This is a genomic window from Streptomyces sp. WAC 01529, assembly GCF_003945545.1.
GTDB classification, from domain to species: Bacteria; Actinomycetota; Actinomycetes; order Streptomycetales; family Streptomycetaceae; genus Streptomyces; species Streptomyces anatolicus.
Map to the genome: position 1 here is coordinate 3910080 of NZ_CP029617.1, position 112557 is coordinate 4022636.

The window sequence follows — 112557 nt, forward strand, 5'->3', positions numbered from 1 at the left end:
CCGCGGAGTCGAGGTGCTCAGCGCGAGCGGCGAGAACTGGAACCGCGTCACCTACACACCGCTCGTCATCACGGCGACGTTCGAGGACCCCGAAGGCGACCAGTACGTAGAGCTGTCGTGGATCGACCGCAGCCTGGGGCGGCCCCGCCGAATCTCCCGCATCGTCTCCCGCGAGACCGCGAAGCGCGGCCGCAAGCTAATCGAGACCCTGGGCAGCGCCGGACTGCCGTGCGTTGAAGGCGACGCGCGGGCCGTCGAGAAATGGCTGGCCGAGTTCGAGGCCTCCAACGTGCATCGCATCCCGTCCGAGCAGCTCGCCCGCTGGCTCGGCTGGCAGGACGACGGCACGTTCGTCTCCTCCCCTGAGGACGGCATCAAGGTCGACACCGCGTTCGAGGAGCAGCGCGGCCCGGCCCGAGCACACGCCAGGAAAGGGACGCTGGAGGGCTGGCAGGACACCATCGCCTGCCTGGCCGACTTCCCGGTGCCGCGCGTCGCCATCGCGGCCGCGCTCGCCGCTCCGTTGCTCAAGCCGCTTGGCCTCAACTCCTTCACGCTGGACATCTCCAGCCGGTCGACCAAGGGCAAGACCACGGCGCTTCAGGTCGCGCTCAGTGCGTGGGCAGACCCGTCCGAGCACGCCTCCGCGATGAGCAACTGGCGCACCACGCTGTACGCGATCGAGAAGCGGCTGAACCTGGTCCGCGGGATCGTGACGGTCTTCGACGAGACGATGGCCGTCACGGACGACAGCCTCATCGATGAGGTGCTGTACCAGCTCCCGATGAACCACGGAAAGGCGAGGAGCGGGGGCGCGTTCGGGAACATGCTGCCCTGGGAGACCATCCTCCTGTCCTCTGGGGAGCGGCCGGCGCTCTCCTTCACGACCTCCCAGGGCGCGGCGGCCCGCATCCTCGGGACAACGATCGCGCCGTTCGGCGACGGGGGCGGCCCGGTCGCAGCTGCGGCCCGGGAGGGCGTACTTGCCCATCACGGGCACGCGGGGCCGGAGTTCATCCAGTACATCCTCAGCGGCCTCGCCCAGCCCAACGGCCGCGACAAGCTGAAGGAGCACCACCGCCGCCTGGTGGACGAGTTCCGCGGCGGCGGCGACATGACGAACCGGCGCGCGCCGATGGTCGCTGTTCTCGCCCTGGCCGAGGCGCTGGCGTGCGGCCGTGGGTTGCTGCCGTACGAGCCTCTCAGCCACGACGTGTGGCGCGGCCTGTTTACCGCCCACAACCCCACCGACAACCGCCCCGACATGGCGCTCGACGTCGTCAGGGAGTACGTGGCCGGGCACGCTCACGAGCTGTACAGCGCGACCCGGGCCGCGATGGGTGAACGGCCGCCTTTCTCCGGCTGGCTCGGCGTCCTGTCGTCCAAGGATGGCGTCACCGAGGTCGCGCTGCTGCCGGAGCGGGCCCGCAAGATCCTCGCCGAGGCGGGCTACTCGCTCGACGCCGTCGTCGGCAGCTGGATCGATGCCAACTACCTGAAGGTCCTGAAGAGCCAGCGGCCCCCGCACCTGGTGCCCCGTCGGTTCGACGGCGCCCGCGCGAAGTGCCTCGCCTTCACTCCCGAGGGCATGCCCTACGGCGACCAGGACGACGCCGCATGAGCACCGTGAGCCGGGTGGTACGCACGAGGTGCGTACCACCCGGCGCCCGACGAAACCCCAGTTCAGGCGGGTCACGAGTGCCGCCGCGGGGGCGGTACGCAGTCGCCCGGAAATGGCACCCCTCAGGCGTGGGCGTGCGTGCGCGCCTGCGTGCGGGCGTGCGCACACATCGACCCCTGTCTGTTTCTGCGTACCTGCGTACCACTGTCTCTAGAGAGAGACATAAGAGCAGGTCAGGGCCGCTTTTTGCCCGGTACGCAGCCGGTACGCAGCCGGTACGCAGCCGGTACGCACTGCGTACCGCTCCTCTCCTCTCTCCACCGAATTGAGGTGCTCCATGTCCTTCACGCCCCGCCCCTACCAGCTCGACGCCATCGAGGCTCTGCGCACGGGATGGGACAACGGGCAGACCCGCCTGGCCGTCGTGCTGCCAACCGGCGCAGGGAAGACTGTCGTCTTCTCGCACCTGGCCCATCAGATGCTCGACGGCCTCGGCGGCCGCCGAGTGCTCGTCATCGCGCACCGAGAGGAGCTGATCGAGCAGGCCGCTTCCAAGCTCTTGGCGGTCGACCCGATGCTGCGTGTCGGCATCGTCAAGGCGTCGCGGGACGACCACCACGACGCCGACGTGATCGTCGCCAGCGTCCAGACCCTGGCCGTGCAACGACGGCGCGAGGCCATCCGCGACATCGGCCTGATCATCGTGGACGAGTGCCACCACGCCGCCGCCCGCTCGTACATGGAGGTGCTCGCGCACTTCGGCGCCTGGGACGGCGTGCCCACCGCAGGCTTCACGGCGACGATGACGCGGACTGACGGTGGCCTGGCCGAGGTCTGGGAGGACGTCGTCTTCCGCCTCGACATCCTCGACATGATCAGCGACGGCTACCTGTGCGACGTCCGCGGCAAGAGCATCACCGTCGACACCCTCGACCTGAACAAGGTCAAGACGAGGGGCGGCGACCTGGTCGACGGGCAACTCGGCAAGGCGTTGGAAGACTCCGGTGCCCTGGACGCCGTCGCCAAGGCGTACGCCGACCACGCGAGCGACCGGCCCGGCGTCGTCTTCACTCCGACCGTGGCCACCGCACAGGCCGCCGCCGCCTCCCTTCGCGGGGTTGGCATCGCCGCCGCCCCGGTGTGGGGCGACATGGGCCGCGACGAGCGACGCGCCACCCTCGCCCGGTACGAGGCCGGCGACGTCCAGGTGCTCACCAACTGCATGGTGCTCACCGAGGGATTCGACGCGCCGCACACGTCGTGCGTCGTCGTCGCCCGGCCCACCAAGAGCCCCGGCCTGTACGTGCAGATGGTCGGCCGCGGCCTCCGGCCGGCGCCCGGGAAGCGGGACGCCCTGCTGCTCGACGTCATGGGCGCGGCGTCTCGTCACAAGCTCGCCTCCATGGTCGACCTGACCGCGAGGGAGGTCGGCGAGGCCGAGGAGGGCAAGAGCCTCCGGGAGGTCGCCGAGCAGCACGCGGCCGCGGAGAAGCGGCGGGCGCTGGCGGCACGGGTCGAGGTCGAGGAGATCAGCCTGTTCGGGGAGTCGGCGATCCGCTGGCTGCGCACCGAGAACGGCACCTGGTTCATCCGCCTGACGAGCGCGATGTTCCTGTTCCTGCTGCGGGACCCCGGGACGCGTCTGTACCGGATGCGTCGCTGGACGCAGGCAGACGGAGTGCACCCGCCCCGCGATGACGTGGCCCGGCCGCTGCCCGAGGCCCTGGCCTGGCTGGAGCAGCAGGCCAAGGTCCTGGCCCCGCAGGCATTCGTCGCCCGCGAGGCCCGGTGGCGCCGCAGCCACCCCACGGACAAGCAGGTCCGGCTGTGTCGGCGTCTCGGTATCGCAGTGCCGCGCGGGAGTACCGCGGGGGACGTCGCCGATCTCATCGACCAGGACCGCGTCGGACAGGTCCTCGGCCAGCTCATCCTTCCCGCCGCGTAGCGGTCCGGGCCTGTCGCTATCAGGCCCGGACCTCCACCCATCACACCACGGAGGAACCCATGAACGACCAACCCGCCCCCGCTGAGGGCCGCCAGGAGCAGCACGGCCAGAAGGAGGCCACCCGTGGCTGACTTCACGACCGAGACGGTGACCCGCACGATCCGCCGCTGGCGCGTCCCCGCCGTCGAACCGTGGGGTGCCGCAGCGGATGAGATTGGCAAGGCGTGGGCGGTCGCCGAACGGGCCTACCGGGAGCACCACGAGATCCCCGACGACCGGCCACTCCACGGTGACGCCCTGCGCTTCCACGTCACAGACGACGAGATCGTAATCAGCTTCGAGCACGAGGGGCCCCGAGCGTGAACCGCCGCTGCACGCGCGGGCACTTCATCCCCGCCACCGCCGAGACGAGCGTCTGCCGCTGCACGCTCACACCCCGCCGACGTCTACGCCGCAAGCACGTCCTCGGCGCCGACCTCTGGGGCCAGGGCCTCGCCGCCCGCCGCAAGTGCATCGCCGACATTCCACTGACCGGGAGGTACCTGTGACCCCGTCCGCCCGCATACTCCGCTGGCACTACCTCGTCGCCGCCGCTCTCGTCGGCCACTGCGCCGCCATCGCCACCCGCGATGGTCACTGGTGGTACGGCGTCGGCCTCTTCATCACCGGCCTCCTGCTCCTGGTCGCCCACGCCCGCGAGTGCGCGGCCGCCGACGAGCGCCGCGCGACCGCCGTACGAGCCGAGCGCGCCGCCCGGCTCCGCGCCCGCCAAGACGCGGCCGCCCTGGGCTGGGACGAGCTGGCGACCGCCTGCTGTCTGCGCGCCTGGGAGACCAGGGGCGCCGCCCACGACAAGCCCACCTGTGCGAGGAAGGAGCGGGCCGCATGAAGGGGACGCGGTACACCGCCGACACGATCACCGACAACGCTCTAGACGAGCTGTACCAGCGGGTGGCTCGTGCCGAGGAAGAGGCTGATGCTGCGGTCGCCGCAGCCGCTCGGCTCACCACCCTCGTGGGTCAACGATCTGAGCGTGCCGAGAGGGCCACCGAGAAGCAGCGCCGCCGCGCCGAGATTGCCGAGAGCGAGCTGCACACTCTCCGCTCTGGGCTCCGGGCGAACGGCGCTGACCCCACCAATATTCAGAACCTGTGGGCGCAGATCCGCCTCCGCAACAGGCAGTGGCACGCGGCCAAGCGGGAGTGCGATCAGAACGCAGCCGCCATCGAGCGGGCCCGGGCCCTCGCGACGCGGTGGGCCGTTCTCCGTACGCACGGTAGCGCCGCCGCCGAACTCCGCGCCGCCCTCGACGAACGCAAGGAGCAGAGCGCGCCGTGAACGTCTGCGAGCTGTGCGGCGACGAGGCCAGCGGCTACCTGTGCGCCCGCCACCGGGAGCAGCTGGCCGCGCGCCTGGCCGAGCTGCCCACCCTGTACGCGGAGGTCAGCGAGTGCCTGGTGCCTCGCCGGTCCGGGTGGGGCGAGATCGTCGCCACCCGGGGCGCGGCGGGCCCCCGCTCCCCGATCGACGAGGACGTCCTGGACACCGTCACCTGGGGCCGCGCCGCCGAGGTAGTGCATCTGTGGCGTGTGGATGTGCAGCGGGAGCGGTGGCCTCACCACGGGCCGCCGCCCGCGGCCGAGTTGGGCGCGGACTGTCGGTGGCTGGCCATGGAGCTGGAGTGGATCGTCGACCACTACCCAGCCGCCGGTGACCTGGCCCGCGAGATCAGCGACCTGGAGGGCACCGCGCGGTCGATCGTCGGCGACCCGGCCCCGCGGCGGCAACGCCTGGGCACGTGCGTGGCGATGACGGAGGCCGGCGTGTGTGGCGCGGTGATCAGCCGCCTGCCGGGCGAGACCCGGCTGAAGTGCCGGTGGTGCGACAGCGTGTACGAGGGCGGGGCCGCCCTCCTCGCTTTCGCTCATTTCCAGCCCGACGAGGCGGCGTGAAGACCTTGCATCCAACACCCCTGTTGGATATGGTCGACGCGATGGAACCGAAGCCCTGGCGGGAACGGATCGCCGACGAAGACGAGCTGTTGGAGCAGCTCAACAGACTCGCGTCCGAATCTGCCGCACGACGAGCCCAAGCTCTGCGCGACGGCGTCGAAGAACTCGGCTCGATCGCCGAAGTCGCCCGCGACCTCGGCAAGAGCTGGCAGGCCATCGACCAGGCGCTCAGGAGAGATCAGCGCAAGCAAGCGTCCGCCGAGGGCGCCACCACAACCGAATAGACAGCGAGGGCCGGACAGCAGCTCTGGGTGTTGGAGCACCCAGGCGCGCGCACCGCCCGACCCTCTCACCGAACATCCTGACCTAACCAGGAGTCGGCATGACCGATCATTCCACGCGCCCACCTGCGCGCGAACACCCCTACCCGGACGACCTCGCCGCCGCTCTGCGCGCCGACGCCACCGAACTGCTCGCCGCCATCGCCGACAAGCTCGCCGGCCACCGGCCTGACGACCGGATGCTCGAGGACACGCGGCTGGCGCTCGCCTGCACGTACGCCACCCGCCGCCGCGGCTTCTCCGAGCCCGCCGACCAGCTGGAGCGCATGCTGCTCGCCCGCATGCCCCGCGTGGAGCGGGACATCACCCGCGGCGAATACGCGCTGATCCTCCGCCGCGCGGCCGAGGGCGAGCAGCTGCAGGACGGGGGCCAGTGATGGGACTCCGTGACCGCCTCGCCGCCCGCCAGCGCCACACGCAGCTGCTCGCCGCCGCCAACAGGACCATCCACACGCAGCTGCTGCACGGCAACACACTGCGCCCCGAGCCCGCCACCATGGTCGCCCTATCCTTCGCGATGTTCGCGATCCGTCTGGACGCGGCCGAGGCCCGCGACTACCTGAACGCCGCCCTTGCGGAGCGCGGTTACCCCCTCCTGAACGAGGGAGGCGATCAGTGACCGCCACGACCCGTGAACTGACCAGGGGCCAGCAGGTCGTCCTCGGCGCCGCCGCGGCCGTCATGGTCGCCGTGGGCGTGGTCGGCGCTGTCGGTACCTACTCCAACGCCCTCGAGGAGTTCCACCGCGAAGCCACCGCTGCCGGTGTTGTCGCCGCCGGGGAGGGCCTCACCCTCATCCTGGCGTTGTCCATGCTCGGGCTGACCCTTCTCGGCCAGTCGGCGCCCGCGTGGGTCCGTGTCGGCCTGTGGCTCGCCCCGCTCGCCGCCTGCGGCACCGGCCTCGCTCTCGCCGACACCCTCACCGAGGCCGCCGTCTACGGCGCCACCCCGCTCGGCATGAGCGGCGCCGCCGAAGGCCTCGGCCTGATCGCCCGCCGCGTCGTCATCTACACCACCGGCGTCGACGCGGAGGCGCAGCGCCGCACCGCGAACGCCGTGCAGCAGCTCGCGTACCACCAGGCCGCCGCGGAGCGGCACCCCGACCCGGACGTGCAGCAGGCGTCGCTACGGACGGCGTGGAAGCTCGCGCGCCGCGTCGGCGTCGGTGACCACGTCCTGGGCGCCGCCCTCGTGGAGGTGCAGCGTGGCCGCATCACCAGCGGCGCGGACACGGCCCTCGCCGCGATGTACAGCGCAGCCGAGGCTCCGGCCAAGCCCCGCAAGGCCAGCGCGATCGACGTGCTGCGCGAGCGCTTCGCGACGATGAACCCGCAGGACGCGATCCGGCTCGCCGCTGATGCACTACCTGATGCGCCCCCTGCCGAACTGGCCACCCTGCTCGGCACCTACGGGGTGGCCGTGGACGCCGTCGCGGTCGCCCTGACCCTCGGGCAGCAGCCCCCCGAGTACGAAGTGCATCGACCTGATGCAGCCGCGCATCAGCAGGTCAGCGCCCTGGAGCCCGTGAATCTGCAAGGCGCGGTCGAAGAGGCGGCAGCCATCCTCGGGCCTGATGCGAAGGCCAAGCAGATCGCCGAGCATCTGGAGCGCAGCCGCCGCCTCCTGGTCGACGAACCGTACATCCGCGCCGCCCTCTCCCGCGCCGCGAAGAAGCAGCCCGGCGAGGCCCCGGCCAAGCCGATGGAGGGTGGATACGCATGATGCGCTACCTGTTCGGGGCGCTCCTCTCGCTCCTCGTCACCTTCCCCTCGCTCCTCCCGGCCCTCGCCGTCATCGGCTCCCAGCCCCCGGTCCTCGCCTTCGCCGCCGGCGCCCTCCTGTGGCCGCGCATCAACCGCCGCATCAGGGGGTGGACGTCGTGAACGAGCCCGTCCGTCAGCAGCAGATCGGCTACGACCTCGCCGGGAACCCCATGTACGCGGCGCCCGCCCAGCACGGCCCGGCCCCTGTGGTGCAGCAGACCACGCAGCCCTTGCCGGACCTCAAGGCGCACCCGTGGGGTGCCTACGCGGCGGCCGGATGCTTCGGCCTGCTCGCGCTGATCGTCATCGTCGTCCTGGTGATGTTCGTCGTGTTCGGCTTCGCGATCCTCGCCGCCGTCCTCGGCCTGGTCGTCGTCTGCCTGACGATCTGCGTCCTCGTACTGCGCGGCATGTGGCGCGACCACCAGAAGGGCCGCTGACCCGCCCTTCCGTCCTCCGTCAGGTGAGGGATCTTCCTCACCTGCGGGGGTGCGGTGGGGCCGGACAGCCCGGCCTCCGAGAGGAGCACCCCATGGCCAAGCGACGCGCCGAGAAGAAGACCGACCCGAACGACGAGCAGGAGCTGACGCTCGCTTTCGACGCGGCGACCGGTCTCATGCTCGCGATCACCGTCGAACCCCGCACCACTCCGATCCCCGAGAAGCCGTCTCGCCGCGGCAAGAAGAACCGATGAGCAAGGCGAAGCAGACCCCTTCGGGTGAGTGCCCGCAGTGCTGGGAGCACGCCTACGACAAGCGCATCCACCGCCGTCTGAAGCCGCGCGAGGACTGCCTGCCGTGCCTGGACCACCTGCACAACGGCTGCCCCGATTTCAACCGCAAGTGATCACCCAGGACCAGGAGAGGACCCCTATGACCACCCGCGCTGAATACCTCGACCTTGCCCGGCAGTACGCCCGGGAGGCCGCCCACCTGGCGACGTCGGCCAAGGAGAAGACCCAGCAGCCCACCGAGCACCACAAGGTCGCCAACATCGCCGCCGTCGGCGCCCTGCACGCCGACATCGCCCGCACCTACGCCGCGATCGCCCAGGCCACCCCCACCGGCCCCGACCAGGAGAAGTGACCGTGGCAGAAAAGCCCAGCGCCTACGAGTACGCCCGCCTCTGCGGCATCAACGTCATGGCCGTCATCCGCGGCGATCTCACCGACCGTCAGAAGCGCGCCCTGGAGAGGCTCGAAAAGCGCGCCGCGAAGCGCGAGGCCGGCAAGTAGCTACACCCCGGGGACGGCGCACCACGACCAAGAAGTAGAGCCGTCCCCGGGCCCCGGACCGCCCAACAGAACGACCGGAAGGCCAGCATGACCGACATCCTGATCAAGCCGCTAGAGGACGCCCAGGACGCACCCGAGGACTCCCCGGACGCCACTGGCGAAGTGGAGGCGGTAGACCGTCCGGACAACCCGCTCGCCGACTGGCTCACCGTCCCCGACGTGCCGATCCTTCCCGTCTGGGCACGCAACTGGGCATCTCTGCGCGCCAACACCGGAGCCTTCGCCAAGGTCACCTGGTGGCACAGCCGCTACCACGCCCTGCGCAGCCCCAAGTACGCCGTAAAGATCGTCGGCTACTCCGCGCGCGGCGCCTTCCGGGGCGGACGCCGCCTGTGGCCCGTCCTCGCCACGCAGGACCACACGCGCGCCATCAAGGCCCTGCGCGCCCAGGCCAAGGCCAAGCCCGAGGACACCGTCCTCGCCGCCCAAGCCGTCCTCGCGCACCGGGAGCGGACCGTGGCCCGCCGCTGGCGCTGGGGCACCGCTCTCACCCTCGCCACCGCCGCGGCCGTCGCCCTCAACTACGCGTCTCTGGGCCTGCAGTTCGCCGCTGGGTGCCTGATGTGCGGCGGCCTCACCGCTATCGGCTGGTCCGACGAGGCGCAGATCCTCGACCACGGCACGCCGCCCCTGCGCATCGCCATGGACTCCCAGCAGCTCAACGACGCCCTGCGCGCCACCGGCCTGCTCAAGCAGGGCAAGGGTGACGACGAAGGCCCCAAGGTCAACTGCATCATGGGCCCGCTGCGGGACGGCAACGGCTGGGCGGTCGTCTTCGACCTGCCCCGCGGCGGCGGGAAGAAGGCCCCCGACGTCCTCGCCAAGCGCGTCGACCTCGCCGCCGAACTCGGCGTCGACGAGATCCAGGTCATCATGAGCCGCGTCCGGGCCGCCCACGGCGGCAACGCGGGACGCGTCTCCATGTGGGTCGCCGACGACGACCCCTACCTCGCCCCGCCCACCACCTCGCCGCTCGAAGCCCTCGACAGCTTCTCGATCTGGGACGCCATCCCGTTCGGCCAGGACGCCCGCGGCAACCGCGTCTCCATCCCCATTGTGTGGCAGTCGATGTTCTTCGGAGGCCTGCCCCGGCGCGGCAAGACGTTCTCCCAGCGCCTGCTCACCGCGGCAGGCTTGCTTGACCCTTACGTGCGGCACTACGTGGCCGACTTCAAGGGAGGACAGGACTGGATCCAGATGCGGCAGGTCGCCCACCGGCTCGTTCTGGGTGCCGAAGAGGACGCCATCGAAGCGTTCAAGGCCCTGCTTAAGGAACTGCTCGCCGAGATGGAACGCCGCTTCGCCCTGCTGCGCGGCCTGCCCACATCCATCTGCCCCGAAGGCAAGCTGACCCCCGAGATCGTCAAGCGTTACAACATGCCGTTCATCCTGTTCACGGTCGACGAACTGCAGGAAGCGTTCCTCGCCGTCGACGACCAGGAACGCGAGGAGATCATCAACGACATGGCGCGCATCGCCCGCCGAGGCCCCGCAGCCGGCTTCATCTCCAACTACGCGTCCCAGCGCCCCGACGCCAAGTCCGTGCCCACCAAGCTCCGCGAGATCATCACCATCCGCTACAGCACACAGGTCACCGACCAGACGTCCTCCGACATGGTCCTTGGCAAGGGCAAGGCAGCCCAAGGCGCGGACGCGTCCGTCCTGTCCGAAGAGCACAAGGGCGTCGGCGTCCTCGTCACCGGGCCGGCCAGCTTCGTGACCGTCAAGGCCGACATGCTGGAGACCGCCGGCTTCAACGCCATGTGCGCCAAGGGCCGCGCCCTGCGCGAGCAGGCCGGAACGCTCACCGGAGATGCCGCCAACGACCCCAGCGCTATCGCCGAAGCCTCCGGCGTCACCGTGAGCCCCGTCCTGTCCGACTGCCTGTCCGTCATGCGCCACAGCGTCAAGATGCACACCGCCGACATCCTCGTCCGCCTGGAGAACCTCGATGAGGACTACGGCGACTGGGACGCCGAGCGCCTCGCCAAGGAGCTCGACGACGCGGGGGTGAAGCGCACCACCAAGCAGGTCAACATCGGCGGAAAGAACCTCGCCGGATACCGGCGGGAAGACCTTGAGGCGGCCATGCCCGCCGAGCTCCTCAACACCCGGTAGAGGGGGACCCTCTACGAACCCCTCTACAAGCCCCCCTCCGAAACCCCGCTACCCAGCGAGTGGATCTAGAGGGGGGTCTCTACTGCCGTAGACCCCCCTGTAGTGGCCCCCCACCTGCAACGTAGTGGGTGTAGAGGGGGTACAGGATCACCCCCGCCAGGCCGTCTAGGCGGCACTATGGGGCGCATGGAGCCACAGTTCATCCGGCCCGGCCACCTCACCGCCGAGCAGACCCGTCAGGTCCTCGGCGTCAGTGCCGGCGCCCTCCGCAACCTCGTCTACCGAGGCCGCCTGACCCGCTCGGGCGGCACCGAGCGGCACCCGTACTACGCCGTCCCCGACGTCGCCGCCCTCGCCCAAGCACGCCAACAGCGCGCCGTTGCTTGACTGCAGGTCAGGCCCTGTGTGACGATCCCGGTGAACACTTGTGTCCTCAAACGGGCACCACAGACGCACGCGAAGCCCCGGCTAGGACACCCAGCCGGGGCTTCGTCGTGTTCCAGCGCGGATGGAGACGACCATGCTGGCCTACCCCGTGCACGACGTGAGCGTGATCCCCGAGAAGCAGGAACTCCCGCCGCAGGACGGATGGCGCTGCTGGGCACTGACGGGCAAGTCCCGCCTCGAGTGCAGCTGCGGGCACGCCGAGGGGCCGATGCTCAACCGAGTGGCTCCGCTCATGGCCAAGCTGCACGTCCTCAGTGGCGCGTAAGGCGCTCCAGGTCTGCCCCACGCCCGGATGTCCCACGCTCACCCCTGGAGGGCGCTGCGAGGCGTGCCAGGGCAAGGCCAGAGCCGCACGCCCAAGCCCCACCAGCAAGGGCTATGACGGGCGTTGGCGAGGGCTCGCTGTCGCCTACCTGCGTACACATCCGTACTGCGAGTGCGAGGAGTGCGAGCAGCTGCCCGTACTGCTCAGGCCCAGGGCCACCGAGGTCAACCACCGTGACGGACTCGGACCTCTGGGCCCACGTGGTCGCGACTGGGACAACCTCCAGGCCATGACCAAGGCTCATCACTCACGCGAGACAGCGAAGCATCAGCCGGGCGGATGGAACGACAGAGAGTTTTAGCTCTCTGACCTGCGGAAACGTTCGAAATGATCTCAGAATTTGGATCATTTGAAATCGATCAAAAAGATCAAGATTTTGAGATCACTTTGAGTGATCAGGACCCCGGGGGGTGACCCCTTTGGGCCAGGGGGTCCCGAACGCCGGGGAGGGCTCTCGGGGGTCCGTCAGGTTCAAAGGGTCGTGTCCGTCACGCAAGGTGACGGCGGTCGGTGCTGCGCAACGCAGCGGCGAGGAGTGATCGTTATGCCCCGTGGGGGAGCCCGTGTTGTCTCCGGTCCGCCGCCGGACCCGAACGCGCTGCGCCGTAACCGGCCCTCGGACAAGGCGGGGTGGACGACACTGCCCGCCGAGGGGCGCCAGGGTGAGGCGCCGGCCTTCCCGCTGCAGCTGATGACGCCGCGCGAGGACGAGCTGTGGGCCGAACTGTGGTCGCGTCCGCAGGCCGTGGCGTGGGAGGAGGCGGCCCAGGAGTACGAGGTGGCGCTGTTCGTGCGCACGCTCGCCCTGGTCGAGCAGCCCGAGGCCAAGACGGACTTGCAGCGCGTGGTGCGCGGCTACCTCGACAGCCTCGGTCTGTCCGTTCAGGGCATGCTCCGCAACCGGTGGAGGATCGCCCCGGGTGACGAGGTCGAGGAGACGGCGGCCCCGGCCGCTGAGGTGCCGCGTCGCCGTAGCGCGCGCGACCGGCTCAAGGTCGTGCCCCGTGACGAAGGCGCCTGACCCCGGCTTCGTCGTCGACTTCCCCACCCTGTGGATCGTGCCCGACTGGATCGAACGGCACTGTCCCGTACCCGACGGATTCCGCGCGGGCGAGGACATGGAGCTGTACCCGTGGCAGCTGTGGTGCACCGTCAATCACTACCGCGTGAAGCCGACGGCCAGGTTCGGCCAGCTGGCGCCCGCGTTCCACTACCGGCGCTCGCAGGTGGTGGCGCCGCAGAAGACCGGCAAGGGCCCGTGGTCGGCGACCATCGTCCTGGCCGAAGCCGCGGGCCCGGTCGTGTTCAACGGCTGGGCTCGCGGCGGCGAACGCTACCGGTGTCAGGACCACGGCTGTTCGTGCGGCTGGTGGTACGAGTACGAGCCGGGCGAGCCCATGGGCACGCCGTGGCCGACTCCGCTGATCCAGCTCATGGCGACGTCCGAGTCCCAGGTCGACAACATCTACCGGCCGCTGCAGTCGATGGTGCGCAAGGGCCCGCTCAAGGAGCAGATGCGGGCGGGTGAGGAGTTCACCCGGGTCGGCGAGGACGGGAAGATCGAGACGGTCACGTCGTCCGCTCTGTCCCGGCTCGGCAACCCGATCATCTTCGCCATGCAGGACGAGTCCGGCCTGTACACGGCGGTGAACAAGCTGCGGAAGGCGGCCGAGACGCAGCGCCGCGGCGCGGCCGGCATGGGTGGCCGCTCGATGGAGACGACCAACGGGTGGGACCCGTCCGAGGAGTCCGTGGCACAGACGACGTCCCAGGCCAAGGTCAAGGACATCTTCAAGTACCACCCGGAGGCGCCCAGGACGTTGTCCTACGCCAACAAGCGGGACCGCCGGAAGATCCACACGATCGTCTACGCCGGATCGGACCACGTTGACCTCGACGCCATCGAGGCCGAGGCCGCCGAGATCATGGAGAAGGACCCGGCGCAGGCCGAGCGGTTCTTCGGCAACCGGTGCGTCGCGGGCAGCGCGGGCTGGCTGGACGGACAGAAGTGGGCGGCCAAGGCCAAGCCCCGGCGCGTGCGCGCGTACACGCGGATCGTGCTCGGGTTCGACGGCTCGGACATGGACGACTGGACCGCGATCCGCGCCGAGACCATGGACGGCTACCAGTTCACCCCGCTGTACGGAGCGAACGACGAGCCGACCATCTGGAACCCCGCCGACTACGGCGGCCAGGTCCCGCGCGCGGAGGTGCGCGCGGCCATGGACCAGCTGATGAACCGCTACGACGTGGTTCGCCTGTACGCCGACCCGCCGTACTGGGACACCGAGGTCGATGAGTGGGTGGACCTGTACGGCGAGGAGCGCGTCATCCGCTGGTACACGCGCCGCATGGTGCAGATGCACGCGGCCGCCGAGCGACTGAAGACCGACGTGGTCAAGCGGAACACCGCCGAGGGTGCGCGCGCGGCGAGCTTCACCCACGACGGCTGCGAGCTGACCGAGGCACACGTGGCCAACACGCGCATGGCCGAGCGCCCGTCCGGCCTGTACGTGCTGCGCAAGGCCAGCCCCGCCCAGAAGATCGACGCCTGCGTGGCGTCCGTGCTCGCGCACGAGGCGCTCGGCGACGTCATCGCGGCAGGCCTGGCAGAGCAGGAAGTGTCCTACTACTACGGCGGATGAGGAGGTCTCCATGGCCACTCTGGCCGAAGCCGTGGAGCTGGTCGCTCTGCTGGAAAGCGAGTTGACCCGCCGCCGCGGGGAGATCGACCGGCACAACGACTACTACCGCGGCAAGCACCCGCTGAAGTTCGCCAGCCAGGAGTTCGCCAAGTTCCACGGCGAGCGGTACCGCGACTTCAGCGACAACTGGGTGCAGATCGTGGGGGACTCGCCGATCGAGCGGATGGCGGTCACCGGCTTCAAGGCCGCCGGCGAACTGGAGGCGGACAAGGACCTGTGGGAGGTCTGGCAGGTCAACGGCCTCGATGCCGACAGCCAGCTGGGTTTCCTCGGCTCCGTGCTGTCCGCCCGCTGCTTCGTGCTGGTGTGGGGTGACCCCGACGACCCCGACATGCCCGTGGTCACGTTCGAGGACGCGGGGCAATGCATCGTCGCCTACGAGCCCGGCTCACGGCGTCACCGCCGGGCAGCCCTGAAGCGCTGGCAGGACGGCAACGCCGACTTCGCCACCCTCTACCTGCCGCATGAGGTGTGGAAGTTCTCCCGGCCCCTGGCCCGTCAGGACAAGTCCCCGCAGATGGCGGACGTGGACGAGGCGATGAAGCTGTGGGTGCCGCCCGGCGAGGAGCGGCGCCGCAGCCTCTGGGAGCCGCGTGAGCTGGCTGACGAGCCGAATCCCCAGCCGAACCCGATGGGCGTGGTGCCGATGGTGGAGCTGCCCAACAAGCCGATGCTGGTGGACGAGCCCATCAGCGACGTGGCCGGGGTCGTGGCAATGCAGGACGCGATCAACCTGCTGTGGGCGCAACTGTTCACGGCGAGCGACTACGCGTCCTTCCCGCAGCGCGTCATCATGGGTGCCGAGCGGCCGATGATTCCCAAGCTGAACGCGGCCGGGGAGATCATCGGCAAGCAGCCCGTAGACCTGGACAAGTTCCAGGTGGACCGGGTCGCGTGGATCACCGGCAAGGACGCGCGGATCGCTGAGTGGGCGGCCGCCAACCTGGCGATGTACACCGGGATCATCGAGGTCGCGGTCGGCCACCTCGCCGCCCAGACGAGGACCCCCCAGCACTACCTGATCGGCAAGATGGCCAACCTGGCCGAGGGCGCGCTGCTCGCCGCGGAGACCGGCCTCGTGAAGCGGGTCGACGAGAAGAAGCTGTGGTCCGGCCAGGGGCTGCGGGAGGTCGCCCGCCTGATCGCGCTGGCGCGCGGCGAGGAGGCCAAGGCCAAGGCGATGCGCGCCGGATCGGTGCTGTGGGCGGACTCTGAATCGCGCTCGCACGCCCAGCTCGCGGACGCCCTCGTCAAGCTCAAGGACATCGGCTTCCCGTTCCAGTGGCTCGCGCTGCGCTACGGGCTCACCCCCACCGAGGTCGCCGACCTGGTGGCGATGCGCGAGCGCGAAGCGGAGATGGACCCGGTGGCGGCGGCCTCGCGGATGCTGGGTCAGCAGGCCCCGCCCGGCGAGGACGATGAGGAGCCGCCCGAGGCTGACGAGGCGGACGTGGCAGCGTTCGCGGGGGCGCGGCCGTGACGGTGCCGGCCTCCGCGCAGGCCCACCAGGCTGAGCGGGCGCAACTGGCCGCGGCGACCGCGCTGGCGGTGCGCGCGGTGTGGCAGGGCGTGGACCCCGAGCAGCTGGAAACGTCCTGGGCCGCGCGGGCGCCGCTGGCCGCCGAACTGATCGGGCGCGGCCAGCTGACGGCCGCGGCCTCGGCCGAGCCCTGGCTGGTGGCCGAACTCGGCGAGGGCGAAGGCTCCGTGGCGCCGCTGGCGGCCGCGGCCGCCACGGGCGACCTGGCGCCGGTCCTGCTCGCGCCGCTGCTCGTCTCGCTGAACCGGATCCGGCGCGGCTTCGCCCGCACCCTGTCGATCCTGTCCGGCGCCGCACTGCTGGAGATGGTGACCCGCACGCTGATCGCGGACGCGGGGCGGATCGCCGACATGGCGGGGATGATCGCCCGCCCGCGCGTGGTGTCCTACGTGCGCGTGGTGGAGGCGCCCGCCTGCGCGCGCTGCATCGTCCTGGCCGGGCGCGAGTACTCGTTTGCCGAAGGGTTCCTGCGGCATCCGCGCTGCGACTGCACGATGGCCGCCCGGCGGCCGGGCGACACCTGGGTGCCTGACCTGCCCGAGGACCTGGCCGCGCAGATGACCGAGGTGCAGCTGCAGAAGGCCTTCGGCCAGGACGCCGCAGCCGCCATCGCCGACGGCGCGGACATCGCGCAGGTGGTCAACGCCCGGCGCGGCATGAGCACCGGCACGTACTACGGGCGCCGCGTGCGCACCACCTCCGAGGGCACCACGCGGCGCGGCCTGTACGGGCGTCAGCGCGCGCAGTTCGCCAAGGCCGCAGGGGTCCGCTTCGGCGAGGTCACCGGCGGCCGCGCGCGTGCGGTCTCCCCGCGGCTGATGCCCGAAGAGATCTACCGGCTGGCCGACGGCGACCGGGCGCACGCGATCCGGCTGCTGAGGAAGAACGGCTACATCGTCTGACCGCGCGCAACGCGCGACCCCTCACCCGCAACGGGAGTTCACCATGCCTGCATCCCTGCCCCTTCACCCGCTCACCGGCGCCCGCGCGCTGGGCTGGCGCAAGGCCCGCCCCGGCGAGGACGGGAGCGAGCTGTACCCGATCTGGCCCGTCCTCGGCGGCGCCGAGGACGACGACCAGGACGAGGACACCAAGAACGACGACGAGCCGGACGCGGGCGACGAAGACGGCGATGACGGTGAGGGCCCGGACGACGACGCCGACGGTAGCGACGACGATGGCGACCCCGAGGGCGCCGACAAGCTCGGCGACCCCGGCAAGCGCGCACTGGCCTCGATGAAGGGCAAGTGGCGCAGCGAGCGCGACAAGCGGCGCGCCCTGGAACAGCAGCTCGCCGACAAAGGCAGCACCGGCGACAACGACGCAATCCAGAAGGCGACCGCGGCCGCAACCGCCGCGGCCAACGCGCGCATCCTGCGGGCCGAGGTCCGCGCAGCGGCCAAGGGCCGCCTGAACGACCCCAAGGACGCTCTGACCTTCCTCGACCTCTCGGCATTCGAGGTGGACGAAGACGGCCAGATCGACGAGGACGAGATCGTCGACGCGATCGAGGACCTCATCAAGAACAAGCCCTACCTGGCAGCCGCAACGGCCAAGAGGTTCCAGGGCACTGGCGACGGCGGAGCGGCGCGCAAGGCGTCCCGGCCCAAGCAGCTCACCCAGAGCGACCTCAAGAAGATGACCCCGCAGCAGATCGTCAAGGCCCAGGACGACGGGCGCCTGGATGACCTGCTCGGGGCTGGCTGACAGGAGAACACCCATGTCCATCCGCCGTTTCGTGCCCGAGGTCTGGTCGGCACGCCTGCTCGTGGCCTGGCGCAAGGAGCTGGTCTACGCCGGTCCGACCGTCGTGAACCGCGACTACGAGGGCGAGATCTCCGAGGCAGGCGACACCGTCCGCATCACCTCCATCTCGCGGCCGACGATCGGCACCTACGTGCCCAACAGCACGGTGATCGTGCCCGAGGAGTTGACTGACGCCCAGCGCACCCTGGTCGTGGACCAGTCGAAGTACTGGGCGTTCAAGGTCGACGACGTCGACAAGCGCCAGGCCAAGGGCAGCGTGATGCCGCAGGCGATGAGCGAGGCCGCGCACGCCCTGGCCGACGAGACTGACCGCTACGTCGCCGGTTTTTACACCGGTGCCGTGCCGGCCAACACGCTCGGCACCACCGGCGCCCCGATCAACGTGCACACCGCGCCGACGGACTTCTACTCCAAGGTGTTGGTGCCGCTGCGCACCAAGCTGAAGAGGGCGAACGCGCCGACCGCGGGTCGGTACGCGATCGTGCCGCCCGAGGGCTACGCCTCGCTGCTGCTTGATGAGCGGTTCACCGACTACGGCAAGTCCGGGCAGACCGAGGCGCTGCGCAATGGCGCCGTCGGGCGCGCGGCAGGCTTCGAGATCTACGAGTCGAACAACGCCCCGGAGCCGACCGCGGGCGTGCACGTCGTGCAGGCCGGGGTGAACGGGGCCATCAGCTTCGCCGAGCAGATCAACAAGACCGAGGCCTACCGACCCGAGTCGAGCTTCTCCGACGCGGTCAAGGGCCTGGCCCTGTACGGCGCGAAGCTGATCCGGCCCGACGGCATCGCCATCGCCTACATCGACGCCACCCCCTGACCCTGGGAAGGGACTGATTCGCCATGGCGCGCACTGCTGTCGCCTACTCCAACCTGCTCCCCAACGCCAACGTTGCCGACTCGGCACTGACCGCGGTCACCCTCAACCCCGGCACGAACAACGGCCACCGCATCGCCTCCGCCGAGCCCGAGCGCACCGTGCTGCGCGTGGCCGCCGGGGCGACCGGCGGGAACATCACCATCAAGGCGGGCGCCAACCCGCCCGCCATCGCCGCCTCGATGGGCGACCTGGTCGTCAACGTCGCCGCGAACACCATCCAGTGGATCGGCCCCTTCGAGTCCGGCCGGTTCATCCAGAACGACGGGTCGATGCTCGTGGACGTGGCCGCCGCCGTGGTGCCCGGCACCATCACCGCCCTGCGCATCCCCAGGGGGGTCTGACCGTGACGAGCATCCACGTGCGCGGCGAGGGCGGGCAGGTCATCGAGATGGACCTGCCGCTGCCCGACGCCATCCAGGATCGGCTGACCAAGGGCCTGATCCGGCGGGTCAACGCCGACGGCTCCCCCTACACCGGCAGCGCCCCGCACCCCACGGTGACCGCGCAGACGGAGGGCCAGACGGGAGGCAGCGCGCTGACGGAGGGCCGCACGCCGCGGCCGGCCGTGAACGCCCGCAAGGCCGAGTGGGTCGGGTGGGCGGTCGGCGTGCACGGCATGGATCCCGAGGACGCCGACGCCATGAGCAAGGCCGACCTGATGGAACTCCCCGAGCTGCCCCAGCAGCCGGTCGTGGCAGACCACCCCAGCACCCAGACACCCGACCCGCCCGCCACCGCGCGCACGGACGGACGCCCCGACGAGGACGCCGACAAGTCCGAGTGGATCGCCTATGTCGTCTCCCAGGGCCAGCTGTCCGCCGAGGACGCGGCGAACCTGACCCGGGACGACCTGATCGACTTGGCCAAGTAGCGGAAGGGGGGCGCGCTCATGGCACTTCCCCCGCTGGCGACGGTCGCGGACTGCACGGCCCGGGGCCTGACCGTGGAGGGTCCGGAAGTGGCCCTGCTGACCACCTATCTGGACACCGCCTCGGCGGCCATCCGGGAAGCAGCCGGCGCCCCGATCAGTCAGACCACCTCCACCCTCGACATCGAGGGCGAGCTGGGTCAGTGGCTGTCCCTGCCCGGCCCGCCGGTCACCGCTGTCGCCGCCGTCTTCCTCGAGGACCAGGCGGTCACCGACTGGCGGCTGCGCTCAGGGCGGCTGTGGCGGGCAGGCGGATGGGCGCGCGGCGACGGCCCCGCCGAGGTCACCGTCACCTACACCCACGGCCTGCCGAGCGTGCCCGCCGACATCGTCGACCTGGTGTGCCGGATCGCGGCCACCACCCTGCTCGCCTACCGCTCGGCGGACGGCGGCGAGGGCCTGGCCGCGCGTGACGTGCGCTCGGAACGCATCGGCGACTACTCCGTGCAGTTCGGCGACGGCGGCCGCATCACCGAGATGGAGCTGCCCGAGTACCTTCGCGAGCAGCTGGCCGCCCGCTTCGGCGGCGGCATCTCCCTGCTGAGGTCGCGGTGAGCCGCGTCGGACGCCTGCTCAACCGCAGGGTGGCGTTGTGGCGGGCGAGCATGGCCGATGACGGCGGGGGCGGCCAAGAGGAGACCTGGCAGCAGGTGAACACCCTGCGCGCCCGCCGCTCCCAGCCGACCGCGCGGGAGCGACAGGCCGCCGACCAAGCCCAGGCCCGCCTCGATGAGACCTGGTACTTCGACCCCGGCGCCGACGTGCGCCGCGGCGACGAACTGCGCCCGCCCGGCCGCGCGCCCGCGGCGGTGTTCGCCGTCTTCGAGCCGTCCGAGGACGGCACCTACCTGCGGGCGGACTGCACCGTCCAGCAGCCCGTCACCGGAAACTGAGGAGCCCACCATGGCCATCCTGTCCGCGCAGCGCCTCCCGCTCGGCGGCCTGCAGCCCACCTTCGCCGCGGCCGCCGGCGGCGGCGACCAGGCACCGACCGGCGAGAAGCTGTTCCTGCTCGTCCGCAACGGTGACGCCGCATCCAAGACCGTCACCGTCGCCACGCCCAGCAGCATCGGGGACCTCCCCGTCGCCGACGCCCAGCAGGTCATCCCCGCCTCCGGCTCCGCGATGTTCCCCCTGAAGATGATGTTCCGCGATCCGGTGACCGGGCGTGCGGGCATCACCTACTCGGCTGTCACCTCGGTCACCGTGGCCGTGGTGCAGCTGCCCTGACCATGGCCCGCCGCTCCCGCCTGGAGGGCCTGGGCCGCGCCCTGCGTGCCGTCGAGCGCATCCCCGAGGCGATGAACACCGCCCGCACGGAGGCGCTGCACGAGTGGGCCGAGAACGTCCAGACCACGGCCGAGGACAAGGTGCCGCGCGACGAAGGCGACCTGTGGCAGTCCCTGGACCACCGCGTCACTGAGCAGTACGGGCGCGCCGAGGTCGGCGTGTGGGACCCCGGGCAGCTCGAATACGCCCTGTACGTGGAGAAGGGCACCAGTTCCATGGCCGATCAGCCCTACCTCGTGCCCGCCTTCAACGAGCACCGCCGTCAGGTGGTGCGCACCTACCGGGCCGCGTTCCGCCGGCACATGGGCGGAGGTGAATGATCATGCCCGCCAGAGTGACACTGCCCCTCTACATGCGGCTCGGCGCCCGCGGCAAGGAGCAGCTGGTCGGCTACACCAGCTGGGACCTGGACACCGGCGAGCCGACCACCGATCTCAGCCGGATGGAAGCCGCCTTCCCACAGATGATGGACGACAGCCCCGAGCTGCAGGCCTTCGGCATCGAGCGGGAGCGAGGGGAAACGTGACGGCCGCGCTGTGGCCGCTGCAGCTGGCCGTCTACGCCAAGGCCACCGGCCACGCCCCGCTCATGGCGCTCGTGTCGGGGGTGTACGACGAGGTTCCCGAGCAGGTCGCACACCCCTACGTCTCGCTCGGCTCGATCACCGAGACGGTTTCGGACGCCCACAACCAGCGCGGCCTGGAGGCCCGAGTCGTGCTGCACGTGTGGTCGAAGTACCGCGGCTTCAAACAGGCCGCGGCGATCCTCGACGCCCTCGACACCGCCCTTGACCGCCAGCCGCTCACCGTCTCCGGGTTCCGGGACGTGTCGATCGCCCACGAGCAGCACCAGGAGCTGCGCGACCCCGACCCCGACATCAGGCACATCAACGTCAGCTATCGCGTGTGGCTGACCAAGGCGTAAGGAGGCAGACCGATGGCTGGTCTGGACGCTTTCGGCACCCAGCTGCAGCGCGGCGACGGCGCCACCCCCACCGAGGCGTTCGCGCCCATCGCGAACGTCACCGACATCACTCCGCCCGGCATCGAGCGGGAGACCTACGACGTCACCGCCCACGACAGTGAGGAGGCCTGGCGGGAGTTCATCGGCGGACTCAAGGACGGCGGTGAGGTGGAGATCGAAGTCAACTACGACCCGCGCGAACACGACGCGCTGGCCTCTGACTTCGCCGACAGTGAACCCCGCTCGTACAAGGTTGTGTGGCCCAAGACGCTCGGGGAATGGAGCTTCAAGGCGATCCTGAAGGGCTTCGAGCCCGAGGCCCCGCACGACGACAAGCTCGCCGCCTCCCTCACCTTCAAGGTGTCCGGCAAGCCCGTCATGACGGTGGGCGCGTGATGGGCATCCCGCACCGCATCGAAGTGATCCGCGAAGGCTCTGTGGGGCGCGTCCTGGTCGATGGCACGCAACTGCCGTTCCCGATCCCCCGTGAAGCGATCACCGTCACGGTTCACCCCGAAGAGATCCCCATGATCACCCTGCACCTGTTCGCCGAGCAGGTCGAGGTCCGCAACAACCTGCACGCCGACACGAAAGAGACCGGCCGATGACGCAGTACCTGTCCGCAGAGCAGATCCTCGGCGCCGACGACCTCGCCTATGAGGACGTCGAGGTACCTGAGTGGGGTGGCACCGTGCGCGTGCGCGAGATGCCCGGCACCGAGCGGGACAAATTCGAGTCCCAGTTCATCGGCAAGGACGGTGTGGGCGTCCGCGCCGAGGGCATGGAGGGCTTCCGGGCCCGCCTGGCCGCCGCGACGATCGTCGACGAGCACGGCAAGCAGATGTTCCGCTCGGCGGCCGAGACCAAGCGGCTGGGTGAGAAGAACGCCAACGCCCTGCAGCGGGTGTGCGACGTGGCGATGCGCCTGTCCAAGATGAGCGAGGACGACGTCACCGAGCTTGCGGGAAACTGAGGGCCCGGCCACAGCGGCAGTTCTACTTCCGTTTGGCCGGGCACCTTGGCGCCCGCTCCGTGCGCCACCTGCTCGCCGACATGGGCGCGGCCGAGCTGGCCGAGTGGCGCGCGTATGAGCAGATCACCGGCCCCCTCGGCGGGGCCCGTGGCGATGTCCAGGCCGCCGTCATCGCCTCCGCGATCGTTGCGGCCAACCGCGGCAAAGGCCAGCGCATGCCCGCCCTGGCGGACTTCATCCCGCGCTGGGACCGCACACGCGTGCGGAAGACCCCCGAAGAACTCTTCAAGGCGGCCATGGCCGCGCACACCGCGCTCGGCGGCGAGGTGAACGTCCGGGACAACTGAATACGCGAGGGGGTGATGGCCTGTGGCCACCCTCGCGAGCATGACGGTGCGCCTGGGCATCGACACCGACCAGCTGCGCGCCGGTGCTGAACGCGCCAAGTCCACCCTGGCCGGGCTGGGCCGGGCCGTAGCTGGGCTCGGCGTCGGGGTGCCGGTGGCCGCGGCGGTCGCTGCCGGGGTGGGCGGCATGGCCGCCGCGTTCGCCTCGGCTGGTGTGGCGGCGAAGGCCTTCCAGCTCGCGGCCGGGCCGCAGCTGGAGGCCGTCACCGAGGCGGCCACCCTCGCCGAAGAGGCACAGAAGGCCGCCGCGGCCGGCGCCGAGGACGCCGCCGAGAAGCAGAAGGCCTACACCGATTCCCTTGCGGCCATGCCCCCGCACACGCGGGCGATGGCCAAGGAGTTCATCGGCCTCAAGAAGGACCACGCCGCCTGGTCGGATTCGCTGTCGTCCTCGACGATGCCGGTCTACACCAAGGGCCTGCAGCTCGCCCGGCGTCTGCTGCCGATGCTCACCCCGTTCGTCAAGGCAGCCTCGAAGGCGTTCGGGGAGTTCATCGACGAGATCGACCGGGGCACCAAGGGCAAGGGCCTGGAGACGTTCGCCCAGTCGATGGCCAAGGTCGCCGGCCGCAACCTCAAGTCGTTCCTGTTCGGCCTGAAGAACATCGCGGTCGGTATCGGCGGGGTCATCAAGGCGTTCCTTCCGCTGTCCGACGAGATGAGCGGCGGGTTCGAGGAGTCCACCGCCGCGTTCGCCAAGTGGGGCCAAGGGCTGGAGAAGAGCGAGGGGTTCGCGCAGTTCATCGCCCTGTCCCGGCAGGGCGCACAGACGTTGGGCACCCTCGCCCGGGCCGCGCTGAAGCTCGCGGTAGCGCTCGCCCCGCTGATCGGAGTGGCGGCGGCCATCGCGTTGACCCTGGCACGGATCATCAACGCGCTGCCTCCGCCGGTGGTGCAGGCCCTGGCCACCGCGATCCTGGTCGCGGTCGTCGCGTTCAAGGCGTTCAAGGCCGCCTCGGCGGCGGTCGATACCGCCTCGGCCCTGATGAACTCCCGGCTGGGCCAGCTCGCCCGCCGCTATCTGGCCACCGCTGCGACCAGCGTGAAGGCCGCCGCGCGGATCGCGGCCACCGCCGTCGTCAGCGCGGCGCGCGCGGCCGCGGCCTGGGCCATGGCCGCGGCCCGGATGGCCGCCACCTGGCTCGTGCAGATCATCCGCGTCGCTGCGGTCACGGCCGCCCAGTTCGTGGTGATGGCCGCGCGAGCGATCGCGTGGGCGGCGGTGATGGCCGCTCAGTGGCTGATTGCGATGGGCCCGATCGGCTGGGCCATCGCAGCCGTGATCGGCCTGGCCGCTTTGGTGATCGCCAACTGGGACGCCGTGAAGCAGGGGACCAGCACGGCCTGGAACGCCGTCTCGGGCGCCGTGCGGGGGGCTGTGAACCAGGTCCTCGCCGGGGTGCGGTGGCTGGCTCAGACCCCGGGCTGGGTCGGCGGCTGGTTCGGCAACATGAAGGACCGGGCCATCGGCAAGGCCATGGAACTGCTGGTCTGGGTGCGGGGATTCCCGGGCCGTGCCCGCTCCGCCCTGTCTGGCCTGGGCGGCGTTTTGCGCACGTCCGCGACCAACTCGTTCAACGGCTTCAAGGCGGCCGCCGTCAACCGGGCCGCGGCCTTCCTCTCCTGGGCGCGCGGCATGCCTGACCGCATCTCACGGGCAATCGGCTCCCTGAAAGATCTCCTCATCGACAAAGGCAAGGATGTCGTGCGCGGCCTGTGGCGGGGCATCAAGTCCATGGGCTCGTGGCTGAAGGACACGCTCATCGGCTGGGCCAAGGACATCATTCCCGGCCCGATCGCCGACGCCCTGGACATCGGCAGCCCCTCCAAGGTCATGGCGAACGAGGTCGGGCGGTGGCTGCCGCCCGGCATCGTCGAGGGCGCCGAGGACGCCCAGCCCGCCATGCAGCGCTCGCTGCGCGGCCTGGTCGACGTGCCCGGCCTGACCTCCATGCGGCGTACTCCCGCCAGCGGCGGCGCCTCGCAGAGCGTCAAAGTGCTGATCGAGCTGGCCGGGCCCGCGGACATGAAGCGTCTGATCTCACGCATCGTCCAGCTCGATGGCGGAGGCAGCGTGCAGAAGGCCTTCGGGTGACCAGGGAAGGAGACACCTGATGGCGTGGCCCAAGACGCCGTTGAGGATCCGCACCGAGCTGCTGATCGGCGGCACCTGGGTGGACATCAGCGCCCACGTCCTGAACCGGCAGACGGTACAGGTCAGCTGGGGACGGACCGACTGGTCCTCACAGGTCTCCCACTCCAAGTGCCCGCTGGCGATCAACAACCGCGATGGGCGGTACAGCGACGACAACCCGCACAGCCCCTACTACGGGCTGCTCGGGCAGAACACCCCCATCCGGCAGACGGTCACCACGCCCGCCGGCCTCGAGGTCTACCGGTTCCACATGGAAGTCCCCGAGTGGCCGCAGCGCTGGGACCTGTCCGGCCGCGACGTGTACGTGCCGATCGAGTGCGCGGGCATCCTGCGCCGCCTGGGCCAAGGCGCGAAGCCACTGCGCGACAGCCTGCGCCGGCACATCGACCGCGGGCGGCCGCTGGCCTACTGGCCGCTGACCGACGGCGAGGACGCCCGGCACGGCACCGAGATCATCCAGGGCAGCCAGCCCATGCGCGCGATCGGCGAGGCCGGATCCTTCTACCAGGGACAGCCGAACTGGGGGAAGGGCTCACTCGCCCCGTGGCTTGAGCCGGTGGTGGAACTGCCGCAGGAAACCATCGGCCTGATCACCGCCTATGTGCCGCCCCGGACGGTCACCGCATGGTCGGTCGACCATGTCCTGTCCAGCCCCGGGCCCGGCAACGTCACCCAGCTGAACGTCTTCGACAACGGCGCCCGCTCCTCCACAGTGCCGCAGGTGGAATGGGACGTAGTGGAGTGGGGCTCAGGCGGTTTCAACGAAGTGCAGCTGCGCATCGTCGAGCGCCTCGAAGACTCCTCCTCCACTGCGCTCCTGGCCACCGTCAGCAACCCGGGCATCTACGACGGAGGCGCCCACCATGTGCGGCTCACCGTCGCGGCGAACGGCAGCGGCCTGGCATGGACGCTGTACATCGACGGCGTATCCGTGGCCAGCGGCACCCGCGCCACGGGCTTTCAGCCGGTGGGCAGGATCACCTACCGGTGGGGCACGGTCGAGGGCGGCGGCGTCAAGACCAGCCCCGTCGGACTGGGGCACCTCACCTACTGGGACCAGAACGCGCCCGCCGCGGCCGCCACCTGGCGCGCCGTGCAAGGCCATGTGCGGGAGCTGGCCGGGCGGCGTATCGAGCGGCTGTGTGCCGAGCACGGCGTGACCTTGCAGGTCCACGGAAACCTCGACCACACCCCGCCCATGGGGCCGCAGCGACCCGCCCGTTTCCTCGATGCGCTGGACGCGGCCGCCACCGTCGACGGCGGGGTCGTTCACGAAGCCCGGAACCAGTTCGCCCTGGCCTACCGGACCCGCCGCTCGAAGTACAACCAGGGGATATGAGGGGGCCGCTATGGCGCTGAATGTGTGCTCGGTATGGATCGGCGCGACCACCGCGACCACCGCCCGCGTCAAGGCCCGGCTGACGGTTGCGGGTTCGGGCACGCTGCTGGTCGCCGACAACGAGGCCATGAGCGGGCCCGTCGTCATCGGACCGGTTGCCTCCGGCGGGGACAACGTCCTCACCTTCGACGTGACGGACTTGGAGGCAGGCGCCCAGTACTGGGTCCTCGTCGACGACGGGGCGCTGAATGTCTCGTTCAAGGCCACGTTCCGCACCCACCCCGGCGCGGTCGGCGAACCGCTGTCGTACATCTTCGGCGCGGCCGGGGACGCGGGCCTGACCGGCGACGGTGACGACAGTTACATCACCAGCGCAGTCAGCAACAACCCCGTCTTCGACACCATGCGCGCTCAGGCCGCCGCCGAGCAGTGGTCCTGGTTCTCCCACCTCGGGGACCTGCACTACCGCAACATCGCCACCAACAGCCCGGCAAGTTTCCGCACCGCCTACTTCGAGAACATGAACTACGGCCCGGTCGTGGGCCCCTTCCGCCAGGGCGACTTCTTCCGCTCCGTGGCGAGCACCTATGTGTGGGACGACCACGACTTCGGGCCCAACAACTCCGACCGCACCAGCGCCTCCAGGCCTGCCGCGCAGCAGGTCTACCGCGAGTGGGTGCCGCACTACCCGCTTCCCGACCCGGCGGGCATCTACCAGTCCTGGCAGGTGGGCCGCGTCCTGTACATCGCCAGCGATGTGCGGTCCTTCCGCGACCCCAACAGTGACCCGCTGACGCCGTCCAAGACGATGCTCGGCACCGCCCAGAAGGCGTGGATGGAGACCCTTCTCACCACCACGTCCGCCAAGGCTCTGGTGTGGCAGTGCCCGTCCCGCTGGGTGGGTGGCGATGACACATGGAACTCGTTCCCGCACGAGCGGGCCGAGATGATCCAGTTCCTGGGGGACACGGGCTGGCTCGATCGCATGGTCTTCATGACGGCGGACATGCACGCCACCTCGATCTGCTCCGGACCGAACAACCCGCACGGCTCCTTCCCGATGTTCATGTTCGCCTCCTTGGACGCGGGCGCCTGGTCCACGGGCCCGGAGTACGACATCGGATCGGTCGCCGGCCGCCGCCAGTACGGCACCCTGCGCGTGACCGACAACGGGCACACCATCGCCCTGACCGGCACCGGCTACCAGGACGGCTCTGTCCTGATGAGTCACACCGCCTACCTGCACGTCGGCACGCCCGTGCTCGCCCTGAACTACGCCGCCGGGCACATCAGCGCGCCTTTCGAGCCCACCAAGGACGACCAGGGGCTGCGCAACGAGGTCACCGCCAAGCGCGAGGGGGGCGGCGAATACACCTACGCGCTCACCGAGGGCGCCCGCTCCGTGCAGGATCCGCCCCACGGTGCCGGCCTCTACGACGACTCGATCAGCCTGGAGGTCGCCAACGACGACCAGCTGCCCGACCAGGCCGCCTGGCGCGTCCATCTGGGCACCGTCCCCCAGGCCCGTTACCCCACCGTCCACGTCGACCTGGCCGCCAACCCCGACTTGGCCGACGACGTCACCAGCCTCTACCTCGGCGACCGGGCCACCATCTCCACCCCGCCCCCGTGGCTGCCCCCGGACCCCATCCAGCTCATCGCCGAGGGCGGGACGGAGACCTACGCGCTGGAGCGCTGGAGTATGGAGGTCACCGCCTCCCCAGGCTCAGCGTGGACGGTTGCCCAGCTGCCGCCCGGGGACGCCTCGACCGCGGGCCCCGACCGGCCCAACCGGCTCGACACCTCCGGAAGCCACCTGCTCGCGGACGTCACGAGCACCGCCACCGAGCTGCTCGTGCACACCCCGCAGGACGCGCTGCAAGGCCATGCCCCCTGGATCAACTCCGAGGGCCTGACCGGGGTCCACCCGACCCACTTCCCCCTCGATCTGCGGCTCGGCGGGGAAGTCGTGCGCGCTGTCCTCATCAAGCCGCTCGGCTACGACACCTTCACCCGCACCGTGGCCGCGGGCAGCTGGGGCACCAGCACCGGCGGGCAGGCGTGGACGCTGGCAGGCGGCACCGCCTCCGAGCGGTCGGTCAACGGCTCGCGCGGCCTGGTCGCCATGCCGTCCTCGCCCTCAAGCGTGCGCTTCCAGGTCCTGCCCACGGCCGTGGGCGACTGCGAGATCCGGGCCCGCCTGTCGCTCGACCAGCTGGCCGCCGGGGCGAGCATCGTGCCCGGCATCCTGCTCCGCTACGTCGACACCGCCAACTTCTACCGGGCGCGCCTGCACTTCCACACCACATCGGGCCAGCTGTTCGCCTCCGTCACGCGGGACACGACACAGGTCGGCGGAACCCCTCAGATCCCCTACACCTACACCGCAGGCGCCGAGTTCGAGCTGCGCGTGCGGCTGATCGGGCAGCGCGTCCTGATGCGGGTCTGGCCGGTCGGCATCCCCGAGCCCGCACGGTGGCACCACGACGTCACCATCACCACGAACCCGATCGCCGCCGGACAGGTGGGGACCACGGTGTCCGCCTTCGCGGGGAACACCAACGTCAACCCCGTGGTGTCCGTCGACAACTTCGAGGTCATCACCCCGCAGCGCATCACGGTCACCCGCAGCATCAACACCGTGACCAAGGCGCAGACCGCCGGGACCGCCATCGCGCTCGCCCAGCCCGCCATCGTCGCTCTCTAGGAGGCCGCGTTGTCCTTCCCCCAGTGGTTCGCCGGGCAGGTCATGGTGGCCGACGCCCTCAACGCCCGCCATCCCAGGCTGGTGCAGCAGGAGAACGACCAGACCGTCACCAGCTCGGTTACCCCGGTCAACTCCGAGATCGTGTTCACGCCTGACCCGAACGCCACGTACTTGTACTGGCTGTGGATCAGCTACTCGGCCACGACCGCCAACGGGTTTCGCTGGCAGTGGCTCGCCAACGGCGCCACCTTCTGCTCCTTCACCCAGTCCATCTCCAGCCCCGGCGCAAGCGGCACCGCGAACACCGCCCAGTCCGTGAACTTCAGGCGGCCGGCCAACACCACCGGCCGCCTCGCGGGCGGCTCCGACGCCACCTCACCCCCGGCCAACTTCCACAGCGCCTACGACCAAGGCACCTTCACCACCGACGGCACGAACAGCTCGGTGACCCTCCAGTTCGCCCAGGCCGTCTCCCACGCCAACCAGACCATCCTGCGCGGCGGCAACCAGACCCGCATCGTCTACCAGCGCATCGGCTAACCCACCCTCGCCCTCGCCCCGCCGCCACCTCGGCCGCGGGGCTTTGTCACGCCTGGAGGCCTCATTGAAGCTCGTCACCAGATCCCAGTGGGGCGCCCGCCCCTACCGCACACCGAACGGCGCGACGCCCTACAGCCGAGCCCGCCGGGGCGTGAAGCTGCACTACCTCGGCACCGCCTACAGCGACCGCCCGCACGAGCGCTGCGACGACTACGTCCGCCAACTCCAGGCGCAGCACATGGACGGCAACGGCTGGTCCGACATCGGCTATTCGTTCATCGTCTGCACGCACGGCTTCGTGTACGAGGGCCGCGGCCTGCGCCGCCGCAACTCGGCGAACGGCGGCACGAGCCTGAACGAGCAGGACTATGCGGTCTGCCTGCTCGTCGGCTCCTCCGGACTCACCGAACCGACTGCCGAGCAGCTGCACGGCGCCCGCGACGCCATCGAGTACTGCCGCAGGGAAGGACCGGCCGGGACGTGGCTCGGCGGGCACCGCGACGGCTACGCGACCACCTGCCCGGGGGCCGCGGTGTACGCCTGGGTGCAGAAGGGAGCACCGCGGCCGGGCGGGGACGGCACGCCGGTGCCTGAGTACGAACCGTTCCCGGGCGCCAGCTTCTTCATGAGCGGGTCAAAGCCCGCCCTCGGCAGGAAGTCCCGGATCTTCACCGCGATGGGCAAACGCCTCGTGGCGGTCGGCTGCGGCCGGTACAAGGTCGGCCCCGGTCCGGTTCTCGGCCAGGCAGACGTCGACTCCTACGAGGCCTGGCAGAGGAAGTGCGGCTTCACCGGCGCGGACGCGAAGTGGCCGCCCGGCGAGGCGACGTGGGACCGCCTCAAGGTCCCCAACACCTGAAAGGAACGCCGATGAACGACGCCCTGCGTCATCCCGCAACAGAGCACCTGCTCCAGTACTTCACCAGCGACCACCTCCCCGAGCACCTCGCACGGGTCGCACGCCCCTGTGCGGACCTTGCCGACAAGGTCATTGCCGTGGTGCCGGACGGGCCCGAGCTGACCGCAGGGCTCCGCAAGCTGCTGGAGGCCAAGGACTGCTTCGTCCGCGCCGCTCTCGACACCACCAAGGAGCCCTAACCATGCGTATCTCCAGCATCGCCAAGTCGATCGTCGCCGGTGTCGCCGCGGGCTCGGCCGCCGCGGTCGCCGCCACCCAGGACGGCACCCTCGCCACCGGCGAGATCGTCACGATCGTCCTCGCCGTCCTCGGCGCGTGGGGCATCACCTACGCCGTCCCCAACAAGCCGAGCCCGGTGGTACCGACCCCCCCGTCCGAGCCGACGGTCTTCTGATGCGAGCGGCGGCCCGGCGGCTCCGCGCGCGGCTGGGCCGCCGCGGCATCGCACTCGTCCTCCTCGGCCTCGCCAAGATCTGCTACGGGCTGGGGTTCGCTCTCCAGCCCGACCCGAACCCTGTCGGCCTCGGACTGCTCACCCGGTGGGCGGACCTGCGCTGCTGGTCCTCGGTGTGGATCGTCTGCGGCGCGATCACCTTCGGGTTCGCGTGGCTGCGCGTCGGGCGCGATGGCCTCGGCTTCATGGCTGCGGTGGTCCCGCCGATCGTGTGGGGTGGCGCGTACCTGTGGGGCGCTGTGCTGGGGGACTACCCGCGGGGCCTGGCCATCGCCGCCTGGTACGCCATCGGCCACGTGGGACTGATCCTGTGGGCCTCGGGGGTCCCCGAACATTCCGTACCCCACCCCCAACTGCGGGAGCGTGGTAGATGACCGGCACATGGGGCGTCGTCGCAGGCATCCTCGGCTCCATCCTCGGCGCCACGGCGCTCCTCGGCAGCGGGCTCTTCGCCGCGCGGGCTACGCGGGCGGCAGCGCGGACCACGGCGGAGGCGACGCGCGCCCAGGCGCAGGCCGCCGCCGAACCCGCGCAGCGGCAGGCCGACCTGGCTTCGTTCCGCGAGATCAGAGACGAGATGAAGGCGAAGATCGAAAGGCAGAACGAGCGCATCGACGCCTTGTCGGGCCTGGTGCTCGCCTACTCCTGGACCGTCGACCGGCTCATCCACCGCATGCGGGCCGCAGACATCACCCCAGACCCCCGCGACATCCACGACCAAGTCCGCGAACACATGCACACGAGATCCTGATGAGGCCCCCCTTCCGCCTTCGGGCGGGAGGGGGGCCTTTTCGTGATGTGCCAGGTCAGTCCTTCTCGCCGATGGCCGCGCGCAGCCAGTCGAGCGGAGCCTGGGCAAGGAGCTGGTCGGCGAGTCGCTGCCCAGAGTCCGTCACGATCCGAGCCCGACTGTTCTTCACCCACCGCTGCGCAGACTCGAAGCCCTGCGCCTTGTATTCCAGCCCTTGCAGCATGCACTCCAGCTTGTCCGCGTCCCGTGCACAACGCGCTTCGAGCGAGTCCTGTGCCTCGTACTCGGCCACGACCGCCCGCACCGCGACGCGTAGAACCTCCGGCATGGCGGCCGTCTGGTCGGCGGTGACCTCCTGCGGGTCCGCCTTGCGCCCGATGTACTTGCGGCCCAGGTAGTTGACGTCGCCCGTTCGCGACTCCTGCGAGTCATGCCAGACCGCCATGTGGGCAGCACGGGCCGCGTCGGCCCCCTCCAGCGTGGCGATCACCGACGCGATGACGGATGTGCGCCACGAGTGCTCGGCTACGCTCTCAGGGTCGCGGACGCCCGCCATCCACCAGCCTGTTCGGCGAGCCGCTTTCAGCGTGCCCGCCTCCCACAGGAAGTGCGCCACGTCCGCGAGGTCCTCGTCAGCCACGGTGTCCCCTTTCACGCCTCGGCGAGGCGGATTGCGTACCGGATGCTCTCCAACTCTCGCTGAGCCTGCGGCGAAAGCTGTGGATCATCCAACAGCACGGGAATGCGTGCGCGCAGGGCCCTGCCTGTGGCCGACTTGGCGCGCAGCAGGTGGGGGCGAGCTGCGAGGAGTGCCCACAGAGTGTGGACGTTCAGATCGAAGAAGCCGTGTCGCCGCGTAAGGCCTTTGACCATGTGGGCCATCAGCCGTTCGCCGTGCCAGGGCCCGGGGGAGGCCTCGCCGATGAAGTCGTCCGATAGCTCTACCTGCTCGGCCTCGCCGACCCAGTACGCCCAGTAGTTCAGGTTCGCCGCCTCGGCCCGGTCGTCGTCTCCGAGTGTGCGCGTGATGAAGTGCGACATCCGGTCTCGGTCGCCTTGGCGAGCGGCCACGGCGGCGACGGAGCGGGAGTTGAGCCAACGGGAGAGCCAGTCGTCCGGCCGCTCGGTCCGCTGCTGATGCGCGAGCCACTCCCGCGTATCGGCGTCCCGGTCGAATCCACTGAGGTACAGGGCCTGTCGCCGGAGCAGGAAGTTTTCACCGCCGCGCGCCTGTTCGGCTGTCTCCCGCATCCGCGTGAAGAACCGCGTGCGGTCCTCGGCAGGAAGGTCGGGGGCTGTGGGAACAGGGCCGCGGCGCGGTCTCTTCGGCGGGGGCAACTTCCGGACCGGCGCCGGCGCTACCCCGTTCAGCGGCCATGTCAGCACCTCGACGAGATCACGTTGCATGACCCAGGCGCCGAGCGGGCTGGCTTCGGTGGGCGCATCATCGTCGAGGGCGCTGGCGAGCAGGACGTCCGCTTCCATGGCCCGTTCGAGGGCGGCAAGAAGCTCAGGGCCGGTCCCGAGGCGCATCAGGCGGTGACGGTGGACGAGCATCTGCCCGACGGGCACCGACGTCAATGGCCGCCGCCCTGATTCCCATCCAGCGATGGTGTCCGGGGAGACGCCGAAAGTCTCGGCGAAGGCGTCCTGCGTGTGCCCCAACTGCTCGCGAATCACGCGGAAGACGTATCCGGAGATGATGCCGGCTCGGCTGCGTTCGTGCTTGCCCTGACTGCCGGTCAGGGTTGAACGCATGTGGTGCTCCATGATCGGCCCCTTGCCTTGCTCGGCGAGCCCTACCCGTACTCACGGTCACTTCTGGCGGCAATCACCGCTACCTACTGTCAAGGGGTGATGACCGGCAACTCAGCGTAGTGGGAGTGGTGTCACGGTGGATGCCGTAGAGGGAACTTCGTTCGCCCTGCGAGGACCGGATGGTCCGAGTTCAGGTGAAGCTGCGGTCGACTGGATGGCGTGCGCCCAGCAGGCGCCGGCGCAGGCCCAGCGGGAGTGGAGGGACAACGGAGTCGCCCTACTCCCTCTCGGCTCGCGATTCGAGGCGGCCCGCCTCCCCGAGCAACTCGTGCTCGCGGCTATGTGCACGACGAACCCGCAGCAGATCACCGCGCTCCTCCCCCGAGCCCTCAACGGTCCCGTGATCTACGACAACCGGGCCATGGGTGGCACGTACTACGCCCTCATGCGGCCCCGCGCCGACCGCGCGTGGACGCACCAAGCTGTCGCACCGCGCCTCGGCGCGGGTAACTACCTCGTCGTGCCACGGCTCGACCGCACCCATCCGCCGGGCACGCACTGGGTGGTGACCCCCCGGTTCGGCGGCGACCTATGCGAGCCGGAGACCGTCGAGGCGCTCATCAGCTGCGGGCTCGGCGTTCGCCAGGAGGCGCAGCGATGACGCCGCAGACCAAGGCTCCGGAACTGGACCAGGTGGAGATCCGCCAGATGATCGCCTCGCACACCTACGGCTGCCACCGATGCCACATGCTGGGCCGCATCTGCCCCAAGGGCCGCAGTCTGCGCCGGGAACTAGAGGCCGACTGCGAGCCACCAGCCGCGTCACGCATGAACGGCGGCCCGAAATGAGTGAGGGCACCCGGTTCTGCTCGCACTGCGACGAGCCGATCACCAAGGACCACCCCGGTACGTCCACCCTGAAGCACTCCATCTCTGGTGCCGGCGCCCTCATCTGGACCCACAACGAATGCCCGCGGCTGCCCGCGTTCGTGCGCCGCTACCCCACCTAGACCCCCGGCGGCGCCCCTGGGGAGGGGCGCCGCCGGGATGAGGGCGGCCCGCCCGTCGCCGACCCCGGGGCGGGCCGCCCACCGCTACACGAGGTCGCGGAGCGGGACGGCAAGGGCGTGGGCGATGCGGAGCAGGGTCGAGAGGGTGGCGTCCTCGCCCGCCTCGACGCGCTGCACGGTCCCCCGGCTCAGACCAGACGCAATCCAGATGTCGTCCTGGGTCAGCTTCTGGCGGAGCCGCTCGGCGCGAATGGCAGCACCGACGGCCCGGCGGCGGTCGGCGATCCAGCTGTCATCCGCGGGCAGGTCTCGCACCTGCCCCAGCCAAAGGTGATCATGAAGGAATGTCTGCCCAATACATTAGGCTTTTTAGCGATCAAGCTCCCCGCCGTCAGCTTGGAGAGGCTCGTGCGGCGGGCGAGAGGGCGGCGGCTCCACGGCCTCCTGGGGCGGCCGCCCGCAGGCGGAAGGCCCCGACCGGAGAGACATCCCGGTCGGGGCCTTCTGGCGAAGATCACTAGGCCTTCGGGCCAGCAGGGGGCCAGCAGATGATCTCCAAGCCCCCGAAATCACGACGAAAGCCCAGTCGGGACCCTCCCCGAACTGGGCTTTCTCTGTAGACCGTGTGGGACTCGAACCCACAACCAATGGATTAAAAGTCCACTGCTCTGCCAATTGAGCTAACGGTCCTCGGTGGTGCTCCCCCGAGCATAGCGGGACACGGCCCGCCATCCGATCGGGTATCGCCCTAGACGAGCCTAGAAGGGCCCGGAAGAAAGGCAGTGGCCCCCATCCGAGTGCGGATGGGGGCCACTGTCAGTGTCAGCGCGGCTCAGTGCCGTCAGCCGTTGCGCTTCCAGCGCGGCTTGTCGTCACGGCGTCCGAAGGTGCCCGTGCCGGTGCCGGAGCGGTCGTCGCGGCGGTTGAACGACGGGCGCTCGTGGCCGCCGGAGCGGAAGCCGCCCGAGGGGCGGTCGTCGCGGCGGTCGCGGTTGAACGGGCGGTCGCTGCCGCGGTGGCCGCCGGAGGGGCGGTCGTCGCGGCGGAAGCCGGAACCGGAGCCCGAGGCACCGCGGTCGTCACGGCGCTCGAAGGAACGGCCGCCACGGTCGCCGCCCGAGGGGCGGTCGTCACGACGGAAGCCGGAGCCACCGCCACGGTTGTCGTCGCGACGGTCACGGTTGAAGCCGCCCGACGGACGGTCGTCACGGCGGAAGCCGGAACCGGAGCCACCGCCACGGTTGTCGTCACGGCGGTCACGGTTGAAGCCGCCCGACGGACGGTCATCGCGACGGAAGCCGGCACCGGAGCCACCACGGTCGTCACGACGCTCGAAAGAACGGCCGCCACGGTCGTTGCCACGGTCGCGGTTGAAGCCGCCACCCTCGCGACGGTCGCCGCCACGGAAGCCCGCACCGGAGCCACCGCGGTCGTCACGGCGCTCGAAGGAACGGCCGCCACCGCGGTTGTCGTCGCGGTTGAAGCCACCACGGTCGCCGCGGTCGCCGCGGTCTCCACGACGGTCACGCTCGTAGTTGCCGCGCTCGTCACGCTGCGGACGGCGGTTCTCGTACGAGGAGGAACGCTGCTCGCGAGCCGGACGCTCGGTGCGCTCGGCGACGGGCTGCTCCGGAACCGACACGGCGGCCTCGATGACGGCCTCGGCAGCGGCGGCGGCCTCGGCGATCGCGGTCTCCGGGTCCTCGCCGCGCTCGCGGGCGGCACGCGCGGTGAGGCGATCGGCCTCCTCGCGCAGCTCGGCGGCGCGGCGGGTGGCGCGCTCCAGCTCCTTGGTCAGCTCCTTGACCTCACGCTCGGCCTGGGTCGCGGCGTTGCCCGCGGAGTCGGCCTGGACCTCGGTCATGGAACGGGCGCCGGTGATCTCGGCGACCTCCGGGTCGAAGGTGCCGCCGCCGTTGATGATGTGGCGCGTGGCGTCGACGCCCGCGTCCTCCATCAGGCGGAAGATCTGGCGGCGCTGGTGCGGCAGGGAGAGGGAGACGACCGTGCCGCTGCGACCGGCGCGGGCCGTACGGCCCGAACGGTGCAGGTAGTCCTTGTGGTCGCCGGCCGGGTCCACGTTCAGGACCAGGTCGATGCCGTCGACGTGGATGCCGCGCGCGGCGACGTCGGTGGCGACGAGGGCGTTGACGTAGCCCTTCTTGAAGTCCTCCAGGACGCGGGTGCGGGCACCCTGCGTCATGCCGCCGTGCAGCGCGTCGGCCTTCACGCCCGAGTCGCAGAGCTGCTCGGCGATGCGGTCGGCGCCCAGCTGGGTGCGGACGAAGATGATCGTGCGGCCCTTGCGCGCGGCGATGGCGGCCGTGACGGGCGCCTTGTCGCGGGGCTTCACGATGAGGATGTGGTGCGTCATGGTCGTGACGTTGCCCTGGGCGCTGTCGACCTCGTGCGTCACCGGGTTGGTCAGGTAGCGCTTGACCAGCGTGGAGATCTCGTTCTCCATCGTGGCCGAGAACAGCATGCGCTGGCCGCCGGACGGGACCTGGTCGAGCAGCTCGGTGACCTCGGGCAGGAAGCCCAGGTCGGACATCTGGTCGGCCTCGTCGAGCACCGCGATCTGGGTGTTCTCCAGCGAGCAGGCGCCGCGGCTGATGATGTCGCGCAGACGGCCCGGGGTGGCGACGAGGATGTCGACGCCGCGCTCCAGGGCGTAGATCTGGTTGCCCATGGACGTACCGCCGCAGACGACCTTCATCTTGAGGCCGAGCACGTCGCCGTAGGGCTGGAGGGCGTCCGCGACCTGCATCGCGAGCTCGCGGGTCGGGGTGAGGATGACGCCGCGGGGCTTCTTCTTCTCGGTGCGGCCACCCTCGGCGAGGGTCGCCAGCATCGGCAGGCCGAAGGAGAGGGTCTTGCCGGAGCCGGTACGGCCACGGCCCAGGATGTCCTTGCCGGCCAGGGCGTCCGGGATGGTCGCGGCCTGGATCGGGAAGGGCGTGGTCACGCCGTTCTGGGCGAGCTTGCGGACGATGCCCTCGGGCAGACCGAGGTCCGAGAAGGTCATCTCGGGCTCGGCGTCGGCGTCGGCCTCGGCCTCAGGGGTGGTGTCGGCGTCGGGGGTGACCTCGGCGACGTCCTCGGACTCGACGATGTCGGTGGCCTCGACGGCTTCGACGGCCTCGACGGCGGTCTCGGCGGCCTCAGCGGCGGCCGTGACGGCCTCTACGCTCTCGGCGACCTCGACCGCGTCGACGGCGTCGGCAACCGCGACGGTCTCGACGATCTCGTTCTCGGGCAGGACGGCGTGGTCAGAACTGATAATGGACATGCGAAATGCGAAACCTTCCGGAGTCTCGGCACGCGCCCGTCAACTCCGTGATTTCGCAATGGACCGCCTCGATGCGGTCAGCCACGGCAAGGGAGAGTACGCGCCACGCGGCGCTCTTCTGTGTCGGCGCCGGGCAAATGAGTATCAAACGATCTACCACCATACGCACCCCCCACCCCAGATGGCAAACCGCCCCCACCTCACCCCCTCCCACCTGCGCATACGAGATTTCAGCCCCGCCCGCCGACCATCGGTGGCGCTACTGCGGTCCCGCCTCCGGCGACGGCTCCCGCTCCTCGATCCACGCGCTGCGCCGCTGCAGCTGCGCGCCCTGCCCCGATCCCTCGTGCGCCGACGAGGACGGCTCCGGAGTGGTCGGATCCGGCGTCGGGGTCGGCGTGGGCTTCGGCGGCTCGGGCTCCTGGGTCGGCCGCGTCGGAGTCGGCTTCGGCCGCGTCGGTACGGGCTTGACCGGTCCGCCGCCCGGTTTCGTCGGTCTCGCGGAGACCTGGGCGGAGGCGGAGCCCGACGGCTTCCCGCCCTGGGGGGCCGCGTCGCCGCCGCCCGAGGAGTCACCGCCCTTGCCCTTCCGCTTGCCCTTGGCCTTCCCCTTGTCCCGGCCCTGCCCGCGCTCGCCTCCGGACGCGATGTCGTCGCCCCGGGTCACGGACTTGCCGTCCGAGGCGGCCGCCCCGCCGCGATCGCCCGCGGAGCGTCCGGGCCGCGGCCCGTTTCCGTCGTCACTGATGCTCATGCAGCCCGCCGTGGCAGCGACGGCCACCGCGACCGCGGCCCAACGGATGGGAACGTACAACTGGCGCACGGCCGAGCACCTCCTGAGGCGCTGAGAATCGGGACGCCCTGCCCAACTCCCGCGGCCCGCAAGAGGACACGGACGACACCCACGCCCGCACCGCCCCCACACACCCGCATCAGGCCCCGCGCAACCGCTTTCGCCCGCCCCCACCCGGCCCCGTACCCGGACCCGCGCGACCGCTCTCGCTCACCCGTACCCGAGCGCGTGCAGCCGGGCGTCGTCGATCCCGAAGTGGTGCGCCACCTCGTGCACCACGGTGATCTCCGTCTCGGCGACGACGTCCTCCCGCGAATCGCACATCCGGAGCGTGGGCCCCCGGTAGATGGTGATGCGGTCCGGCAGCACACCCGCGTACCACTCACCGCGATCCGTCAACGGCGTCCCTTCGTACAGCCCGAGCAGCTCGGGATCGTCGGAGGGCGGCTCGTCCTCGACAAAGACGGCCACGTTGTCCATCAACCGCGTTAATTCCGGCGGAATCCGGTCAAGAGCCTCGCCGACCAGTTCCTCGAACTCCTCGCGCGTCATCTCCAGCACTCCCCCATTGTCGGCCACGCCACCGCCCCCGTCCCGGCATACCCACCACCGCAACTGGGCATACGGGACCAATGGCTCGCACTCGCCGCACCCGTACCGCAGGCGAACTGATCAGCCCACCTCACCCCTTCGCGCGCGCCCTCGGCCTGATAGCCGTCGTCCTCTTCGGCGCCTGGCTCGGTCTGCTGATCGTCGGCAGCGTGCACGCGCCCGTGGGCCCCATGGACACCCGCATGACGCTCCGGCCGTCCCTGACCGGCGGCACGAAGATCGACGTCTCCCCGCTCGGCGCCCTTGAGCTGCGCTCCCACACCGCCCCCATCCGCCTCGACGTGGACGTCGACCGCCTCGACCCGGTGCGCGCCCAGGCCCTGGTCGACCACCCCGAGCGGCTGGCGGGCCTCCAGGACGAGGTGGCGCGCGACGTCGGCCACGGCACGCTCGACCTGGCCATACGTTCCTGTGTCGCCGTCGTCTCGGGCGCCACCGCGCTCGGCCTCGCCGTCTACCGCCGCCCGCGCCGCGCCCTCGCCGCGGGCGGTCTCGCGCTCGCCCTGCTCGCGGCGTCGGGCACGGCCGCGTACGCCACCTGGAACCCGAAGTCGGTCCTCGAGCCCAAGTTCTCCGGCCTCCTCAGCAGCGCGCCCTCGGTCGTCGGCAACGCGCGCAGCATCGTCAGCGAATTCGACGTCTACCAGCAGGAGTTGGCCCGTCTGGTCACCAACGTCACCAAGCTCTACGACGTGACGTCCACGCTCCCCGCCTACCAGCCGGACCCCACCACCATGCGGGTCCTGCACGTCTCCGACATCCACCTCAACCCGGCGAGCTGGAAGATCATCGCCTCCCTCGTCGAGCAGTACGAGATCGATGTCATCGTCGACTCCGGCGACACCATGGACCACGGCTCGGCCGCGGAGAACGCCTTCCTCGACCCCATCGAGGACCTCGGCGCCCCCTATGTGTGGGTGCGCGGCAACCACGACTCGTTCACCACCCAGCGCTATCTGGAGCGCTTCAAGAACGTCCACGTGCTCGACGACGGCAAGGCCGAGACCGTCGCCGGCCTGCGCTTCGCCGGGATCGGCGATCCGCAGTACACCCCGGACCGCTCCACGAAACAGGAGGGCTCCGCCGTCCAGCACATGGCCGGCATCCGCCTCGCCTCGGCCCTGCGCGCCGAACGGGCGGCCGGTACGCCGGTCGACGTGGCGATCGCGCACAACCCGACGGCGGCGCGGGAGACGGACGGCGAGGTGCCGCTCGTCCTCGCGGGGCACGTGCACCGGCAGGAGATGGAGGTCATGGACGGGGGCACGCGGCTGCGGATCGAGGGCTCGACGGGGGGCAGCGGGCTGCGGGCCGTCGAGGGCAAGTACCCCGACCCGGTCGAGGCGTCCGTCCTCTACCTGGACCGTACGACCAAGCGGCTGCAGGCCTGGGACGAGATCAGGCTGGGCGGGCTCGGCCTCACGAAGGCGGAGGTCAGCCGTCACCTCCCCAAGGAGAACCAGCCCGGGGCGACGCCTTCCCCGACGGCGCCCTCCGCTTCCCTCCCGCCTTCCCCCACCCGGTCCGCCGGGGAGCGGGCCCCTGCCCCCCGATAACCGTTTTGGCGATACCTCCCCGCATCCCATATGCTTCTCACGTCCCCGACGCGCTGCAAAGCGCCCAGGCGGGCCTATTAGCCCTCATCGTCTAGTGGCCCAGGACGCCGCCCTTTCAAGGCGGTAGCACGGGTTCGAATCCCGTTGGGGGCACGCAACACTTGTGCGAGACTTGTGCTCGCACAACGCTTGGTCCTGTGGAGCAGTTTGGAGTGCTCGCCACCCTGTCAAGGTGGAGGCCGCGGGTTCAAATCCCGTCAGGACCGCTTGCGATTCCTCGCGGATCGCGTGGCTGGGTAGCTCAGTTGGTACGAGCGATCGCCTGAAAAGCGATAGGTCGCCGGTTCGATCCCGGCCCCAGCCACCTCTTCCGAAGGCCCCGCCCAACTGGACGGGGCCTTCGCCATTCTCCGGCCCCACTGGCTCGGCCCCGGCGGTTCGGCCCCGTCAGCCCGGCCTCGCTGGCCCGGCCCCGCCTTCCCGGCCACCCCGCTCCGGTCTCGTCGGCCCGGCCTTGGCGCCCCCGCTTCGCCACCCCGGCCCCGCCGGCGCGGCCCTGCCAGCCGGCCTCGCCGTTCACCGCCTCGGTGCCCCGGCACGCAGTCCTGTCCCGCCGCTTCGCGCCGGATGTTCCCCTCCCACCCACCCGTTCACCCCGCGCTGCAGGGGTGGGGGTTGGGGGGCTCCCCCAGGGTCGGGTGGGTCGGGGCCCTGGGGTGCCATGTCGGTGCGGCGAGACGGGTGGGTGGGTGGGGAACATCCGCCGCGGAGCGGCGGGGCAGGGCATCGCGCAGGCCCAGGCAAGCCCCGCTCAAGCCGCCCCGCCAGCGCGGGGTAAACGGGTGGGTGGGTGGGAGGAATCCGCCGCGGAGCGGCGGGACAGGGCATCGTGCAGGCCCAGGCAAGCCCATCCGCCGAGGAGCCGCAGGGGGCAGGGCATCGCGCAGGCCGAGGCAAGCCCCCCTCCGCGCGAAGCGGCGGTGTGGGTCAAGGCAGGCTCACACCCACGCGGAGCGGCCGCGCAGGCCCAGGCAAGCTCACACCCACGCGGAGCGGCCGCGCAGGCCCAGGCGATCCCCGCTCAAGGCGCCCCGCCAGCCCCCGCATGGGCAGCCGCACCTCCCCGCCCGCCCGGATGCCGATGCCGCCATACCCAGAACACCGCGCTGGAAAGCACCGCCCATCCCCCGAGCACCAGGAACGGGCCCGCATGCTGGTGGCCGCCGAAGTACACCGCCGTGTGCTGCGCGTTGACCGACGCCCCGGGCGGCAGCCACCGCCCGATGTGACCAAGCACCGACGGAAGCAGCGGCCACGACACCGCGCCCCCGGACGACGGGTTCCCGAGCAGCACCATCAGCCCCCACGTCGGCAGCATCGCCCACCGCCCGAACAACGTGTTGAACATCGTGAAGACCATCCCGGACGCGAACATCGTCAGCGCCAGAATCAGCCACGACTCCACGAACGGCAGATCCACCGCCCCCAGCCACCAGTCCACGACCGCCGCGATGACGAACGCCCCGAGCAGTGCGTACAGCGCAGTGAAGCCGATCCGTTCCGCCGGATTCAGCCCCCGCGCGTGCACGCTCAGCTGAATCGCCCCCACGAAGCCGATGATCACCGCGGCCAGTGAGATGTAGAAGATGGCGAGCCCCCGGGGGTCGCCCTCCTGGAGCGGTTTGATGTCCTTGACCGCCACCGGGACCCCGGCCTTCTCGCCCACCTTCGGCGCGGTCTCCGCGAGCACCTGCGCGACCGAGGCACCGGACGCCCCGGACACGTCCAGGGTCACCTTCTCCTCGCCCACGTCGAGGATCGCGAAGACCTTCTGCTCCTCCACGTCCCGCCGGGCCCCGGCCACGCTGTCGTACCGCCGCACCTCCAGCGAGGCGTTCAGCGCCTTCTCCATGCCGCCGAGGAAGGCCTTGCCGTGCGCCGCGTCCGGCGAGCCGACGACGGCCGTGGGGATGTGGTGGGGCGTCGGGTTCGCCATGGAGTACGTGTACGAACCGGCGAAGAGCCCGGCCGCGGCCGCCAGGATGAAGACCAGGACGATCGCCGGCAGAAAGGGCGACTCCTTGAAGGCGTCCCACCGCTCGGCACGGGTGGGGACCCGCCCGTGCGCGCCATGTGGATGCGGACTCTCCCGCGAAGGCTGACTCTGCTCTCCCGGCTCATGATCAGGCATACGAATACGCTAAACCACACATAAGACATATAAGGCACATAAGGGCGGAATCGCGCGCAAGCTAATCACTAAGCCGTGAATACCTACCCACTCACTCAGCAGCCGACGAAACGGACCTTTCCCTCCGCCGCCACGCCCGCACCCCGAGCACCACCCCCGTCACCACCACGACCGCCGCCAACAGCACCGAGTCCGGCACGGCCCTGCCGACACCGGAGGCCCACCGCTCCACCGCGAACGAGTCGTCCACGTCAAGCAGCCCCGGCAGCGCGGTCGTCCCGTCGTAGGCGAGGAAGAGCGCCCCGAGGCCGATGAAGAACAGCCCGGACAGCAGCGAGGTCGTGTGCAGTTCGAACCGGCCGAGCCGGAAGGCCCGCCCCCGCAGCCAGCTGCGCCGCCCCAGCTCGAACCGCTCCCAGAGCAGCGCGAGGACGAAGAGCGGCACGGCCATGCCCAGCGCGTAGACCGCAAGCAGCAGCCCTCCGTACACCGGACTCCCGCTCACCGCCGCGACCGTCAGGACGCTGCCGAGGATCGGCCCGGCGCAGAACCCGGCGAGCCCGTACACGGCCCCCAGCGCGTACACGGAGACGGCGGTCGTCGGCCGGATCCGCCCCGAGAGCTCCGCCATCTTGCGTGAGGCGAAGCCCATCCCCACCACCTGGAGCACCCCGAGCCCGATGATCAGCCACCCGGCGACGAGCACCAGCTGGTCGCGGTGGCCGAAGAAGAACCGCCCCGCGTACGAACCGGCCGCGCCCAGCGGCACCAGGGTCGTGGCGAGTCCGGCGTAGAAGATGCCGGTCCGCGCGACCAGGCGGGACGTGGAGTCGATCGAGTACGCGAAGAAGGCGGGCAGGAGCAGCGCGCTGCACGGGCTGACGAGCGCGAGCAGCCCGCCCAGGAACGCCGCGAAGTACCCCACATCCGCGGTCACTCGGAGCCGCCCTTGCCGCTCCCCTTGCCCCGGGAATCCGCGGCCTTGGCCGCCGCCTCGATCGCCTGGCCGAAGACCTCGTCGGGCTGCGCGCCCGAGATGGGCCGCCCGTTGACCAGGAAGGACGGCGTGGACGTGGCGCCGAGCCCGTACGCCTCCTCCTGGTCCTTCTTCACCGCCGCCTTGGCCGCCTCGCTCCCGGCGTCGCGCACGAAGCGGCCGACATCCTTGACCCCGGCTTCCTGGGCGAGTTCCTGCAGCCGGTCCTCGCCGAAGCCCTCCTCCTTGGCCCCCTCGGCGTACGCGGCTTCGTGGAACTGCCAGAAGCGCCCCTGCCTCCCCGCGGCCCACGCGCCGCGCGCGGCCCGCTCGGAGTCCGCGCCGAAGATCGGGAAGTTGCGCCACTCGATGCGCAGGACGCCCTCGTCCACGTACTTCTTCACGAGGCCCGGCTCGGTGTCGCGGGCGAACTTCCCGCAGAAGCCGCACTTGAAGTCGGCGTACTCGACCATCACGACGGGCGCGTCGGCGCGGCCCTGGGCGAGCGGGTCCTTGGCGTCGCGCCGCGCGAGCTTCTCCAGCTCGGGGTAGACCCCGGCCTGCGCCTCGGCCGAGGGCGCGGCTCCGGCGGCGGCCTCCTTCACGGTGCCGCCCGAGGAGTCGGAGGGCTTGGTCGCGGTGTAGGAGGCGGCGCCGAGCAGCGCGGCGGCGACGGCGACGCCCGCGGCGATGGCGATGTTCTTCTTTTTGTTGTTGTCGTTCTGCGGCATCAGGAGGTTCTCTCTGTTCCTGTACGTGGTGGAAGGGCCCGGACGCGGGCGCCTCTACACACGCAGGACAGAGAGGTCCACGGGGGAGGGCGGCGCGAGCGGCGGCGGCCCCCGCACCGGCGTCACATCGAGGACGGCCTGGTCGCCGCTCCAGGAACCGGAGCCACCGTGGGCCTCGTACAGCGCGGGCAGCAGATCGTGCGCGGAGCTGGAGCGCGGCGGCGACACGGGGTGCTGCCCCGCGTCCCCCTGCCCGCCCTTGCCGCAACCGGGCCCGTCATGGCTCTGCGCCGCGTGCGCCACCGCGGGGACCGGCGCCTCGGCGTGGACCGGCGCCTCGGCGTGCGCCACCGAGGGCCCGCAGAACCCCCCGAGCACGACGAGCAGCACCACCACCAAGGGGCACCACGCCGTACGCGCACGGGTCAACATGCCCGGAATCGTACGTGCCGGGACACCGCGAAGGGGAAATCGGTTCGCCACCGCCGAGCGGCGGGTGAGATCCTGGACGGCGTATGTCTACGCAGCCCGCCCTCACCCTCGACACCCTCGCCCCCCGCCTGACCGAGCTGTCGCTGCGCGACGAGCACCGGATCGGGCGCCGGCTGGAGGGTGCACGCCGGATCCGCAAACCCGAGGCCCGCGCCGCCGTTCTCGCCGAGATCGCGGCGGACGTGGAGAAGGCCGAGGCGCGGATGGCCGAGCGCGGCTCCCGCGTGCCCGCGATCACCTATCCCGAGCAGCTGCCGGTCAGCCAGAAGAAGGACGACATCGCCGAGGCGATCCGCGACCACCAGGTCGTGATCGTCGCGGGCGAGACTGGTTCCGGCAAGACCACGCAGATCCCCAAGATCTGTCTGGAGCTGGGCCGGGGCGTGCGCGGCATGATCGGCCACACCCAGCCGCGCCGCATCGCGGCCCGTACGGTCGCCGAGCGCGTCGCCGAGGAGATGGACACGCCGCTCGGCGAGGCCGTCGGCTGGAAGGTCCGCTTCACGGACCAGGTCAATCCGGACGGCACGTTCATCAAGCTGATGACGGACGGCATCCTGCTGGCCGAGATCCAGACGGACCGCGAGCTGCGCGCGTACGACACGATCATCATCGACGAGGCGCACGAGCGTTCGCTCAACATCGACTTCCTCCTTGGCTACCTCGCCCAGCTGCTGCCAAGGCGCCCGGACCTGAAGGTCGTCATCACCTCGGCGACCATCGACCCCGAGCGCTTCTCCCGGCACTTCGGGGACGCCCCGATCGTGGAGGTCAGCGGCCGGACGTATCCGGTGGAGGTGCGCTACCGCCCGCTCCTCGAAGACGACTCGGACGACTCCGACCGCGACCAGATCACCGCGATCACCGACGCCGTCGAGGAGCTTCAGGCCGAGGGCAAGGGCGACATCCTCGTCTTCCTCTCCGGCGAGCGCGAGATCCGCGACACGGCGGACGCGCTGAACAAGAAGAACTACAGGTTCACCGAGGTCCTGCCCCTGTACGCACGGCTCTCGCACGCCGAGCAGCACCGCGTCTTCCAACAGCACACGGGCAGACGGATCGTCCTCGCGACGAACGTCGCCGAGACCTCGCTGACCGTGCCGGGCATCAAGTACGTGATCGACCCGGGCACGGCCCGCATCTCCCGCTACAGCCACCGTACGAAGGTGCAGCGGCTGCCCATCGAGGCGATCAGCCAGGCCAGCGCCAACCAGCGCAAGGGCCGCTGCGGCCGTACGTCGGACGGCATCTGCATCCGGCTCTACAGCGAGGAGGACTTCCTCTCCCGCCCCGAGTTCACGGACGCGGAGATCCTCCGTACGAACCTGGCCTCCGTCATCCTCCAGATGACCGCGGCCGGCCTCGGCGACATCGAGAAGTTCCCCTTCATCGACCCGCCGGACCACCGCAACATCCGCGACGGCGTGCAGCTCCTCCAGGAGCTGGGCGCGCTGGACCCCACCCAGAAGGACCCGAAGAAGCGCCTCACCCAGCAGGGCCGCAAGCTGGCCCAGCTGCCGGTCGACCCGCGGCTCGCCCGGATGATCCTGGAGGCCGACAAGAACGGCTGCGTACGCGAGGTCATGGTGATCGCGGCGGCCCTCTCCATCCAGGACCCGCGCGAGCGCCCGGCCGAGAAGCAGGCGCAGGCCGACCAGCAGCACGCCCGCTTCAAGGACGAGACCAGCGACTTCCTCGCGTACCTGAACCTGTGGCGGTACGTCCGTGAGCAGCAGAAGGAGCGCGGCTCGTCGTCCTTCCGCCGCATGTGCAAGGCGGAGTACCTGAACTTCCTGCGCATCCGCGAATGGCAGGACATCTATACGCAGCTGCGTACGGTCGCCAAGCAGCTGGGCATACACCTCAACGACGAGGACGCCCCCGACGACCGCGTCCACATCTCCCTCCTCGCCGGACTCCTCTCCCACATCGGGATGAAGGACGTGAAGGAGTCCAAGGACAGCGGCAAGGACAGCAAGGACCCCAAGCAGCGCGGCGGGCGCAACGAATACATCGGCGCCCGCAACGCCAAGTTCGCGGTCTTCCCCGGCTCGGCGCTCTTCAAGAAGCCGCCGCGGTTCATCATGTCGGCGGAGCTGGTGGAGACCTCGCGGCTGTGGGCCCGCGTCAACGCGAAGATCGAGCCCGAGTGGGTCGAGCCGCTGGCCGAGCACCTCCTCAAGCGCACGTACAGCGAGCCGCACTGGGAGAAGGACCAGGCGGCGGTGATGGCGATAGAGAAGGTCACGCTGTACGGCGTCCCGATCGTCACCGACCGCAAGGTGAACTACGGCCGCATCGACCCCGAGGTCTCCCGCGACCTCTTCATCCGCAACGCGCTCGTCGAGGGCGACTGGCGCACGCACCACAAGTTCTTCGCCGCCAACCGCAAGCTGCTCACCGAGGTCGAGGAGCTTGAGCACCGGGCCCGGCGCCGGGACATCCTCGTCGACGACGAGACGCTCTTCGACTTCTACGACCAGCGGGTGCCCGCGGACGTCGTCTCCGGCGCGCACTTCGACTCGTGGTGGAAGAAGAAGCAGCGGGAAGAGCCCGAACTGCTCGACTTCGAGCGGTCGATGCTCATCAACGAGAAGGCCGGTGACGTCTCCAAGGACGACTATCCCGACTCGTGGCGGCAGGGCCCGCTGAAGTTCAAGGTGACGTACCAGTTCGAGCCGGGGGCGGACGCGGACGGTGTCACCGTCCACATCCCGCTCCAGGTCCTCAACCAGGTCTCCGACGAGGGCTTCGACTGGCAGATCCCGGGTCTGCGCGAGGACGTGGTCATCGAGCTGATCCGCTCCCTGCCCAAGCCGATCCGGCGGAACTACGTCCCGGCGCCCAACTACGCGAAGGCGTTCCTGGACCGCGCGGTCCCCCTCCAGGAGCCGCTGCACGTCACGCTGGCGCGCGAACTCCAGCGGATGGTCGGGGTCCCGGTCTCCCCCGACGACTTCGACCTGACGCGCGTACCCGACCACTTGAAGATCACGTTCCGGATCACCGACGAGCGGCGTCGCAAGCTCGCCGAGGACAAGGACCTCGAAGCGCTCAAGCTGCGGCTCAAGCCGAAGGCCCGGCAGGCGCTCTCGCAGGCCGCCGCCGCGACCGCCGAGCGGACGGGCGGCTCGGCCGTGGAGCGTACGGGGCTGACGGACTGGAGCATCGGCGCGCTCAGCCGCGTCTTCGAGACGCGACGGGCCGGGCAGCCCGTGAAGGCGTACCCCGCCCTCGTGGACGACGGCGACACCGTCTCCGTATGCCTCTTCGACACCGAGGCGGAGCAGCGGCAGGCGATGTGGCGCGGCACGCGCCGGCTCATCCTGCGCAACATCCCGGTCAACCCCGGCAAGTTCGCCTCCGACAAGCTGACGAACCAGCAGAAGCTCGCCCTGTCCGCGAATCCGCACGGGTCCATGCAGGCGCTCTTCGACGACTGCGCGATGGCGGCGGCGGACAAGCTGATCGCGGACTTCGGCGGGCCCGTCTGGGACGAGGCGTCCTACCGGGCGCTCTTCGACAAGGTGCGGGCGGAGATCGTCGACACCACCGTGCGGGCCGTCGGCCAGGTGCAGCAGGTGCTCGCCGCCTGGCAGGCCTGTGAGCGGCGCCTGAAGTCGACGAAGAGCCCCGTGCTGCTCGCGAACCTCGCGGACGTGCGGGAGCAGCTGAACTCCCTCATCAAGCCGGGCTTCGTGACGGAGACGGGCCTGCGGCGCCTTCCCGACCTGATGCGGTACATGGTGGCGGCGGACCGGCGGCTCCAGCAGATGCCGACCAACGTCCAGCGGGACACCAGCCGTATGGAGAAGGTCCAGGAGATGCGGGACGAGTACCTGTGGCTCCTGGAGCAGCTGCCGCGGGGCCGGCCCGTGCCCCAGGAGGTCCTGGACGTCCGCTGGATGCTCGAGGAGCTGCGCGTCAGCTACTTCGCGCATGCGCTGGGCACGGCGTACCCCGTCTCGGACAAGCGGATCGTGAAGGCGATCGACGCGCTGGCGCCGTGAGCGCGGGCGCACGCAGGGTGAGTTCGACCGCCGGGCCTGCGCTGCTGTAGAGTCCTGTCTCGCAGCACAGCGCGCAAGCGGGTGCCGCGAAGCAAGGTCCTGTGGAGCAGTTTGGAGTGCTCGCCACCCTGTCAAGGTGGAGGCCGCGGGTTCAAATCCCGTCAGGACCGCAGTTATGAAAGGGCCCGCAGCCGAAACTGGCCGCGGGCCCTTTCGCATACCCCTGCGCCCGCCGCTCGCCGCCCTGTCAAGGTGGAGGCCGCGCCCGCGGCGAAGCCGCAATCAGACACAGCAAATCCCGTCTGGACCGCAGTACGGAAGAGCCCGCAACCGAAACTGGCCGCGGGCCTTTCGCATGCCCCCGGCTGCCGTGATTGCGGCCCCTCCCCCCATGCCCCCGCGCCCGCCGCTCGCCACCCCACCAAGGTGGAGGCCGCGCCCGCGGCGAAGCCGCAATCAGACACAGCAAATCCCGTCTGGACCGCAGTACGGAAGAGCCCGCAACCGGGATCGGTTGCGGGTCCTTCCGCTTGCCCCGGGCCCCGTAGCGGCGGGCCCTTCTGCTTGCCCCCGGCCCCCGCGCCGCCCCGCGACAAGGCGTCAAGGGTGCCGCAGAGGCATCGCCCCCGCCCCCCACCAGATCCGGCCCGTTCTCGTGTTCGCGTCTTGACTGCGTCACATTCCGCCGGTACCCCAGACAACAGGGAGCCGACGGCGGGCTCCCCACGGGAGGTGACGCATGTCTGCTTCTTCCGCGTCCGCGCGGCACGAGACCCGTGCTCTGCTGCGCGCGCACCTCGCGGCGGCCTCCGGCTACCGCCATCTCACCCGGCACTGCCCCATCTGCCACCGGCTGCTGAGGCTCGCCCTGGAGCCCTCCCCGCACCGCCCCGGCGAGTGCGAGGTGGCCGGGGCCGGCTTCGTCCAGGAGAGCGCCGTACGCGAGGCGCTCGAAGGCGAGTCGGCCGAGCAGAAACGGGCCGAGCGGGGCGAGGACGAAAGTCCCGCCAAGGCATGACCAAAGCCGACGCGCGGCCCGCACCCCGGGTGGGAGGCTGAGAGGCGTGGGCCCAACACCCCTCTAGCGCAGGGGTATCGCACACAACAAGCCGCACGGCGTGTGACGGGTGTCACCGAACAAGTTTTACGAACACCCGAACTTACACCCTCCCTACAACGGGCCAATTTAATATGTGCAATTGCACCACCCCCGGGACGCGCCCCACGGCCCACCCTCCGCGCACCTCGGGGCACGCCCCGAAGGCGCCCCCAAGGCCCCCTCAGAGTGCAACAAGGCCGCTCGCGGCCCCGCCCGCCGGCCCACCCCGGCGCACAAAAAAGATCGCGCTGGACCCGGCGGAGTCCAGCGCGATCAAAGACGACGCACCCATGCGGCTCAGGCGGGCGTGGATCCCGTTGGGGCGGGACCCTCGTCGTGTGTAGCTATATGTCGGACGTACGACCAGGTTGGGGGACCCGGCAGTAGTGGTGCTCTTCGCCCGAGTTGTGCGGGTTACTGCTGGTTGAGCGGTACTTCTGGCGTACGTCAGGCCTCGCTGCGCTGCTGCGGGATACCCGCGAGCAGTGCGCGGACCTCAGCCTCGCGGTAACGGCGGTGTCCGCCGAGCGTGCGAATCGACGTGAGCTTGCCAGCCTTGGCCCAGCGCGTCACCGTCTTCGGGTCGACGCGGAACATCGTGGCGACCTCAGCCGGGGTCAGCAGCGGCTCGGCATCAGGGGTGCGAGCGGTCATGAGCGGCCTCCTCGGGAGAACCGAACCTTCTCGGTTCATTCCTCTAAATTCTGCACCTTGACCCGCGTTGCCCGAAATGGCGGACGCGAGTCGAGTCGGTTATAGGACGAACGGCTTGTCCTCGGCACTACAACTACACCATCCGTCCAGCCACGTCGGCCAAACCGATGGAATTGCCCTCCCAGGTGTTCATCACCGACGGAAGCCGATGGACCATGCCATAGCGGACAGTCACGCCACCGTGACGATCAGTCACAGAGCGATCAGGAGTCAACAGACCCCCCATAGAGTGCAATGCTGAGCATTCCGCCCGTACATGGGCGGAAGGAGCCCTCCCCGGGCTCCTTGTCCTATTTTGGCACGAGGGGGGGCGATGGGCGCAAGGGCGCAGTAAAGTGCGGTCCGTCACGCTTGACACAAAGGCCCGGATCGGGACCTACGTCCCGTCACACGATGACCTCGGCCTCGCAGTTCACGAATCAGCCCACGGATCAGTTCGCGGATCAGTTCGCGAACTGGAGATGCCGGACCGCCCGCCACCGCTCCACGAGCCTCGCATACGCCTCGCCGGCCCCCTCCCCGTCACCGGCGCGCAGCGCCTCGATCCCCTCCGCGACATCCGCCGCCGAGTGGTCCCCGTCCAGCTCCTCGGCGGAGAGGGCGTGCACGAGCCCGCCGTAGTCCAGCTCGACCAGGGAACGCGGGTGGAACTCCTCCAGCCACCGCCCGACGTCCATGAGCCCCTCGATGAGCGGCGTCTCGTCCAGCGCGTCCCGCAGCGCCTTGAGGCCGCGCGCGACCCGGCGCCGGGCCTGGACCATCGGCGTGCGGTAGCGCAGGACCGGCGGGGCACCGCGCGCCCCCTTGTCGTCCTTGCCCTCCTTGCCGTCCCCCTTGTCGTAGCGGCGCTCCTTGTCCGAGACGAGGACGAACCAGTGCAGCGGCACCTGCCACGTCGACGTACGGATCCAGGGCCGCGCGTCGGGGTTGCGGGCCAGCCACTCCTCGTAGTCCGCCGCCGTCTGGCTGCGCAGCACCGGCGGGAGCACCGCGTCGAGGACGGGCGTGGGCAGCTGCCCGGCCAGTTCCCCCATGGCCTGCCAGCCGCGCAGCCGGGTCCGCCACGGACAGACGCACAGCACGCCGTCGACCTCCAGGAGGAACGCGTCCCTGCTCTCGTGCACCGGCACCGGCACCGGCGGCGTCGAGACCAAGTCGGCGAGCGAGCGACGGAGTTCGTCCTGGTACGAGGGGCGGTCCGGGCGGCGGGCGTAGCGCGCCCAGTGGTCGCGCTCCGGCTCGGGGAAGGCGGCCAGCGGCTCATAGACGCGCAAGTAGGACGCGTATGGGACCGTCACCGATGACACCTTGGGCACGGCTGCTCTCTCCCCCGGGTACGGACCCGAAAACACTGCTGATCGCGCCGTGGCTGAACAGCGCGGTGGACAGGCTCTAGTCTCATGCCCATCGGGCCCCCGCCACCCGTACGGGAGCCCGCCCACCGCCGCTACTCGACCGGGAGTCACCACAGTGACCGATGCAGACAACGGCGTCCTGCACACCCTGTTCCACTCGGAACAGGGCGGCCATGAGCAAGTAGTGCTCTGCCAGGACCGCGCCAGTGGCCTCAAGGCCGTCATCGCCCTCCACTCCACCGCCCTGGGCCCCGCCCTCGGCGGCACCCGCTTCTATCCGTACGCGAGCGAGGAGGAGGCCGTCGCCGACGCGCTGAACCTCGCGCGCGGAATGTCGTACAAGAACGCCCTGGCCGGCCTCGACCACGGCGGTGGCAAGGCCGTGATCATCGGTGACCCCGAGCAGATCAAGAGCGAGGCCCTGCTCCTCGCCTACGGCCGCTTCGTCGCCTCGCTCGGCGGCCGGTACGTGACGGCGTGCGATGTCGGCACGTACGTACGCGACATGGACGTCGTCGCGCGCGAGTGCCGCTGGACGACCGGGCGCTCCCCCGAGAACGGCGGCGCGGGCGACTCCTCCGTGCTCACCGCCTTCGGTGTCTTCCAGGGCATGCGGGCCTCGGCCCAGCACCTGTGGGGCGACCCGACGCTGCGCGGCCGCAAAGTCGGCGTCGCGGGTGTCGGCAAGGTCGGCCACCACCTGGTCGAGCACCTCCTGGAGGACGGTGCCGAGGTCGTGATCACCGACGTGCGCGAGGAGTCCGTCAACCGGATCACGCACAAGCATCCGTCGGTGACCGCTGCGGCGGACACCGACGCGCTGATCCGCACCGAGGGGCTCGACATCTACGCGCCCTGCGCGCTGGGCGGCGCCCTGAACGACGACTCCGTCCCGGTGCTGACCGCGAAGGTGGTGTGCGGGGCGGCCAACAACCAGCTCGCGCACCCGGGCATCGAGAAGGACCTGGCCGACCGGTCGATCCTCTACGCGCCCGACTACGTGGTGAACGCGGGCGGCGTCATCCAGGTCGCCGACGAACTGCACGGCTTCGACTTCGACCGGTGCAAGAAGAAGGCCGCGAAGATCTTCGACACCACGCTGGCCATATTCGCTCGCGCAAAGGAAGACGGCATTCCGCCGGCCGCGGCGGCCGACAGGATCGCCGAACAGCGGATGGCCGACGCGCGCTGACCGCATGGCTCGGACGCCCGCCGGCGCCTCGGGGAGACAAGACTCACCCCCGTCGGCGGGTCGCCCGCCAAGAAGAGGTTAAAATCGCAGTTGACCAGCGAGGACGGGGCTCCTCGCGGGTTCTGCGCCGAGGCGCGTCCTGCGGGCGACGTACCGTATGGCCGCAGGAACAGGTACCGTGGAAGCCCTACGGACCGGTCTCTCCGAGGAGAGTCCGTCCTAGATCATGAACGCGTGTCAAGACTCTGGGGCCGTCGAGCCCCGTATCCGAGGGGGTCGAGCCATGGGGCGCGGCCGGGCAAAGGCCAAGCAGACGAAGGTCGCCCGCCAGCTGAAGTACAGCAGCGGCGGGACTGACCTGTCGCGTCTGGCCAATGAGCTGGGCGCTTCGACTTCGCAACAGCCGCCGAATGGCGAGCCGTTCGAGGACGACGACGAGGAAGACGACCCGTACGCCCAGTACGCGGATCTGTATAACGTCGACGACGAAGAGGACTCCGACGAGTCCGGTCCGTCGTCGCAGCGCCGCGGCGCTTGACCTCGTTGTAGCGACTGCACTTCACCCGGTCCGGGGTGGTCTCCACACCGGACCGGGTTTTGTGCTGCCTTGAGCGGGTCCCGCCGGTTCTACTTGGCGTAGTCACCGATCAGTGCGGCGCCCGTCGCGTGCTCGCCGCGCTCGGTGATCTCACCGGCGACCCAGGCCTCCACACCGCGGTCGGCCAGGGTGGTGACCGCCGCGTCCGCCGACTCCTCGGGGACGATCGCGATCATGCCGACGCCCATGTTCAGCGTCTTCTCCAGTTCGAGCCGCTCCACCTGGCCGGCCTTGCCGACCACGTCGAAGACCGCGTCCGGGGTCCACGTCCCGCGGTCGACGATCGCGTGCAGACCGTCCGGGATGACCCGGGCGAGGTTCGCCGCGAGGCCGCCGCCGGTGATGTGGCTGAAGGCGTGGACGTCCGTGGTGCGGGTGAGCGCCAGGCAGTCCAGGGAGTAGATCTTGGTGGGCTCCAGCAGCTCCTCACCGAGCGTGCGGCCGAACTCCTCGACGTGGCGGTCGAGCGCCCAGCCCGCGCGGTCGAAGACCACATGCCGGACGAGCGAGTACCCGTTCGAGTGAAGACCGGAGGCCGCCATGGCGATGACCGCGTCACCCTTACGGATGCGGTCGGGGCCGAGCAGGCGGTCGGCCTCGACCGCGCCCGTGCCGGCGCCCGCGACATCGAAGTCGTCCGGGCCGAGCAGGCCCGGGTGCTCCGCCGTCTCGCCGCCGACCAGCGAGCAGCCGGCGAGGACGCAGCCCTCGGCGATGCCCTTCACGATGGCGGCGACGCGCTCGGGGTGGACCTTGCCGACGCAGATGTAGTCGGTCATGAACAGCGGCTCGGCGCCGCAGACGACGATGTCGTCCATGACCATCGCGACCAGGTCGTGGCCGATGGTGTCGTAGACGCCCAGCTGCCGGGCGATGTCCACCTTCGTGCCGACGCCGTCGGTCGCGGAGGCGAGCAGGGGGCGCTCGAAGCGCTTGAGCGCGGAGGCGTCGAAGAGCCCGGCGAAGCCGCCGAGGCCGCCGAGGCCCGCGACCTCCGGGCGCTGGGTCTTCTTGACCCACTCCTTCATCAGCTCGACGGCGCGGTCGCCCGCCTCGATGTCGACGCCCGCGCTTGCGTAGCTGGCACCAGTGGTCTCAGACATGACGGTGAGAACTTTCGTGTCGTACTGCGTGGGGTCTTACGGGCGACGGATCGCGTCGGCGGCGGCGGTGCTCGCCGGGCCCGCGGCCAGTTCCGTCTCCAGAAGCTGCTTGCCGAGCAGTTCGGGGTCGGGCAGGTCCATCGGGTACTCGCCGTCGAAGCAGGCGCGGCAGAGGTTCGGCTTGTCGATGGTCGTGGCCTCGATCATGCCGTCGATGGAGATGTACGAGAGGGAGTCGGCACCCAGTGATGTGCCGATCTCCTCGATGGTCATGCCGTTGGCGATCAGCTCGGCGCGGGTCGCGAAGTCGATGCCGAAGAAGCACGGCCACTTCACGGGCGGGGAGGAGATCCGGATGTGGACCTCGGCGGCGCCGGCCTCGCGGAGCATCTTGACCAGGGCGCGCTGGGTGTTGCCCCGGACGATCGAGTCGTCGACGACCACCAGCTTCTTGCCCTTGATGACTTCCTTGAGGGGGTTCAGCTTCAGGCGGATGCCGAGCTGGCGGATGGTCTGCGAGGGCTGGATGAACGTACGCCCGACGTAGGCGTTCTTGACCAGGCCCGCGCCGAAGGGGATGCCGGAGGCCTCCGCGTACCCGATCGCGGCGGGGGTGCCGGATTCGGGGGTCGCTATGACCAGGTCGGCGTCGGCCGGGGCCTCCTTGGCGAGCCTGCGGCCCATCTCGACGCGCGAGAGGTAGACGTTCCGGCCGGCGATGTCCGTATCGGGGCGCGCCAGATAGACGTACTCGAAGACACAGCCCTTGGGCTTCGCTTCCGCGAATCGGGACGTTCGCAGGCCGTTCTCGTCGATGGCGACGAACTCGCCGGGCTCGATCTCGCGCACGTAGGAGGCGCCGCAGATGTCGAGCGCCGCGGACTCCGAGGCGATGACCCAGCCGCGCTCCAGGCGGCCGAGGACCAGCGGGCGGATGCCCTGCGGGTCACGGGCGGCGTACAGCGTGTGCTCGTCCATGAAGACGAGGGAGAAGGCGCCCCGCACCTGCGGAAGGATCTTGGCGGCGGCTTCCTCGATGGTCAGCGGCTTGCCGTCGTCGTCCACCTGCGCGGCGAGGAGCGCCGTGAGCAGGTCGGTGTCGTTGGTGGCCGCCACGCGTGTGGTGCGGCCCTCCTGCTTGGGCAGGTCGGCGACCATCTCGGCGAGCTGGGCCGTGTTGACGAGGTTGCCGTTGTGCCCGAGCGCGATGGAGCCGTGCGCGGTGGCACGGAACGTCGGCTGGGCGTTCTCCCAGACGGAGGCGCCAGTCGTCGAGTAGCGGGCGTGACCGACCGCGATGTGACCCTGGAGGGAGCTGAGAGAGGTCTCGTCGAAGACCTGGGAAACGAGGCCCATGTCCTTGAAGACGAGGATCTGGGAGCCGTTGCTGACCGCGATTCCCGCGGATTCCTGGCCCCGATGCTGGAGGGCGTAGAGCCCGAAGTAAGTGAGCTTTGCGACCTCTTCGCCCGGAGCCCAGACACCGAAGACGCCGCAAGCGTCCTGGGGGCCCTTCTCGCCGGGAAGCAGATCGTGATTGAGTCGACCGTCACCACGTGGCACATCATCGAGTGTAGGCGAGATCGACCACTGGTCCGAATTGGGGATACGGCCCCTGTACGGAGGGTGAGCGCGGCCGGATCGCCGCCTCTGTGCTGCGGGCTCACGACACCTCTGTGAACTGGGACGACAGCCTTGTGAACAGCGGCTGGCGAGCGTTGACGCCCGGTCCGGCGCGGCAGAAGGCTGCTGGTCCATGCGATCTCATGGACTGTCACGGCCTTCCGGGCTCTCCGGGCTCTCCGGGCTCTCTGGGCTCTCCCGGCGTTCCTTCGCGGGCGGGGTGGCGGGCACGGCCGCCGCCGTCGGCATGGGTGCCGGGCCCGCCGACGCCCGGGCCGGCGCGCCCGGCACCGCCGCCCCGGACACCGCCGAGCGCCCCTTCGCCGCCGCGCGCGGGCGGCACTCGAAGCGGCCCAACATCCTGTTCGTCCTCGGCGACGACCTCGGCTGGGCCGACCTCTCCTCGTACGGCTCCCCGCACATCAAGACACCGCACCTGGACCGTCTCGCCCGTCAGGGGGTGCGGTTCACCGACGCCTACTCCGGCTCCGCGACCTGCTCACCCACCCGCTTCAGCCTGTACACGGGCCGCTTCCCCGGGCGTACGAAGGGCGGGCTCGCGGAGCCGATAGCCGACCGATCGGTGGGGCTCGAACCGACGCATCCCACGCTCGCCTCACTGCTGCGCGGCGCCGGGTACGCGACCGCCCTGATCGGCAAGTGGCACTGCGGATATCTGCCGGACCACTCCCCCACCCGCTCCGGCTGGGACGAGTTCTTCGGGAACTTCGGCGGGGCCCTTGAGTACTACTCGAAGCTGGGGCTCGGCGGGGAGTACGACCTCTATGAGGGCAGGGTCCGTGAGGGGGACGCCGAGTACAAGGACCTGCGGTACTACACGCGCGTCCTCACCGAGCGGGCGAGTGAGTACGTACGCCGGGACCACGGGGGCCGGCCCTGGCTGCTCAACCTCAACTTCACCACCCCGCACTGGCCTTGGATCGCGGACGGCGACGAGGAGCGGAGCGCCGAGATCGTGCGGAGGATCAAGGCGGGCGAGAAGGGCGCGCTCTTCGACCGGGACGGCGGCTCGGTCGAGAAGTACGCGGAGATGGTCGAGGACCTGGACCGGTCCGTCGGAGAGGTGCTGCGCGCGCTGCGGGAGTCCGGACAGGAGCGGGACACCCTGGTGTTCTTCGCCTCCGACAACGGCGGTGAGCGCTTCTCGTACAACTGGCCGCTGTCCGGCAACAAGGGCTCGCTGAAGGAGGGCGGCATCCGGGTGCCGACCATCGTGCGCTGGCCGGCGCGGATCGACGGCGGGCAGGTCAGCCACGAGCCCGTCTACACGCCGGACTGGACGGCGACACTCCTGGAGGTCGCCGGTGCCCGGCCGGATCCGGCGTATCCGCTGGACGGGACGAGCCTCGCGCCCTACCTGCTCAGGGGCGCGCGGCCGACGGAACGTGATCTGTTCTGGCGGGTGCGCGGGGAGCGGGCGCTGCGGCGCGGTGACTGGAAGTACTACCGGGGCCCCGGCGGCGCCGACCAGCTCTTCCATCTCGGGGAGGACCTGCGGGAGCAGGCCGACCGGGCGCGGGCCGAGCCGAAGCGGCTCGCCGCGCTCAGAGCGGCCTGGGAGAGGACCGACGCCACGCTGCTGCCGTATCCGACGGGCTGAGCGCGGGCGCCGCCGCTACTTCTCCGGGCTGTTCCGTCCGGCGCCCGCGGGGTCGGCGCCCGAGGGGTCGCCGGTCGCGTTGATCACCGTGCCGTCGGCGGCGGTGAGTTTCAGGGTGTTCCGCTCGATCTCGTAGCGCGCCGGGCCGTCGAAGAGCTTCAGGAGCTTGCGCTCGGTGGCCATCGTGTCGCCGGGGCACATCTTGCGGGTGGTGGCCGGGGTGCCGAAGGTGAGGCGGCCGTCCTTGGCCTCGGCCTTGGCGGTGACGTCGTTGCAGCCGAGGTTGCCGCGGACCTTGCCGTCCTCGCCGAAGGTCAGCTGGACCTTGCCGGAGACGTCCTTGGGCAGCGGCGCGGCGCTCTGGCCGCCGCCGACGGCGTCCACCTTCCACTTGGTGCCGGTGAGCGGGGCGTCGGGCTCTTCGGCGCGTGAGGTGAGGTCCACGTGGTCCCCCTTGGCGGTGGTGAGGGTCAGCCGGTCGCCGTCGACCTTCGCGGTGAGCTTCTTCTCGGCGAGGGCACGCGTGAGGTGCTCCTCGAACTTCATCCGGCCCTCGGGGCAGGCCCGCTTCGTCAGCCTGGTCTCGCCGAAGTCCAGGGTGTCGCCCTTGATCTTCACGTCGGCGCCGGCGGAGTTGCAGCCGAAGCTGCCGCCGGCCCGCCCGTCCTTGCCGATCTTGAGGTGGGCGTCTTCCGGGGCGTCGTACTTCTCGCCGCCCACGGTGACGCTGGCCACGTTCCACCGGATGCCGGTGAGGGGCACCTCGCTCTCCACGGAACGGCCGCCGGAGCCGCCTTCGGAGCCGGCTCCCGACTCGGTGCCGCATGCGGTGAGCAGCAGCCCGGCGGAGGCCAGCGCGGTCAGGGTCAGGGTCAGACGCTGCGTGTGCATGGCGATGGGACGGAACAAGTGGGGGTGTTGGTTCCATCCCGTCCTCCGGCTGCGGGCCACCTCCTTCCCCGCCCGCGGACTACCCCATGATCGGCAGCAGTCCCGACAGGTCGGCCCGCTCCCCGCTCGCGCTGACCCGCGCCCCGGCGAGGGCGCTCGCCCAGTCCGTGCGGCCCGTGGCGAGGCGGATCCAGGTCAGCGGGTCGGTCTCGACGACGTTCGGCGGGGTGCCGCGGGTGTGCCGCGGGCCCTCGACGCACTGCACCACCGCGTACGGCGGAATCCGCACCTCCGTCGATGCTCCCGGCGCCTTCAGCGCGAGCGCGTCGGCGAGCAGGCGGGCGCAGGCGGCCAGGGCCTGGCGGTCGTACGGGACGTCGAGTTCCGGCACCGCGTCGTTCAAGTCGTCGGTGTGGACGGTCAGTTCGACGGTACGGGTGACCAGGAAGTCGCCGAGCGTCATGGCGCCGAAGCGGGAGGGCACGAGGCGCTGGTCGGGGGCGGCGGCCAGCGAGGCCTCGATGTCGGTGAGGGTGCGCGTGAACAGCTCGTCCAGGTCCGCGCCCGCGCTCTCCGCGACGGCGCGGGTGTCCTCGTCGACCTGCGCCGCGGCCGTGACCGTCGCGAACGGCCAGTCCATGAGCGGCACTTCGTGCTTGACCGGCTCCGGAGCGCTCAGATAGCGGTGGACGGTGCCGAGCACCATCGCGATGTGGGCCGCCAGTTCGTGGACGGTCCAGTCGCCGAGGCGGGTCGGGCGGGCGAGTTGCTCGGGCGTGAGGGTGCGCACGGCTTCTCGTACGTTGCCGAACTGGGCGAGCACAGCGGTGCGGATCTTGGCGGAGTCGTACGAACGCGTGCGCTTCTTGGCCGGTGGCATGGTGCCGAGCCTAAGCCTTGCCCGGGTAGCCCTGAAGGCCCTTTTCGACCTGTCCGAAGACGCGTTCCGCGGAGTCGGCGCAGTCCTTCGCGATGTCGTCCAGGGAGTCGCCGAGGAGGGCGCGCCGGTGGTTCTCCATGATGAGCGCGTTCCGGGCGCCGATCAGCTGGGCGGCGGCGACCCGTGCGAGGAGCTCGTCGCCCGTCTCCTCCGCGAGGGCGTCCGTGAGGAGCTGGACGCTGCGCATGTGGAAGATCACCATGCGGTGGGCGAGGGTCGGCGTCTCGTTGACGAGCTGGCGCACCTTGAGGCTGCGCGGGTCACCGCTGAGGCCGATCGACGGGTCGAGCCCGCCGACCTGCTCCAGGAACTGGCGGCGCATGGCGGCCACCGCGGACTCGCCCGGCAGGCGCTCGCGCACCGCGCGGGCCGGGTCCCCGGCGTGCTCCTCCATCGGGCCGACGATCACGCCTTCCTTGGTGCCGAAGTAGTTGAAGACGGTCATCTTTGACACCTCGGCCGCCTCGGCAATCTCCGCCACGGAGACGTGGTCGAAGCCACGCTCGGAGCAGAGGTCCACGGCGGCCCTCCAGATCCGCGCGGCGGTCTGCCTCTTCTTGCGCGCGCGCAGCCCCAGCTCCTCAGTCATGCGGGTCACGGTACCGGGGTGACGTCCTCCCCCACCGCGAACGTCTCGCCGCCGCCGGGCACCCCGACCCCGCGCCAGCTGAACGGCACACCCCGCGCCACCTTCAGGTCGGGCCCGTCCATCAGCTGGAAGTGCAGATGCGGTTCGGTGGAGTTGCCGGAGTTCCCGCAGCTGCCGAGGCGCTGTCCGGCCACCACCTCATCACCCGCCCGCACGGCCAGCGAGCCCTGCTTGACGTGCGCGTACACGGCGTACGTGCCCTCGCCGAGGTCGAGCACCACGTGGTTGCCGACGACGCGGCGGGCCCCGCCGAGCGTCCTGCCGATGCCCTCGATCACGAAGAAGTACAGGAGCGCGGCGAGGGAGTTGCGGCTGAGGTGGACGCGCTGGCCGTCCTCGGCGTGGACGACGGTGGCGTCACCGACCGCGAGCAGGGGCGCCCCGAACGCGGGGAAGGCGCGGTTGCGGCGCGTGACCGGCCACAGCCAGGCGAAGGCCGGGCGGGCGGGCCCCTCCGCCGGTACGGCCACGATGTCGATGGCGTAGGTCTGGCCGAGGCCGTGCGTGCCGTGGCTCGGCACCTTGTCGGCGGGGCTGTTCAGCGCCGACCAGCGGCCGGAGACGGGCGGGTCGACCTCGACGGGGGCCGGGGGGTCCGCCACGATCTCTTGGCTGACGGCCCTGCGCCGGGCGAAGCCGACCGCGAAGACGCCCACGATCGGGATCCAGCCCACCCAGTACGGGTACGGCAGATCCACGAAGAAGCCGGCGACGACCTGGACGCACACGTACAGCACCAGCAGGCGTTCGAGCACCGCGGTGAATTTGCGCATACCTATGGACATGACGTTCCCCCTGCTGCGGTTGGTGTGATCTGCCGCGGTCCGTGCGGTCTGCCGCGGTGTAGTCGGTGCGCGCGTTGGCGCGGTCGGTCAGGGACGCGCGGCGGAGAGCATCACGAGCAGCGGCACGACCCGCCCCGCCGGAACCTCGTAACGGCCGCGTCCCGCGCTGTGCAGCCAGCCCGCGCCGGTCAGTTGGCGCAGGTGGTGGTAGATCTGGCCGGTCGTGCCGATGTCGTCGAGCGCGGCCAGCTCGGCGGCGGTGCCGGTGCCCGCGAGGATCTCCCGCAGCAGCCGCAGCCGCACGGGATTGCCGAGCGCGGCGAACGAATCGGCCGCCTCGGACCAGTCGTCCTCGAACAGCGACTCCGTGAGCCGCCCGTACTGCCACTCGTACCGGTGCCCGGTGGGGACCCGCACGGCTCCGGTGAACAGGACGGCACCGTCCGCGTCCTGCGCCACCGGGTGCCGTGCCTTCAGCGCGTCGAGGGCCCAGAAGTCGCCCTCCTCCACGGCGGGCGCGGCCGGGCCCGCACTCTCCAGCTCGGCCATGCGCCGTTCCAGCTCGGCGACGCGCTCTTCCAGATCCATGAGTAAGAGGTTACGTAATTACGTAATTTCAATCAAGGGCAACTTTCACCGCAACCGACCCCGGGCACGACGAAGCCCCCGCCCGGACTGAGGTCCGGACAGGGGCTTCGACGGGGGCTTTCAGGAGGCGACCGTCAGGCGAAGAGCCCCGGAATCGTCCCCTCGTGCGCCTCGCGCAGCTCGCTCAGCGGCAGCGTGAACTCGCCCTGCAACTCGATCGCGTCACCGTCGACGACACCGATCCGCGTGGCGGGCAGACCCCGCGCCCCGCACATGTCGGTGAAGCGCAGCTCCTCGCTGCGCGGCACGGCGACGACCGCGCGCCCCGCCGACTCGGAGAACAGGAAGGTGAACGTGTCCAGGCCGTCCGGCACGACGAGCCGGGCGCCGCGCCCGCCACGCAGACAGGACTCGGCCACGGCCTGCACGAGACCGCCGTCCGACAGGTCGTGCGCGGCGTCGATCATGCCGTCGCGCGAGGCCGAGATGAGGATGTCGCCGAGCAGCTTCTCGCGGCCCAGGTCGACCTTGGGCGGAAGCCCGCCGAGGTGGTCGTGGATCACCTGCGACCAGGCCGAACCGCCGAACTCCTCGCGCGTCTCGCCGAGCAGGTAGAGGAGCTGGCCCTCTTCCTTGAACGCGATCGGTGTGCGGCGCGCCACGTCGTCGATCACGCCGAGCACGGCGACGACCGGCGTCGGGTGGATCGCCGCCTCGCCCGTCTGGTTGTAGAGCGAGACGTTGCCGCCGGTGACCGGGGTGCCCAGCTCCAGGCAGCCGTCCGCGAGGCCGCGGATGGCCTCGGCGAACTGCCACATGACGTCCGGGTCCTCGGGCGAACCGAAGTTCAGGCAGTCCGAGATCGCGAGCGGCTTGGCGCCGGAGGCGGCGACATTGCGGTACGACTCGGCGAGCGCGAGCTGGGCGCCCGCGTACGGGTCGAGCTTCGCGTACCGGCCGTTGCCGTCGGTGGCGATGGCGACGCCGAGGCCCGTCTCCTCGTTGATCCGGATCATGCCGGAGTCCTCGGGCTGGGCGAGGACGGTGTTGCCCTGCACGAAACGGTCGTACTGGTCGGTGACCCAGGACTTCGCGGCCTGGTTCGGGGCCGAGACCAGCTTGAGTACCTGCGCGCGCAGCTCGTCCGCGTTCGCCGGGCGGGCCAGGTTGTTCGCGTCGTCGGCCTGGAGGGCGTCCTGCCAGGACGGACGGGCGTAGGGCCGCTCGTAGACCGGGCCGTCGTGGGCGACCGTGCGCGGGTCGACGTCGACGATCTTCTCGCCGTGCCAGAAGATCTCCAGGCGGTCGCCGTCGGTCACCTCACCGACGACGGTGGCGATGACGTCCCACTTCTCGCAGATCTCCAGGAAGCGCTCGACCTTGCCCGGCTCGACGACCGCGCACATCCGCTCCTGCGACTCACTCATGAGGATCTCCTCGGGAGTGAGCGTGGAGTCGCGCAGCGGTACGTCGTCCAGCTCGACCCGCATACCGCCGGAGCCGTTCGACGCCAGCTCGGAGGTGGCGCAGGAGAGACCGGCCGCGCCCAGGTCCTGGATGCCGACGACCAGCTTCTCGGCGAAGGCCTCCAGGGTGCACTCGATGAGGAGCTTCTCCTGGAAGGGGTCGCCGACCTGGACCGCGGGGCGCTTGCTCGGCTTCGTGTCGTCGAAGGTCTCCGACGCCAGGATCGAGGCGCCGCCGATGCCGTCGCCGCCGGTGCGGGCGCCGTACAGGATCACCTTGTTGCCGGGTCCGGACGCCTTCGCGAGGTGGATGTCCTCGTGCCGCATGACGCCGATGGCACCGGCGTTGACCAGCGGGTTGCCCTGGTAGCAGGCGTCGAAGACCAGCTCGCCGCCGATGTTGGGCAGGCCCAGGCAGTTGCCGTAGCCGCCGATGCCCGCGACGACGCCGGGCAGTACGCGCTTGGTGTCGGGGTGGTGGGCGTCGCCCATCCGCAGCGGGTCCACGACCGCGACCGGGCGTGCGCCCATCGCGATGATGTCGCGGACGATGCCGCCGACGCCGGTGGCCGCGCCCTGGTAGGGCTCGACGTACGAGGGGTGGTTGTGCGACTCGACCTTGAAGGTGACCGCGTAGCCCTGGCCGACGTCGACGACGCCCGCGTTCTCGCCGATGCCGACGAGCATGGCGTCGTTCTCCGGGACCTTCTCGCCGAACTGCCGCAGGTGGACCTTGCTGCTCTTGTACGAGCAGTGCTCGGACCACATCACGGAGTACATGGCCAGCTCGGCGCCGGTGGGGCGGCGGCCGAGGATCTCGCGGACGCGCTCGTACTCGTCTTCCTTCAGGCCCAGTTCGGCCCAGGGCAGCTTGACGTCGGGCGTCTCGGCCGCGTGCTTGACGGTGTCCAGAGTCATGCGTTGACCAGCTTCTTCAAGACGGAGGTGAAGAATCCGAGGCCGTCGGTGCGGCCGGTCCCGACCAGCGGCTCCACGGCGTGCTCGGGGTGCGGCATGAGGCCGACCACGTTGCCCGCCTCGTTGGTGATGCCGGCGATGTCACGGAGCGAACCGTTCGGGTTCGTGTCCAGGTACCGGAAGGCGACGCGGCCCTCGGCCTCCAGCATGTCCAGGGTCCGCTCGTCGGCGGTGTACTGGCCGTCGATGTTCTTGAGCGGGATCGAGATCTCCTGGCCGGCGGTGTAGTCGGCGGTCCAGGCGGTCCGGTCGCTCTCCACGCGCAGCTTCTGCTCGCGGCAGATGAAGTGCAGGTGGTTGTTGCGCAGCATCGCGCCCGGCAGCAGGTGCGTCTCGGTGAGCACCTGGAAGCCGTTGCAGATGCCGAGCACCGGCATGCCGGCCTTCGCCTGCTCGATGACGGACTCCATCACCGGGGAGAAACGGGAGATGGCGCCGGCCCGCAGATAGTCGCCGTAGGAGAAACCGCCGGGCAGCACCACGGCGTCGACCTGCTTCAGGTCCTTGTCCTTGTGCCAGAGCGGCACGGCCTCGGCGCCCGCCACACGGACGGCGCGCTGGGTGTCGCGGTCGTCGAGGGTTCCGGGGAAAGTGACGACTCCAATTCGAGCGGTCACTTCTCTTCCTCCACCTTTACGACGAAGTCCTCGATCACGGTGTTGGCGAGGAAGGTTTCCGCCATCTCGTGGATACGGGCGAGGGCCGCGTCGTCGACCGGCCCGTCCACCTCGAGTTCGAAACGCTTTCCCTGACGTACGTCGGAGATGCCCTGGAAACCGAGGCGCGGCAGTGCACGCTGCACCGCCTGGCCCTGGGGGTCGAGGATCTCCGGCTTGAGCATGACGTCGACTACGACGCGTGCCACTGGCACTCCCGGTGTGTGGTGCTTGCGTGTGCTGCTTGCAAGGTGCTGAGCAGGTGCCTTCAGACTACCGGCACAAAATTTCTACTCGCGTAGATTTGTAGAAACCTACGTGATGGCGGTCACTTCACGTGATCCAGCAGGTTTCGAACGGGGTATGTTCACCAAGAATCCAGGAAAAGATCACGGATCCACATTGCGGACTGACACGCGGAGATATTCGGCCGGGCTTCACAATGCAATGCCAAGCACTGTACAAAGGAATTGGCAATAGTCGATACTTTGCCCAAAACAGCCGGACAGTCGGCATCACCGCACGTCAGCGCGGTGGAGCCGCACGAAGGGATCGATATTCGTGGCGCAACGTGTCGTAGTCACTCTCTTTGACGACATGGACGGCGGGGAAGCGGCGGAAACGGTCGCGTTCGGGCTTGACGGCAAGTCGTACGAGATCGACCTCAACCAAACCAATGCCAAGAAACTGCGCACGGCACTCGCCCCCTACCTGGAGGCGGCCCGCAAGCACTCGAAGTCCGGGAAGGTCTACCGGCACACCGCCGTCTCCCCCGACCCGTCGGCCGTCCGAGCCTGGGCCCGCTCGCACCAGATGGACGTCCCGCCGCGCGGCCGCATCCCCAAGCGGGTCTACGAGGCCTTCGAGGCCGCCAACTGACCCCGCGCCCACCACGGTCCCGAGCCCCTCGCGGCAACCGACTTGCGCTGCACCCCCGCTGGTCAGCTAGAGTCTGGAGCACGCCGAGGGGCGAGGCCGAAAGGCCGGACCTCACGGAGTCGTGCGGGTGTAGTTCAGTAGTAGAACATCCCCCTTCCAGGGGGAAGGCGCAGTGTGCAATTCCTGTCACCCGCTCCGCATCGCTTACGGACCAGTCTTCTGGTTGCGGTAAGCTGATGCTCGCGCCGACCGGTGGAAGCTGGTCGGAGGCAATGCGAACGTAGCTCAGTTGGTAGAGCGCAACCTTGCCAAGGTTGAGGTCGCGAGTTCGAACCTCGTCGTTCGCTCCAGTCAAGAAGGCCCCGGTCGATCCGACCGGGGCCTTCTTCGTGGGCGCCGCACGCTTCGTGGAGGCCGCACGAGGTGTGTCTCGCACGCCGGCGAGGTTGGTATAGTTGTCCTCGCGTTACGGCGCAGCGCGGACGTAGCTCAGTTGGTAGAGCGCAACCTTGCCAAGGTTGAGGTCGCCAGTTCGAACCTGGTCGTCCGCTCAGATGAAAGGCCCCGCTCCTAAGAGCGGGGCCTTTCGCGTTCCTGCCGGCGGCCGCGCTACCAGGCCGTGCCGGTCAGACGCTCGTACGCCTCGATGTACTTGGCGCGTGTGGCGTCCACCACGTCCTGCGGGAGCGCCGGGGGCGGCTGCTCGCTCCTGCGGTCCCAGCCCGAGGCGGGCGAGGTCAGCCAGTTCCGCACGAACTGCTTGTCGTACGAGGGCTGGGCGTGCCCCGGCTCCCACTGGTCCGCGGGCCAGAAGCGGGACGAGTCCGGCGTCAGGACCTCGTCGCCGATGAGCAAGTCCGCGCCGTCGAAGCCGAACTCGAACTTCGTGTCCGCGAGGATCAGACCGCGCTCGCGCGCGATGTCCCGCGCCCTGCCGTAGACGGCGAGCGTCGTCTGGCGCAGCTGGGCGGCGGTCTCCGCGCCGACCTGGCGGGCCACTTCCTCATAGCTCACGTTCTCGTCGTGCTCGCCGACCGCGGCCTTCGCGGCGGGCGTGAAGATCGGCGCGGGCAGCTCGGAGCCGTCGACCAGGCCCTCGGGCAGCGCGAGGCCGCAGACCGTACGGGTCTCGTTGTACTCCAGGAGGCCCGAGCCCGTGAGGTAGCCGCGGGCGACGCACTCGACCGGGACCATCTCCAGGGACTTGCAGACGAGCGTGCGGCCCGCCCAGTCGGCGGGGGCGCCCTGGGGCACGTCCGTGGAGATGACGTGGTTCGGCACGATGTCCGCGAGCTGGTCGAACCACCACAGGGAGAGCTGGGTGAGGACGCGGCCCTTGTCGGGGATCTCCGAGGGGAGCACCCAGTCATAGGCGGAGAGGCGGTCGCTGGCGACCATGACGAGCTCGCCCGCCTCGTTCCGGTACAGCTCGCGCACCTTGCCGGTGTGGAGGTGCACCAGACCCGGAACCTGCAACGGCTCGGGCTTTTCTACGAATCCGGACACGGTTCCCTCCAGTGGTTCTGGCCAAGTGAGGTCGATTCTCCCGTATCGGGAGGGTGGTGTTGGCCAGGGGTTCGGTGGAGCGGGCGCGATCTTGGGGTCGGCGGGGGGCCGGTCCCGCTTGCGAATGGGCCAGGCCCCGCTTGGGAGGCGGGTCAGTCCCGCTTGCAGATGCGGTCCAGGAGGTTGGCCGTGGCGCGCTGGACGCGGGTGTCGACGTGGCCCGGTCGGTCGAGCGCGGGGGACCAGGCGAAGGTGCCGGACGCGAAGACCAGGGCTCCCGAGGGGGCGCGGTACAGCGAGGTCTCCTGGTGGCGCCTTGCGCCCTCCGTGTCCGTGTAAGGCGAGTGGGCGAGCAGGATGCGGCCCTGGTGCTCGGGGAGCGCCGTGCGGGGGTAGTAGCGGTCGGCCTCGCCCGCGACCAGGCCCTCGATCTCGTCGCCCTCGTGCGCTCCCGTCGCCTCCCACAGCCAGTGGTCGGCGTTGCGCACGACGAGGGGGTGGGGCTCGGGGACGCGGCCCGCGTACTGGATGCCGAGCAGCTGCTGTTCCGCCGTGTTGTCGCCGTCCCGCTCGCGCCAGAGGGCGGACTTGCCGGGGCCGCGGCGCTTGCGGCAGGTCAGCAGGCGGTCCTCGACGCCGGACGGGGAGGGGCCCAACTCCACCTGCCAGTACATGGTGTTGGCCGAGAGGAAGACCAGCGAGGTGCCGCCGTCGCGGGCCAGCTCGGCGGTGCGGCGCATGGCCGGGGACCAGTACTCGTCGTGGCCCGGGAAGACCAGGCCCCGGTAGCGGGAGGGGTCGATGCGGCCGGCGTGCAGGTCGCGGGCGTCGGCGTACGCGAGGTCGTAGCCGTACCGCTCGGCCCAGCGGATGAAGTCGTAGGCGTGGCCCACGTGCAGGGGCAGGCCCGCGCCCGCGTACGGCCGGTCGAAGGAGACCGTCACGGCCGCCTCGCTCTCGCCGAGGAGACGGCCCTGCTCGTCCCAGGCGTGGTAGAGGCTGGCGCCCGTGCGGCCGTCCTCCGGGTAGAGGTTGTACGCCTGCCAGGTCACGTCCGGCAGGAGGAGCAGGAGGTCGGCGGGGTGGCTGTCGCGGACCGTGAAGGGCACGTGCGAGCGGTAGCCGTCGGCGGTGGTGAGCACCGCCACGTACGCCCCGATGCTCCAGTAGCTCGGGATCTGGAGGCGCCAGGAGAGCCACCAGTGGTGGCAGGAGACCGTGCGGTCCGCGGTGAGCGGGGGCGGCTGGACGATGCCGGACAGGCGCGGGCTCGTGGTGATCTTGCTGGCACCGTCGCCCCCGTAGTGCCCGATGCGGTAGATGTCGACGCTGAACTGCTGGGGCGGGTCCACCGTGACGTGGAAGTCGATCGCCTCGCCCGGGGCGGCGGCGCCGGTGGACGTGAAGCCCTTGATCTGGCGGCGCACGTCGTCGGCGGTCAGGGGGCCGCCGGTGCGGGGCGCCGGGATGTTCGCTCCCGGGGCCGGGGCGTGGTCGACGTACCAGGGCACGACTTTGCCGGTGTCGTCGAAGTAGTGCTCGGATCCTCGCAGCCAGGGCAGGGGGCCCTGGCCGAAGGGGTCCGACACGGCGTGCGCCAGCGCGCCCGATTCCCAGCGGCGGATCGGCTCCTGCCCCATGTCTTCCCCTCCCTCGCTCCCCCGAGCCTGCGGCGCCGGCTGCTGCGTACGGTCCGGCGCCGCTCCCAGCACATCACATTACGCACGCGCTCCGTCACCGTTCGTCGTGAATTGACAGGAACGGAGGGCGGGAGTCCGGGGGTTGGGGTGGGGTGAGGCCTGCTTTCTGTCGGGGGGCCGGGGTGGGCCACCGCTGGGCCGGGCGGCGCGGCGGTAGCCCAGCGGGCGGCGCGGGTGGGGCCTGGGCGGGGCGAGTGGCGGAGCCCCAGGCCCGCGGAGGCGGAGCCCAGGCCCACGGGGGCCCAGACCAGGCCGCGGGGGCCCAGCCGGTTCCGGCCCCGCAGGGAACGGCCCTGGTCAGACCAGGCGGACCGGCTTCTCCTGGCGGACGCCGAGGCGGGTGAGCCAGTCCCGCAGCGGGGACGGATCCCCGTGCTCGACGAGACGCAGGACTCGCGGCGCGAGATCCGCCGCGCGCTCCCCGTCGACAAGGAGCGCGGGCCCGTCGAGCCAGTCCAGGCCGGGCACCGCCCCCGCCGTGTCCACCGCCGCGCAGCACACCATCGCCGTGACGTGGTCGGCCAGCAACTCCCGGCCGGTGCGCGGCGGCTGGAGCGGGAACAGTGGCAGCGCGCCGTCGTCCCAGAGCGCCTCGTCAGGGCCCTGCCCCGCGGGCGCGGGCCGGGCCGGGGCCGCGGCCTCCTCCCGGGCCAGCTCGGCGCTGAGTCCTGCGGCGAGGATGCCGCTGGGGCTCCCTTCGGGGAGGTCGCCGCCCTCCTCGTCCTCGGCGCCGCTGACGTCTTCGTCGGGGGCGCCTTCACCGGGGGCGCCTTCACCGGGGGCGCCAGTGGCATCCCCGTACGCAACCGCACCCGCACCCGCAGACGCACCCTCCGGCCCCCCAGACCCGCTCCGCGCAGACGTCAGATGGTCCAGGACCCGGGCGAGGGTCGGGCCGTCGGGGTCCGGGGCCGTGGGGTCGGCGGGGTGGTGGCCGACGCCCAGGGAGTCGAGGACCCGGTGCAGCCGCGCCGCGTCCATGCGCCACTTGCGGTCCACGACCTCGTCCGGATACTCCTGCCAGGCCACCGGCGCCCAGTCCGGCCCCGTCTCCGCGGGGCCTCCATGGAAGAGGCGGGCCGCGAGCAGCGAGGCCGCCTCGTCCACCGAACCGGGCTCCTCCAAGAGGTCACACGCGGGACGCTCGCCCAGGCGCGAGGCGAAACCCTCCGCGAGCCGGTCCCTGCGGGACAGCTCCGTCAGCGCGGAGACCACGCCCGCGTCCAGCCGGGAGGGCCAGCGGCCCATGCGCCAGGCGGGCAGCGCGACCCGGGTGAGCAGCCGGTCCCAGCCCGCGTACGCGAGGCCGACCTGCTCCTGGGCGACGATCCGCACCCCATAGTCGACGGTCTGGGCACGCTCCGCCGCGGCCGAGGCGACGCCGCGCTCCATCTCGGCGGCATGGACCCGGCAGTTGCGCAGGAGCAGCCGGGCGATCCGGCCGACGCCACCGAGCACCGTACGGCTCACGGGGTCGCGGCCCGGGGCAGCGGCGACCGCGACGGCGGCGTCGAGCCCCCGCACGAAGCGCCGGGCGGCGGCTATGTCGGGGTGCGCGGAGGGGCCCGTGCCCGCCACGACGGGGGCGAGGACCGCGCGCAGCTCACCGACCCGCATCCACCACAGGAAGGGCGAGCCGATCACGAGCACCGGGGCGGTCGGCGGCCCGCTGTGCGGGGCGCGGGCGCCGCCCACGGCGTCGGAGGCCCCTTTCGCGGTCCCGGCGGTGTCCTTGGCCCGCGCGGACGAGCTGTGCGCCCGGTGGGCGCGGTCCTCCAGCCAGCTGTCGCAGTCGGGGGTGAGCGCTATCGCCGAGGGCGCGGGCACGTCCAGGCGGTCGGCGAGATCGCGGACCAGGCGGTACAGATCGGGGGCCGATTCCTCGGCGATCGCGACCGTCGGACTCAGGGCGGGCCTGGCCCTCGCGACGACCAGCGCCACGCCCGCCGCGACGAGCAGCACCAGCACGGCGAGCACCGACACGACCCAGCGCACGGCGTCCCAACTCCCGCCGCTGATATGGCCCGTGGCCCCGCCCGCGAGCAGCACGACGGCGGCGGCCGCGGGCAGCAGGGCGACGGCCAGCGCCCGGCTGCGCAGACGCAGCACGGCGAGGGCCCGGGAGCGCGCGGCCTGCGCGCCGACCTCCACACCCGTACCTGACACGACCGATGGCACCCCCTGCTTGCCTACTGCTCGGCCACCGGCGAGGGCCGGTGGCACACATCAACGGCGTTGCTCTTGCTCACTCCCCCACTGTGGCACCCGCCACCGACATCGCAATGCCGGTGGTCTGTTTGGCTCTGGGCGCCCTGAACACTTGCGCCGCACCCTAGTTGGGGTACCGGGCGTCGTCAGCCGGATGGGCCAGCGGTCACTCGATGGAATGGCTTTGGCTAAAGGTGGGTGCCGAAAAGGCCCCGGATCCAGGTCGGATCCGGGGCCTTGCGGGTGTTCTGCCGCAGGAGCCGTTACCCGGCGTCCGCGTCGTCTGCGTCGTCCACGGCCGCCTTCGCCGCGATGTCCGTACGGTACTGGGAGCCGTCGAGGCGGATGCGGGACAGCGCGGCATACGCGCGTTCGCGGGCCTCGGTGAGGCCCTCGCCGGTCGCCGTCACGGAGAGCACGCGGCCGCCCGCGCTGACGACGGCGTCGCCGTCCCGCTTGGTCCCGGCGTGCAGAACGTACGCGTGGGGGGCATCCTGTGCCGCCACCTCGTCGAGTCCCTCGATGGGGTCGCCCGTGCGAGGCGTACCGGGGTAGTTGTGCGAGGCGACGACCACGGTCACCGCGGCCTCGTCGCTCCAGCGCAGCGGGGGCAGGTCGGCGAGGTTGCCGGTCGCCGCGGCCATCAGGAGCCCGGCGAGCGGGGTCTTGAGGCGGGCCAGGACCACCTGGGTCTCGGGGTCGCCGAAGCGGGCGTTGAACTCGATGACGCGTACGCCGCGGCTGGTGATCGCGAGGCCCGCGTAGAGCAGCCCCGCGAACGGGGTGCCGCGGCGGCGCAGCTCGTCGACCGTCGGCTGGAGCACGCTCCGCATGACGTCGTCGACCAGCTTCGGGTCGGCCCACGGGAGGGGCGAGTACGCGCCCATGCCGCCGGTGTTCGGTCCCTCGTCCCCGTCGAGCGCGCGCTTGAAGTCCTGGGCGGGCTGGAGGGGGACGACGGTCTCGCCGTCGGTGACCGCGAAGAGGGAGACCTCGGGGCCGTCCAGGAACTCCTCGATGACCACGCGGTCGCAGGCCAGGGCGTGGGCGCGGGCCGCCTCGATGTCGTCCGTGACCACGACGCCCTTGCCGGCGGCGAGTCCGTCGTCCTTGACGACGTACGGCGCTCCGAAGGCGTCGAGAGCCTCGTCGATCTCCTCCGCGGTCGTGCATACGTACGACCGGGCGGTCGGCACGCTCGCGCCCGCCATGACGTCCTTCGCGAACGCCTTGGAGCCCTCCAGCTGGGCGGCCTCCTTGGACGGGCCGAAGCAGGGGATGCCCGCGGCGCGCACGGCGTCGGCGACGCCCGCGACGAGGGGGGCCTCCGGTCCGACGACGACGAGCCCCGCGCCGAGCCGCTGGGCGAGGGACGCCACGGCGGCACCGTCGAGGGCGTCGACCTGGTGCGTCTCGGCCACTTCCGCGGTGCCGGCGTTGCCGGGGGCGCAGTGCAGTTCGGAGACGGCGGGGTCGAGGGACAGAGAGCGGCACAGGGCGTGTTCGCGGGCACCACTGCCGATGACGAGGACCTTCACGGGGTCAGCCTAGCTGGCGGCGCGGTCCGCCTTTGTGCGGGCCACCTAGCGCTGGCTCCGGAGCCTTTTGTACGTTTCTACAGCGGGCCTGCGCTCTGGAGGGGCTGGCGGGCCCCCAGGCGCCGCCGCTAGGCGGCCGGATGCTTCCACCCACCCACCCGTTGCCGCACCCCGTTGCCGCACCCACCCCGTCCCGTCCGTCCGTCCGTACCTATTCGTTCGGGTACTCGTCGACCACCGTCGCGCCCAGTTCGCGGACGATCAGGTCGTGGCCGGAGAGGGCCGATTCGACGAGGTCCGGGTCGTCGTCCTCGGGGGTGTCGTCCTCCGGGGAGACATGCTCCGGGGCGGGGGGCGCCGACCGGGGAGGCGGCGTGGGGTCCGGGGTCGGCGGTGGCGGGGCCTGCTGGGCAGGGGCCGGGGCCGGAGGCGGTGTCGGGTGGTGCTGGGGCGGGGCCGCGGGGCGCGGGGCCGCCGGGGCGCCGCCGCCGAAGTTGCCCGCGGCCGGCGGCGGCGCGGAGCCGCCGGAGGGGTCGACGATCGCCTCGACCTTCCACTGCACACCGAACTGCTCGGACAGCGCCTGGCGCAGCACGTCCTCGCTGCCGCTGCTGGCGAAGTTGTCCCTCGCCCCGGCGTTGACGAAACCGATCTGGAGGGTCGTGCCGTCGAACCCCGCCACCTGGGCGTTCTGGCTGAGCAGGATCCAGGTGAAGCGGCGGCGGTTCTTCACCGCCTCCAGGATGTTCGGCCAGAGGGTGCGCGGGTCGGGTCCGCCCGCGGGCGCCGCCTGGTGCGCCATGGGCGCGGGGCCCTGCGGGGCCGGGGCCGGGCTCGCAGCAGGCGCGGGCGCGGGAGCCTGCGCTCCGCTGCCCATGGGCGCCGCGGTCGGCCAGCCGCCCGGCCTGGGCCCTGACTCCGGAGCGGGGGTGGAGGCAGGGGCAGGGGCGGGCGCCGAGGCCGTCGGCGCGGGACCGCCACCCGGGGCCGAGGCCGTCGGCCAGCCCCCGGGCCGCCGCTCCGCCGAGGCGGCGGGAGCGGCAGGGGGAGCCGCGGGGGCGACGGGGGGAGCCGCGGGGGCGGCAGGAGGAGCCGCGGCCTGCGGCGCCGGGGCGGCGACCGCCTCCGGGGCAGCCGGGACAGCCGCTTCCGGGGCCGAGCCGGCCTGCGGCGCCCCGGACCCTCGTACAGCCGCACGCACGGCAGCGGCACCGCCCCCCGGAGGAACCGGCGCGCCTCCCGCGTGGGCCTCGGGCCCGGGCACGTACGCCATCGCGGGGCCGGGACCCTGCCCGCCCGGCACGAAATTCCCGCCGCGTTCAAGGCGGTCGAGGCGGGCCATGACGGAACGCTCGTCGTCATACGCGGCGGGGAGCAGCACGCGCGCGCAGATCAGCTCGAGCTGGAGCCGGGGCGAGGTGGCGCCCCGCATCTCCGTCAGGCCGTCGTTCACGATGTCGGCCGCGCGGCTCAGCTCGGCGCCTCCGAAGACACCGGCCTGCGCCTGCATCCGCTCCACGACGTCCGCGGGGGCATCGATGAGCCCCTTGTCGGCGGCGTCCGGCACGGCCGCGAGGATCACCAGGTCGCGCAGCCGCTCCAGGAGGTCGGCGACGAAGCGCCGCGGGTCGTTGCCCCCCTCGATGACGCGGTCCACGACCTCGAAGGCCGCCGCCCCGTCCCCCGAGGCGAAGGCCTCGACCACGGAGTCGAGCAGCGAACCGTCCGTGTACCCCAGCAGGGAGGTCGCCATGGCATACGTCACACCCGCCTCGCCCGCGCTGGCGAGCAGCTGGTCCATGACGGACATCGAGTCACGCACCGACCCGGCACCGGCCCGCACGACGAGCGGCAGCACGCCTTCCTCGACGGCCATGCCCTCGCGGCCGCAGACCTCCGCGAGGTAACTCCGCAGCGTGCCGGGGGGCACGAGCCGGAACGGATAGTGGTGCGTACGCGACCGGATCGTGCCGATGACCTTCTCGGGCTCCGTCGTCGCGAAGATGAACTTGAGGTGCTCCGGGGGCTCCTCGACCACCTTCAGCAGGGCGTTGAAGCCCGCCGGGGTGACCATGTGGGCCTCGTCGATGATGTAGATCTTGTACCGGCTGGACGCGGGGCCGAAGAAGGCCTTCTCGCGCAGGTCACGGGCGTCGTCCACGCCACCGTGCGACGCGGCGTCGATCTCGATGACGTCGATCGAGCCCGGGCCGTTCCTCGCCAGGTCGCGGCAGGACTGGCACTCGCCGCAGGGGGTGGGAGTGGGACCCTGCTCACAGTTGAGACAGCGGGCCAGGATGCGCGCGCTCGTCGTCTTGCCGCAGCCGCGCGGGCCACTGAACAGGTACGCGTGATTGACCCGGTTGTTCCGCAGCGCCTGCTGCAGCGGGTCTGTCACATGCTCCTGCCCGATGACCTCGGCGAACGACTCCGGGCGATAACGGCGGTACAACGCGAGAGACGACACGCATACGAGGTTATAGGCGACCACCGACAACCCGGACCGCCCCAACGCAAAGCGCCCCTCACGCACCCGCCAGAGCCGACCTACCCTTGCTGCCTTCCGGCCCTGGGGGAGTTCAGTCAGATAGCGCCACGTGAGGGGCTGGCCCCCACAGTAGCGGATCCCCCGCCCCGGAAGCGACGCCGGTGGCGACCGGTACCGCCCCGCGACGACCCCGCCGACGATCACGGCGCCGATCCCGAGGCCGACCTCGGGACCGTGTTCGCGAGCACTGCCCAACGTCTTGTATTGTTTGCGGCGGAGGATTCGCCTAGTGGCCTAGGGCGCACGCTTGGAAAGCGTGTTGGGGGCAACCCCTCACGAGTTCGAATCTCGTATCCTCCGCACTCGCCCGCAAGGGCAGACGAAGGTCCCGACCGCTCAGCGGCCGGGACCTTCGTCGTTCTGGGAGTCGGGCAGCCAAGCGCGGCGGAGGCGCCGGCAGATCATCGCCTGCACGCTCGCCGGGCGGGAAGGGGCCGCTTCCTCGTGCTGGGGCTCCCCTTCCTCGGGGCGACGCCCGCCATGCTGGGGGCACGGACGGGCGTCGTTCGGATCCTAAGCGGTTGTGTGCCGGCTCATCCGTCGGTTTTGCGCGAGTACTCCAGTGAGGGCGGGGGGAGTTGGGCTCCGCTGGTGGGTGGCGCGGCTCGGGTTGCGGCCTGGCCCGGGCAACACCGAGGCCTCGGGCTTCTTCGGCGGTGCCCTCTGGCTCTTGAGGGGCATGGCCTGGGGGCGCAGGTTGTCACGTATTCTCCGCAGTCGCCCGTCCGGGCGGCCGAGGAAGAGGATGGCAGTTCGTGTCACGGGTGTCGGGAGGGGCGCGGGTCTCGCGGGCCTCGGGGGTGGCGGGGGTCTCTGGGGCGGCAGGGGTCTCTGGGGTGGTGCGGGTGCGCCGGCTCGTTGTCGGGTGGGGGCGGGGTGTGCTGCTTCATGAGTGGCACGGTGTCGTCGCCCTGCCGTGGCGCCGGCTTCGTGAGCGCGGGCCCCTGGGGGTCTCGCTGGCCCTCTTCGCCGCCATCGCGGTCATCGGCCTGCACGCCTTCCAGCAGACCGGCCTCGGCGCCGACGTGCTGCGGGTGGTCAGTGAGGTGCGGGGCGACCAGCCGGTCTGGCTGACTCTGCTGCGTACGCCCGTATCGATGTTCGTACCCGCGGTGGATCTGCCCGTGTGGGGTGGGCTGCCGCGGCTGGTGCTGGCCTTCGCGCTCGCGGAACTCCTCTTCGGCCGCGTACGCACCCTGGTGGTGGCGTACGCGGTCACGCTCGCCGGGACGTTCGGGGCGCGCGTGATGATCGCGCTCGGTCCCGAACGGCTCGGGCTCCCCGGAAGCGCCGCGCACGTCGTGGACACCGGGACCTCCGCCGCCATCGTCGGACTCTTCGCCTACACGGCGGTGCGCCTGCGGGCTCCCGTGCTCTTCGTCGCCGCCGTGGTCCCTACGGTGGTGGGTTCGTGCGCCGAGCCGGATCTCGCGGGGCGTGAGCATCTGATCGCCGTGGCCGTCGCCGTGGTCCTCGGGGGCGTCGTGTCGTACCGGAGGCGGGTCCTCCGTCGGTCGGGGCCGTCCGTTGTCAGTGGCCGCTGCCAGAATCGGTGGCAGGTGAGCAGGGAGGGGTCGGGCATGGCAGTTCTCTACGCGCGGGAGCCGTTGGCCGTGGCGGTGAGCGGGGCGATCCGGGGCGGTGATGTCCCGGCGCTCCAAGCACTGCTCGACGCGCATCCTGGCCTGGCCTCCTCGGGCATCCGACAGGTCGGGGAGGCCGCGGGGACGCGGAGCCTGCTGCACGTCGCCACGGACTGGCCGGGGCACTTCCCTTCGGGGCCCGAGGTCATCCGCGTCCTGGTCGCGGCGGGCGCCGACCCCGACGCCCGTTTCGTGGGCGCCCACGCGGAGACGCCGCTGCACTGGGCGGCGAGCAATGACGACGTGGCGGCGGTGGACGCCCTCGTCGCCACCGGTGCGGACATCGAGGCGGGCGGAGGGGTTATCGCGTACGGCACTCCGCTGGCCGACGCGCGGGGGTTCGGCCAGTGGCGGGCGGCGCGGCGGCTGTTGGAGCACGGGGCGCGGACGACCTTGCAGGACGAGGCGACGCTCGGGCTGCTGGATCGCGTACGGGCCCGCGTGGCGGCGGACCCGCCGAGCCCCGATGACCTCGACAGCGCGTTCTGGGGCGCCTGCCGGGGCGGGCAGTTGGCCACGGCGCGGTATCTGCTGGAGCGGGGCGCCGCGCTCGACCGGGTCGGGTACGAGGAGATGACCCCACTGGACGCCGCCGTCGCGGCGGGCGCGGAGGACTTCGTCGCGGCGGGTGCGGAGGACGTCGTGGCGTGGCTGCGGGGGCGGGGGGCGGGGTCGGGGGCGTAGTTGTGAGGTGTTGGCGGTATGGAGGTGGGGGCGAGGCACTGAGGGGTGTTGGCGGTGGGTGGGGGCGTTGCCTGGGTGGGGCGGAGCACTGAGGGACGTTGTCGTTGGGCGGGGGTCGTGCCCGGGCGGGGCGCTGGCGGGCTTGCGTGGCTTAGGGCCTCCCGTGGCTGGGGCTTGCGGAGCTCGGGGGGGCCGGGGTCTCGCCGGGCGTGGGCCTCACGCGGCTCCGGGCCTCGCAGGGCCGGGCCTTGCCAGCCTGGGCCTCGCGTCGCTCCGCGCCGCGCAGGGTCGGGGCCTTCCGGGCGTGATCCCCACGTCGCTCCGCGCTTCGCCGGGCCGGGGCCCTGCCGGGCGCGGGCCCACGCGGCTCTCCGCCTCGCCGGGCCGGGGCCGGGCACCAGCGCCTTCCTCTTCCGTTCCGGAGCCCGGCATCTCGGCTCAGGGCATCAGGTCTCCCCGCCCGCCGGACAGCAGGGCCAGACGTTCGATCCGAGGGCGCCGGTTTCCCGGAGTCACGCAAAGCAGGGCTCCCCGCCCGGCAGTCGGCAGGGTCAGGCATTCGTAACCGCAGGGCACCGGCACCCCGGAGCTACTTCGCCGGGGCCGCTCCAGCCTGCCGGGCCGGCCCCGGGAGCTCGCGTCGCTTCCGTACCGGTGAGAGGAACACCGGCAGGAACGCCAGCGCCATGATCACGCCGCCCGTCCAGACCGCACCCCGTACCGAACCCACCTCGCCGACCAGGCCCGACACCGCGGCGCCGATCGCGAGGGCACCGCTGAGCAGGAAGCGGAAGGTGGCGTTCATGCGGCCCAGGAGGGCGTCGGAGGTCATGCCCTGACGCAGGCTCACGCCGAGCACGTTGTCCATTCCCGTCTTGAACAGGGCGAGCAACCACCCCGCGCCCGCCACATACAGCCAGGGCCCGCGGTCCACGAGCGGCACGAGCAGCCCCGCGGGAGCCAGGCACAGGCCCGCGAGGCCGAGAGCGCGGCCGAAGCCGACGCGCGCCGCGATCACCCGGGCGCACCGCGCTCCGAGCAGCATCCCAACGCCGCCCACCGCCCAGAACAACCCCAACGCCCCCGCCGTCAGCCCGAGTTCGCTGACGAAGAGCACGGGCAGCATGGTGTTGACGATCTGGGAGCCGAGGTTGCTGAGCGAGGCGGTGAGAGCCAGGGCCCGCAGTTCCTTGTTGCCGAGGACGTGACGCAGGCCTTCGGCTATCTGGGGGCCGAGACGGGGACGCCCGCTCGGGGCGCCCCGTCCGACGGACCCGTGTCCACCGGCGCCCCGCACCGCAGTGAGCCGCAGTGCCGACGCCATATAGCTGACGGCCGTGCACACCACGGCGACGGGTGCCGTGAGCAGCACCATGAGTCCGCCGCCCGCGCCGCGCCCCGCCACATTGCCGGCGGCCATCAGCGTGACCATGGCGGCGTTGGCCCGCACCAGGCCGTTGCGGCCCACCAGTTGGGGCAGCACGCTCTGGGAGGCGACGTCGAAGAAGACGGTGGCGCAACCGTTCAGGAAGACCACCGCGTAGAGCTGCCCGAGGGTCAGACACTCCAGCCACCAGGCCAGCGGCACGGTGGCGTACAGCGACCCTCGCACGAGGTCGGCCGCGATCAGCACGCGCCGGTGCCGCATCCGGTCGACCCAGGCCCCGGCGGGCAGCCCGATGAGCAGGAACGCGACCATGCTCAGGGTCGCCAGGGCGCCGACCTGCCCCGGCCGCGCGTCCAGAGCGGTCACGGCGACCAGGGGGACGGCCACGTATCCGACGTTGGTGCCGAGTTGGCTGAGCGCCGTGGCACTGAACAGGACACGGAAGTCGCGCACGCGCCACGGTGAGTCGGGTGGGGACGGCGAAGAGGGTTGGGCGGAGGGTCGTGCGGGTGGTGGCGGTGAGGAGTGCGCGCTCGGTTCCATTCGTCCTTCTCATCCAGGGATCGAACCTGTGCTCTTGCGCGGCACACCGTCCCCACGATCCGCACAGTTCCCAGCGGTCGCAGGAGCCACAGGCATCGCGCAAGCCACAGCCGTCGTAGGAGTCACAGCCGTCGTAGGAGTCGCAGGTGCCTTGGGCACCACAGCCATCGTGAGACTCCCAGCCGTCGCAGGAGTCACAGGCTTCGCGACAGCCACAGACTTCGCGGCAGCCGCAGGCTTCGCGGCAGCCGCAGAAGACCCCCCAGCAGACCCCGCCCCATCCCGCCCCCGCCACCCCTTTTCACTCCTGGTCAGCCCTACCCCCACCAACACCACCGCCATGCCCAACACCACCCTCGTCCCGATCTCCTCGCCGAGCACGAGCGCGCCGAGGGCCACCGAGACCACAGGCAGCAGATAGCCGACGGTGGCGGCGGCGGTGGGGCCCTCGTCCGCGATGAGACGGGAGTTGAGGTGGAAGGTGATGCCCGTACCGAGCGTGCCCAGGATGACGACCGCGACGATCCCCGTGAGCGTCGGTGACGACGTGCCGGCCGGGGCGGCGGGCAGGGCGAGCGTGGTCAGGCCGGTCGCGGTGAGCAGCTGGGCCGCGGAGAGGGCCAGCGGCGCCGAGTCGCGGGCGATGAGGTGGCGGGCCATGTAGGCGAAGGCGACCGCGTAACTGGCCGCCGCGGCGAGCAGCGCCAGCGCCCCCCAACTGGCCAGCCCTGTCCGCTGCCAGGGCGCGAAGATCAGCAGGGTGCCCGCGAAGCCGAGCAGCAGGCCGGTGAGGCGGAGCGGGCCGAGGCGGCGTTCGGTGCGCAGCATCAGGCCGATGGCGAGGGACCACAGAGGGGTGGTGGCGTTCAGTACGCCGGCGACGCCCGAGTCGACGGTCTGCTCGCCGACGCTGAAGAGGAAGAACGGCAGGGCGTTGCAGAAGAAGGCGGCCACGGCAAGCCGCCCCCAGACCCGCCTGCCGCGCGGCATCCGCTGCCCGGCGGCACGGGCCAGGACGAGCAGGACGGCGGCGCCGAGCGCGCACCGGGTGATCGTGAGGTGCAGGGGCGCGAGGCCGCCGCTGAGGGCGAGCTTGATCCAGAGGAAGCCGGAGCCCCAGAGAAGGGCGAGGACGGCCATGCGTACGAGGGTGGCGCGGGGTCCGCTGAGCACGGTTCGCCTCCTGACTTCGACGGACGGACGGACGGGACGGGGCGGTGCGGAAGGGCAAGGCAAGGCCTTCGTACGGTCTCCCGACCCCCACCTGTAAGACAAGCGAAAAGATCTGGACCCAGAATTAAGCTGTGCTGCACGCTCCGACGGCGGCACACGGCACACTGGCCGCATGCTTGATATGCGGCGCATGCAGATCCTGCGGGCGGTGGTCACCAGTGGCTCGGTCACGGCGGCTGCCCGGAACCTCGGGTACACGCCCTCGGCCGTCAGCCAGCAGATGGCGGCCCTGGAGAAGGAGGCAGGCATCGCGCTCCTGGAACGTAACGGCCGCGGAGTGCGCCCCACGGACGCGGGCCGCGTGCTCACGGAGTACGCGACGGTCATCGGCCGCCACGCCGCCGAGGCGGAGACCGCGCTCGCCGAACTGCGCGCGGGGCGCAAGGGCCGCGTCTCGATGCGGTACTTCGCCTCGGCGGGGGCCCCTCTCGTCGCCCCCGCGCTCGCGGCGCTGCGGCGCGAACAGCCGGGTGTACAGGTGGAGTTGAAGCTCTATGAACCGGACGACCCGGTTACGGAGGTGAAGGCGCGGCGGGCCGACGTGGCGCTGGTGGTGGGGCCGCGGGGCCGGGCGGAGGTGGACGGGATCCGGTTCGTGCACCTGCTCGACGACCCCTACCGGGCGGTGCTCCCGCAAGGCCATCGGCTCGCGGAGCGGGCGGTGCTGGAGATGACGGACCTCGCGGAGGAGGCGTGGGTGGCGGGTGAGACGCCGGGCCCGTGCCTGGACCCGGTGCTCGACGCGTGCGCGGCGGCGGGTTTCACCCCGGACTTCGTGGTGGAGAGCGGCGACTACGCCACGGCCCAGGGTTTCGTCGCCGCCGGCCTCGGCATCACCCTCATCCCGGAGCTGGGCCTGGCCGCCGGGCACCGCCCCGACGTGGTCGTACGAGAGGTCAGGGGCCCGGAGCCGGTACGCGCGATCCACGCGGCGGTACGGTCCGGCTCGCCGGTCCCCCCGGCGCTGCGGGGGTTGCTGGAGGCGCTGCGAGTGGCGGCGGGGTCTGGCGGGGCGCCTTAGGGAGGGACGCGAGCGTCTGGCAGGCACCACACCTGAAGGCCCGCCGCACGGTCCCCTGAAGGCACGCTTACAGTCCCGTCCCCTGAGGGCACACCTCACGGTCCCGCTTCCTGAAGGCACACCTCACAGCCCTGACCCCTGAAGGCCCGCCTCACACCCCCCGCCTAAGGCGCGCCCCGCCAGGCCCCGCCAGGCCCCGCCTAAGGCGCCCCGCCAGGCCCCGCATAACTCCGCAACTCCACCCGCTGCCCGGGCCCCCACTCCTGCTCGACGACGGCCAGCAGTTGCCAGCCCAGGCGTTCGTAGAGCGCGGCGGCCGACGCATCGGACGAGACCACGTCAAGTACCGGGTGCAGACCGCGCGCCCGCGCCTCCCGCACCGCCCGGCCCATCAGGAGCGCCCCGATGCCGTGGCCCCGCGCGTCCGGCGCCACGAACAGCCGGCTGACCACGGCCGCCGCCTCGACGCCCACGCCCGCGCGCTCGCTCCACAGCCCCGGCGCCACGTCCCCCGCCCCGCTCCGGGCGAGCCCGACGTGCCCGACGATCCGCCCGTCCACCTCCGCCACCCAGGCGCCGAGCGTGGCGGCACCGGAGAGCCAGTCGGCGGGCAGCGCAGGCCAGTTGACGGGGTAACCGTCGACCTTGTGGACCTGGACGAGCACACCGACGCACGCCTCCAGATCACGCTCACCGGCCCGCTCCCGCACGCGCAGCACGGGGTGGCCCTCGGCCGCGTCGGCGACCCGGTCTCGTCTCATCGGAGCATGGAAGCACAGCGGGGCTCCCGAGGAGGCCCAAACGGCAGGAGGCCCGAACGGCAGCACGCCCAAACGGCACGAGGCCCGAACCGCAGGGGCCGGGCAAGCCCACCCCGCCCCCGCCCGGCCCCCTCACGCCAGCCCCACCAGCTCCCGGTAGTCGGGGCTCCACAGATCCTCCGACCCATCGGGGAGCAGAAGCACGCGGTCCGGTCGGAGCGCGTCGATCGCACCCTCGTCGTGCGTCACCATCACGATGGCCCCGGGATACGTGCCGACCGCCGCGAGCACCTCGTCCCTGGACGCCGGGTCGAGGTTGTTCGTGGGCTCGTCCAGCAGCAGGACGTTCGCGCCCGAGTGCACGAGCCCGGCCAGCGCGAGCCGCGTCTTCTCGCCGCCCGAGAGAACGGCGGCGGGCTTGTCCGCGTCGTCCCCGCCGAACAGGAACGACCCAAGCACCCGCCGCACCTCGCCATCCGTCAGCTGCGGTGCCGCGTCCGCGAGGTTCTCGCGGACGGTCTTCGCGGCCTGGAGGGTGTCGTGCTCCTGCGCGAAGTAGCCGAGCCGCAGGCCGGGCCCGGCGACGACCCGCCCCTCGTCCGGCCGCTCACGCCCGGCGAGCAGCCGCAGCAACGTCGTCTTGCCCGCGCCGTTGAGCCCGAGGACGACCAGCCGGCTGCCCCGGTCGACGGCCAGGTCGACACCCGCGAGGACGCGATGGGACCCGTACGCCTTGGTGAGACTGATCGCGCCGAGCGGCATGCGGCCGCACGGCGCCGGCTCGGGCAGCCGGATCCGCGCGACCTTCTCGCCGCGCCGCACCGGCTCCGTCCCCGCGAGCATGCGCTCGGCACGCCGGTCCATGTTCTTCGCGGCGGTGGCCGTGGAGACGTGCGCCCGCATCTTGTCGGCCTGGGCGCGCAGCGAGGCGGCCTTGCGCTCGGCGTTGGCGCGCTCGCGGGCACGCCGCCGCTCGTCCGCGGCGCGCTGGGCGAGGTAGGTGTGCCATCCGGTGTTGTGTACGTCGATGGCGGCGCGCCCCGGGTCCAGGTGGAAGACGCGGTTCACGGTGTCGGCGAGGAGTCCGGTGTCGTGGCTGATGAGCACGAGACCGCCGGGATACGACGCCAGGTACCCGCGCAGCCAGCCGACCGAGTCGGCGTCGAGGTGGTTGGTCGGCTCGTCGAGCAGCAGCGTGTCGTGGCGCGAGAACAGGATCCTGGCCAGCTCGACGCGGCGCCGCTGGCCGCCCGACAGCTCACCGACGGGGCGGTGCAGCGCCCGCTCGGGCAGCCCGAGCCCGGCGGCGACGCGGGCGGCCTCCGCCTCGGCGGCGTAACCGCCGCGCGCCTGGAAAAGGTCGTCCGCGCGGGCGTAGGCGGCCATGGCCCGCTCCTGCGCGGCCGGACTCGCGGCCTGCGCCATGGCGGTCTCGGCGGTACGCAGCGCGGCGAGGGCCTCGTCCAGGCCGCGGGCGGAGAGGACGCGGTCGATGACGGTGAGGGCGGGGTCGGCGGCGCCGGGGTCCTGGGCGAGGTGGCCGACGGAACCGGCGCGGGTGACGGTGCCGTCGGCGGGGGCCGCGGTGCCCGCGAGGATCTTCATCAGGGTGGTCTTGCCGGCGCCGTTGCGGCCGACCAGGCCGATGCGGTCGCCGGGGGCGATGTGGAAGTCGACGCCGGACAGCAGAAGCCGGGCGCCGACGCGTACGTCGATGCCTCGTACGGTGATCATGGGGTAACGCTCCGCAATAGCGAATGGACACACGGGTGGCGTGAGAGCGGTGTCCTGGCTAGGAAATGCGGGGCGTAGACATGGCACGGAGGCTACCGGGGCGGGGTGCGGCTCGCATGGGCTTTTCTCGGCGCCAGCGCGAGCGGAGCCTCACCGCCGGGGCCCATTTTCAGCACCGCCCCCGCCGCTCCGCGGCGGTCTCCCACCCACCCACCCGTTCACCCCGAACCAGACGGCGAGCCAAAGAAGCCCACCCGTTCACCCCGAACCACGGCGAGCCAAGGAACCCACCCGTTCACCCCGAACCACCCAGCGAGCCAGAGAAACCCACGCGGCGCCTCCCCCGCCCCCTCCCCTCCCTCCCCACACTGCGCGCCACCCCCGACCGAGAGACCATCGATCCATGGACGACGAAGACGTCACCCTTCACCTTCACCTCGCCCAGCAGCCCGAGGCCGACGAGTTGCTCGGGCGCAGTCCGCTGGCCGCGCTGGTCGGGATGCTGCTCGACCAGCAGGTACCTATGGAGTGGGCGTTCGCGGGCCCGTACACCATCGCCCGGCGCCTGAACGCCTCCGACCTCGACGCCCACGAGATCGCCGCGTACGACCCCGAAAAGTTCGCCGCGCTCCTCTCCGCCAAGCCGGCGGTCCACCGCTACCCCGGCTCCATGGCGAAGCGCATCCAGCAGCTCTGCCAGTACCTGGTGGACCACTACGACGGTGACGCCACCGCCCTCTGGCGGGACGCCGCCACCGGCGAGGAACTCCTCAAGCGCCTCAACGACCTGCCCGGCTTCGGCAGACAGAAGGCCCAGATCTTCCTGGCCCTCCTCGGCAAACAGCTCGGCGTACGCCCCAAGGGCTGGCGCGAGGCCGCGGGCGACTACGGCGCCCCCAAGGCATACCGCTCCGTCGCGGACATCACGGGCCCGGACTCCCTCCAGAAGGTCCGCGCCCACAAACAAGAACTGAAAGCCGCGGCCAAGGCCGCGAAGCCCCCGAAGCCCGCCTAGCCCCGGCCCCGCCGGAACGGATCACCCCACCGGCCCGCGGCCGCCGAACCGGCCGGAGGGGACGTGGGGGTATGTGCGAGCGCAGCACAGTGGCCCCCAATAGCCGAGCCAATAAACAACAGGCGCCCACACCGAGATGGCGAGCACGCACATACCCCCACGGCCCCGCCCCACCCACGAAGCCAAGGCGCAGACCGAGCCCAAGGCGCCCCCGCCAGCCCAAGGCGCCCCCGCCAGAACCCGTCACCCCCACCCATTCGAGCGTTTCCCACCCCCCACCGTGGACGCCCTCAACAGGTTCTCGCTCACCTCGGCCCCCGTTCCCGACTGGCACGTTCCCGCTTTGTACCGGTTTCCGGCGGCATTTCCGGGGGCCGCACTCCGTCGCCATGGCTGCGCCCGGAGAGTCTTGACCGGTAGGCTTTCCGTGTGATCTTCAAGCGCATCGGAAACGGCCGGCCGTACCCCGACCACGGCCGGGAAAGCACCCGGCAGTGGGCGGACGTCGCACCGCGCCCGGTCCGCCTCGATCAGCTCGTGACGACCAAGGGCCAGCTCGACCTCGAGACGCTGCTCGCCGAGGACTCGACGTTCTACGGCGACCTCTTCGCGCACGTCGTGAAGTGGCAGGGCGACCTCTATCTGGAAGACGGGCTGCACCGCGCGGTCCGCGCCGCGCTCCAGCAGCGCCAGGTGCTCCACGCGCGCGTACTCGAACTGGACTGACGGCCGGGCTCCGCCCCGACGGCTGGGCCCCACCCCGCCGACCGCGCCCTGAGCCTGCCCCCCTCGGCCGCGTCCACGTTGGCCCTTTCGGGTTGGACTGCCCCCCGGTCAATGATCATTTAGTAGGCATCGCCGCCCCGCCCCACTACGCTGCGCCCATGAGCATGCTCACTCCCCCCGGCATGGGCGGCAAGTACCGCATCACGGGGGACAAATACCCACGCATGCGCCGCACCGGCGGCCGCCGCAGGCTCGTGCTCGCGGTCATCGCCTCCGCCGCGGCCGTGGGCCTGATCGGCTGGGGCACGTTGCAGCTCATCCACGTCTTCTCCGGCGGCGACAAGGCCTCGGCCGCGGCCCCGGCCGCCCCGGAGTGCGACCGCGAGCGGGACAAGGCCCGCAAACCGGGCCCCGACCCCAAGGCGAAGCCCAGACCGCTGCCCAAGCCCGGCCAGATCACCGTCAACGTCTTCAACGCCACGCCCCGCGGCGGCCTCGCCAAGGACACCGCCGACGAGCTGAAGAAGCGCGGCTTCGCCATCGGCGAGGTCGGCAACGCCACGGAGCGGTTCGACAAGAAGGTCAAGGGCACCGGGATACTGCTGGGCGCCAAGGCGGCCGCCGACACCGCCCTGCCCGTACTCGGCACGCAGCTCGCGGGCGCCGAGCACAGGACGGACTCCCGCAAGGGCGGCGAGGTCGACCTGATCCTCGGCACGCGGTTCAAGGATCTGGCCAAAAAAGAGGACGCCGACAAGGCCTTGGCGGAACTCACCAAGCCCAAGCCGGCGCCCACGCCGTCCAACGGCGGAAAGACCTGCTGACCGCCGCCGCCGCTACTTCGCCGCTACTCCGCCGTCCCGTACATCCGGTCCCCCGCGTCGCCGAGCCCGGGCACGATGTAGCCCTGCTCGTTGAGCCGCTCGTCGACCGAGGCCGTCACGACCGTCACCGGCGTGCCCGCCAGCTCGCGCTCCATGACCTCGACGCCCTCGGGGGCGGCGAGCAGCACCACGGCGGTCACGTCGTCGGCGCCGCGCTTGATCAGCTCCCGGATCGCCGCGACGAGCGTGCCGCCCGTGGCGAGCATCGGGTCGAGGACGTACACCTGGCGCCCGGAGAGGTCCTCGGGCATGCGCGTCGCGTACGTGGAGGCCTCCAGGGTCTCCTCGTTGCGGATCATGCCGAGGAAGCCCACCTCGGCGGTCGGGAGCAGCCGCACCATGCCGTCGAGCATGCCGAGGCCGGCGCGCAGGATCGGCACGACCAGCGGACGGGGGTACGACAGCTTGACGCCGGTCGTCCTCGTCACGGGGGTGTCGATGTCGACCTGCTCGGTGCGCACGTCCCGGGTGGCCTCGTACGCGAGCAGGGTGACCAGCTCGTCGGCGAGGCGCCGGAAGGTCGGGGAGTCGGTGCGCTTGTCGCGCAGCGTGGTGAGTTTGTGCGCCACCAGCGGGTGGTCGACGACGTGGATCCGCATGGCATCAACAGTAACCGGGCGCGGCCCCGGCCCCGCGCTGGCATCAACACGTCCGACCGGGGGAAGGTGGGCACGTACGAAGCGAGGTGGTGTGGCCCATGGGGGAACGCAAACCGGACGACGAGACCGAGGCCGAGCGCCGCAGGCGCCGTGCCCAGTTCCTGCGGGAGCGCGCCGAGGCCATCGAGCTGCGCGACCGCGTGAAGCCGCGCCGCGCCCGGGCGGCACGGATGCGTCAGCAGATGCGCATGCGTACGTTCCGCTGGTGACCGCCCCGGCGTCCGGCGGGCCCCGCGGGGGGCCCGGATGAACGCGACGCGGACACAGCGGGCCGAAGACCTCTCCTGACGGCGCGGTTTCTGCCACGATTCCGAATGGGCGGGGCTCGACACAGCACTCCCCGCTCCCCGACCTCGCCGGGGGGACCCCAAACCGCCAACCGGCACTGCCTATGACCAGTGGGAGAGTCACGGTGTACTTCGCCGCACTGCTCGCGCGCACCGAAGACGGGTGGGAAGCGAGCGACACGGAGCTCGACGATGTGGAGACCCTGGCGGATCTGGCCGATCTGGCCCGTGAAGCCACGGTCGACTACGACGACGACACAGTGCTCGTCTTCATCGAACAAGAAGAGGCGTGGTTCGGCGTCGTCCGCGTGGACGGCGAGGAAGACCCTCGTATCTACGTCTCGGACGCCGCCGCGGCGGCCCGCAGCTCGTACGGGGAGATCCTGCTCACCGACGAGATGCTCGGCCGCGACCCGGGGGCCGACGACACGGTCGCCGACCTAGACGCCCTCGATCTCGACGGTACGGAGGACGGAGAACCGGAGGACTCCGTCGACGAAGAGGTGGACGGGCCCGCCGAGCCCGGCGACGCGGTGCCCGCGGGCCCGCTCGGCGACACGGCGATCCTCGTCGACCTCGGTGTCCCGCAGAAGGAGCTGCTCGGGCTCGAACCCGGCGACGCCCTCAACTCGATCGCCGACATCCTCGGCGCGGCGGAGGTGCTCGAAGCGGTCCGCTAGGTTCCAGGTGTGGATCACCTCACCCCATACGACCCCGTACGCGACCGCTGGCGGGCGCCCATGCGGCTGGCTCTGGCCGAGGCCGGGCTGGCAGGCAGGGGCGGTGACGTACCCGTCGGCGCCGTCGTGCTGTCCCCGGACGGCACGACGGTGCTCGGCGCGGGGCACAACGAACGCGAGCTGACCGGCGACCCCACCGCGCACGCCGAGGTCCTCGCCCTGCGCAGGGCCGCGGCCGAGCTGGGGCAGTGGCGGCTGACCGGCTGCACGCTCGTCGTGACGCTGGAGCCCTGCACGATGTGCGCGGGCGCGCTCGTGCAGTCCCGCGTCGACCGGGTCGTCTACGGCGCGCGGGACGACAAGGCCGGAGCGGTGGGCTCGCTCTGGGACGTCGTACGCGACCGGAGGCTCAACCACCGCCCCGAGGTCATCCCCGGAGTCCTCGCGGAGGAGTGCGCCACCCCGCTGACGGACTTCTTCCGGAACCGGTGATACAGAGAATCCGCCCAACGGATTTCAGAACACGGGCCACCTTGGGCTAGAGTTCCTCTCGGTAGCGTGTCCGAGCGGCCGAAGGAGCTCGCCTCGAAAGCGAGTGAAGGGTAACCCCCTTCCGTGGGTTCAAATCCCACCGCTACCGCTTCTCAGCACGAAGGGCCCGTCCAATGGACGGGCCCTTCGTCGTGCTGCCGCGAGAGAAGTGGACGGGGGAAGCGGCATCGGGGGGACAAGCCGCTTCCCCCGGTGAGGACCAGCCCTCAAGTCGGCGCCGCCGTCGGGGGGAAGCGGACGGCGCGGACCCCGCAGTGGGGCCAGTCCCTTGCCCGGGGATTCCTGCCAGATCCGCCGGGCTCACTCTCCATGCTGCGCCCCGCGGCGGCCGGGCAGGGCGGGCAAAGGGCCTCTGCCTCCGGGCCGTTGGTCCTTAAAAGCCTGGTGAGCACGGGGCCGGGTTAGACTCACGGCGGTCGCAGGGGTCACACGGGGCGCGGGTAAGGGGAGGCCAGATCGTGGCGGTGCAGTGGAAGAAGCTCGGCCTCTTCGTCGTGGTCGTCTTCGCGCTCTACGTGATCATCACCGACCCCGCCAAGGCCGCCGACTACGTGCAGATAGGGTTCGAAGGTGTTTCGAGCGCCGCTCAGAGCATCGGCGACTTCATGACGTGGGTCGCCAACGGAGGCAAGGACTGAGCGGCCGCCGACGCCGTCAGGCCTCAGCCCTCTCCAAGGAGTGTCCGTGATCCGCCATCTGGTCCTCTTCAAGCTCAACGACGGTGTACGGCGCGACGAGCCGCGCGTGATCGAGGGCGTCAAGGCCTTCCGCGCCCTCGGCGAGCAGATCCCGGAGCTGACCTTCTGGGAGTGCGACTGGAACATCACCGACCGCCCCATCGCCTACGACTTCGCCATCAACTCGGCGGTCGAGGACACCGATGCGCTGAAGCGGTACATCGAGCACCCGGCCCACCAGGCGGGCGTCGCGCTGTGGCGGGAGTTCGCCACGTGGGTGATCGCCGATTACGAGTTCTGAGCCGCCCGCCCCGGCAGCTCCCGGAACGGCCCCGCACCGCGACGGTGCGGGGCCGTTCCGCGTCCCGGCCCCCAACTTGCCCCTCAACACGTAGTTATCAGGTGCTTGCACACAGTGCACATGTCTTGTGATGCTATGACCGCTTTTGACGGATGAGTTGACCGAGGTCGATCGGTGAAATGGCTGAGGTCGATCGAGCTTGACGTCCTTTGACTGGGCTCGACTGGGCTTGACTGAGAAGGGGTGGCGTTGACCGTGCCGGCCAGTACTGCGCCTGAGGCTCCACCCGCTAATACGGCTCCGCCCACGAACACGGCCACGCCCGCGCACGTGACCCCGCCCGCCGGTACGACCCCGCCCGCCAAGCCCGCCCCGAGCACCGGCAGCACCCGCGGCGCCGACACCCGGGCCCTCACCCAGGTCCTCTTCGGCCAGCTCAAGGAGCTGGAGCCGGGCAGCCCCGAGCACGGCCGGGTGCGCGGCGCCCTCATCGAGGCCAACCTCCCCCTCGTGCGGTACGCGGCCGCCCGCTTCCGCAGCCGCAACGAGCCGATGGAGGACGTCGTCCAGGTCGGCACCATCGGGCTCATCAACGCCATCGACCGGTTCGACCCGGACCGCGGGGTGCAGTTCCCCACCTTCGCGATGCCGACCGTCGTCGGCGAGATCAAGCGGTACTTCCGCGACAACGTGCGTACGGTCCACGTGCCGCGCCGGCTGCACGAGCTGTGGGTGCAGGTGACCGGGGCGACCGAGGACCTCACCACCGCCTTCGGGCGCTCCCCGACGACCGCGGAGATCGCCGAGCGGCTGCGCATCACCGAGGAGGAGGTGCTCGCGTGCATCGAGGCCGGACGCTCGTACCACGCGACATCCCTTGAGGCCGCCCAGGAGGGCGACGGGCTGCCCGGACTCCTCGACCGGCTCGGCTACGAGGACCCCGCGCTCGACGGCGTCGAGCACCGCGATCTCGTACGCCATCTCCTCGTCCAACTGCCCGAGCGCGAACAGCGGATCCTGCTGCTCCGCTACTACAGCAATCTGACGCAATCACAGATCAGCGCCGAATTGGGCGTTTCCCAGATGCATGTGTCGAGACTGCTCGCCAGGAGCTTCGCACGGCTTCGGTCCGCAAATCGGATCGAGGCGTAACCGTATCGAGTGGAGTGCTGTCGGGGCTCTTGCCGACGGCACCGCCTGCTGAAACGGCCCAGACCCCCTCTTTCCTGCACGGATGTCACCCTTGTTTGTCGACAAGTAACTACAGCGCGTTGCCGACATGTGACATTCTGCTGGAACCGCGTTTGCCGTAGCCCCACCTCCGGTATTCAGGTGGAGGCTGCGTTCCTCCGACGGGAGCGCCCGCCGCGACCGTCCGCGACCTCAAGGGGGTGGCATGTCCGCAGACCAGGGCAGCTCGAAGGTGCTCACGCTCACGCTCACCAAGAGCCCGAGCGAATCCGCGCCCGACGCGCTTCAGAGCGCACCCGACGCTCCTCAGGGCGCACCCGACGCTCTCCAGAGCGCGTCGGCTCCGGAAGCCATCGACACCAGGACCCTGTCCCGCTCCCTGTTCCTGCGGCTCGCCGCGCTCGACCAGGACAGCCCCGAGCGTGTCTACGTACGCGACACGCTCATCGAGCTGAACCTCCCCCTCGTGCGGTACGCGGCGGCCCGTTTCCGCAGCCGCAACGAGCCGATGGAGGACATCGTCCAGGTCGGCACGATCGGCCTGATCAAGGCGATCGACCGTTTCGACTGCGAACGGGGCGTGGAGTTCCCGACGTTCGCGATGCCGACGGTCGTGGGTGAGATCAAGCGCTTCTTCCGCGACACCAGTTGGTCGGTGCGTGTGCCGCGCCGCCTCCAGGAGCTGCGGCTCGCGCTGACGAAGACCAGCGACGAGCTGGCCCAGCGCCTTGACCGCTCGCCGACCGTGCCCGAACTCGCCGTGGCGCTCGGGGTCTCGGAGGAGGACGTCGTCGACGGCCTCGCGGTGGGCAACGCCTACACCGCCTCCTCGCTCGACTCCCCTGCCCCCGAGGACGACGGCGGCGAGGGCTCCCTCGCGGACCGGCTCGGGTACGAGGACACGGCCCTTGAGGGCGTCGAGTACCGCGAGTCGCTCAAGCCGCTGCTCGCCAAGCTGCCGCCGCGCGAGCGCCGCATCATCATGCTGCGGTTCTTCGCCAACATGACGCAGTCGCAGATCGGCGAGGAGGTCGGCATCTCCCAGATGCATGTGTCCCGCCTTCTCACGCGGACGCTGGCGCAGCTGCGGGACGGCCTCATCTCGGACTGAGCTTCTCCTCCCTCAACTCCCGGTGTGGCGGCCGACGTTGCTGACGTCAGGCTGAGCGGCGGTACGGAGGGTTCCGGGAGCGGTGGAGAGGGCGGCACGGAGGGGAAGCCGCCGTCCACGCCTGTCCCGCCAGCCATAAAGCGCCCCGCCAGGGGCGCGGGGAACTGCGCGCTCAGCGGAGACGCGCCCGCAGGTCAAGGAAGCGCGCGGGCCGGATCTCCCCCTGCGGGCGCGTCGTGGTCGCTCGCGCAGTTCCCCGCGCCCCTAACGGGGCCCCAGCCGCGCCAGCCATAAAAGGCGCCCCCTCAGGGCGGTCAGGGTTCCTCTGCGGGCGCGTCGTGGCTGGCCGCGCAGTTCCCCGCGCCCCTATCGGGGCTCCAGCCCCGCCAGCCCCCGCGCCGCCGCTACTTGAGCGCCAGCCACGCCACCGCCGCCACGACGGCAATCGCGGCGATCACGCCGAGGATCAGGCCGACCCGGGGGCCGGAAGAGGTGGAAGCCGCCGCCTGTCGGCGTCCCCGCGGCTCCTCGTCGACGAAGGCGCGGAACATCTGCGTGCTGCCGGCGGGGTCGGGGTTGCCCTGGGGTCCCTGGGGGTTGTGTGCCATGGGTCAGGACACTAGCGAATCCCCGGCTCCCGGCCCAACCCCCGCCTGCCTGGGACTTTACGTCCGTATCCGCAGAGCTTTGCCGACTCTTTAGGGCGTTGGTCCGATTTTAGTTTGCCTGCGGCAACCAACTGCTTCTATCGTTGCCCTAAGCAACAAATACCCAGGAGGTGCCGTGGCCGCGCAGCGTCAGTACGAGGAGCTGGCCCGACAGCTCAGCGCCATCGGTGCCGTGAAGCGCGGTCTCGGCCGGGGTCTGCCCCACGACTGCCCCGGCGGCTCCGCTGCCGTACTCATCCTCCTGGACCGCCACGGCGCCATGCGGATGAGCAGGCTCGCGGAGCTGCTCGCCGTCGACATGTCGGTCACCAGCCGCCATGTCGCACACGTCGCCGAGAAGGAGTGGATCGTCCGCGACCCCGACCCGGCGGACAAGCGCTCCCGCATCCTGCGGCTCACGGCCGAGGGCAAGGCCAAGGTCGACGAGCTTTCCGAGCTGTCCATCCGGACGCTCACCCACTACTTGCACGACTGGACCGACGACGAGGTCGTCCAGCTCAGCACGTTGCTCGCGCGCCTGCGCGACAGCTTCGGGGACTGCCGAGCGGCTTCGGCCCGGCTGCCCGAGGTACAGACCACCCCAGAGACCACCCGTACACCCGCGTAAGAAAAGGAAGCCCATGGCAACAACCACACCAGCCGGTGTGCGGGGCAGCCATGCCAAGCACGGAGCCCACCACGGTCACGCCGACGCGAACGCTCCGATGACGCACCGGCAGATCATGGAAGCGCTCTCCGGACTGCTGCTCGGCATGTTCGTGGCGATCCTGTCGTCGACGATCGTCTCCAACGCCCTGCCCGAGATCATCGGAGACCTCGGCGGCGGCCAGTCCGCCTACACCTGGGTCGTCACCGCCTCGCTGCTGGCGATGACGGCGACCACACCCCTGTGGGGCAAGCTGTCGGACCTCTTCAGCAAGAAGGCCCTGGTCCAGATAGCCCTGATCATCTACGTCGGCGGTTCGGTCGTCGCCGGTCTCTCGCAGAGCGCGGGCATGCTCATCGCCTGCCGCGTCGTGCAGGGCATCGGCGTCGGCGGGCTCTCCGCCCTGGCGCAGATCGTCATGGCCGCGATGATCTCCCCGCGTGAGCGCGGGCGTTACTCCGGTTACCTCGGCGCGACCTTCGCCGTCGCCACCGTCGGCGGACCGCTGCTCGGCGGCGTCATCACCGACACCTCGTGGCTCGGCTGGCGCTGGTGCTTCTACGTCGGCGTGCCCTTCGCGATCATCGCGCTGATCGTGCTGCAGAAGACCCTGAAGCTTCCCGTCGTCAAGCGCGACGTGAAGGTCGACTGGGCCGGCGCCTTCTTCATCAGCGCCGCCGTCTGCCTGCTGCTCGTCTGGGTCACCTTCGCCGGTGACAAGTACGACTGGATGTCCTGGCAGACCGGCGCCATGGTCGGCGGTTCGATCGTCCTCGGGCTGCTCTTCGTCCTCGTCGAGTCCAAGGCCAGCGAGCCGATCATCCCGCTGCGGCTCTTCCGCAACCGCACCATCACGCTCGCCTCGCTCGCCTCGCTCTTCGTGGGTGTCGCGATGTTCGCGGGCACGGTCTTCTTCAGCCAGTACTTCCAGCTGGCGCGGGGCGAGTCCCCGACCATGTCCGGTGTCATGACGATCCCGATGATCGGCGGCCTGTTCATCTCGTCGACCGTCTCGGGCCAGGTCATCACCAAGACGGGCAAGTGGAAGGCGTGGCTGGTCAGCGGCGGTCTGCTGGTGACGGCGGGCCTCGGTCTGCTCGGCACCATCCGGTACGACACCGAGTACTGGCACATCGCGATCTACATGGCCCTGATGGGTCTCGGCATCGGCATGATGATGCAGAACCTCGTGCTCTGCACGCAGAACCAGGTCGAGCCGCAGGACCTCGGCGCCGCCTCCTCCGTCGTCACCTTCTTCCGCTCGCTCGGCGGTGCCATGGGTGTCTCGGCGCTGGGCGCGATCATGGCCACGCGGATCACCGACTACGTCAAGGACGGCATCACCGACCTCGGCCCGAAGGCCGCCGCGCAGTTCGGCCACGGCGGTACCGGTGGCGGTGGCATCCCCGACCTGGACAAGATCCCCGAGCCGTTCCGCACGGTGATGGAGAGCGCGTACGGGCACGGCATCGCCGATGTCTTCCTGATCGCCGCGCCGATGGCGCTGATCGCCTTCCTGATCACGCTGTTCATCAAGGAGGTTCCGCTGCGGACGTCGGGCGCGCTGGCCCAGGCCGCCGGAGAGACGTCCGGTGCCCCGGCCCAGGCCGCCGCCACCGCTCCGGCCGCCGGTGAGCCCGTGCTCGCCTCCGTCGCCTCGCACACCGAGAGCGGGCCCGAGGGCACGCAGCGGCTCGCCGCCGTGGTGTCCGCCGCCGAGGCCTCGGCCGGGGGGCTTCCGCCGGTCACGAACGGGATTCCGGTACGCGGTCACGTCCGCGGCGCCGAGAGCGCGCCCGTGCCGCAGGCCGCCGTCACGCTGATCTCCCTCGGGGGACGGCAGCTCGGCCGCGCGGTCGCCCAGGGCGACGGCGCCTACACCCTCGACGCCCCCGGCGCCGGTTCGTACGTGCTGATCGCCTCCGCCGACGGCTTCCAGCCGCAGGCGTCCACCGTCGTCGTGGGCGAGGAGGCCCTCGCGTACGACATCCTGCTCAGCGGCACCAGTGGGCTGAGCGGGCTCGTGCGGGACGCGGACAGCAAGCTGCCGGTCTCCGGGGCCATGGTCATCGTGACCGACGTGCGCGGTGACGTCCTCGCCACCGGGCTCTCCGGCGAGCAGGGCGAGTTCACCTTCGCCGAGCTGGTCCCGGGCAGTGTCACCATCGCGGTGAACGCGGCCGGTCACCGGCCCGTCGCGCTCCCCGTCGAGGTCGGCGGGGCCGGGGTCACCCGGGTCGAGGTCGAGCTGAACTCCGGTGCGCGGGTGCTCGGCACCGTGCGTGCGGGCGGCTCGGCGCTGAACGACGCCCGGGTCACGCTGGTGGACGCCGCCGGCAACGTGGTCGCCACCGCGACCACCGGGTCGGACGGGGCGTACGCCTTCACCGACCTGGACAGCGGGGAGTACACGGTCATCGCGACCGGCTACCCGCCGGTGGCGACCGGCCTGACGGTGACCGGAAGCGGCATCGACGGCCACGACATCGAACTCGCCCACCCGGGCGAGTGACGACCCCGGCCCGTGACCGCGCCCCGAGCGGAGGCGCGGCCGCGGGCCGGTCGCGGAAAGGGCCCCTGGGCCGGCGGTGACGTTCACGGCAAGGGACGGCCGGTCACCGCCGGCCAGGGGCCTTCCGCTTGCGCCGGAGCCGCTGCTCGGGCGCTGCCTCCTGATGGAGTTCGAACTTTTCTTGAGGCCTTCCGTGAGGGAGGCCCGGCTAGGAGTAAACGGGATGGGACTCAACGCTCGGATCCGCACGCGTGACGGGTGGGCCGTGCCGCACGCCGTCGTCACGGTGACCGACATGACCGGGGCGCAGGTGCTGCGGGCGGCCACGGACGGGGAGGGCGTCGTACGGGACGACACCGTGCTGCCGGCCGGGCCGTACACCGTCATCGTCACCGCCGTCGGCTACGCGCCCGTCGCCTCCACCGCGCTCGTCACCGCCAGCGGGCGGGCCGAGGTCGGCAACGTCGTCCTCGCCCGGCAGGGCGGTACGGAGCTGCCGCCGCCCGGCCCGTGGACGATCGACCCGGCGCACTCCACGGTGGGCGCCGTCGCGCAGCACCTCGGGATCACCAGCGTGCACGGGCGGTTCCTGGAGTTCGGGGGGCGGGTGGAGATCGCCGAGGACGTCGAGAAGTCGCGCGTCGAGGCGGTCATCCGGGCGGCCTCGATCGACACGGGCAACGGCATGCGGGACGGGCACCTGAAGTCGCCGGACTTCCTGGACGTCGACCAGTACCCCGAGATCACCTACCGCTCGACGGGGCTCACGCCCGCGGGGGCGGATCGGTGGACGGTGCACGGGGAGTTGGGGATGCACGGTGTCGTACGGCCCGTCGATCTGGAGCTGAGCTATCTGGGGACCGGGGCGGATCCCTGGGGCGGGACCAGGGCGGCGTTCCGCGCCACGGCGGAGCTGCGGCGGGAGGACTTCGCGATGAACTACAACCAGGTGGTGCAGGCGGGGATCTCGGCGATCGGCACGACGCTTCGGGTGGAGCTGGACGTGCAGGCTGTGCAGGGGGAGGGGTTGCCGGGGGTCTGACGGGGCCTGGCGGGGGCGCCTTGGGCTGGCGGGGGCGCCTTGAGCGGGGTCTGCGCCCCGGCTCGGCGAGACGCCCCTACGGCACCTCATCCGGTGCCGCGAGACGGGTGGGAGGGTGGGGAAGCATCCGCCGCGGAGCGGCGGGACAGGGCAGCCACGACGGCGAGGAAGGGACGCCCCCCTAACCCCCCACCAGGAGAGACTCGATCCCCGCGATCATAAGATCGAGGGCGATCGTGAAGTCCCGTTCCCACATTTCCTCGACCGTGCCCCCACCCCGCGCCGCCATCAACTCCCCCGCACTCTCCATGATCTCGTGCGACGCCAGCTCGACCTGGACTTTCCCGGTGGCCTCCCGGTAGTACTCGTCCTGGGTCATCCCCGCCTCGGCGCACCGCGCCGCGTAGTGGCCCTCGATGGTCCCGAAGCCGTACACGAACTGGAAGACCGCCGAGATCGCCCCGTTCCGCTTCTCCACGGGAAGCCCCGTGTGCCCCACCGCGCGCTGGACCGCGAGCGCGAACTCCAGCCAGTGCGGGCCGATGTTGAGGAAGCGGCCGACGAGCGGCGACACCCAGGGGTGGCGGATCAGCAGCGCGCGGTACTCGTCGGCGAGGGAACGGAGCTGGTCGCGCCAGGCCTCGGCGGGCTCCTCCTTGCCGGGCAGCCGCATCTCGCCGCACACCGCGTCCAGGGCGAGTTCCAGGAGGTCGTCCTTGGTGTCCACGTACCAATAGACGGACATCGCGGTGACGTTCAGCTCCGCGGCGAGCCTGCGCATGGAGAACTTGGCGAGGCCCTCCGCGTCCAGGAGCCGGACCGAGACCTCGGTGATGCGGTCCCGGTCGAGCCCGCTGGGCTGGTCGCCCTTGCGGCCGCCGCCGCGAGGTGCCTTGCCCTGCAGCCAGACGCTCGTCCGCGCCGGGTTGTTCGTGCGGCCGGCTGCCTTGGCCATGGCGCACCTTCCTGGTTGAGGTCCGGGCCGACTCGGCCCGGAGCGCTGTGGGGAGGCGAACGGCAGATCCGGAATGAGGTGCTCCACCCCTGCCTCCCCCCGATGCTATGCCGCCGGCTTCCCCACGGAGTCCGCCCTCTCCGCCCTGCGCAGCAACGCCGCCGCGAGGACACCGCCGAGGAACACCGCGACCGCGCCCACCAACTGACTCGTCTCCAGGCCCGAGGCGAACGCGTCGGCGATCCGCTCCCGCTCGCCCGACGACTTCGCCGCCGCCATGGCCGCGGGGAAGGACGCCGCGGAGACCGCCACCAGCGAGGCGAAACGGGAGTTGAGCACCGCGCCGAGGACCGCGACACCGAGGCCGTTGCCGAACTCCGCGAGCGTGCCGTTGACGCCCGCGCCCACGCCCGCCTTCTCCACCGGTATCGCGCTCATGATCGCGTTGGCCATGGCCGGCATGGCGAACGCGATGCCCGCGCCCATGATGACGAGCCCGGCGAGCATGCCGTTGTAGTTGTCGCCGCCGAGCAGCGCGATCACCGCGAGGCCCGCGGCGATGGCGCTCATGCCGGACAGGATCGTCGCGGGCGTGCCCAGCTTGGCGTGCAGCTTCGCGCCGACGCCGGTGAGGTTCAGGGCCACGATGGTCACCGCGAGCGGCGCCGTGCGCAGGCCCGCCTCCAAGGGCTCGTACCCGAGGACGAACTGGAGGTGCTGGGTGAGGAGGAAGAGGGAACCGGCGAGGCCGAACGCGACGAGGATCGCGCCCGCCACCGCGCCGATGAACCGCTGGTTGCGGAAGAAGTGCATGTCCAGCATCGGGTACGGGATACGCAGCTCCCAGAGCACGAACGCGCCGAGGACCAGCGCACCGGCGGCCGCGGCGACCAGCACCTGCGCGGAGGTCCAGCCGTGCTCGGGGCCGGAGATGATCGCGTAGACCACGGAGGCCATGCCGATCGTCGAGAGCAGCGCGCCGAGCAGGTCGGGGCGGTCGCCCCGCGGGTTCTTGGACTCGGGCACCATCCTGGCGACCGCGGCGAGGGCGATCAGCGCCACGGGGATGTTGATCAGGAAGATCGAGCCCCACCAGAAGTGGTTCAGCATGAACCCGCCGAGCAGCGGTCCGGCCGCGAACCCGAGGGAGTTGATGGTCGACCAGAGGCCGATCGCCTTGACGCGCTCGGTGTCGTCGAAGATCTGTACGACGACCGCGAGGGTCGTGGTCATCAGGAGCGCGCCGCCGATCCCCATCCCCGCGCGGGCGGCGATGAGCTGCGCGGACGACTGCGCGAACGCCGCGACGAACGAGCCGATGCCGAAGAGCGCGAGGCCCGCGATGAGCATCTTCTTGCGGCCGTAGCGGTCGGCGGCGCTGCCCGCGGTGAGCAGCAGCCCGGACTGCACGAGCGAATACGCGTTGATCATCCACTGGATGTCGGACGTGGACGCGTCCAGCTCCCGGGTGAGGGAGGGGATCGCGACGCTCAGGACGGTGTTGTCGAGCAGCACGGTGAGCTGGGCGAGACAGATGACGCCGAGTATCAGCCAGCGCTGCGGGTGCCGGGGTGGGGCGGCCAATGTCTCGGCGGTCGTCGCCGTCATGCGGGCTCCTTCGTGGGGGGGGTGCCTGGCGGGACGCCCGCGGTGGTGTCTCGCGCGGCGCCGGGATGCCTGGTTCTACGGTGTACGAGGATGAAGTCACGTACACCGTAGAGCAGGCCCCATACGCCGTACAAGGCGATATCCCCGTCGGCCCCCGCCTCCGGCACCGGGTCCGCCCTCGCCCGGCCCCCCGAAGCGCCGCTACTCCTTCGGCCGCGTCAGGTCGTAGAACGTCACCTCGCCCACCGTCACCCTCTCGAAGCGCGACTCGACCCACGACGTGATCCCCGCCGAAGTGCCGCCACCGCCCGCGCCGCGCATGCCCATACCCATGCCATCGGTGCCGCCGGTACCACCGGTACCACCGGTACCACCGGTGCCGCCCACGATGAAGTAGTGGATCTCGCCGTCCGCCACATACCGCTTGAACCGCGCGAGCGTCGGCGACGGGTCGCTGCCGTTGAAGCCGCCGATCGCCATCACCGGGTCGCCGGTGGCCAGTTGGTAGCTCGCCGCGTTCTGGGCGCCGATGGCCGCCGCGGCCCAGGTGTAGTGCTCGGCGCCCGCCTCCAGGAGCTTCCTGGCCCGGGCGGAGACCTGCGCGCCGTCGAGCAGACCGCCCATCCCGCCGCCCTCGCGGCGCGAACCGTCACCGCCGCCCCCGGGAGCACCCCTCCCGGGAACGCCACCCCCGGCGCCAGTACGGCCGCCCTGCGGAGGCTGCCCCACCCCCTGCCCCGGCTTCCGCATCCCGCCACCGTCACCGTCACCGCCACCGCCACCGCCAGGGCCTCCGCTCCCCGGTCCCATCCGCCCCGGCCCCATCCGCCCCGCCGAAGACGGCCCCGCCGTCACGATCGACCCCGTGTGCGCGCTGTCCACCGTGGACCACGTGTACGCCACCGGACCCGCCACGCACGCCGCGCAGCCCAGCCCCACCGCGGCGAGGGCGAACCACCGCCCCAACCGCCCGGCGCGCAGCCGCCCCGCGAACAACAGACCCACCGCCCCCGCGGCCCCCGCCACCACTACCGCCCACCGCAGCCACGGCAGGTAGTCCGGGGTGCGGCCGAGCAGGACGTACGCCCAGGCCGCCGTGGTCGCGACCGTCACCCCGAGCGCCGCGCGCGCCCACCGCGAGGCCCGCTCCTCCCACAGGACCGTGGCGCCCATGCCGACGAGCGCCGCGATGCACGGCGCGAGGGCCACCGTGTAGTACTGGTGGAAGATCCCCGCCATGAAGCTGAAGACCCCGGCCGTCATGAGCAGCGCGCCGCCCCACGCCACGAACGCCGCCCGCGCGGTGTCCGTGCGCCGCCCCGCGCGGGTCAGCACGAGCCCCGCCACCAGCAGGACGAGCGCGGCGGGCAGCAGCCACGCGATCTGGCCGCCGACCTCGGAGTTGAACATCCGTCCGATGCCGGTCTCACCCCACTGGCCACCGGCCCCGCCGCCGCGGCCGCCGCCGCCCACGCTGCCGGTCTCCTCCCCATTGATGCGGCCGAGGCCGTTGTAGCCGAAGGTCAGCTCCAGGAAGGAGTTGTTCTGCGAGCCGCCGATGTACGGGCGCGAGGCCGCGGGCCACAGCTCCACGACCGCCACCCACCAGCCGCCGGAGACCACCATCGCCCCCGCCGCCAGGGCGAGTTGGCCGAGCCGCCCGCGCCACCGCACCGGCGCGCACACCGCGTACAGCACGGCGAGCGGCGGCAGGATCAGGAACGCCTGCAACGTCTTCGTCAGGAACGCGAGACCCACCGCGACACCGGCCCACACCAGCCACTTGGTGCGCCCCTGCTCCAGTGCGCGCAGCACGCAGTACACCGTGACGGTCATCAGGAGGGCGAGCAGCGCGTCGGGGTTGTTGAAGCGGAACATCAGCGCGGCCACCGGCGTGAGCGCGAGCACCGCGCCCGCGATCAGCCCGGCCGCCGGGCTGAACCGCCGCCGCACGGCCGCGTACAGCACGCCGACCGTGGCGACCCCCATCAGCACCTGGGGGACGAGCACCGCCCACGAGTTCAGCCCGAAGAGCCGTACGGAGAGCGCCATCGGCCACAGCGCGGCCGGGGGCTTGTCGACGGTGATTGCGTTGCCCGCGTCGAGCGAGCCGAAGAAGAGGGCCTGCCAGCTCTGGCTGCCCGCCTGGACGGCGGCGGAGTAGAAGGAGTTGGCGTATCCGGACGCGCTGAGGTTCCAGAGGTAGAGAGCGGCGGTGGCGAGCAGCAGCCCGAGCAGGGCGGGGCGCGCCCAGCGGGGGTCGTCGGGCCGACCGCGCCACAGCGCGGCGGGCAGGGCGGAAGAGGTCGTGGTCACCGTGCGTTCCTCGGCTCGGAGGGGGAGGGGGAGGGGGAGGGGGAGGGGGTTACGTCGTACGAGGCAGGGGGCGCCGGAGCCGACGCCTCCGCCCCGGCGCCCCGACGCTCCGGGAACACCCACGCCCGCAGCAGCAGGAACCGCAGTACCGTCGCCGCGAGGTTCGCCGCGATCAGCACCGCGAGTTCCGTGGAGTGCGCCGGATCGCCCGAGGCCGCCCCGAGCGCCGCGAGCGAACCGCTGGTCAGCGCGAGACCGATGCCGAAGACCACGAGCCCCTGCGCCTGGTGGCGCACCGCACGCTCCCGGCCACGCACCCCGAAGGTGAGCCTCCGGTTCGCCGCGGTGTTGGCGACCGCCGACACCAGCAGGGCGAGCGCGTTGGCCTCCTGCGACCCCGTGAACGTACGGAAACCGCTGTAGAGCAGCAGGTAGAAGAGGGTCGACAGGGCGCCGACGACGCAGAAGCCGACGAGCTGGCGGGCCAGGCCGCCGGGCACGCCGCTCAGCTGCCGGTCACGCGGATCGTCCCCGAAGGGGCGGGCGAGGCGGTCGAGCGGCAGCGCGCCGACCGCGAGCGCCCGGCCGACCCGCCACACGCCCCTGAGGTCGTCGGCGGCCGTCCTCACCAGGTGCACGGTGGAGTCCGGGTCGTCGACCCAGTCGACCGGCACCTCGTGGATGCGCAGCCCGGCGCGCTCGGCGAGCACCAGCATCTCGGTGTCGAAGAACCACCCCGTGTCCTCCACGAGCGGCAGCAGCACCCGCGCCACATCGCCCCGGACCGCCTTGAACCCGCACTGGGCGTCGGAGAAACGGGCGTGCAGGGAGCCGCGCAGGATGAGGTTGTACGTACGCGAGACGAACTCCCGCTTGGGCCCGCGCACCACCCGCGAACCGCACGCGAGCCGCGAGCCGATCGCCAGGTCCGAGTGGCCCGAGATCAGCGGCGCGACCAGCGGCAGCAGCGCGTTGAGGCCGGTGGAGAGGTCGACGTCCATATAGGCGAGGACCGGCGCGTCGGAGGCGGACCAGACGGCGCGCAGCGCCCGCCCGCGCCCCTTCTGGTCGAGCCGGACGTACCGCACCTCCCCTATGGAGGCGGTCAGTTCGGCGGCGATCCGCGAGGTGCGGTCCGTGGAGGCGTTGTCGGCGACCGTGATGCGGAAGGGGTAGGGGAAGGTCCGCACGAGGTGGTCGTGGAGCCTGCGGACGGAGGGCCCCAGGTCCTTCTCCTCGTTGTGGACGGGGACGACGACGTCCAGGACGGGCGCGTCGCGCCGGGTGACGGGGAGGTGGTCCCGCGACGGCAGGGCGCCCGGGAGAGAGTCGGTTCGCATGCGACCGACACTCGCCAAGTGGCCTGTCAGGGCTGTGTGGTGAGGCTGTGGTCCGGCTGTGAGGCCTGGGGGGCCTGCGAGATCTGGGGGGCTTGGGGGCCCTGCGGGGCCTGAGGGGCCTCTTTTCCGTACGCCACGGCGTCTCCGCAGACCGTGGACTCCCCGCCCGCCGCCGGGAGCATGACGGCGAAGACGGTCCGCCCCGGCACGCTCTCGACGGTCACCGTGCCGCCGTGCGCGGTCACGAGGGCCCGTACGAGGGCGAGCCCGAGGCCCGTCGAACCCGCGTGGCGCGAGCGGGAGGCATCCCCGCGCGCGAACCGTTCGAATACCGAGGGCAGCAGGTCGGGCGCGATGCCCGGCCCGTCGTCCTGGATCTCCAGGCGCACCAGCGGACCGTCCTTCCGCACGCGTGCGGTGACCGTCGTGCCCGGCGGGGTGTGGGTGCGGGCGTTGCCGAGGAGGTTGACGACGACCTGCTGGAGGCGGTCGGCGTCGGCGCGGACCAGGGCGGGCTCGTCGGGCCCGGGCAGTTCGAGGCGCCAGCGGTGGCCCGGCCCGGCGGCGCGGGCGTCACCGACGGCGTCGAGGACGAGCGCCGCGAGATCACAGCTCCGGTACGACAGCGGGCGTACGCCCCCGCCTCCCGCGAGCCCCGCGCGCTCCTGCTGCTCCGCGTCGAGCCGGGCGAGCAGCAGCAGGTCCTCGACGAGCCCGGTCATCCGCTCGGCCTCGGACTCGATCCGCCGGAGCGCGTGCCGGGTGTCGGGCCCGGTGGACTCCCGCCCGCGGCGCGTCAGTTCGGCGTATCCGCGGATGGAGGCGAGCGGTGTCCGCAGCTCGTGGCTGGCGTCCGCGACGAACCGGCGTACGCGCGTCTCGCTCTGCTGGCGTGCGTCGAGCGCGGAGTGGACGTGGTCGAGCATGCGGTTGAGCGCGGCGCCGACCTGTCCGACCTCGGTGCGCGGATCGGCGTCGGGGGCGCGCTCGTGGAGAGCCACCTCGCCGCTGTGCAGCGGGAGTTCGGATACGCGCGTCGCGGTGCCGGCGATCCTGCGCAGGGGGCGCAGTGCCACGCCGACCAGCACGGCACCGGCGAGCGAGGCGGCAGCGAGGCCCGCGGCGGTGACGCTGACCTCGACGACGACGAGCGTGTCGAGGGTGTTGCGCACCTTGGCGGTCGGCACGCCGACGAGGAAGGCGCCGTCGCCGCCGGTCGTGTACGCCACGCGGTACTCGCCGAGGCGCGGGATGTCGACGGTGTGCGGCCGCCGGTCCCTCGGCACGGAGTCGAGCGCGGCCTTCTGGGCCTTGTCGAGGGGCGTCGCGACCGGCAGCGCGCTGCCACTGCCGGCCCGCGCCTCGGTACTGACCAGCGCCCTCCCGACGGAACCGTCCTTCACCTCGGCGCCGATGGTGCCGATCTCCTGCGGGCCGCGCGAGACGAACTCCAGCGGATCGTCACCCTCCAGCCGCGCGCTGCCACGCTCCGGGGGCCGCTCGCTCCCCGGCCCGGAACCAGGCTCGGAGTCGGGCCCGGAGTCGGGCGCGGAACCGGACCCGGGCAAGGGCGCCGCCGCCCGCTTCGCGACCCCGCCGAGCACGCCGTCCAGCTGCTCGTACAGATGGGACTTCAGCGCGAGGGCCGTGACGGTCCCGATCACCGCGCACACGACGGCGATCAGCGCGACGGCGGACAGCACGAGCCGCGTACGGAGCGTGCGGGGGCGGGGCATACGTGGGCGCGGGCGGGCCATGCGGGGGCGGGGTCGCGGACGCCGGAGCCCACGTCTCACGAAGCGGAGGACGCCGGTACGGGCGCGGAAGCGGGCGTGGGCGTAGACGCGGGCGCGGGCAGGGCGGACTTGATCAGATACCCGGCCCCACGCCGCGTGTGGATCATCGGTTCACGCCCGGCGTCGATCTTCCTGCGCAGATACGAGATGTACAGCTCGACCACGTTGGCCTGGCCCCCGAAGTCGTAGTTCCACACCCGGTCGAGGATCTGCGCCTTGCTGAGCACGCGCCGCGGATTGCGCATGAGGTACCGGAGCAGCTCGAACTCGGTGGCGGTCAGATGGATCGACTCCCCGCCGCGCGTCACCTCGTGGCTGTCCTCGTCCAGGGTCAGGTCCCCCACCACCAGCGTGGATTCGCTGCGCTTGCCGGCGGCCCCGGCCCGCCGGATGAGCCCGCGCAGCCGCGCCACCACTTCCTCCAGGCTGAACGGCTTGGTGACGTAGTCGTCGCCGCCCGCGGTGAGCCCGGCGATCCGGTCCTCCAGCGCGTCCTTCGCGGTCAGGAAGAGCACGGGCACCTCGGGCAACTCCCGGCGCAGTCTGCCGAGGACGGAGAGGCCGTCCATGTCGGGCAGCATCATGTCCAGCACCACGGCGTCGGGCCGGAACGCGCGCGCGACCCGCACCGCGCCCGCGCCGTCGCCCGCGCTGCGGATCTGCCAGCCCTCGTACCGCAGGGCCATGGACATCAACTCGGTGAGCGACGCCTCGTCGTCCACCACGAGTACGCGGACGGGGCTGCCGTCCGGCCTGAGCAGTTCGGTGCGCGCCTGGGGCGTGGTCGTGGTCATGAACCACAGGCTGGGCCGCGCCCCTGAGAGCACTCTTGCGCGAAGCTGTGAATTCCCTGAGAAACGGGCTCGGCTCACGCGGCGGAGGGCGCTCGGCTCACCGCACCCCGAAGAGCCGGGCCCCGTTCCCGTAGAGCACCGCCCGCAGCCACTCGTCCCCCAACCCGAGCCGCTCCAGCGCCTCCAGCTGATGAACGTACGCGTACGGAATATTGGGGAAGTCGCTGCCCAGCAAGATCCGCTCGCCCAGCTCCACCAGCCTCCCCGACTCCTCCTTCGGGAACGGCATCAGCCCCTCGCTGAAGTCGGTGAACGCCATGGTCGTGTCCAGGCGCACCTCCTCGTACCGCTCGGCGAGCGCGAGGAAGTCGGCGTACTCGGGCATCCCCATGTGCGCCACGACGAGCCGCAGCCGCGGATGCCGCGCGAGGAGCCGCGCCATCACCGCGGGCCCGGTGTGCTCGCCGGGCTCGGGCCCGGACCCGCAGTGCGTCACCACCGGGATCCCGGCCTCGGCGAGCAGCCCCCACACGGGGTCGAGCAGCTCGTCATTGGGGTCGTAACCCCCCACCTGCACATGCGCCTTGAAGACCCGGGCCCCCGACTCGACGGCGTCCCGCACATACCCCTCGACTCCCGGCTCCGGGAAGAAGGTCGCGGTCCGCAGACACCCGGGGGTGCGGCGCGCGAAGTCGTCGGCCCAGTCGTTGAGCCACTTCGCCATCCCCGCCTTGTGCGGATAGATCATCGAGGTGAAGGCCCGCACCCCGAACTCCCCGAGCAGCTCGACCCGCCGCTCCTCCTCATGCCGGTAGCTGATGGGCCACTCCACCCCGCCACCGGCCGCGTAGGCGTCGAAGTACGCCCAGACCTTGCGCAGCACCCGGTCCGGCATGAAGTGCGTGTGTACGTCGATGAGCCCGGGCACCCCGAGCCGCCCCCAGAACGCCCGCACCTCGGCGCCCTCCGAGCCACCGGCGCCACCCGCGCCGCCCACCCTCTCCCTATCCCCGCACATGGCCGAGGCTTTCCCGCACACCGCCGTGGCTTCCCGGCCCATGGCCGAGGCTTTCCCGCGCGTATCCGTGGCTCCGCTCGACCTTGGCGACGTGCAGGACGTACGACTCGTACCACTCCTCGCGCCCGCGACGCTGTGCCACGCGGTGCTCGGGATCGCTCTGCCAGGCCTTGATGGCGTCCGCGTCCCGGAAGTACCCGACGGTGATGCCGACCCCGCCGGGCGTCCGCGCGGACTCGGCCCCGAGGAAGCCGGGCACGGCGGCGACCAATTCATCCATACGTTCGCCGGTCTCGTCGTACCCCTGGCTGTTCTCGGCGAGAACCGAGGTGAACACGACGGCGTAGTAAGGCGGTTCAAAGGGCCCGACCGGCCCCGGAAGATCACTCATGCCCCCACCCTCAGAGCCCCGGCACCCCGTGTCCACCCTCCCCGGCCACTCCTTGCCCTCCGGACACCGATCCTTGACCCTCCGGTCAGCGAACGCCCCGAGGGAACCCGATTACTCGGGACCGCCCCCCCACCCCCTCAGAAGAGCCCGCCCTGCTCCCCCTCACCACCCGCCGCCCCCAGCCCCTCCACCGGCACGGTCACCGCCGCCCCCGCGTCGGCCGCCGCCAGCTCCCACCCCACGAGCACCCGCGTATCGACGACGAGCAGGCCCCCGTCCGCGACCTCCAGGTAAAGATCGGGCCCGGCCGCCGCGACGACCCGCCCCGCGACCACCCCACCGTCGACGACCTCCCGCACGACCCCTTGGGCAGCCCCTCCCAAGGCCCCCAACCCCGCAAGCCCGAACGCCCCGAAGTGGTCGACCGCCTCGAAGCCGACCCGTTCCAACGCCTCGGCCCACCCTTCGAGCACGACAGCCCGCCGGTACAGGCCTTCCAACTCCGCCGCCCGCTCCGCCCACCCGGGCAGAGCCCCCCGCACCGCCCGCTTACGCGCGTACGGCACCCGGTCCGGCACCCCGAGCGCCGCCCGCAGCAGCTCCTCCGTACGCCGTGCCGCCATCAACGGCCCCCGACCGAGCCAGCAGAACGCCACGGCCCCCTGCTCAAGGAGGCGCACGGCCCCCCGCTCCTCCGCCGTGATCCCGACCTTGACCAGCCCGGCCCCGAACCACGCGAGGTACACCCGGTACGTCCGCGGATCATCCGGCACCCCGTCCGCCGCCACGGAGAACGCCCGATCGAGCCGCGCGCACTCGGGACACCGCGCCTGCGTGGCCCGCGCCGGCACCACGGCCCGCAGCGGACACGGATTCCCGCGCGCCCCCACGCACCGCCGCTCACCCACGGCCCGGAACCCGATCGCCCTCCCATACGCGAGGACGCTCCCCCTCCCGCCCTCCCACCGCAGCACAGGCTCCCCACCAGGCCACCCGAGCCCCGCACACCGCCACTCCATCGCCGCACCCCTCCCGGAAGGACGCCCGCACAAACGTCCACCCGCACAAACGACCAGAGGCCCTGACGGTTTCCCGTCAGGGCCTCTGGTCTGCTGTGCACTCGGCAGGATTCGAACCTGCAACCTTCTGATCCGTAGTCAGATGCTCTATCCGTTAAGCTACGAGTGCTTGTGCTTCCGGGGTTTTTTCTGCCCCGTCGGCGTTGCGAGAACAACATTACATGACCTGCGCCGTGAGGCGAAATCCGTTTCCCAAACCTGCTCTGAGCTGGGGAAACGCCCCTGAAGAGCCTCCCAAGAGCCCCCGGACAGCCCCGGACACGACCGAAGCCCCGGTCGAGGACGACCGGGGCTTCGGGCTCACAGCGCGGAGGCGGAGGGATTTGAACCCTCGATGGGCTTTAAGGCCCAAACCGCATTAGCAGTGCGGCGCCATAGACCGGACTAGGCGACGCCTCCAGCTTGCACACCAGCGCGAGCGCGGGGGTGCGTGCAGATGATGACACAGCCAGGCGGCGTGTCACCAATCGCGTCCTCCACGGTACTAGTCGCGCGGCCCGCAGGGCAAAGCCGTACTCGGCCCCGCAACGTCACGCGGTGAACGGCGTTAAAGGGTGTGGACCCACCCATGGGTCCACCGCCGTGCCCGACCCCGTGGAGCCCCCATGCTGCGCCGCCTCGTCCTCACCGCCGCCGCCTCCGTCGCCGCGCTGTCCACCGCACCCCTCAGCGCGCACGCCGTCACCCCCGCCGAGACCCCGACCGACCGGCTGATGATCACCGTCTCGGACTCGGGAGGCGACGGCGAGGGAAGGTTCGAACTGAAGTGCCACCCCACGGGCGGCTCCCACCCGGCCGCCGCGGCGGCGTGCGCACGGCTTGACGAGGTCACGAGGTACGGGACCGACCCGTTCGCCCCCGTGCCGGCATACGCCTCGTGCACGATGCAGTACGGCGGCCCCGCCACCGCGCACATCACGGGCACCTGGCAGGGACGGCCCGTCGACGCGCGCTACAGCCGCAACAACGGCTGCGAGATCTCGCGCTGGAACAACCTGGCCCCGGTGCTGCCCCGCACCTCGGCCTGATCCGGTGCCGGCGCCGTTTCCGGACGGCTTTCCGTACGGCTTTCCGGATGGCTTTCCGGACGGCGCCCGCCACCCTCCCGTGACCAGGCGGTACCGAAAACTCACATCATCTGCGTGCGACCTCCCTCTCATCCGGCGCCGCGCGGGCAACCACTCCCCGTAGACTCCCTCCCGTGACACGCCACGGGCCGAGGGGCAAGATGGCCTGAGCGAGTCGGCAAGCAGCGGTAACCAGGGAGGAAGCGTCGTCGTGAGCAGCAGGCCATCCCGAGGCGCTGCTCGCCTCGCAGCCATACTCGACGCGCTCCCGGACGCCCTGGTGCTCGTCAACGCCAACGGCACCGTCGTGAACGCGAACGCGATCGCGCTCGAGGCGTTCGAGACACCGGGCACCGCACTCGTGGGACGCGGTCTGCTCGATCTGCTGCCGGAGTTCGACTCCCGGCTCATCCCCGGCTCCATGCGGCGCCCGGACACCATCGACGAGCGCGGGCGCACCAAGCCCACGCGCATGACCGCCCGGCGCACGGACGGCACCGAGTTCCCCGTCGAGGTCACCAGCTCCCCGCTGGAAGACGGCAGGCACGCGTACGACAACCACGGCTACACCGGCGACGAGTTGCTGATGCTCGTCGTGCGGGACCTTTCGGGCACCGTGGACACCGAGGCCGAACTGGCCCGTTCGCAGCGGCAGACCGAGATGATCCTGCGGGCCGCGGCCGAGGGCGTGGTCGGTACGGACACCGACGGCCGGGTCGTCCTGGTCAATCCGGCCGCCGCGCAGATACTGGGCTTTCGCGCGAGCGACCTCGGCGGACAGGAACTGCACCCGCTGGTCCTGCACTCGCGCGCCGACGGCGAACCCTTCCCCTACGAGGAGTCCCCGCTCGCCGACACCCTCCGCTCCGGGCGCAAGCACCGGGTGCGCGGGCAGGTCCTGTGGTCCAAGAGCGGCGCCAAGGTGCCGGTCGACCTGACGACTTCCCCCGTGCGCGACGGGGACCAACTGGTCGGCGCGGTGATGACGTTCACCGACCGCAGGCCCTACGACGAGCTGGCCGAGAAGCACGAGGCCGCCCTCGCCCGGCACGCGGAGGAGATCCGCGCCGCCACCGAGCGGCACGCCGCGGAGATCAAGGCGGCGGAGGAGCGGCGCGCCGAGGAGATCAAGGCCGCCGAGGAGCAGCGGGCGGAGGCGCTCGCCGCCGAACAGGAGCGGTACGCGGCGCTCGCCGAGCGCGAGAAGGACCGCTTCGAAGAGCTGGCCGAGCGCGAGGCGGCGCGGTACGAGACGCTGGCGGCCCGGCACGAGCAGCTGCTCGCCGTCCTCGGCTCGTCCCTGCGCGGGCCCCTCGACGAGCTGCGCCGCGAACTGGCCGCGCTCGCCGCGGACGACGCGGGCCAGCTGTGGCCCGAGGCCAACCAGGTCCTGCACCACCTATCCGCCGGGTACGCCCGGATGACGACGCTCGTCGACAACGTCCTCGGCTTCCAGCGGCTCGACGCGGGCGACGAACAGCTGACCCTCACCCCTGCCCTGCTCGACGCGGTCATCGCCACCGGTGTGGAGGGCGCGGTCGAGCTGATCGGGCCCGGCCGGGCGCAGTTCGCCGTGCACGCGCCGCCGGTGGAGATCGTCGTCGACGCGGGGCGGCTCGCCACCGCGCTGGCCCATCTCGTCGCGGACGTGGCGGGGATCGACGCGACGGGCAACACGCGCGCGGGCGTCGCCGGTGCGGGTGCCGCGGCGGGGGGTTACGTCGACTCGACCATCGTGGTGGCCGCGGCCCAGCGCGGCGAGGTCGTCCGCATCGAGGTCCGGGGGCCCTACGCGGGCGGGGACCCGGTGCACGAGCCGATCGTGCGGGGCATCGTGCGGGCCCACGGCGGCGTGCTCCAGACGCACGAGGTGCCGGGCATGAACGGCAGTGCGTACGTACTTGAAGTGCCGCTCGTGGCGAGCGGGGCGGGCGGGGCGGGCTCTACGGAGAGGGGCGGTTCCGGAGCGGGCTCTACGGAGAGGGCCGGTTCGGCTGTGCCCGCCGCTCCGGGTGGTGTGGTCGCGGTGCCGGAGCAGGCGTCGCCCGCCACGGGCGGCG

Annotated in this window: 116 protein-coding genes, 12 tRNA genes and 1 other RNA gene (2 of these 129 running past the window's edge); 83 read left to right on the forward strand and 46 right to left on the reverse strand. The window is 71.2% G+C overall.

The window, feature by feature from the left end; all coding sequences use genetic code 11:
- From DMA15_RS17505 to DMA15_RS17720, 47 genes are all read left to right on the forward strand, one after another.
- Window positions 1-1621: the 3' portion of a DUF927 domain-containing protein gene (locus DMA15_RS17505; protein ID WP_125513754.1), read on the forward strand. The gene continues 1241 nt to the left of window position 1, outside the view; the window shows 1621 of its 2862 coding nt (coding positions 1242-2862); the start codon falls outside the window, past its left edge; it ends in the stop codon at window positions 1619-1621.
- A gap of 337 nt (window positions 1622-1958) precedes the next feature.
- Complete coding sequence (locus DMA15_RS17510; protein WP_125513755.1) at window positions 1959-3566, forward strand: DEAD/DEAH box helicase; 1608 nt, start codon at window positions 1959-1961, stop codon at window positions 3564-3566.
- 123 nt (window positions 3567-3689) lie between these two features.
- On the forward strand, window positions 3690-3929 hold the full coding sequence (locus tag DMA15_RS17515; RefSeq protein ID WP_125513756.1) for a hypothetical protein: 240 nt from the start codon (window positions 3690-3692) through the stop codon (window positions 3927-3929).
- Window positions 3926-4114: a hypothetical protein gene (locus DMA15_RS17520; RefSeq protein ID WP_125513757.1), complete on the forward strand. Its 189-nt coding sequence runs from the start codon at window positions 3926-3928 to the stop codon at window positions 4112-4114. The genes DMA15_RS17515 and DMA15_RS17520 overlap by 4 nt, the downstream gene beginning before the upstream one ends.
- Window positions 4111-4455: a hypothetical protein gene (locus tag DMA15_RS17525; protein ID WP_125513758.1), complete on the forward strand. Its 345-nt coding sequence runs from the start codon at window positions 4111-4113 to the stop codon at window positions 4453-4455. The genes DMA15_RS17520 and DMA15_RS17525 overlap by 4 nt, the downstream gene beginning before the upstream one ends.
- Window positions 4452-4904 carry a hypothetical protein gene (locus tag DMA15_RS17530; RefSeq protein WP_125513759.1) on the forward strand — a complete coding sequence of 151 codons (453 nt, stop codon included), beginning with the start codon at window positions 4452-4454 and terminating at the stop codon, window positions 4902-4904. The genes DMA15_RS17525 and DMA15_RS17530 overlap by 4 nt, the downstream gene beginning before the upstream one ends.
- Entirely contained in the window at window positions 4901-5518 is a 618-nt protein-coding gene (locus DMA15_RS17535; RefSeq protein WP_125513760.1) for a hypothetical protein, read from the forward strand. Before DMA15_RS17530 ends, DMA15_RS17535 begins: the two co-directional genes overlap by 4 nt.
- A complete protein-coding gene (locus tag DMA15_RS17540; RefSeq protein ID WP_240659836.1) occupies window positions 5515-5802 on the forward strand; it encodes a hypothetical protein in 288 nt (95 codons plus the stop codon). Before DMA15_RS17535 ends, DMA15_RS17540 begins: the two co-directional genes overlap by 4 nt.
- A 98-nt stretch (window positions 5803-5900) precedes the next feature.
- Window positions 5901-6236 carry a hypothetical protein gene (locus DMA15_RS17545; RefSeq protein WP_125513761.1) on the forward strand — a complete coding sequence of 112 codons (336 nt, stop codon included), beginning with the start codon at window positions 5901-5903 and terminating at the stop codon, window positions 6234-6236.
- Complete coding sequence (locus tag DMA15_RS17550; protein ID WP_125513762.1) at window positions 6236-6478, forward strand: hypothetical protein; 243 nt, start codon at window positions 6236-6238, stop codon at window positions 6476-6478. Before DMA15_RS17545 ends, DMA15_RS17550 begins: the two co-directional genes overlap by 1 nt.
- Entirely contained in the window at window positions 6475-7581 is a 1107-nt protein-coding gene (locus DMA15_RS17555; protein ID WP_125513763.1) for a hypothetical protein, read from the forward strand. The genes DMA15_RS17550 and DMA15_RS17555 overlap by 4 nt, the downstream gene beginning before the upstream one ends.
- Window positions 7578-7742 (forward strand): hypothetical protein, encoded by a 165-nt coding sequence (locus DMA15_RS36695; protein WP_164551779.1) that lies wholly within the window; start codon window positions 7578-7580, stop codon window positions 7740-7742. Before DMA15_RS17555 ends, DMA15_RS36695 begins: the two co-directional genes overlap by 4 nt.
- Window positions 7739-8062 carry a hypothetical protein gene (locus DMA15_RS17560; protein WP_125513764.1) on the forward strand — a complete coding sequence of 108 codons (324 nt, stop codon included), beginning with the start codon at window positions 7739-7741 and terminating at the stop codon, window positions 8060-8062. Before DMA15_RS36695 ends, DMA15_RS17560 begins: the two co-directional genes overlap by 4 nt.
- 92 nt (window positions 8063-8154) lie before the next feature.
- On the forward strand, window positions 8155-8316 hold the full coding sequence (locus DMA15_RS36700) for a hypothetical protein (protein ID WP_164551780.1): 162 nt from the start codon (window positions 8155-8157) through the stop codon (window positions 8314-8316).
- Window positions 8313-8468 carry a pRL2-8 gene (locus DMA15_RS17565; RefSeq protein ID WP_125513765.1) on the forward strand — a complete coding sequence of 52 codons (156 nt, stop codon included), beginning with the start codon at window positions 8313-8315 and terminating at the stop codon, window positions 8466-8468. The genes DMA15_RS36700 and DMA15_RS17565 overlap by 4 nt, the downstream gene beginning before the upstream one ends.
- A 26-nt stretch (window positions 8469-8494) precedes the next feature.
- Complete coding sequence (locus DMA15_RS17570) at window positions 8495-8707, forward strand: hypothetical protein (RefSeq protein ID WP_125513766.1); 213 nt, start codon at window positions 8495-8497, stop codon at window positions 8705-8707.
- Window positions 8708-8709: 2 nt separating this feature from the next.
- Window positions 8710-8856, forward strand: coding sequence for a hypothetical protein (locus DMA15_RS36705; protein ID WP_164551781.1), 147 nt, complete (start codon window positions 8710-8712; stop codon window positions 8854-8856).
- Between the two features lie 87 nt (window positions 8857-8943).
- Window positions 8944-11034, forward strand: coding sequence for a cell division protein FtsK (locus DMA15_RS17575; protein ID WP_125513767.1), 2091 nt, complete (start codon window positions 8944-8946; stop codon window positions 11032-11034).
- A 186-nt stretch (window positions 11035-11220) separates the two neighbouring features.
- On the forward strand, window positions 11221-11421 hold the full coding sequence (locus DMA15_RS17580) for a hypothetical protein (RefSeq protein ID WP_125513768.1): 201 nt from the start codon (window positions 11221-11223) through the stop codon (window positions 11419-11421).
- 133 nt (window positions 11422-11554) lie between these two features.
- The gene (locus DMA15_RS17585; protein ID WP_125513769.1) at window positions 11555-11746 is read left to right on the forward strand and encodes a hypothetical protein; all 192 of its coding nucleotides are present in this window, start codon (window positions 11555-11557) and stop codon (window positions 11744-11746) included.
- Between the two features lie 604 nt (window positions 11747-12350).
- The gene (locus tag DMA15_RS17590) at window positions 12351-12827 is read left to right on the forward strand and encodes a hypothetical protein (protein WP_240659837.1); all 477 of its coding nucleotides are present in this window, start codon (window positions 12351-12353) and stop codon (window positions 12825-12827) included.
- Window positions 12811-14451, forward strand: a complete 1641-nt coding sequence (locus tag DMA15_RS17595; protein WP_125513770.1) for a hypothetical protein — start codon at window positions 12811-12813, stop codon at window positions 14449-14451. Before DMA15_RS17590 ends, DMA15_RS17595 begins: the two co-directional genes overlap by 17 nt.
- 10 nt (window positions 14452-14461) lie before the next feature.
- Complete coding sequence (locus DMA15_RS17600; RefSeq protein WP_125513771.1) at window positions 14462-15991, forward strand: phage portal protein; 1530 nt, start codon at window positions 14462-14464, stop codon at window positions 15989-15991.
- Entirely contained in the window at window positions 15988-16953 is a 966-nt protein-coding gene (locus DMA15_RS17605) for a hypothetical protein (protein ID WP_125513772.1), read from the forward strand. Before DMA15_RS17600 ends, DMA15_RS17605 begins: the two co-directional genes overlap by 4 nt.
- A 43-nt stretch (window positions 16954-16996) precedes the next feature.
- Window positions 16997-17758, forward strand: coding sequence for a hypothetical protein (locus DMA15_RS17610; RefSeq protein ID WP_125513773.1), 762 nt, complete (start codon window positions 16997-16999; stop codon window positions 17756-17758).
- Between the two features lie 13 nt (window positions 17759-17771).
- Window positions 17772-18635 carry a phage capsid protein gene (locus DMA15_RS17615; RefSeq protein ID WP_125513774.1) on the forward strand — a complete coding sequence of 288 codons (864 nt, stop codon included), beginning with the start codon at window positions 17772-17774 and terminating at the stop codon, window positions 18633-18635.
- A 23-nt stretch (window positions 18636-18658) separates the two neighbouring features.
- Window positions 18659-19036: a hypothetical protein gene (locus DMA15_RS17620; protein WP_125513775.1), complete on the forward strand. Its 378-nt coding sequence runs from the start codon at window positions 18659-18661 to the stop codon at window positions 19034-19036.
- Window positions 19037-19038: 2 nt separating this feature from the next.
- Complete coding sequence (locus DMA15_RS37055) at window positions 19039-19566, forward strand: hypothetical protein (protein WP_206302993.1); 528 nt, start codon at window positions 19039-19041, stop codon at window positions 19564-19566.
- An 18-nt stretch (window positions 19567-19584) separates the two neighbouring features.
- Window positions 19585-20178 (forward strand): hypothetical protein, encoded by a 594-nt coding sequence (locus DMA15_RS17630; protein ID WP_125513776.1) that lies wholly within the window; start codon window positions 19585-19587, stop codon window positions 20176-20178.
- Window positions 20175-20516 carry a head-tail adaptor protein gene (locus DMA15_RS17635; protein WP_206302759.1) on the forward strand — a complete coding sequence of 114 codons (342 nt, stop codon included), beginning with the start codon at window positions 20175-20177 and terminating at the stop codon, window positions 20514-20516. Before DMA15_RS17630 ends, DMA15_RS17635 begins: the two co-directional genes overlap by 4 nt.
- A gap of 10 nt (window positions 20517-20526) precedes the next feature.
- Window positions 20527-20853: a hypothetical protein gene (locus DMA15_RS17640; protein WP_125513777.1), complete on the forward strand. Its 327-nt coding sequence runs from the start codon at window positions 20527-20529 to the stop codon at window positions 20851-20853.
- A 2-nt stretch (window positions 20854-20855) separates the two neighbouring features.
- Entirely contained in the window at window positions 20856-21233 is a 378-nt protein-coding gene (locus tag DMA15_RS17645) for an HK97-gp10 family putative phage morphogenesis protein (protein ID WP_125513778.1), read from the forward strand.
- Window positions 21234-21235: 2 nt separating this feature from the next.
- Entirely contained in the window at window positions 21236-21439 is a 204-nt protein-coding gene (locus tag DMA15_RS17650) for a hypothetical protein (protein WP_125513779.1), read from the forward strand.
- Complete coding sequence (locus DMA15_RS17655; RefSeq protein WP_125513780.1) at window positions 21436-21837, forward strand: DUF3168 domain-containing protein; 402 nt, start codon at window positions 21436-21438, stop codon at window positions 21835-21837. Before DMA15_RS17650 ends, DMA15_RS17655 begins: the two co-directional genes overlap by 4 nt.
- A gap of 12 nt (window positions 21838-21849) precedes the next feature.
- On the forward strand, window positions 21850-22272 hold the full coding sequence (locus DMA15_RS17660) for a phage tail tube protein (RefSeq protein ID WP_125513781.1): 423 nt from the start codon (window positions 21850-21852) through the stop codon (window positions 22270-22272).
- Window positions 22269-22484, forward strand: coding sequence for a hypothetical protein (locus tag DMA15_RS17665; protein ID WP_125513782.1), 216 nt, complete (start codon window positions 22269-22271; stop codon window positions 22482-22484). The genes DMA15_RS17660 and DMA15_RS17665 overlap by 4 nt, the downstream gene beginning before the upstream one ends.
- Window positions 22481-22849, forward strand: coding sequence for a hypothetical protein (locus DMA15_RS17670; RefSeq protein ID WP_125513783.1), 369 nt, complete (start codon window positions 22481-22483; stop codon window positions 22847-22849). Before DMA15_RS17665 ends, DMA15_RS17670 begins: the two co-directional genes overlap by 4 nt.
- Before the next feature lie 32 nt (window positions 22850-22881).
- The gene (locus DMA15_RS17675) at window positions 22882-23196 is read left to right on the forward strand and encodes a DUF4035 domain-containing protein (RefSeq protein WP_125513784.1); all 315 of its coding nucleotides are present in this window, start codon (window positions 22882-22884) and stop codon (window positions 23194-23196) included.
- Window positions 23197-23236: 40 nt separating this feature from the next.
- Entirely contained in the window at window positions 23237-25351 is a 2115-nt protein-coding gene (locus DMA15_RS17680; protein ID WP_125513785.1) for a hypothetical protein, read from the forward strand.
- A gap of 19 nt (window positions 25352-25370) precedes the next feature.
- Window positions 25371-26750 carry a hypothetical protein gene (locus DMA15_RS17685; RefSeq protein ID WP_125513786.1) on the forward strand — a complete coding sequence of 460 codons (1380 nt, stop codon included), beginning with the start codon at window positions 25371-25373 and terminating at the stop codon, window positions 26748-26750.
- Between the two features lie 10 nt (window positions 26751-26760).
- Window positions 26761-29457, forward strand: coding sequence for an alkaline phosphatase D family protein (locus tag DMA15_RS17690; RefSeq protein ID WP_125513787.1), 2697 nt, complete (start codon window positions 26761-26763; stop codon window positions 29455-29457).
- 9 nt (window positions 29458-29466) lie between these two features.
- Complete coding sequence (locus tag DMA15_RS17695) at window positions 29467-29997, forward strand: hypothetical protein (RefSeq protein WP_125513788.1); 531 nt, start codon at window positions 29467-29469, stop codon at window positions 29995-29997.
- A gap of 64 nt (window positions 29998-30061) precedes the next feature.
- Window positions 30062-30856, forward strand: coding sequence for a peptidoglycan-binding protein (locus DMA15_RS17700; RefSeq protein WP_125513789.1), 795 nt, complete (start codon window positions 30062-30064; stop codon window positions 30854-30856).
- An 11-nt stretch (window positions 30857-30867) separates the two neighbouring features.
- Window positions 30868-31095, forward strand: a complete 228-nt coding sequence (locus DMA15_RS17705) for a hypothetical protein (protein ID WP_125513790.1) — start codon at window positions 30868-30870, stop codon at window positions 31093-31095.
- A gap of 2 nt (window positions 31096-31097) precedes the next feature.
- Entirely contained in the window at window positions 31098-31310 is a 213-nt protein-coding gene (locus DMA15_RS17710) for a hypothetical protein (protein WP_125513791.1), read from the forward strand.
- Window positions 31310-31744, forward strand: coding sequence for a hypothetical protein (locus DMA15_RS17715; protein ID WP_125513792.1), 435 nt, complete (start codon window positions 31310-31312; stop codon window positions 31742-31744). Before DMA15_RS17710 ends, DMA15_RS17715 begins: the two co-directional genes overlap by 1 nt.
- The gene (locus DMA15_RS17720) at window positions 31741-32121 is read left to right on the forward strand and encodes a hypothetical protein (RefSeq protein WP_125513793.1); all 381 of its coding nucleotides are present in this window, start codon (window positions 31741-31743) and stop codon (window positions 32119-32121) included. The genes DMA15_RS17715 and DMA15_RS17720 overlap by 4 nt, the downstream gene beginning before the upstream one ends.
- A 55-nt stretch (window positions 32122-32176) precedes the next feature.
- On the opposite strand, the gene DMA15_RS17725 is transcribed toward DMA15_RS17720, so the two are convergent.
- Window positions 32177-32761 carry an HD domain-containing protein gene (locus tag DMA15_RS17725; protein WP_125513794.1) on the reverse strand — a complete coding sequence of 195 codons (585 nt, stop codon included), beginning with the start codon at window positions 32759-32761 and terminating at the stop codon, window positions 32177-32179.
- Window positions 32762-32772: 11 nt separating this feature from the next.
- The gene (locus tag DMA15_RS17730) at window positions 32773-33891 is read right to left on the reverse strand and encodes a helix-turn-helix domain-containing protein (protein ID WP_125513795.1); all 1119 of its coding nucleotides are present in this window, start codon (window positions 33889-33891) and stop codon (window positions 32773-32775) included.
- A gap of 202 nt (window positions 33892-34093) precedes the next feature.
- Between DMA15_RS17730 and DMA15_RS17735 the strand changes: the two genes are divergently transcribed.
- From DMA15_RS17735 to DMA15_RS36710, 3 genes are read left to right on the forward strand one after another with little or no spacing between them, the layout of a single operon-like run.
- Window positions 34094-34540, forward strand: a complete 447-nt coding sequence (locus DMA15_RS17735; protein ID WP_125513796.1) for a hypothetical protein — start codon at window positions 34094-34096, stop codon at window positions 34538-34540.
- Window positions 34537-34728: a hypothetical protein gene (locus tag DMA15_RS17740; protein ID WP_125513797.1), complete on the forward strand. Its 192-nt coding sequence runs from the start codon at window positions 34537-34539 to the stop codon at window positions 34726-34728. Before DMA15_RS17735 ends, DMA15_RS17740 begins: the two co-directional genes overlap by 4 nt.
- On the forward strand, window positions 34725-34889 hold the full coding sequence (locus DMA15_RS36710) for a hypothetical protein (protein ID WP_164551782.1): 165 nt from the start codon (window positions 34725-34727) through the stop codon (window positions 34887-34889). The genes DMA15_RS17740 and DMA15_RS36710 overlap by 4 nt, the downstream gene beginning before the upstream one ends.
- Before the next feature lie 84 nt (window positions 34890-34973).
- Here DMA15_RS36710 and DMA15_RS17745 read toward each other — a convergent pair whose 3' ends face one another.
- The 5 genes from DMA15_RS17745 to DMA15_RS17765 all read right to left on the reverse strand — a co-directional run bounded on the left by DMA15_RS17745 (window position 34974) and on the right by DMA15_RS17765 (window position 39532).
- The gene (locus DMA15_RS17745; RefSeq protein ID WP_125513798.1) at window positions 34974-35204 is read right to left on the reverse strand and encodes a helix-turn-helix transcriptional regulator; all 231 of its coding nucleotides are present in this window, start codon (window positions 35202-35204) and stop codon (window positions 34974-34976) included.
- A 302-nt stretch (window positions 35205-35506) separates the two neighbouring features.
- Window positions 35507-35579, reverse strand: a tRNA-Lys gene (locus tag DMA15_RS17750).
- A 151-nt stretch (window positions 35580-35730) separates the two neighbouring features.
- Window positions 35731-38178 carry a DEAD/DEAH box helicase gene (locus DMA15_RS17755; protein ID WP_125513799.1) on the reverse strand — a complete coding sequence of 816 codons (2448 nt, stop codon included), beginning with the start codon at window positions 38176-38178 and terminating at the stop codon, window positions 35731-35733.
- Between the two features lie 259 nt (window positions 38179-38437).
- A complete protein-coding gene (locus DMA15_RS17760) occupies window positions 38438-38932 on the reverse strand; it encodes a hypothetical protein (protein ID WP_346428913.1) in 495 nt (164 codons plus the stop codon).
- Window positions 38933-39181: 249 nt separating this feature from the next.
- Window positions 39182-39532 carry a metallopeptidase family protein gene (locus DMA15_RS17765; RefSeq protein ID WP_125513801.1) on the reverse strand — a complete coding sequence of 117 codons (351 nt, stop codon included), beginning with the start codon at window positions 39530-39532 and terminating at the stop codon, window positions 39182-39184.
- A 71-nt stretch (window positions 39533-39603) separates the two neighbouring features.
- Here DMA15_RS17765 and DMA15_RS17770 point away from each other — a divergent pair, with 71 nt between their 5' ends.
- The 4 genes from DMA15_RS17770 (at window position 39604) to DMA15_RS17785 (ending at window position 41503) form a co-directional block, all read left to right on the forward strand.
- Entirely contained in the window at window positions 39604-41139 is a 1536-nt protein-coding gene (locus DMA15_RS17770) for a metallophosphoesterase (protein WP_125513802.1), read from the forward strand.
- A gap of 80 nt (window positions 41140-41219) precedes the next feature.
- Window positions 41220-41292 (forward strand) — tRNA-Glu (locus tag DMA15_RS17775).
- A gap of 38 nt (window positions 41293-41330) precedes the next feature.
- Window positions 41331-41405 (forward strand) — tRNA-Asp (locus DMA15_RS17780).
- 24 nt (window positions 41406-41429) lie between these two features.
- Window positions 41430-41503: transfer RNA gene (locus DMA15_RS17785), tRNA-Phe, on the forward strand.
- 717 nt (window positions 41504-42220) lie between these two features.
- On the opposite strand, the gene DMA15_RS17790 is transcribed toward DMA15_RS17785, so the two are convergent.
- The 4 genes from DMA15_RS17790 to DMA15_RS17805 all read right to left on the reverse strand — a co-directional run bounded on the left by DMA15_RS17790 (window position 42221) and on the right by DMA15_RS17805 (window position 45469).
- Window positions 42221-43330, reverse strand: coding sequence for a DUF3533 domain-containing protein (locus DMA15_RS17790; RefSeq protein WP_125513803.1), 1110 nt, complete (start codon window positions 43328-43330; stop codon window positions 42221-42223).
- Window positions 43331-43421: 91 nt separating this feature from the next.
- Window positions 43422-44267: a cytochrome c biogenesis CcdA family protein gene (locus DMA15_RS17795; protein WP_125513804.1), complete on the reverse strand. Its 846-nt coding sequence runs from the start codon at window positions 44265-44267 to the stop codon at window positions 43422-43424.
- Complete coding sequence (locus tag DMA15_RS17800; protein WP_125513805.1) at window positions 44264-45037, reverse strand: DsbA family protein; 774 nt, start codon at window positions 45035-45037, stop codon at window positions 44264-44266. The genes DMA15_RS17795 and DMA15_RS17800 overlap by 4 nt, the downstream gene beginning before the upstream one ends.
- A gap of 54 nt (window positions 45038-45091) precedes the next feature.
- Window positions 45092-45469, reverse strand: coding sequence for a hypothetical protein (locus DMA15_RS17805; RefSeq protein WP_240659838.1), 378 nt, complete (start codon window positions 45467-45469; stop codon window positions 45092-45094).
- An 83-nt stretch (window positions 45470-45552) separates the two neighbouring features.
- On the opposite strand from DMA15_RS17805, the gene hrpA reads away from it, so the two are divergent.
- The 3 genes from hrpA (at window position 45553) to DMA15_RS17820 (ending at window position 50557) form a co-directional block, all read left to right on the forward strand.
- Window positions 45553-49539: an ATP-dependent RNA helicase HrpA gene (gene hrpA, locus DMA15_RS17810; RefSeq protein ID WP_125513806.1), complete on the forward strand. Its 3987-nt coding sequence runs from the start codon at window positions 45553-45555 to the stop codon at window positions 49537-49539.
- 95 nt (window positions 49540-49634) lie between these two features.
- A tRNA-Asp gene (locus tag DMA15_RS17815) sits at window positions 49635-49709 on the forward strand.
- Window positions 49710-50278: 569 nt separating this feature from the next.
- Window positions 50279-50557: a DUF6274 family protein gene (locus DMA15_RS17820; RefSeq protein ID WP_125513807.1), complete on the forward strand. Its 279-nt coding sequence runs from the start codon at window positions 50279-50281 to the stop codon at window positions 50555-50557.
- Between the two features lie 528 nt (window positions 50558-51085).
- Here the strand turns inward: DMA15_RS17820 and bldC are convergent.
- Together bldC and DMA15_RS17830 are read right to left on the reverse strand one after the other, a co-directional pair.
- On the reverse strand, window positions 51086-51292 hold the full coding sequence (gene bldC / locus DMA15_RS17825; RefSeq protein ID WP_003949541.1) for a developmental transcriptional regulator BldC: 207 nt from the start codon (window positions 51290-51292) through the stop codon (window positions 51086-51088).
- A gap of 503 nt (window positions 51293-51795) precedes the next feature.
- The gene (locus DMA15_RS17830) at window positions 51796-52668 is read right to left on the reverse strand and encodes a hypothetical protein (RefSeq protein ID WP_125513808.1); all 873 of its coding nucleotides are present in this window, start codon (window positions 52666-52668) and stop codon (window positions 51796-51798) included.
- Window positions 52669-52822: 154 nt separating this feature from the next.
- Between DMA15_RS17830 and DMA15_RS17835 the strand changes: the two genes are divergently transcribed.
- Both DMA15_RS17835 and DMA15_RS17840 read left to right on the forward strand, forming a co-directional pair.
- Complete coding sequence (locus DMA15_RS17835; RefSeq protein WP_125513809.1) at window positions 52823-53899, forward strand: Glu/Leu/Phe/Val dehydrogenase dimerization domain-containing protein; 1077 nt, start codon at window positions 52823-52825, stop codon at window positions 53897-53899.
- 283 nt (window positions 53900-54182) lie between these two features.
- Window positions 54183-54437: a DUF3073 domain-containing protein gene (locus DMA15_RS17840; RefSeq protein ID WP_125513810.1), complete on the forward strand. Its 255-nt coding sequence runs from the start codon at window positions 54183-54185 to the stop codon at window positions 54435-54437.
- Window positions 54438-54526: 89 nt separating this feature from the next.
- Here the strand turns inward: DMA15_RS17840 and purM are convergent, their stop codons facing one another.
- Both purM and purF read right to left on the reverse strand, forming a co-directional pair.
- Window positions 54527-55600, reverse strand: a complete 1074-nt coding sequence (purM, locus tag DMA15_RS17845) for a phosphoribosylformylglycinamidine cyclo-ligase (RefSeq protein WP_125513811.1) — start codon at window positions 55598-55600, stop codon at window positions 54527-54529.
- A gap of 36 nt (window positions 55601-55636) precedes the next feature.
- Entirely contained in the window at window positions 55637-57163 is a 1527-nt protein-coding gene (gene purF / locus DMA15_RS17850; RefSeq protein ID WP_125513812.1) for an amidophosphoribosyltransferase, read from the reverse strand.
- A 193-nt stretch (window positions 57164-57356) separates the two neighbouring features.
- Between purF and DMA15_RS17855 the strand changes: the two genes are divergently transcribed.
- Window positions 57357-58844, forward strand: coding sequence for a sulfatase-like hydrolase/transferase (locus DMA15_RS17855; protein ID WP_125513813.1), 1488 nt, complete (start codon window positions 57357-57359; stop codon window positions 58842-58844).
- Window positions 58845-58859: 15 nt separating this feature from the next.
- On the opposite strand, the gene DMA15_RS17860 is transcribed toward DMA15_RS17855, so the two are convergent.
- The 8 genes from DMA15_RS17860 to purS all read right to left on the reverse strand — a co-directional run bounded on the left by DMA15_RS17860 (window position 58860) and on the right by purS (window position 66006).
- A complete protein-coding gene (locus tag DMA15_RS17860) occupies window positions 58860-59735 on the reverse strand; it encodes an META domain-containing protein (protein ID WP_240659839.1) in 876 nt (291 codons plus the stop codon).
- Window positions 59736-59814: 79 nt separating this feature from the next.
- On the reverse strand, window positions 59815-60615 hold the full coding sequence (locus tag DMA15_RS17865) for a maleylpyruvate isomerase family mycothiol-dependent enzyme (RefSeq protein ID WP_125513814.1): 801 nt from the start codon (window positions 60613-60615) through the stop codon (window positions 59815-59817).
- A gap of 10 nt (window positions 60616-60625) precedes the next feature.
- The gene (locus DMA15_RS17870; RefSeq protein WP_125513815.1) at window positions 60626-61264 is read right to left on the reverse strand and encodes a TetR/AcrR family transcriptional regulator; all 639 of its coding nucleotides are present in this window, start codon (window positions 61262-61264) and stop codon (window positions 60626-60628) included.
- A 5-nt stretch (window positions 61265-61269) separates the two neighbouring features.
- Window positions 61270-62109 (reverse strand): M23 family metallopeptidase, encoded by an 840-nt coding sequence (locus DMA15_RS17875; protein WP_125513816.1) that lies wholly within the window; start codon window positions 62107-62109, stop codon window positions 61270-61272.
- A gap of 87 nt (window positions 62110-62196) precedes the next feature.
- Entirely contained in the window at window positions 62197-62697 is a 501-nt protein-coding gene (locus tag DMA15_RS17880) for a helix-turn-helix domain-containing protein (protein ID WP_125513817.1), read from the reverse strand.
- Between the two features lie 134 nt (window positions 62698-62831).
- A complete protein-coding gene (gene purL / locus DMA15_RS17885; protein WP_125513818.1) occupies window positions 62832-65081 on the reverse strand; it encodes a phosphoribosylformylglycinamidine synthase subunit PurL in 2250 nt (749 codons plus the stop codon).
- Window positions 65078-65758 (reverse strand): phosphoribosylformylglycinamidine synthase subunit PurQ, encoded by a 681-nt coding sequence (gene purQ, locus DMA15_RS17890; protein ID WP_125513819.1) that lies wholly within the window; start codon window positions 65756-65758, stop codon window positions 65078-65080. The genes purL and purQ overlap by 4 nt, the downstream gene beginning before the upstream one ends.
- Window positions 65755-66006, reverse strand: coding sequence for a phosphoribosylformylglycinamidine synthase subunit PurS (gene purS, locus DMA15_RS17895; RefSeq protein WP_125513820.1), 252 nt, complete (start codon window positions 66004-66006; stop codon window positions 65755-65757). The genes purQ and purS overlap by 4 nt, the downstream gene beginning before the upstream one ends.
- A 352-nt stretch (window positions 66007-66358) precedes the next feature.
- Between purS and DMA15_RS17900 the strand changes: the two genes are divergently transcribed.
- The 4 genes from DMA15_RS17900 to DMA15_RS17915 all read left to right on the forward strand — a co-directional run bounded on the left by DMA15_RS17900 (window position 66359) and on the right by DMA15_RS17915 (window position 67227).
- The gene (locus tag DMA15_RS17900; RefSeq protein WP_030790350.1) at window positions 66359-66676 is read left to right on the forward strand and encodes an Lsr2 family protein; all 318 of its coding nucleotides are present in this window, start codon (window positions 66359-66361) and stop codon (window positions 66674-66676) included.
- A gap of 123 nt (window positions 66677-66799) precedes the next feature.
- Window positions 66800-66871, forward strand: a tRNA-Gly gene (locus DMA15_RS17905).
- Between the two features lie 79 nt (window positions 66872-66950).
- Window positions 66951-67026 (forward strand) — tRNA-Gly (locus DMA15_RS17910).
- A gap of 128 nt (window positions 67027-67154) precedes the next feature.
- A tRNA-Gly gene (locus tag DMA15_RS17915) sits at window positions 67155-67227 on the forward strand.
- A gap of 58 nt (window positions 67228-67285) precedes the next feature.
- On the opposite strand, the gene DMA15_RS17920 is transcribed toward DMA15_RS17915, so the two are convergent.
- From DMA15_RS17920 to ffs, 6 genes are all read right to left on the reverse strand, one after another.
- On the reverse strand, window positions 67286-68182 hold the full coding sequence (locus DMA15_RS17920; protein WP_125513821.1) for a phosphoribosylaminoimidazolesuccinocarboxamide synthase: 897 nt from the start codon (window positions 68180-68182) through the stop codon (window positions 67286-67288).
- A gap of 152 nt (window positions 68183-68334) precedes the next feature.
- Window positions 68335-69822, reverse strand: a complete 1488-nt coding sequence (locus DMA15_RS17925; RefSeq protein ID WP_125513822.1) for a N,N-dimethylformamidase beta subunit family domain-containing protein — start codon at window positions 69820-69822, stop codon at window positions 68335-68337.
- Between the two features lie 357 nt (window positions 69823-70179).
- The gene (locus tag DMA15_RS17930; RefSeq protein ID WP_125513823.1) at window positions 70180-72048 is read right to left on the reverse strand and encodes a hypothetical protein; all 1869 of its coding nucleotides are present in this window, start codon (window positions 72046-72048) and stop codon (window positions 70180-70182) included.
- Window positions 72049-72353: 305 nt separating this feature from the next.
- On the reverse strand, window positions 72354-73628 hold the full coding sequence (gene purD, locus DMA15_RS17935; protein WP_125513824.1) for a phosphoribosylamine--glycine ligase: 1275 nt from the start codon (window positions 73626-73628) through the stop codon (window positions 72354-72356).
- A 211-nt stretch (window positions 73629-73839) separates the two neighbouring features.
- Window positions 73840-76095, reverse strand: a complete 2256-nt coding sequence (locus DMA15_RS17940; protein WP_125513825.1) for a DNA polymerase III subunit gamma and tau — start codon at window positions 76093-76095, stop codon at window positions 73840-73842.
- A gap of 44 nt (window positions 76096-76139) precedes the next feature.
- An RNA gene (gene ffs / locus DMA15_RS17945) (signal recognition particle sRNA small type) lies at window positions 76140-76238 on the reverse strand.
- A gap of 153 nt (window positions 76239-76391) precedes the next feature.
- Between ffs and DMA15_RS17950 the strand changes: the two genes are divergently transcribed.
- Together DMA15_RS17950 and DMA15_RS37520 are read left to right on the forward strand one after the other, a co-directional pair.
- Window positions 76392-76476: transfer RNA gene (locus tag DMA15_RS17950), tRNA-Ser, on the forward strand.
- Between the two features lie 578 nt (window positions 76477-77054).
- Window positions 77055-78503, forward strand: coding sequence for an ankyrin repeat domain-containing protein (locus DMA15_RS37520; protein WP_240659840.1), 1449 nt, complete (start codon window positions 77055-77057; stop codon window positions 78501-78503).
- A gap of 589 nt (window positions 78504-79092) precedes the next feature.
- On the opposite strand, the gene DMA15_RS17960 is transcribed toward DMA15_RS37520, so the two are convergent.
- Both DMA15_RS17960 and DMA15_RS17965 read right to left on the reverse strand, forming a co-directional pair.
- A complete protein-coding gene (locus DMA15_RS17960) occupies window positions 79093-80343 on the reverse strand; it encodes an MFS transporter (protein ID WP_346428914.1) in 1251 nt (416 codons plus the stop codon).
- Between the two features lie 99 nt (window positions 80344-80442).
- The gene (locus tag DMA15_RS17965) at window positions 80443-81606 is read right to left on the reverse strand and encodes a DMT family transporter (protein WP_346428915.1); all 1164 of its coding nucleotides are present in this window, start codon (window positions 81604-81606) and stop codon (window positions 80443-80445) included.
- Between the two features lie 172 nt (window positions 81607-81778).
- On the opposite strand from DMA15_RS17965, the gene DMA15_RS17970 reads away from it, so the two are divergent.
- Window positions 81779-82687, forward strand: coding sequence for a LysR family transcriptional regulator (locus tag DMA15_RS17970; protein WP_125513827.1), 909 nt, complete (start codon window positions 81779-81781; stop codon window positions 82685-82687).
- Window positions 82688-82887: 200 nt separating this feature from the next.
- On the opposite strand, the gene DMA15_RS17975 is transcribed toward DMA15_RS17970, so the two are convergent.
- Together DMA15_RS17975 and DMA15_RS17980 are read right to left on the reverse strand one after the other, a co-directional pair.
- Window positions 82888-83448, reverse strand: coding sequence for a GNAT family N-acetyltransferase (locus tag DMA15_RS17975; RefSeq protein ID WP_125513828.1), 561 nt, complete (start codon window positions 83446-83448; stop codon window positions 82888-82890).
- A gap of 132 nt (window positions 83449-83580) precedes the next feature.
- Window positions 83581-85182 carry an ABC-F family ATP-binding cassette domain-containing protein gene (locus tag DMA15_RS17980; RefSeq protein ID WP_125513829.1) on the reverse strand — a complete coding sequence of 534 codons (1602 nt, stop codon included), beginning with the start codon at window positions 85180-85182 and terminating at the stop codon, window positions 83581-83583.
- 403 nt (window positions 85183-85585) lie between these two features.
- On the opposite strand from DMA15_RS17980, the gene DMA15_RS17985 reads away from it, so the two are divergent.
- The 3 genes from DMA15_RS17985 to DMA15_RS17995 all read left to right on the forward strand — a co-directional run bounded on the left by DMA15_RS17985 (window position 85586) and on the right by DMA15_RS17995 (window position 87747).
- Entirely contained in the window at window positions 85586-86197 is a 612-nt protein-coding gene (locus DMA15_RS17985; protein ID WP_125513830.1) for an HhH-GPD-type base excision DNA repair protein, read from the forward strand.
- A 429-nt stretch (window positions 86198-86626) separates the two neighbouring features.
- Window positions 86627-86923 carry a type II toxin-antitoxin system VapB family antitoxin gene (locus DMA15_RS17990; RefSeq protein WP_003999914.1) on the forward strand — a complete coding sequence of 99 codons (297 nt, stop codon included), beginning with the start codon at window positions 86627-86629 and terminating at the stop codon, window positions 86921-86923.
- A gap of 158 nt (window positions 86924-87081) precedes the next feature.
- Entirely contained in the window at window positions 87082-87747 is a 666-nt protein-coding gene (locus DMA15_RS17995) for a LytR C-terminal domain-containing protein (protein ID WP_240659841.1), read from the forward strand.
- A 23-nt stretch (window positions 87748-87770) separates the two neighbouring features.
- Here DMA15_RS17995 and upp read toward each other — a convergent pair whose 3' ends face one another.
- Window positions 87771-88406 (reverse strand): uracil phosphoribosyltransferase, encoded by a 636-nt coding sequence (upp, locus tag DMA15_RS18000; RefSeq protein ID WP_125513831.1) that lies wholly within the window; start codon window positions 88404-88406, stop codon window positions 87771-87773.
- Between the two features lie 98 nt (window positions 88407-88504).
- Between upp and DMA15_RS18005 the strand changes: the two genes are divergently transcribed.
- The 8 genes from DMA15_RS18005 (at window position 88505) to DMA15_RS18040 (ending at window position 93265) form a co-directional block, all read left to right on the forward strand.
- On the forward strand, window positions 88505-88675 hold the full coding sequence (locus tag DMA15_RS18005) for a hypothetical protein (protein ID WP_240659842.1): 171 nt from the start codon (window positions 88505-88507) through the stop codon (window positions 88673-88675).
- Between the two features lie 203 nt (window positions 88676-88878).
- A complete protein-coding gene (locus tag DMA15_RS18010; protein WP_125513833.1) occupies window positions 88879-89433 on the forward strand; it encodes a hypothetical protein in 555 nt (184 codons plus the stop codon).
- Between the two features lie 60 nt (window positions 89434-89493).
- Entirely contained in the window at window positions 89494-89925 is a 432-nt protein-coding gene (gene tadA / locus DMA15_RS18015) for a tRNA adenosine(34) deaminase TadA (protein ID WP_125517857.1), read from the forward strand.
- A 60-nt stretch (window positions 89926-89985) separates the two neighbouring features.
- A tRNA-Ser gene (locus tag DMA15_RS18020) sits at window positions 89986-90073 on the forward strand.
- Between the two features lie 370 nt (window positions 90074-90443).
- Complete coding sequence (locus tag DMA15_RS18025) at window positions 90444-90623, forward strand: hypothetical protein (protein WP_125513834.1); 180 nt, start codon at window positions 90444-90446, stop codon at window positions 90621-90623.
- Window positions 90624-90669: 46 nt separating this feature from the next.
- A complete protein-coding gene (locus DMA15_RS18030) occupies window positions 90670-90963 on the forward strand; it encodes a Dabb family protein (protein WP_125513835.1) in 294 nt (97 codons plus the stop codon).
- 243 nt (window positions 90964-91206) lie between these two features.
- The gene (locus DMA15_RS18035) at window positions 91207-92115 is read left to right on the forward strand and encodes an RNA polymerase sigma factor SigF (RefSeq protein WP_125513836.1); all 909 of its coding nucleotides are present in this window, start codon (window positions 91207-91209) and stop codon (window positions 92113-92115) included.
- A gap of 244 nt (window positions 92116-92359) precedes the next feature.
- On the forward strand, window positions 92360-93265 hold the full coding sequence (locus tag DMA15_RS18040; protein WP_125513837.1) for an RNA polymerase sigma factor SigF: 906 nt from the start codon (window positions 92360-92362) through the stop codon (window positions 93263-93265).
- A 404-nt stretch (window positions 93266-93669) separates the two neighbouring features.
- Here DMA15_RS18040 and DMA15_RS18045 read toward each other — a convergent pair whose 3' ends face one another.
- Window positions 93670-93873 carry a hypothetical protein gene (locus DMA15_RS18045; RefSeq protein WP_125513838.1) on the reverse strand — a complete coding sequence of 68 codons (204 nt, stop codon included), beginning with the start codon at window positions 93871-93873 and terminating at the stop codon, window positions 93670-93672.
- A gap of 175 nt (window positions 93874-94048) precedes the next feature.
- On the opposite strand from DMA15_RS18045, the gene DMA15_RS18050 reads away from it, so the two are divergent.
- From DMA15_RS18050 to DMA15_RS18060, 3 genes are all read left to right on the forward strand, one after another.
- The gene (locus DMA15_RS18050) at window positions 94049-94540 is read left to right on the forward strand and encodes a MarR family transcriptional regulator (protein WP_125513839.1); all 492 of its coding nucleotides are present in this window, start codon (window positions 94049-94051) and stop codon (window positions 94538-94540) included.
- A gap of 13 nt (window positions 94541-94553) precedes the next feature.
- Window positions 94554-97091, forward strand: a complete 2538-nt coding sequence (locus tag DMA15_RS18055) for an MFS transporter (protein ID WP_125513840.1) — start codon at window positions 94554-94556, stop codon at window positions 97089-97091.
- A gap of 223 nt (window positions 97092-97314) precedes the next feature.
- On the forward strand, window positions 97315-98133 hold the full coding sequence (locus DMA15_RS18060; RefSeq protein WP_125513841.1) for a YceI family protein: 819 nt from the start codon (window positions 97315-97317) through the stop codon (window positions 98131-98133).
- A gap of 181 nt (window positions 98134-98314) precedes the next feature.
- Here the strand turns inward: DMA15_RS18060 and DMA15_RS18065 are convergent, their stop codons facing one another.
- From DMA15_RS18065 to DMA15_RS18115, 11 genes are all read right to left on the reverse strand, one after another.
- Window positions 98315-99088 (reverse strand): TetR/AcrR family transcriptional regulator, encoded by a 774-nt coding sequence (locus DMA15_RS18065; RefSeq protein WP_125513842.1) that lies wholly within the window; start codon window positions 99086-99088, stop codon window positions 98315-98317.
- Window positions 99089-99193: 105 nt separating this feature from the next.
- A complete protein-coding gene (locus DMA15_RS18070; protein ID WP_125513843.1) occupies window positions 99194-100696 on the reverse strand; it encodes an MFS transporter in 1503 nt (500 codons plus the stop codon).
- Window positions 100697-100897: 201 nt separating this feature from the next.
- A complete protein-coding gene (locus DMA15_RS18075) occupies window positions 100898-103012 on the reverse strand; it encodes a glycosyltransferase family 39 protein (RefSeq protein WP_125513844.1) in 2115 nt (704 codons plus the stop codon).
- Entirely contained in the window at window positions 103009-104352 is a 1344-nt protein-coding gene (locus DMA15_RS18080) for a bifunctional glycosyltransferase family 2/GtrA family protein (protein WP_125513845.1), read from the reverse strand. Before DMA15_RS18080 ends, DMA15_RS18075 begins: the two co-directional genes overlap by 4 nt.
- A 26-nt stretch (window positions 104353-104378) precedes the next feature.
- Window positions 104379-106088 carry a HAMP domain-containing sensor histidine kinase gene (locus DMA15_RS18085; RefSeq protein WP_125513846.1) on the reverse strand — a complete coding sequence of 570 codons (1710 nt, stop codon included), beginning with the start codon at window positions 106086-106088 and terminating at the stop codon, window positions 104379-104381.
- Between the two features lie 56 nt (window positions 106089-106144).
- Window positions 106145-106942: a response regulator transcription factor gene (locus tag DMA15_RS18090; protein ID WP_240659843.1), complete on the reverse strand. Its 798-nt coding sequence runs from the start codon at window positions 106940-106942 to the stop codon at window positions 106145-106147.
- A 97-nt stretch (window positions 106943-107039) separates the two neighbouring features.
- Window positions 107040-107939, reverse strand: a complete 900-nt coding sequence (locus tag DMA15_RS18095; protein WP_240659844.1) for an amidohydrolase family protein — start codon at window positions 107937-107939, stop codon at window positions 107040-107042.
- Window positions 107940-107946: 7 nt separating this feature from the next.
- Entirely contained in the window at window positions 107947-108351 is a 405-nt protein-coding gene (locus DMA15_RS18100; protein WP_240659845.1) for an antibiotic biosynthesis monooxygenase, read from the reverse strand.
- Between the two features lie 137 nt (window positions 108352-108488).
- Complete coding sequence (locus DMA15_RS18105; protein WP_125513848.1) at window positions 108489-109370, reverse strand: DUF2797 domain-containing protein; 882 nt, start codon at window positions 109368-109370, stop codon at window positions 108489-108491.
- A 96-nt stretch (window positions 109371-109466) separates the two neighbouring features.
- Window positions 109467-109539 (reverse strand) — tRNA-Arg (locus DMA15_RS18110).
- A 199-nt stretch (window positions 109540-109738) separates the two neighbouring features.
- A tRNA-Ser gene (locus tag DMA15_RS18115) sits at window positions 109739-109829 on the reverse strand.
- A 206-nt stretch (window positions 109830-110035) separates the two neighbouring features.
- Here DMA15_RS18115 and DMA15_RS18120 point away from each other — a divergent pair.
- Window positions 110036-110458, forward strand: a complete 423-nt coding sequence (locus tag DMA15_RS18120; RefSeq protein ID WP_125513849.1) for an SSI family serine proteinase inhibitor — start codon at window positions 110036-110038, stop codon at window positions 110456-110458.
- 250 nt (window positions 110459-110708) lie between these two features.
- Window positions 110709-112557, forward strand: the 5' portion of a protein-coding gene (locus DMA15_RS18125; RefSeq protein ID WP_125513850.1) for a PAS domain-containing protein. Its footprint extends 3338 nt past the window's final position; 1849 of the gene's 5187 nt are visible here — the first part of the coding sequence; the start codon lies at window positions 110709-110711; its stop codon lies beyond the right edge, outside the window.

Coding starts and splice junctions, on each gene's coding strand:
- DMA15_RS17510 (WP_125513755.1), top strand. CDS start 1,959: ATGTCCTTCACGCCCCGCCCCTACCAGCTCGACGCCATCGAGGCTCTG.
- DMA15_RS17530 (WP_125513759.1), top strand. CDS start 4,452: ATGAAGGGGACGCGGTACACCGCCGACACGATCACCGACAACGCTCTA.
- DMA15_RS17545 (WP_125513761.1), top strand. CDS start 5,901: ATGACCGATCATTCCACGCGCCCACCTGCGCGCGAACACCCCTACCCG.
- DMA15_RS17550 (WP_125513762.1), top strand. CDS start 6,236: ATGGGACTCCGTGACCGCCTCGCCGCCCGCCAGCGCCACACGCAGCTG.
- DMA15_RS36695 (WP_164551779.1), top strand. CDS start 7,578: ATGATGCGCTACCTGTTCGGGGCGCTCCTCTCGCTCCTCGTCACCTTC.
- DMA15_RS36700 (WP_164551780.1), top strand. CDS start 8,155: ATGGCCAAGCGACGCGCCGAGAAGAAGACCGACCCGAACGACGAGCAG.
- DMA15_RS17565 (WP_125513765.1), top strand. CDS start 8,313: ATGAGCAAGGCGAAGCAGACCCCTTCGGGTGAGTGCCCGCAGTGCTGG.
- DMA15_RS17570 (WP_125513766.1), top strand. CDS start 8,495: ATGACCACCCGCGCTGAATACCTCGACCTTGCCCGGCAGTACGCCCGG.
- DMA15_RS17575 (WP_125513767.1), top strand. CDS start 8,944: ATGACCGACATCCTGATCAAGCCGCTAGAGGACGCCCAGGACGCACCC.
- DMA15_RS17580 (WP_125513768.1), top strand. CDS start 11,221: ATGGAGCCACAGTTCATCCGGCCCGGCCACCTCACCGCCGAGCAGACC.
- DMA15_RS17585 (WP_125513769.1), top strand. CDS start 11,555: ATGCTGGCCTACCCCGTGCACGACGTGAGCGTGATCCCCGAGAAGCAG.
- DMA15_RS17590 (WP_240659837.1), top strand. CDS start 12,351: ATGCCCCGTGGGGGAGCCCGTGTTGTCTCCGGTCCGCCGCCGGACCCG.
- DMA15_RS17600 (WP_125513771.1), top strand. CDS start 14,462: ATGGCCACTCTGGCCGAAGCCGTGGAGCTGGTCGCTCTGCTGGAAAGC.
- DMA15_RS17610 (WP_125513773.1), top strand. CDS start 16,997: ATGCCTGCATCCCTGCCCCTTCACCCGCTCACCGGCGCCCGCGCGCTG.
- DMA15_RS17615 (WP_125513774.1), top strand. CDS start 17,772: ATGTCCATCCGCCGTTTCGTGCCCGAGGTCTGGTCGGCACGCCTGCTC.
- DMA15_RS17620 (WP_125513775.1), top strand. CDS start 18,659: ATGGCGCGCACTGCTGTCGCCTACTCCAACCTGCTCCCCAACGCCAAC.
- DMA15_RS17630 (WP_125513776.1), top strand. CDS start 19,585: ATGGCACTTCCCCCGCTGGCGACGGTCGCGGACTGCACGGCCCGGGGC.
- DMA15_RS17640 (WP_125513777.1), top strand. CDS start 20,527: ATGGCCATCCTGTCCGCGCAGCGCCTCCCGCTCGGCGGCCTGCAGCCC.
- DMA15_RS17645 (WP_125513778.1), top strand. CDS start 20,856: ATGGCCCGCCGCTCCCGCCTGGAGGGCCTGGGCCGCGCCCTGCGTGCC.
- DMA15_RS17650 (WP_125513779.1), top strand. CDS start 21,236: ATGCCCGCCAGAGTGACACTGCCCCTCTACATGCGGCTCGGCGCCCGC.
- DMA15_RS17660 (WP_125513781.1), top strand. CDS start 21,850: ATGGCTGGTCTGGACGCTTTCGGCACCCAGCTGCAGCGCGGCGACGGC.
- DMA15_RS17670 (WP_125513783.1), top strand. CDS start 22,481: ATGACGCAGTACCTGTCCGCAGAGCAGATCCTCGGCGCCGACGACCTC.
- DMA15_RS17680 (WP_125513785.1), top strand. CDS start 23,237: ATGACGGTGCGCCTGGGCATCGACACCGACCAGCTGCGCGCCGGTGCT.
- DMA15_RS17685 (WP_125513786.1), top strand. CDS start 25,371: ATGGCGTGGCCCAAGACGCCGTTGAGGATCCGCACCGAGCTGCTGATC.
- DMA15_RS17690 (WP_125513787.1), top strand. CDS start 26,761: ATGGCGCTGAATGTGTGCTCGGTATGGATCGGCGCGACCACCGCGACC.
- DMA15_RS17705 (WP_125513790.1), top strand. CDS start 30,868: ATGAACGACGCCCTGCGTCATCCCGCAACAGAGCACCTGCTCCAGTAC.
- DMA15_RS17710 (WP_125513791.1), top strand. CDS start 31,098: ATGCGTATCTCCAGCATCGCCAAGTCGATCGTCGCCGGTGTCGCCGCG.
- DMA15_RS17715 (WP_125513792.1), top strand. CDS start 31,310: ATGCGAGCGGCGGCCCGGCGGCTCCGCGCGCGGCTGGGCCGCCGCGGC.
- DMA15_RS17720 (WP_125513793.1), top strand. CDS start 31,741: ATGACCGGCACATGGGGCGTCGTCGCAGGCATCCTCGGCTCCATCCTC.
- DMA15_RS17730 (WP_125513795.1), bottom strand. CDS start 33,891: ATGGAGCACCACATGCGTTCAACCCTGACCGGCAGTCAGGGCAAGCAC.
- DMA15_RS17735 (WP_125513796.1), top strand. CDS start 34,094: ATGGCGTGCGCCCAGCAGGCGCCGGCGCAGGCCCAGCGGGAGTGGAGG.
- DMA15_RS17740 (WP_125513797.1), top strand. CDS start 34,537: ATGACGCCGCAGACCAAGGCTCCGGAACTGGACCAGGTGGAGATCCGC.
- DMA15_RS36710 (WP_164551782.1), top strand. CDS start 34,725: ATGAGTGAGGGCACCCGGTTCTGCTCGCACTGCGACGAGCCGATCACC.
- DMA15_RS17755 (WP_125513799.1), bottom strand. CDS start 38,178: ATGTCCATTATCAGTTCTGACCACGCCGTCCTGCCCGAGAACGAGATC.
- DMA15_RS17760 (WP_346428913.1), bottom strand. CDS start 38,932: ATGAGCATCAGTGACGACGGAAACGGGCCGCGGCCCGGACGCTCCGCG.
- DMA15_RS17770 (WP_125513802.1), top strand. CDS start 39,604: ATGGCTCGCACTCGCCGCACCCGTACCGCAGGCGAACTGATCAGCCCA.
- DMA15_RS17790 (WP_125513803.1), bottom strand. CDS start 43,330: ATGCCTGATCATGAGCCGGGAGAGCAGAGTCAGCCTTCGCGGGAGAGT.
- DMA15_RS17800 (WP_125513805.1), bottom strand. CDS start 45,037: ATGCCGCAGAACGACAACAACAAAAAGAAGAACATCGCCATCGCCGCG.
- DMA15_RS17805 (WP_240659838.1), bottom strand. CDS start 45,469: ATGTTGACCCGTGCGCGTACGGCGTGGTGCCCCTTGGTGGTGGTGCTG.
- hrpA (WP_125513806.1), top strand. CDS start 45,553: ATGTCTACGCAGCCCGCCCTCACCCTCGACACCCTCGCCCCCCGCCTG.
- DMA15_RS17820 (WP_125513807.1), top strand. CDS start 50,279: ATGTCTGCTTCTTCCGCGTCCGCGCGGCACGAGACCCGTGCTCTGCTG.
- bldC (WP_003949541.1), bottom strand. CDS start 51,292: ATGACCGCTCGCACCCCTGATGCCGAGCCGCTGCTGACCCCGGCTGAG.
- DMA15_RS17840 (WP_125513810.1), top strand. CDS start 54,183: ATGGGGCGCGGCCGGGCAAAGGCCAAGCAGACGAAGGTCGCCCGCCAG.
- purM (WP_125513811.1), bottom strand. CDS start 55,600: ATGTCTGAGACCACTGGTGCCAGCTACGCAAGCGCGGGCGTCGACATC.
- DMA15_RS17855 (WP_125513813.1), top strand. CDS start 57,357: ATGCGATCTCATGGACTGTCACGGCCTTCCGGGCTCTCCGGGCTCTCC.
- DMA15_RS17860 (WP_240659839.1), bottom strand. CDS start 59,735: ATGCACACGCAGCGTCTGACCCTGACCCTGACCGCGCTGGCCTCCGCC.
- DMA15_RS17865 (WP_125513814.1), bottom strand. CDS start 60,615: ATGCCACCGGCCAAGAAGCGCACGCGTTCGTACGACTCCGCCAAGATC.
- DMA15_RS17870 (WP_125513815.1), bottom strand. CDS start 61,264: ATGACTGAGGAGCTGGGGCTGCGCGCGCGCAAGAAGAGGCAGACCGCC.
- DMA15_RS17875 (WP_125513816.1), bottom strand. CDS start 62,109: ATGTCCATAGGTATGCGCAAATTCACCGCGGTGCTCGAACGCCTGCTG.
- DMA15_RS17880 (WP_125513817.1), bottom strand. CDS start 62,697: ATGGATCTGGAAGAGCGCGTCGCCGAGCTGGAACGGCGCATGGCCGAG.
- purL (WP_125513818.1), bottom strand. CDS start 65,081: ATGACTCTGGACACCGTCAAGCACGCGGCCGAGACGCCCGACGTCAAG.
- DMA15_RS17925 (WP_125513822.1), bottom strand. CDS start 69,822: ATGGGGCAGGAGCCGATCCGCCGCTGGGAATCGGGCGCGCTGGCGCAC.
- DMA15_RS17970 (WP_125513827.1), top strand. CDS start 81,779: ATGCTTGATATGCGGCGCATGCAGATCCTGCGGGCGGTGGTCACCAGT.
- DMA15_RS17975 (WP_125513828.1), bottom strand. CDS start 83,448: ATGAGACGAGACCGGGTCGCCGACGCGGCCGAGGGCCACCCCGTGCTG.
- DMA15_RS17980 (WP_125513829.1), bottom strand. CDS start 85,182: ATGATCACCGTACGAGGCATCGACGTACGCGTCGGCGCCCGGCTTCTG.
- DMA15_RS17985 (WP_125513830.1), top strand. CDS start 85,586: ATGGACGACGAAGACGTCACCCTTCACCTTCACCTCGCCCAGCAGCCC.
- DMA15_RS17995 (WP_240659841.1), top strand. CDS start 87,082: ATGAGCATGCTCACTCCCCCCGGCATGGGCGGCAAGTACCGCATCACG.
- upp (WP_125513831.1), bottom strand. CDS start 88,406: ATGCGGATCCACGTCGTCGACCACCCGCTGGTGGCGCACAAACTCACC.
- DMA15_RS18005 (WP_240659842.1), top strand. CDS start 88,505: ATGGGGGAACGCAAACCGGACGACGAGACCGAGGCCGAGCGCCGCAGG.
- tadA (WP_125517857.1), top strand. CDS start 89,494: ATGCGGCTGGCTCTGGCCGAGGCCGGGCTGGCAGGCAGGGGCGGTGAC.
- DMA15_RS18040 (WP_125513837.1), top strand. CDS start 92,360: ATGTCCGCAGACCAGGGCAGCTCGAAGGTGCTCACGCTCACGCTCACC.
- DMA15_RS18045 (WP_125513838.1), bottom strand. CDS start 93,873: ATGGCACACAACCCCCAGGGACCCCAGGGCAACCCCGACCCCGCCGGC.
- DMA15_RS18055 (WP_125513840.1), top strand. CDS start 94,554: ATGGCAACAACCACACCAGCCGGTGTGCGGGGCAGCCATGCCAAGCAC.
- DMA15_RS18060 (WP_125513841.1), top strand. CDS start 97,315: ATGGGACTCAACGCTCGGATCCGCACGCGTGACGGGTGGGCCGTGCCG.
- DMA15_RS18065 (WP_125513842.1), bottom strand. CDS start 99,088: ATGGCCAAGGCAGCCGGCCGCACGAACAACCCGGCGCGGACGAGCGTC.
- DMA15_RS18070 (WP_125513843.1), bottom strand. CDS start 100,696: ATGACGGCGACGACCGCCGAGACATTGGCCGCCCCACCCCGGCACCCG.
- DMA15_RS18080 (WP_125513845.1), bottom strand. CDS start 104,352: ATGCGAACCGACTCTCTCCCGGGCGCCCTGCCGTCGCGGGACCACCTC.
- DMA15_RS18085 (WP_125513846.1), bottom strand. CDS start 106,088: ATGCCCCGCCCCCGCACGCTCCGTACGCGGCTCGTGCTGTCCGCCGTC.
- DMA15_RS18090 (WP_240659843.1), bottom strand. CDS start 106,942: ATGACCACGACCACGCCCCAGGCGCGCACCGAACTGCTCAGGCCGGAC.
- DMA15_RS18100 (WP_240659845.1), bottom strand. CDS start 108,351: ATGAGTGATCTTCCGGGGCCGGTCGGGCCCTTTGAACCGCCTTACTAC.
- DMA15_RS18105 (WP_125513848.1), bottom strand. CDS start 109,370: ATGGAGTGGCGGTGTGCGGGGCTCGGGTGGCCTGGTGGGGAGCCTGTG.
- DMA15_RS18120 (WP_125513849.1), top strand. CDS start 110,036: ATGCTGCGCCGCCTCGTCCTCACCGCCGCCGCCTCCGTCGCCGCGCTG.